The 115,343-nt window shown below is 31.8% G+C and carries 103 protein-coding genes (2 of these 103 running past the window's edge); 65 read left to right on the top strand and 38 right to left on the bottom strand.

The window, feature by feature from the left end:
• From ppk1 to JM80_RS14075, 4 genes are all read right to left on the bottom strand, one after another.
• Window positions 1-848: the beginning of a polyphosphate kinase 1 gene (ppk1, locus tag JM80_RS14060; RefSeq protein WP_013622127.1), read on the bottom strand. 1,228 nt of this gene lie to the left of the window's left edge; only the first 848 of its 2,076 coding nucleotides appear in the window; its start codon is at window positions 846-848; its stop codon lies off the left edge, out of view.
• A complete protein-coding gene (locus JM80_RS14065) occupies window positions 841-1,326 on the bottom strand; it encodes a histidine phosphatase family protein (RefSeq protein ID WP_013622126.1) in 486 nt (161 codons plus the stop codon). The genes ppk1 and JM80_RS14065 overlap by 8 nt, the downstream gene beginning before the upstream one ends.
• Window positions 1,327-1,421: 95 nt before the next feature.
• Window positions 1,422-2,597 carry a GlmU family protein gene (locus tag JM80_RS14070; RefSeq protein ID WP_144710668.1) on the bottom strand — a complete coding sequence of 392 codons (1,176 nt, stop codon included), beginning with the start codon at window positions 2,595-2,597 and terminating at the stop codon, window positions 1,422-1,424.
• Window positions 2,598-2,685: 88 nt separating this feature from the next.
• Window positions 2,686-2,937: a type B 50S ribosomal protein L31 gene (locus tag JM80_RS14075; RefSeq protein ID WP_013622124.1), complete on the bottom strand. Its 252-nt coding sequence runs from the start codon at window positions 2,935-2,937 to the stop codon at window positions 2,686-2,688.
• A gap of 171 nt (window positions 2,938-3,108) precedes the next feature.
• Here JM80_RS14075 and JM80_RS14080 point away from each other — a divergent pair, with 171 nt between their 5' ends.
• Genes JM80_RS14080 through JM80_RS14110 form a run of 7 tightly spaced genes read left to right on the top strand, consistent with a single transcriptional unit; the run spans window position 3,109 to window position 9,776 of the window.
• A complete protein-coding gene (locus JM80_RS14080; protein WP_013622123.1) occupies window positions 3,109-3,627 on the top strand; it encodes a DUF4199 domain-containing protein in 519 nt (172 codons plus the stop codon).
• A gap of 37 nt (window positions 3,628-3,664) precedes the next feature.
• Window positions 3,665-4,615, top strand: a complete 951-nt coding sequence (locus tag JM80_RS14085; protein ID WP_013622122.1) for a glycosyltransferase family 2 protein — start codon at window positions 3,665-3,667, stop codon at window positions 4,613-4,615.
• A 30-nt stretch (window positions 4,616-4,645) separates the two neighbouring features.
• Window positions 4,646-6,355, top strand: coding sequence for a phospho-sugar mutase (locus tag JM80_RS14090; protein WP_144710670.1), 1,710 nt, complete (start codon window positions 4,646-4,648; stop codon window positions 6,353-6,355).
• Window positions 6,355-8,184, top strand: a complete 1,830-nt coding sequence (locus JM80_RS14095; RefSeq protein WP_144710672.1) for an ABC transporter ATP-binding protein — start codon at window positions 6,355-6,357, stop codon at window positions 8,182-8,184. The genes JM80_RS14090 and JM80_RS14095 overlap by 1 nt, the downstream gene beginning before the upstream one ends.
• Window positions 8,185-8,236: 52 nt before the next feature.
• Window positions 8,237-8,776, top strand: coding sequence for an RNA polymerase sigma factor (locus JM80_RS14100; protein ID WP_144710674.1), 540 nt, complete (start codon window positions 8,237-8,239; stop codon window positions 8,774-8,776).
• 33 nt (window positions 8,777-8,809) lie between these two features.
• Window positions 8,810-9,337 (top strand): hypothetical protein, encoded by a 528-nt coding sequence (locus JM80_RS14105; protein ID WP_144710676.1) that lies wholly within the window; start codon window positions 8,810-8,812, stop codon window positions 9,335-9,337.
• Window positions 9,327-9,776, top strand: coding sequence for a hypothetical protein (locus tag JM80_RS14110; RefSeq protein WP_051456041.1), 450 nt, complete (start codon window positions 9,327-9,329; stop codon window positions 9,774-9,776). The genes JM80_RS14105 and JM80_RS14110 overlap by 11 nt, the downstream gene beginning before the upstream one ends.
• Before the next feature lie 13 nt (window positions 9,777-9,789).
• On the opposite strand, the gene JM80_RS14115 is transcribed toward JM80_RS14110, so the two are convergent.
• Window positions 9,790-10,818 (bottom strand): oxidoreductase, encoded by a 1,029-nt coding sequence (locus JM80_RS14115; protein ID WP_144710678.1) that lies wholly within the window; start codon window positions 10,816-10,818, stop codon window positions 9,790-9,792.
• A gap of 281 nt (window positions 10,819-11,099) precedes the next feature.
• Here JM80_RS14115 and JM80_RS14120 point away from each other — a divergent pair, with 281 nt between their 5' ends.
• The gene (locus tag JM80_RS14120; RefSeq protein ID WP_144710680.1) at window positions 11,100-12,311 is read left to right on the top strand and encodes an RsmB/NOP family class I SAM-dependent RNA methyltransferase; all 1,212 of its coding nucleotides are present in this window, start codon (window positions 11,100-11,102) and stop codon (window positions 12,309-12,311) included.
• Between the two features lie 75 nt (window positions 12,312-12,386).
• On the opposite strand, the gene JM80_RS14125 is transcribed toward JM80_RS14120, so the two are convergent.
• Window positions 12,387-12,821: a hypothetical protein gene (locus tag JM80_RS14125; protein ID WP_013622114.1), complete on the bottom strand. Its 435-nt coding sequence runs from the start codon at window positions 12,819-12,821 to the stop codon at window positions 12,387-12,389.
• 681 nt (window positions 12,822-13,502) lie between these two features.
• Here JM80_RS14125 and purL point away from each other — a divergent pair.
• Window positions 13,503-17,162: a phosphoribosylformylglycinamidine synthase gene (purL, locus tag JM80_RS14130; protein WP_038507526.1), complete on the top strand. Its 3,660-nt coding sequence runs from the start codon at window positions 13,503-13,505 to the stop codon at window positions 17,160-17,162.
• Window positions 17,163-17,268: 106 nt separating this feature from the next.
• Window positions 17,269-17,751 (top strand): CIA30 family protein, encoded by a 483-nt coding sequence (locus JM80_RS14135; protein ID WP_144710682.1) that lies wholly within the window; start codon window positions 17,269-17,271, stop codon window positions 17,749-17,751.
• Between the two features lie 5 nt (window positions 17,752-17,756).
• Here the strand turns inward: JM80_RS14135 and JM80_RS14140 are convergent, their stop codons facing one another.
• Together JM80_RS14140 and JM80_RS14145 are read right to left on the bottom strand one after the other, a co-directional pair.
• Window positions 17,757-18,209, bottom strand: a complete 453-nt coding sequence (locus tag JM80_RS14140; RefSeq protein ID WP_089118936.1) for a hypothetical protein — start codon at window positions 18,207-18,209, stop codon at window positions 17,757-17,759.
• Complete coding sequence (locus JM80_RS14145; RefSeq protein ID WP_075695443.1) at window positions 18,206-18,763, bottom strand: hypothetical protein; 558 nt, start codon at window positions 18,761-18,763, stop codon at window positions 18,206-18,208. The genes JM80_RS14140 and JM80_RS14145 overlap by 4 nt, the downstream gene beginning before the upstream one ends.
• A 130-nt stretch (window positions 18,764-18,893) precedes the next feature.
• Here JM80_RS14145 and JM80_RS14150 point away from each other — a divergent pair, with 130 nt between their 5' ends.
• Window positions 18,894-19,544, top strand: coding sequence for a DinB family protein (locus JM80_RS14150; protein WP_034644383.1), 651 nt, complete (start codon window positions 18,894-18,896; stop codon window positions 19,542-19,544).
• 66 nt (window positions 19,545-19,610) lie between these two features.
• On the opposite strand, the gene JM80_RS14155 is transcribed toward JM80_RS14150, so the two are convergent.
• Window positions 19,611-22,202 carry a T9SS type A sorting domain-containing protein gene (locus JM80_RS14155; protein ID WP_144710684.1) on the bottom strand — a complete coding sequence of 864 codons (2,592 nt, stop codon included), beginning with the start codon at window positions 22,200-22,202 and terminating at the stop codon, window positions 19,611-19,613.
• Between the two features lie 428 nt (window positions 22,203-22,630).
• Here JM80_RS14155 and JM80_RS14160 point away from each other — a divergent pair, with 428 nt between their 5' ends.
• The 6 genes from JM80_RS14160 (at window position 22,631) to JM80_RS14185 (ending at window position 32,234) form a co-directional block, all read left to right on the top strand.
• Window positions 22,631-24,400: a long-chain fatty acid--CoA ligase gene (locus JM80_RS14160; RefSeq protein WP_034644386.1), complete on the top strand. Its 1,770-nt coding sequence runs from the start codon at window positions 22,631-22,633 to the stop codon at window positions 24,398-24,400.
• A gap of 167 nt (window positions 24,401-24,567) precedes the next feature.
• The gene (locus tag JM80_RS14165; protein WP_144710686.1) at window positions 24,568-25,002 is read left to right on the top strand and encodes a MarR family winged helix-turn-helix transcriptional regulator; all 435 of its coding nucleotides are present in this window, start codon (window positions 24,568-24,570) and stop codon (window positions 25,000-25,002) included.
• 28 nt (window positions 25,003-25,030) lie between these two features.
• Window positions 25,031-27,436, top strand: coding sequence for a 3-hydroxyacyl-CoA dehydrogenase/enoyl-CoA hydratase family protein (locus tag JM80_RS14170; protein ID WP_089118939.1), 2,406 nt, complete (start codon window positions 25,031-25,033; stop codon window positions 27,434-27,436).
• A gap of 79 nt (window positions 27,437-27,515) precedes the next feature.
• A complete protein-coding gene (locus tag JM80_RS14175; RefSeq protein WP_013622104.1) occupies window positions 27,516-28,706 on the top strand; it encodes an acetyl-CoA C-acyltransferase in 1,191 nt (396 codons plus the stop codon).
• Between the two features lie 125 nt (window positions 28,707-28,831).
• Window positions 28,832-30,640 carry an acyl-CoA dehydrogenase family protein gene (locus tag JM80_RS14180; protein WP_013622103.1) on the top strand — a complete coding sequence of 603 codons (1,809 nt, stop codon included), beginning with the start codon at window positions 28,832-28,834 and terminating at the stop codon, window positions 30,638-30,640.
• A 178-nt stretch (window positions 30,641-30,818) separates the two neighbouring features.
• Entirely contained in the window at window positions 30,819-32,234 is a 1,416-nt protein-coding gene (locus tag JM80_RS14185; protein WP_144710688.1) for an aminotransferase class I/II-fold pyridoxal phosphate-dependent enzyme, read from the top strand.
• Window positions 32,235-32,292: 58 nt separating this feature from the next.
• Here JM80_RS14185 and JM80_RS14190 read toward each other — a convergent pair whose 3' ends face one another.
• Entirely contained in the window at window positions 32,293-34,095 is a 1,803-nt protein-coding gene (locus tag JM80_RS14190; RefSeq protein WP_075695439.1) for a glycoside hydrolase family 15 protein, read from the bottom strand.
• A 102-nt stretch (window positions 34,096-34,197) separates the two neighbouring features.
• Here JM80_RS14190 and JM80_RS14195 point away from each other — a divergent pair, with 102 nt between their 5' ends.
• The 5 genes from JM80_RS14195 to JM80_RS14215 all read left to right on the top strand — a co-directional run bounded on the left by JM80_RS14195 (window position 34,198) and on the right by JM80_RS14215 (window position 41,260).
• Window positions 34,198-36,405 (top strand): bifunctional alpha,alpha-trehalose-phosphate synthase (UDP-forming)/trehalose-phosphatase, encoded by a 2,208-nt coding sequence (locus JM80_RS14195; RefSeq protein ID WP_144710690.1) that lies wholly within the window; start codon window positions 34,198-34,200, stop codon window positions 36,403-36,405.
• 59 nt (window positions 36,406-36,464) lie between these two features.
• Window positions 36,465-37,649, top strand: coding sequence for a nitrate/nitrite transporter (locus JM80_RS14200; protein ID WP_144710692.1), 1,185 nt, complete (start codon window positions 36,465-36,467; stop codon window positions 37,647-37,649).
• Window positions 37,650-37,654: 5 nt separating this feature from the next.
• Window positions 37,655-38,992 (top strand): M28 family peptidase, encoded by a 1,338-nt coding sequence (locus JM80_RS14205; RefSeq protein ID WP_013622098.1) that lies wholly within the window; start codon window positions 37,655-37,657, stop codon window positions 38,990-38,992.
• Between the two features lie 70 nt (window positions 38,993-39,062).
• Window positions 39,063-39,527, top strand: coding sequence for an FKBP-type peptidyl-prolyl cis-trans isomerase (locus JM80_RS14210; RefSeq protein ID WP_034644394.1), 465 nt, complete (start codon window positions 39,063-39,065; stop codon window positions 39,525-39,527).
• A gap of 110 nt (window positions 39,528-39,637) precedes the next feature.
• A complete protein-coding gene (locus JM80_RS14215) occupies window positions 39,638-41,260 on the top strand; it encodes a M1 family metallopeptidase (protein WP_144710694.1) in 1,623 nt (540 codons plus the stop codon).
• 88 nt (window positions 41,261-41,348) lie between these two features.
• Here the strand turns inward: JM80_RS14215 and JM80_RS14220 are convergent, their stop codons facing one another.
• The gene (locus JM80_RS14220; protein WP_144710696.1) at window positions 41,349-44,201 is read right to left on the bottom strand and encodes a pitrilysin family protein; all 2,853 of its coding nucleotides are present in this window, start codon (window positions 44,199-44,201) and stop codon (window positions 41,349-41,351) included.
• 33 nt (window positions 44,202-44,234) lie between these two features.
• Complete coding sequence (locus JM80_RS14225; RefSeq protein WP_013622094.1) at window positions 44,235-44,813, bottom strand: hypothetical protein; 579 nt, start codon at window positions 44,811-44,813, stop codon at window positions 44,235-44,237.
• Window positions 44,814-44,879: 66 nt separating this feature from the next.
• Between JM80_RS14225 and JM80_RS14230 the strand changes: the two genes are divergently transcribed.
• On the top strand, window positions 44,880-45,455 hold the full coding sequence (locus JM80_RS14230) for a YdeI family protein (protein WP_075695432.1): 576 nt from the start codon (window positions 44,880-44,882) through the stop codon (window positions 45,453-45,455).
• A 1-nt stretch (window position 45,456) separates the two neighbouring features.
• Here JM80_RS14230 and JM80_RS14235 read toward each other — a convergent pair whose 3' ends face one another.
• Together JM80_RS14235 and JM80_RS14240 are read right to left on the bottom strand one after the other, a co-directional pair.
• Window positions 45,457-46,923 (bottom strand): hypothetical protein, encoded by a 1,467-nt coding sequence (locus JM80_RS14235; RefSeq protein ID WP_013622092.1) that lies wholly within the window; start codon window positions 46,921-46,923, stop codon window positions 45,457-45,459.
• Window positions 46,924-46,998: 75 nt separating this feature from the next.
• On the bottom strand, window positions 46,999-48,126 hold the full coding sequence (locus JM80_RS14240) for a VWA domain-containing protein (protein ID WP_144710698.1): 1,128 nt from the start codon (window positions 48,124-48,126) through the stop codon (window positions 46,999-47,001).
• A gap of 155 nt (window positions 48,127-48,281) precedes the next feature.
• Between JM80_RS14240 and JM80_RS14245 the strand changes: the two genes are divergently transcribed.
• The 6 genes from JM80_RS14245 to JM80_RS14270 all read left to right on the top strand — a co-directional run bounded on the left by JM80_RS14245 (window position 48,282) and on the right by JM80_RS14270 (window position 54,899).
• Window positions 48,282-48,842: a PepSY-associated TM helix domain-containing protein gene (locus JM80_RS14245; protein WP_255436823.1), complete on the top strand. Its 561-nt coding sequence runs from the start codon at window positions 48,282-48,284 to the stop codon at window positions 48,840-48,842.
• A gap of 48 nt (window positions 48,843-48,890) precedes the next feature.
• Entirely contained in the window at window positions 48,891-52,097 is a 3,207-nt protein-coding gene (locus tag JM80_RS14250; protein ID WP_144710702.1) for a hypothetical protein, read from the top strand.
• Between the two features lie 53 nt (window positions 52,098-52,150).
• Window positions 52,151-52,798 carry a hypothetical protein gene (locus JM80_RS14255; protein WP_075695428.1) on the top strand — a complete coding sequence of 216 codons (648 nt, stop codon included), beginning with the start codon at window positions 52,151-52,153 and terminating at the stop codon, window positions 52,796-52,798.
• Between the two features lie 106 nt (window positions 52,799-52,904).
• On the top strand, window positions 52,905-53,483 hold the full coding sequence (locus tag JM80_RS14260; protein WP_034644408.1) for a superoxide dismutase family protein: 579 nt from the start codon (window positions 52,905-52,907) through the stop codon (window positions 53,481-53,483).
• 80 nt (window positions 53,484-53,563) lie between these two features.
• Window positions 53,564-54,094, top strand: coding sequence for an RNA polymerase sigma factor (locus tag JM80_RS14265; protein WP_144710704.1), 531 nt, complete (start codon window positions 53,564-53,566; stop codon window positions 54,092-54,094).
• 4 nt (window positions 54,095-54,098) lie between these two features.
• On the top strand, window positions 54,099-54,899 hold the full coding sequence (locus JM80_RS14270; RefSeq protein WP_144710706.1) for an anti-sigma factor domain-containing protein: 801 nt from the start codon (window positions 54,099-54,101) through the stop codon (window positions 54,897-54,899).
• 157 nt (window positions 54,900-55,056) lie between these two features.
• Here the strand turns inward: JM80_RS14270 and JM80_RS16475 are convergent, their stop codons facing one another.
• From JM80_RS16475 to JM80_RS14285, 4 genes are all read right to left on the bottom strand, one after another.
• Window positions 55,057-55,200 (bottom strand): hypothetical protein, encoded by a 144-nt coding sequence (locus JM80_RS16475; protein ID WP_013622084.1) that lies wholly within the window; start codon window positions 55,198-55,200, stop codon window positions 55,057-55,059.
• Between the two features lie 230 nt (window positions 55,201-55,430).
• Window positions 55,431-56,708, bottom strand: a complete 1,278-nt coding sequence (locus JM80_RS14275; protein ID WP_144710708.1) for a lipopolysaccharide assembly protein LapB — start codon at window positions 56,706-56,708, stop codon at window positions 55,431-55,433.
• Between the two features lie 74 nt (window positions 56,709-56,782).
• Window positions 56,783-57,478, bottom strand: a complete 696-nt coding sequence (locus JM80_RS14280; protein ID WP_144710710.1) for a DUF4331 domain-containing protein — start codon at window positions 57,476-57,478, stop codon at window positions 56,783-56,785.
• Window positions 57,479-57,499: 21 nt separating this feature from the next.
• Window positions 57,500-58,177 (bottom strand): DUF4331 family protein, encoded by a 678-nt coding sequence (locus tag JM80_RS14285; RefSeq protein ID WP_144710712.1) that lies wholly within the window; start codon window positions 58,175-58,177, stop codon window positions 57,500-57,502.
• 143 nt (window positions 58,178-58,320) lie between these two features.
• Here JM80_RS14285 and JM80_RS14290 point away from each other — a divergent pair, with 143 nt between their 5' ends.
• On the top strand, window positions 58,321-59,505 hold the full coding sequence (locus tag JM80_RS14290) for an LETM1-related biofilm-associated protein (protein WP_144710714.1): 1,185 nt from the start codon (window positions 58,321-58,323) through the stop codon (window positions 59,503-59,505).
• A 92-nt stretch (window positions 59,506-59,597) separates the two neighbouring features.
• Here JM80_RS14290 and JM80_RS14295 read toward each other — a convergent pair whose 3' ends face one another.
• The 5 genes from JM80_RS14295 to JM80_RS14315 form a co-directional block, all read right to left on the bottom strand.
• The gene (locus JM80_RS14295) at window positions 59,598-60,353 is read right to left on the bottom strand and encodes a LytTR family DNA-binding domain-containing protein (RefSeq protein ID WP_144710716.1); all 756 of its coding nucleotides are present in this window, start codon (window positions 60,351-60,353) and stop codon (window positions 59,598-59,600) included.
• A gap of 91 nt (window positions 60,354-60,444) precedes the next feature.
• Entirely contained in the window at window positions 60,445-60,786 is a 342-nt protein-coding gene (locus JM80_RS14300) for a 2TM domain-containing protein (protein ID WP_144710718.1), read from the bottom strand.
• A 1-nt stretch (window position 60,787) separates the two neighbouring features.
• On the bottom strand, window positions 60,788-61,120 hold the full coding sequence (locus JM80_RS14305; protein WP_013622077.1) for a 2TM domain-containing protein: 333 nt from the start codon (window positions 61,118-61,120) through the stop codon (window positions 60,788-60,790).
• Window positions 61,120-61,425 (bottom strand): 2TM domain-containing protein, encoded by a 306-nt coding sequence (locus JM80_RS14310; protein WP_013622076.1) that lies wholly within the window; start codon window positions 61,423-61,425, stop codon window positions 61,120-61,122. Before JM80_RS14310 ends, JM80_RS14305 begins: the two co-directional genes overlap by 1 nt.
• 33 nt (window positions 61,426-61,458) lie before the next feature.
• A complete protein-coding gene (locus JM80_RS14315; protein ID WP_013622075.1) occupies window positions 61,459-62,781 on the bottom strand; it encodes a 2TM domain-containing protein in 1,323 nt (440 codons plus the stop codon).
• A gap of 227 nt (window positions 62,782-63,008) precedes the next feature.
• On the opposite strand from JM80_RS14315, the gene rluF reads away from it, so the two are divergent.
• The 5 genes from rluF (at window position 63,009) to JM80_RS14340 (ending at window position 66,841) form a co-directional block, all read left to right on the top strand.
• Window positions 63,009-63,746 (top strand): 23S rRNA pseudouridine(2604) synthase RluF, encoded by a 738-nt coding sequence (gene rluF / locus JM80_RS14320; protein WP_034644418.1) that lies wholly within the window; start codon window positions 63,009-63,011, stop codon window positions 63,744-63,746.
• Window positions 63,739-64,578: an endonuclease/exonuclease/phosphatase family protein gene (locus JM80_RS14325; protein ID WP_144710720.1), complete on the top strand. Its 840-nt coding sequence runs from the start codon at window positions 63,739-63,741 to the stop codon at window positions 64,576-64,578. The genes rluF and JM80_RS14325 overlap by 8 nt, the downstream gene beginning before the upstream one ends.
• Window positions 64,579-65,175, top strand: a complete 597-nt coding sequence (locus tag JM80_RS14330) for an FMN-binding negative transcriptional regulator (RefSeq protein ID WP_034644421.1) — start codon at window positions 64,579-64,581, stop codon at window positions 65,173-65,175. It begins immediately after the preceding gene.
• 123 nt (window positions 65,176-65,298) lie between these two features.
• Window positions 65,299-66,129: a metallophosphoesterase gene (locus tag JM80_RS14335; RefSeq protein WP_038506409.1), complete on the top strand. Its 831-nt coding sequence runs from the start codon at window positions 65,299-65,301 to the stop codon at window positions 66,127-66,129.
• 289 nt (window positions 66,130-66,418) lie between these two features.
• Window positions 66,419-66,841: a DUF2141 domain-containing protein gene (locus tag JM80_RS14340; protein ID WP_075695422.1), complete on the top strand. Its 423-nt coding sequence runs from the start codon at window positions 66,419-66,421 to the stop codon at window positions 66,839-66,841.
• Between the two features lie 77 nt (window positions 66,842-66,918).
• On the opposite strand, the gene JM80_RS14345 is transcribed toward JM80_RS14340, so the two are convergent.
• Window positions 66,919-67,392 carry a Dps family protein gene (locus JM80_RS14345; protein ID WP_013622069.1) on the bottom strand — a complete coding sequence of 158 codons (474 nt, stop codon included), beginning with the start codon at window positions 67,390-67,392 and terminating at the stop codon, window positions 66,919-66,921.
• Window positions 67,393-67,498: 106 nt separating this feature from the next.
• Here JM80_RS14345 and JM80_RS14350 point away from each other — a divergent pair, with 106 nt between their 5' ends.
• Window positions 67,499-68,440: a LysR substrate-binding domain-containing protein gene (locus tag JM80_RS14350; RefSeq protein ID WP_013622068.1), complete on the top strand. Its 942-nt coding sequence runs from the start codon at window positions 67,499-67,501 to the stop codon at window positions 68,438-68,440.
• 56 nt (window positions 68,441-68,496) lie between these two features.
• Here the strand turns inward: JM80_RS14350 and JM80_RS14355 are convergent, their stop codons facing one another.
• Window positions 68,497-68,694: a hypothetical protein gene (locus JM80_RS14355; RefSeq protein WP_013622067.1), complete on the bottom strand. Its 198-nt coding sequence runs from the start codon at window positions 68,692-68,694 to the stop codon at window positions 68,497-68,499.
• A gap of 165 nt (window positions 68,695-68,859) precedes the next feature.
• Between JM80_RS14355 and JM80_RS14360 the strand changes: the two genes are divergently transcribed.
• Both JM80_RS14360 and JM80_RS16480 read left to right on the top strand, forming a co-directional pair.
• A complete protein-coding gene (locus JM80_RS14360; protein ID WP_370511836.1) occupies window positions 68,860-70,095 on the top strand; it encodes a D-alanyl-D-alanine carboxypeptidase in 1,236 nt (411 codons plus the stop codon).
• A 251-nt stretch (window positions 70,096-70,346) separates the two neighbouring features.
• Entirely contained in the window at window positions 70,347-70,511 is a 165-nt protein-coding gene (locus JM80_RS16480; RefSeq protein WP_186439773.1) for a hypothetical protein, read from the top strand.
• Window positions 70,512-70,548: 37 nt separating this feature from the next.
• Here JM80_RS16480 and JM80_RS14365 read toward each other — a convergent pair whose 3' ends face one another.
• On the bottom strand, window positions 70,549-71,346 hold the full coding sequence (locus tag JM80_RS14365; RefSeq protein ID WP_075695420.1) for a TIGR00266 family protein: 798 nt from the start codon (window positions 71,344-71,346) through the stop codon (window positions 70,549-70,551).
• Window positions 71,347-71,418: 72 nt separating this feature from the next.
• Entirely contained in the window at window positions 71,419-71,874 is a 456-nt protein-coding gene (locus tag JM80_RS14370) for a DUF4442 domain-containing protein (protein ID WP_144710724.1), read from the bottom strand.
• A 241-nt stretch (window positions 71,875-72,115) separates the two neighbouring features.
• On the opposite strand from JM80_RS14370, the gene JM80_RS14375 reads away from it, so the two are divergent.
• From JM80_RS14375 to JM80_RS14395, 5 genes are all read left to right on the top strand, one after another.
• The gene (locus JM80_RS14375; protein ID WP_013622063.1) at window positions 72,116-72,460 is read left to right on the top strand and encodes a PadR family transcriptional regulator; all 345 of its coding nucleotides are present in this window, start codon (window positions 72,116-72,118) and stop codon (window positions 72,458-72,460) included.
• Window positions 72,453-74,198 (top strand): PspC domain-containing protein, encoded by a 1,746-nt coding sequence (locus tag JM80_RS14380; protein ID WP_144710726.1) that lies wholly within the window; start codon window positions 72,453-72,455, stop codon window positions 74,196-74,198. The genes JM80_RS14375 and JM80_RS14380 overlap by 8 nt, the downstream gene beginning before the upstream one ends.
• Window positions 74,199-74,301: 103 nt before the next feature.
• Window positions 74,302-75,018 (top strand): head GIN domain-containing protein, encoded by a 717-nt coding sequence (locus tag JM80_RS14385; RefSeq protein WP_013622061.1) that lies wholly within the window; start codon window positions 74,302-74,304, stop codon window positions 75,016-75,018.
• A 92-nt stretch (window positions 75,019-75,110) separates the two neighbouring features.
• Window positions 75,111-76,121 carry a dipeptide epimerase gene (locus JM80_RS14390; protein WP_144710728.1) on the top strand — a complete coding sequence of 337 codons (1,011 nt, stop codon included), beginning with the start codon at window positions 75,111-75,113 and terminating at the stop codon, window positions 76,119-76,121.
• Window positions 76,121-77,167: an aminotransferase class I/II-fold pyridoxal phosphate-dependent enzyme gene (locus tag JM80_RS14395; RefSeq protein WP_144710730.1), complete on the top strand. Its 1,047-nt coding sequence runs from the start codon at window positions 76,121-76,123 to the stop codon at window positions 77,165-77,167. The genes JM80_RS14390 and JM80_RS14395 overlap by 1 nt, the downstream gene beginning before the upstream one ends.
• Window positions 77,168-77,177: 10 nt before the next feature.
• Here JM80_RS14395 and JM80_RS14400 read toward each other — a convergent pair whose 3' ends face one another.
• The 4 genes from JM80_RS14400 to JM80_RS14415 all read right to left on the bottom strand — a co-directional run bounded on the left by JM80_RS14400 (window position 77,178) and on the right by JM80_RS14415 (window position 84,297).
• Window positions 77,178-78,662 carry a SusD/RagB family nutrient-binding outer membrane lipoprotein gene (locus JM80_RS14400; RefSeq protein ID WP_075695416.1) on the bottom strand — a complete coding sequence of 495 codons (1,485 nt, stop codon included), beginning with the start codon at window positions 78,660-78,662 and terminating at the stop codon, window positions 77,178-77,180.
• Between the two features lie 8 nt (window positions 78,663-78,670).
• Window positions 78,671-81,793, bottom strand: coding sequence for a SusC/RagA family TonB-linked outer membrane protein (locus tag JM80_RS14405; protein ID WP_075695415.1), 3,123 nt, complete (start codon window positions 81,791-81,793; stop codon window positions 78,671-78,673).
• Window positions 81,794-82,083: 290 nt separating this feature from the next.
• Window positions 82,084-83,043: a thioredoxin-disulfide reductase gene (gene trxB, locus JM80_RS14410; protein WP_144710732.1), complete on the bottom strand. Its 960-nt coding sequence runs from the start codon at window positions 83,041-83,043 to the stop codon at window positions 82,084-82,086.
• Window positions 83,044-83,154: 111 nt separating this feature from the next.
• Window positions 83,155-84,297 carry a formylglycine-generating enzyme family protein gene (locus JM80_RS14415; protein ID WP_075695414.1) on the bottom strand — a complete coding sequence of 381 codons (1,143 nt, stop codon included), beginning with the start codon at window positions 84,295-84,297 and terminating at the stop codon, window positions 83,155-83,157.
• A 353-nt stretch (window positions 84,298-84,650) separates the two neighbouring features.
• Between JM80_RS14415 and JM80_RS14420 the strand changes: the two genes are divergently transcribed.
• Window positions 84,651-86,006 carry a sugar MFS transporter gene (locus tag JM80_RS14420; RefSeq protein ID WP_034644433.1) on the top strand — a complete coding sequence of 452 codons (1,356 nt, stop codon included), beginning with the start codon at window positions 84,651-84,653 and terminating at the stop codon, window positions 86,004-86,006.
• A 68-nt stretch (window positions 86,007-86,074) separates the two neighbouring features.
• Here the strand turns inward: JM80_RS14420 and JM80_RS14425 are convergent, their stop codons facing one another.
• The gene (locus JM80_RS14425; protein ID WP_144710734.1) at window positions 86,075-86,665 is read right to left on the bottom strand and encodes a DUF6134 family protein; all 591 of its coding nucleotides are present in this window, start codon (window positions 86,663-86,665) and stop codon (window positions 86,075-86,077) included.
• Between the two features lie 415 nt (window positions 86,666-87,080).
• On the opposite strand from JM80_RS14425, the gene JM80_RS14430 reads away from it, so the two are divergent.
• The 5 genes from JM80_RS14430 to JM80_RS14450 all read left to right on the top strand — a co-directional run bounded on the left by JM80_RS14430 (window position 87,081) and on the right by JM80_RS14450 (window position 96,282).
• Window positions 87,081-88,712, top strand: coding sequence for a tetratricopeptide repeat protein (locus JM80_RS14430; RefSeq protein ID WP_144710736.1), 1,632 nt, complete (start codon window positions 87,081-87,083; stop codon window positions 88,710-88,712).
• A 243-nt stretch (window positions 88,713-88,955) separates the two neighbouring features.
• Window positions 88,956-92,039: a TonB-dependent receptor gene (locus JM80_RS14435; protein ID WP_144710739.1), complete on the top strand. Its 3,084-nt coding sequence runs from the start codon at window positions 88,956-88,958 to the stop codon at window positions 92,037-92,039.
• A gap of 20 nt (window positions 92,040-92,059) precedes the next feature.
• On the top strand, window positions 92,060-93,790 hold the full coding sequence (locus JM80_RS14440; RefSeq protein WP_034644434.1) for a RagB/SusD family nutrient uptake outer membrane protein: 1,731 nt from the start codon (window positions 92,060-92,062) through the stop codon (window positions 93,788-93,790).
• A 10-nt stretch (window positions 93,791-93,800) separates the two neighbouring features.
• Window positions 93,801-95,366 (top strand): hypothetical protein, encoded by a 1,566-nt coding sequence (locus tag JM80_RS14445; RefSeq protein WP_144710741.1) that lies wholly within the window; start codon window positions 93,801-93,803, stop codon window positions 95,364-95,366.
• Between the two features lie 91 nt (window positions 95,367-95,457).
• A complete protein-coding gene (locus JM80_RS14450; RefSeq protein WP_144710743.1) occupies window positions 95,458-96,282 on the top strand; it encodes a sugar phosphate isomerase/epimerase in 825 nt (274 codons plus the stop codon).
• A gap of 10 nt (window positions 96,283-96,292) precedes the next feature.
• On the opposite strand, the gene JM80_RS14455 is transcribed toward JM80_RS14450, so the two are convergent.
• The 3 genes from JM80_RS14455 to JM80_RS14465 are packed head-to-tail and all read right to left on the bottom strand — an operon-like array spanning window position 96,293 to window position 99,022.
• The gene (locus tag JM80_RS14455) at window positions 96,293-97,549 is read right to left on the bottom strand and encodes an NAD(P)/FAD-dependent oxidoreductase (RefSeq protein WP_144710745.1); all 1,257 of its coding nucleotides are present in this window, start codon (window positions 97,547-97,549) and stop codon (window positions 96,293-96,295) included.
• A gap of 5 nt (window positions 97,550-97,554) precedes the next feature.
• Window positions 97,555-97,863 carry a 2Fe-2S iron-sulfur cluster-binding protein gene (locus JM80_RS14460; protein ID WP_013622046.1) on the bottom strand — a complete coding sequence of 103 codons (309 nt, stop codon included), beginning with the start codon at window positions 97,861-97,863 and terminating at the stop codon, window positions 97,555-97,557.
• A 1-nt stretch (window position 97,864) separates the two neighbouring features.
• Window positions 97,865-99,022 carry a cytochrome P450 gene (locus tag JM80_RS14465; RefSeq protein WP_144710747.1) on the bottom strand — a complete coding sequence of 386 codons (1,158 nt, stop codon included), beginning with the start codon at window positions 99,020-99,022 and terminating at the stop codon, window positions 97,865-97,867.
• Window positions 99,023-99,205: 183 nt separating this feature from the next.
• Here JM80_RS14465 and JM80_RS14470 point away from each other — a divergent pair, with 183 nt between their 5' ends.
• The 11 genes from JM80_RS14470 (at window position 99,206) to JM80_RS14520 (ending at window position 109,901) form a co-directional block, all read left to right on the top strand.
• Window positions 99,206-100,042 carry an AraC family transcriptional regulator gene (locus JM80_RS14470; RefSeq protein ID WP_144710750.1) on the top strand — a complete coding sequence of 279 codons (837 nt, stop codon included), beginning with the start codon at window positions 99,206-99,208 and terminating at the stop codon, window positions 100,040-100,042.
• Window positions 100,043-100,178: 136 nt separating this feature from the next.
• On the top strand, window positions 100,179-101,084 hold the full coding sequence (locus JM80_RS14475) for a YihY/virulence factor BrkB family protein (RefSeq protein WP_013622043.1): 906 nt from the start codon (window positions 100,179-100,181) through the stop codon (window positions 101,082-101,084).
• Window positions 101,085-101,193: 109 nt separating this feature from the next.
• Window positions 101,194-102,213 (top strand): AI-2E family transporter, encoded by a 1,020-nt coding sequence (locus JM80_RS14480; protein ID WP_013622042.1) that lies wholly within the window; start codon window positions 101,194-101,196, stop codon window positions 102,211-102,213.
• A gap of 233 nt (window positions 102,214-102,446) precedes the next feature.
• Window positions 102,447-103,088, top strand: coding sequence for an NADPH-dependent F420 reductase (locus JM80_RS14485; RefSeq protein WP_013622041.1), 642 nt, complete (start codon window positions 102,447-102,449; stop codon window positions 103,086-103,088).
• Between the two features lie 49 nt (window positions 103,089-103,137).
• The gene (gene hpf, locus JM80_RS14490; RefSeq protein ID WP_013622040.1) at window positions 103,138-103,437 is read left to right on the top strand and encodes a ribosome hibernation-promoting factor, HPF/YfiA family; all 300 of its coding nucleotides are present in this window, start codon (window positions 103,138-103,140) and stop codon (window positions 103,435-103,437) included.
• Window positions 103,438-103,499: 62 nt separating this feature from the next.
• Window positions 103,500-103,817, top strand: a complete 318-nt coding sequence (locus tag JM80_RS14495) for a hypothetical protein (RefSeq protein ID WP_144710752.1) — start codon at window positions 103,500-103,502, stop codon at window positions 103,815-103,817.
• A gap of 28 nt (window positions 103,818-103,845) precedes the next feature.
• The gene (locus tag JM80_RS14500) at window positions 103,846-105,231 is read left to right on the top strand and encodes an NAD-dependent succinate-semialdehyde dehydrogenase (protein WP_144710754.1); all 1,386 of its coding nucleotides are present in this window, start codon (window positions 103,846-103,848) and stop codon (window positions 105,229-105,231) included.
• A gap of 213 nt (window positions 105,232-105,444) precedes the next feature.
• Window positions 105,445-105,894 (top strand): PA2169 family four-helix-bundle protein, encoded by a 450-nt coding sequence (locus JM80_RS14505; protein ID WP_013622037.1) that lies wholly within the window; start codon window positions 105,445-105,447, stop codon window positions 105,892-105,894.
• A 255-nt stretch (window positions 105,895-106,149) separates the two neighbouring features.
• Entirely contained in the window at window positions 106,150-106,701 is a 552-nt protein-coding gene (locus tag JM80_RS14510) for an AraC family transcriptional regulator (protein WP_013622036.1), read from the top strand.
• 15 nt (window positions 106,702-106,716) lie between these two features.
• Window positions 106,717-107,163, top strand: a complete 447-nt coding sequence (locus tag JM80_RS14515) for a response regulator (RefSeq protein ID WP_013622035.1) — start codon at window positions 106,717-106,719, stop codon at window positions 107,161-107,163.
• A 158-nt stretch (window positions 107,164-107,321) separates the two neighbouring features.
• On the top strand, window positions 107,322-109,901 hold the full coding sequence (locus JM80_RS14520) for an ATP-binding protein (RefSeq protein WP_144710756.1): 2,580 nt from the start codon (window positions 107,322-107,324) through the stop codon (window positions 109,899-109,901).
• A 2-nt stretch (window positions 109,902-109,903) separates the two neighbouring features.
• Here JM80_RS14520 and JM80_RS14525 read toward each other — a convergent pair whose 3' ends face one another.
• Complete coding sequence (locus tag JM80_RS14525; protein ID WP_144710758.1) at window positions 109,904-110,701, bottom strand: TerC family protein; 798 nt, start codon at window positions 110,699-110,701, stop codon at window positions 109,904-109,906.
• Between the two features lie 223 nt (window positions 110,702-110,924).
• Between JM80_RS14525 and JM80_RS16485 the strand changes: the two genes are divergently transcribed.
• The 3 genes from JM80_RS16485 to JM80_RS14535 are packed head-to-tail and all read left to right on the top strand — an operon-like array spanning window position 110,925 to window position 112,328.
• On the top strand, window positions 110,925-111,071 hold the full coding sequence (locus JM80_RS16485) for a hypothetical protein (RefSeq protein ID WP_013622032.1): 147 nt from the start codon (window positions 110,925-110,927) through the stop codon (window positions 111,069-111,071).
• A gap of 50 nt (window positions 111,072-111,121) precedes the next feature.
• Window positions 111,122-111,268 (top strand): lmo0937 family membrane protein, encoded by a 147-nt coding sequence (locus tag JM80_RS14530; protein ID WP_013622031.1) that lies wholly within the window; start codon window positions 111,122-111,124, stop codon window positions 111,266-111,268.
• Between the two features lie 28 nt (window positions 111,269-111,296).
• Window positions 111,297-112,328 carry an AraC family transcriptional regulator gene (locus JM80_RS14535; RefSeq protein WP_013622030.1) on the top strand — a complete coding sequence of 344 codons (1,032 nt, stop codon included), beginning with the start codon at window positions 111,297-111,299 and terminating at the stop codon, window positions 112,326-112,328.
• A gap of 208 nt (window positions 112,329-112,536) precedes the next feature.
• On the opposite strand, the gene JM80_RS14540 is transcribed toward JM80_RS14535, so the two are convergent.
• Complete coding sequence (locus tag JM80_RS14540) at window positions 112,537-113,028, bottom strand: Dps family protein (RefSeq protein ID WP_013622029.1); 492 nt, start codon at window positions 113,026-113,028, stop codon at window positions 112,537-112,539.
• A 244-nt stretch (window positions 113,029-113,272) separates the two neighbouring features.
• On the opposite strand from JM80_RS14540, the gene cls reads away from it, so the two are divergent.
• Window positions 113,273-114,694: a cardiolipin synthase gene (cls, locus tag JM80_RS14545; protein ID WP_144710760.1), complete on the top strand. Its 1,422-nt coding sequence runs from the start codon at window positions 113,273-113,275 to the stop codon at window positions 114,692-114,694.
• Between the two features lie 22 nt (window positions 114,695-114,716).
• The gene (locus JM80_RS14550; RefSeq protein ID WP_144710763.1) at window positions 114,717-115,319 is read left to right on the top strand and encodes a hypothetical protein; all 603 of its coding nucleotides are present in this window, start codon (window positions 114,717-114,719) and stop codon (window positions 115,317-115,319) included.
• 21 nt (window positions 115,320-115,340) lie between these two features.
• Here the strand turns inward: JM80_RS14550 and JM80_RS14555 are convergent, their stop codons facing one another.
• A protein-coding gene (locus JM80_RS14555) for a GH3 auxin-responsive promoter family protein (protein ID WP_144710765.1) crosses the window boundary here: on the bottom strand, window positions 115,341-115,343 show its end. The gene runs 1,521 nt beyond the window's last position; 3 of the gene's 1,524 nt are visible here — the last part of the coding sequence; its start codon lies off the right edge, out of view; it ends in the stop codon at window positions 115,341-115,343.

Consider the following 115,343-nt stretch of genomic DNA (forward strand, 5'->3'; position numbering starts at 1 on the left):
AAAAAAGACAACGTATCTTTTGCTATCCTTTTATCGTAAACAAAACGCACAGGATCACTAATTTTACGATGCTCTACACTTGAAGATATTTTTTCAATAAAACTTTTACTTAAATCGTTATCTATATCTAGCTCTGCATCTCTAGTTATTTTAATCATATGTGCAGATATAGACTCATAAGTAAACATATTAAAAATATGACGTAAAGAATATCTAATTAAATCATCTAAAATAATGATGTAGTTTTTATCACCTTCTTTAGGTAGCACCACAAAGCGGTCTATATCTTTTGGTATTTCTATTAAAGCGTATTTATTTTCTGGCACCTCTTCTGCACCATCCAAACTGGTTAATACCATTTTAACGGCCAAATAAGCCGCAGTATCTTTTAATAAAGGAAATTCTCTTAAATCATTTAAAACAATAGTCATTAAACGCGGACTAACTTTTTCCATAAAGTAAGTCTTAATAAAAGCGGCCTGACTTTTACTAACTTCTTTTTCGTTAATGATAAATATGTTTTCTGATTCTAATTCTTTTTCAATATCACCAAGAATTTTTAAACTTTTAGTTTGCTGCTTAATTACAATTTTGGTAATTTCTTCTAATAAATCTTTTGCTTTTTCTCCTCCCAAAACACTTTTACCTGTTTTACCAGCATCTACAATACGCTTTACAGTTGCATAACGTACTTTAAAAAATTCATCTAAATTATTAGAGAATATACCTAAAAAACGTAATCTTTCTATTAAAGGCACTTTAGTATCTGCGCTTTCTTGCAGTACACGTGCATTAAAGCTTAACCAACTAATTTCTCTATTTATGTATTGATTTTTTGACTTAATCATTCTTTAACTGTTTAGGAAATATTACATTCTGCGTACTACCTTTGGCAATAGCATTCCAATCTAAAATATTAAAACTTAACTCTACCAATCCAGACGTAGGCACATTATCTATTACTTTATCACCATACATATTTACAATGTGTGTTAAAGCGTGGTTGTGACCAAAAATTACAACGTTTTGCAATTTATTATCTAATGATTTTATAAACTTGATAACGTGCTCTCCAGAAAAATCATAAAGCTCGTCATAAATGCGTAGCTCGTTAGAAGGTATATTTAAAACTCTTAAAAAGATATTACATGTATGCAAAGCTCTATTAGCCGGACTAGAAAAGACAGCATCTATAACCGGCTCTTTTAGTGCGCTAGCAACCAAATAAGCATCATTAATACCACGTTCTAACAGAGGCCTATCTCTGTCCGAAACATCGTAATTCCAAGAGGATTTTCCGTGACGAATTAGGGTAAGTTTTTTCATTTAATTTTAATGCTACTATAGATTAAAAAATTAAATGGAAAAATACAAAAACTTATTAGATTTAACTTAAAGTATTAATGGTTCTTAATTATTTTTTAATCTTTTCTCCATTTTTTTGTTTCTTCAAAAACGTGAGTCAAGATAGCTTCATCTTCTGCAGTAAACTCAACATTACGCCTTGCCATCATAATTTTAGCAGTTTCAAAAGCTTTTTTAGTACCGTATGTTGTAAAACCAGATGCACCACCCCAACTAAAACTAGGAACAAAATTTCTAGGGAAACCAGGCACATAAATATTTACATTTACACCAACTACTGTACCTGTATTAAACATTGTATTTATAGCACTTTTACTGTGGTCACCCATCATTAAACCACAAAACTGCAAGCCAGTTTGCTCAAAGCTTTCGCTATCATAATTCCAAAGTCTAACCTTAGCATAATTATTTTTTAAGTTAGAGTTGTTAGAATCTGCACCAATATTACACCATTCTCCCAAAACAGAGTTTCCTAAATACCCCTCATGACCTTTACTAGAGTAGCCAAAAATAACAGAGTTACTAACCTCACCACAAACTTTACCGTAAGGCCCAATAGTTGTTGCTCCGTATATTTTAGCACCCATTTTTATTACAGCATTGTTGCACAATGCCAACGGACCACGTACCATAGCGCCTTCCCAAATTTCAGCATCTTTACCTACATAAATAGGTCCTTTTGTTGCATTTAACATACAATACTCCACTTTTGCACCTTCTTCAATAAAAATATTATCGGGGTTTATAAGTGTATTAGTTTTAGATATTGCAGCACTTTTTCTGCCAGCAGTTACCAAATCAAAATCTGCTTGTAAAGCAGCTTCATTTTTAGAAAAGATATCCCAAGTTTTTTCAACAGTTAGTACGTCTTCTTCAAAAAAGATTTCTTCATAAGAATTAAAATCTACTTCTTCCTGCGCTTCTTTTGCAAAAAAAGCAACAATATTATCTTTATGATATATGACTTGGTTTTCTTTTAAGTTTTCTATTAAAGCAACCAAATTAGGGTTAGGCAAGTATGAAGAATTAATCATTACATTTTCCTCTAACTCTACCATTGGAAACTTATCACTTAAATAGTCTTCTGTTATTGTACTTGTAGTGCTCCCTAAAAACTTTTCCCATTTTTCTCTAATAGTAAGTATTCCTATTCTAATTTCTGCAACAGGTCTAGTATAAGTAAAAGGCAACAAAGCTGTTCTTGCAGCACCATCAAATAAAATATAATTCATAAGACTAAAGTATTTTGTATTAAACTAAAAAAGTCACGTTTCAAAACTAATTGAAAAGTGACTTTTAAATATTATTGTAAAGAAATTATTACTTTGAAAATTTCTTGTATTTGTTCTTAAATTTATCAATACGCCCTGCAGTATCCACTAACTTAGCTTTACCTGTGTAAAATGGGTGTGATGTTCTAGAGATTTCTAATTTTACTAATGGGTATTCAACACCATCAACCTCTAATGTTTCTTTTGTATTTGCTGTAGATTTAGTTAAAAATACTTCATCGTTAGACATATCTTTAAACGCTACTAATCTATAATTCTCTGGGTGTATACCTTTTCTCATTTTTTAAAACTTTAATTCTTCTAAATAAATTTAGCGGTGCAAAAATACGCTTTTTTATGAAAACCACAATATTAAAGTAAAAAAAATAATAAAAAAATAACTCGTTATTTTCTGTAACAAAATTAATAAAATGAATACTTATAATATAACAACCAAAAAACAAAAATTAAAATGGAAGAGAATACACCAAAAACAGGGAAATATGCTTTAAAATATGGTTTAATGCTAGGCGGTATTAGTATTGCCTTTGTACTAATGTTATTTTCACTAGATATGCATTACCAAGGAGGCGCAATGGTATTTTTAATTAGTGTTCTATTGTCTTTAGCTTTTATCATAATAGGTATGGTACAATTTAAAAAAGATAACGGAGGATTCATATCTGTAGGTCAAGCTTTAAAAGTAGGTGTAGGTATTAGCTTAATAGGTGGCATAATAGGCGTAATATTTAACCAAATACTTGCAGGTGTAATAGACCCTGATTTTATGGCTAAAGCAACTGAATATCAAAAAGGAATGCTTTTAGAATCTGGTTTATCTATGGAACAAATAGAAGCTAATATAGAAATGTCTAAACCTTTTCAAACCCCTGTAATGCAGATCTTATTTGGTCTTCTTTATAGTATAGTTGCAGGGTTTCTACTTTCATTAATTCCTGCATTCTTAATAAAAAAGCAAGAAACAATTTAGGAATTTGTACTTTTGAATATATTTTCAAGAGTACCTTATGAATTTATCTATTGTTATTCCTCTTTTAAACGAGGAAGAATCTTTAAAAGAACTACATGATTGGATTGTATCCGTAATGCAATCCAATCATTTTTTATATGAAATACTTTTTATAGACGATGGAAGTACAGACAATTCTTGGAAGATTATTTCAGAACTTTCTGCTGCAAATACTAATGTAAAAGGCATACGTTTTTTAAAAAACTTTGGTAAATCACAAGCATTACATGCAGGTTTTAAAGCTGTAAAAGGTGATGTTATAATTACTATGGATGCTGATTTACAAGACAATCCAGAAGAAATTCCTGAACTTTACAACCTTATTGTTAAAGATGGTTTTGATCTTATCTCTGGTTGGAAAAAAAAGCGTTACGACTCTGTAATTGCTAAAAACTTACCCTCTAAATTATTTAACTGGGCAGCACAAAAAACATCTGGTGTTAAACTGCACGATTTTAATTGTGGATTAAAAGCCTATAAAAAAGAGGTAGTTAAAAACATAGAAGTTTCTGGAGAAATGCATCGTTATATTCCTGTACTTGCTAAAAATGCAGGTTTTACTAAAATTGATGAAAAAGTTGTGCAACACCAAGCACGTAAATACGGAAGTACTAAATTTGGTATGGAACGTTTTATAAATGGTTTTTTAGATTTAATTACTATTTGGTTTTTATCTAAATTTGGAAAAAGACCAATGCACTTGTTTGGTGCTTTAGGCGCTCTAATGTTTATTATTGGGTTTGGATTTGCGCTTTATTTAGGTATAGATAAACTTTTTCTTAATAGATTTGGCAGATTAATTACAGAACGACCACAATTTTACATTGCCTTAACCGCTATGGTTATGGGTAGTCAGTTATTTTTAGCCGGCTTTATAGGAGAAATAATTGTACGATCTAAAAAAAATGAAACAAGATATTCTATTTCTGAAAAATTAAATATCAACTAAAATATATTTTACCACTTAAAACCATTAAAAATGAGTTCTATTTTAGACACAGCAAAAACTTGGCTAACGGCTACTTTTGATTCAGATACTAAAACAAAAGTAGAGCATTTAATAAATAACAACACAGAAGAATTAAACGATAGTTTTTATAAAAACCTAGAGTTTGGTACTGGCGGTATGCGAGGCGTAATGGGAGTTGGTACTAACCGTATTAACAAATACACATTAGGGAAAAACACACAAGGTATAAGCAACTATTTAAAAAAAGTATACCCTAATGAAGATTTAAAAGTTGTTATAGCTTACGATTGTAGACACAATAGTGATACACTTGCCAAAACCGTTGCAGAGGTATTTTCTGCAAATGATATAAAAGTCTATTTATTTTCTGAATTAAGAACCACTCCTGCTTTATCTTTTGCTGTTAAGCATTTAAACTGCCACGTTGGTATTGTGCTAACAGCTTCTCATAATCCGCCAGAATATAACGGTTACAAAGTATACTGGACAGATGGCGGACAAATTGTACCTCCACAAGATAAAGAAATTATTGCAGAAATAAATAAGTTAGATTTTAGTGAAATTAACTTTAATGCTAATGAAACTAAAATTGAGTTAATTGACACAGAAGTAGATGAAGCTTTTTTAAGTGCATCTGTAAAAAATGGTAGTTTTAATGCAAAAGATAAGGACAACTTTAAAATTGTTTTCACTTCTTTACACGGTACGTCTATAACTGCTGTGCCAGAAGTTTTAAAGCGTGCTGGTTATACTAATGTTACAGTTATTGAAGAGCAAGCTAAACCAGATGGTGATTTTCCTACGGTTGTTTCTCCTAACCCAGAAGAACCAGAAGCATTGTCTATGGCCATAAAAAAAGCTGAGGAAATTGGTGCTGATATGGTTATTGGTACAGATCCAGATTGTGACAGACTAGGTATTGCTGTTCGTAATTTAGAAGGCAAACTAGAACTGCTAAACGGAAACCAAACTATGGTTTTAATGACTAAATTTCTTTTAGAACAACGCAAACAAAAAGGGTTTACTGGAGATGAGTTTATTGGTTCTACTATTGTTTCTACACCAATGATGAACAAGTTGGCAGGTTTATATAAAGTAGAATGCAAAACTGCTTTAACAGGCTTTAAATGGATAGCTAAAATGATAAAAGACGCACCAAACCAATATTTTGTTGGTGGTGGCGAAGAAAGTTTTGGTTTTATGGTTGGTGACTTTGTTAGAGATAAAGATGCGGTTACCTCTACCCTATTGGCTTGTGAAATTGGTGCAAACGCAAAAGCAAACGGTAGCTCTTTTTATCAAGATTTAATAGCTACTTATGTTGACTGTGGTTTCTACAAAGAAAAGTTAGTCTCTTTAACCAAAAAAGGCGCTTCTGGTGCTGAAGAGATTAAACAAATGATGGTAGATTTTAAAGACAATCCTGTTACTACTATAGATGGTTCTAAAGTAGAATGGATAGAAGACTACAACACATCTACAGCAAAAAATATAATTACAGGAGAAGAAAAAGAAATTAACATTCCTAAATCTAATGTACTAATATACATTGCAGAAGATGGAACAAAAATGGCTGCAAGACCAAGTGGTACAGAGCCTAAAATAAAATTCTATTTTAGTGTAAATACCAATTTAGAAAAAGCGGAAGACTTTTCTGTTGCAAACAAACAGTTAGAAGAAAAAATAAACAGAATTCTAAAAGAACTGAATTTAAATTAATGAAATATTTTCAAAAAATACTAGTATATGCAAAGCCTTATAAAACGTACGCAATACTAAACATAATTTCTAATATCTTTTACGCTTTATTTAGCACGCTAGCAATGGTATCTTTATTTCCTATGCTATCTGTATTATTTGGGCAAACAGAATCTATTACTGTTGCTCCAGAGTGGACAAGTATCACAGAAATTAAAGATTACACAATAAATTATTTAAACTATTACATTACGCAAAATGTTGGCAGCGGTAACCAAGGAGACGCTTTAATGTTAATGGTTGGTTTGGTTATAGGTATGTTTTTCTTAAAAAACTTATTTGGCTATTTAGCTATGTATTTTATCGCTTTTTTAAGAAACGGTGTTTTAAAAGATTTAAGAAATGCTTTATATAACAAAACTGTAGAACTACCAATATCTTATTATTCTGAAAAAAGAAAAGGAGATACTATTGCACGTATAACTTCTGATGTTTTAGAAATTCAACACTCTTTTTTATCTGTTTTAGAATTAGCAGTTAGAGAGCCACTTACCATTATTTTTACCATTGCAATGATGGTTGCTTTTAGTGCTCAACTAACAATTTTTGTATTTATTTTTCTTCCTATTTCTGGTTTTATTATTTCATTAATTGGTAAATCGTTAAAAAAGAAATCTGATAAAGTACAGAAAGAACAAGGTACATTTTTATCAATTTTAGAAGAAACCTTAGGGGGCTTACGCGTAATAAAAGCATTTAATGCAGAACAAACTTTTGCAGGTACGTTTCAAAAATCAACCAACAGATTTTTTAAATTCTCTAATAGCCTATTAAACAGACAAAACTTAGCTTCACCCGCTAGTGAGTTTTTAGGCATTGGTGTAATTGGCATTTTACTTTGGTATGGCGGACAAATGGTTTTGGTTGAAAAAAGTATAGAACCAGAACTTTTTATTACCTATATGGGACTTGCGTACCAAATACTTACTCCTGCAAAAGCTATAAGTAAAGCATCATACGGTGTTAAAAAAGGTAATGCTGCGGCAGAGCGTGTATTAGAGATTTTAGAGACTAAAAATCCTATTGCTGAAAAAGAAAACGCAATTGCTAAGGAAGCGTTTAATAAAAACATAACCCTAAAAAATATATCTTTTAAGTACGAGGATGATTACGTGCTTAAAAACTTTAACTTAACAGTTAACAAAGGAAAAACCATAGCACTTGTTGGTCAGTCTGGTAGTGGTAAAAGTACCATTGCAAACCTAGTTACACGTTTTTATGATGTTAACGAAGGCGAAATTGCTATAGATGATGACAACATAAAAGACCTTACTAAAAAGTCACTTAGAGATTTAATGGGCTTAGTTACACAAGATTCTATTTTGTTTAATGACACCATTAAAAATAATATTGCATTAGGTAAAACAAATGCAACTGAAGAAGAAATTATTGAAGCTGCAAAAATTGCAAACGCACACGACTTTATAATGGAACAGCCAAATGGTTATGACACTAACATTGGTGATAGCGGAAATAAACTAAGTGGCGGACAAAAACAACGTTTATCTATTGCACGTGCAGTACTTAAAAACCCTCCAATAATGATTTTAGATGAGGCTACCTCTGCTTTAGACACAGAGAGCGAGCGTTTGGTACAAGACGCATTAGAAAAAATGATGCAAAACAGAACCTCTATTGTAATTGCTCACAGGTTGTCTACCATACAAAGTGCAGACACAATTGTAGTGTTACAAAAAGGAGAAATTGTAGAGCAAGGCACACATACACAGCTAATAAACAACAACAACGTCTATAAAAAATTAGTAGATATGCAATCATTTGACGTTTAGTATTAAACCTTATTGTATAAATTAAGTCAAATACACAAATAGTACACTATTGATGACCGAAGAAACTTTAGTACATCAACTAAAAGAAAAAAACTCTCAAGCAAAAGCTTTTGAGGTTCTTGTTGATACCTATAAAGAAAGGTTATATTGGCACATACGTAAAATTGTACTTAACCATGATGATGCAGATGATGTGCTACAAAATACATTTATAAAAGTGTATAGAAATATTGATAAGTTCAAAGGCGAAAGCAAACTGTTTTCTTGGATATACCGTATTGCTACTAATGAATCCTTATCTTTTTTAAAAACAAAATCTAAAATGCTTGGTGTTACAAGCCACGAATTACAAGATTTACTATTAGAGAACTTGCAATCTGATATTTATTTTGAAGGTGACGAAATACAATTAAAACTACAAAAAGCAATTAGCACATTACCAGAAAAGCAAAAATTAGTATTTAATATGAAATATTTTGACGAATTAAAATACGAAGAAATATCAGAGATACTAGGTACTTCTGTTGGTGGTTTAAAGGCATCTTACCATCAAGCAGCAAAAAAAATTGAAAATTATTTAAAAAGTAATTAAACCATTTAGAATATTGACAGTCAAAGAATAAGTATGAAAAGCCTACCAAAAAATAGCGGATTTAAAATGCCAGAGTCTTATTTAGATAATTTCTCTGAAAAACTGAACAATACTATTGCTCAGGAACAAATCGCTATTCCTAAAAAAGAAGGCTTTACAGTACCAGATAATTATTTTGACAGTATACACCAAAATATACAAACCAAACTAAACCAAAAAACAGAACCTAAGGTTATAAAACTAAGTTCTTTTAAAAAGAGATTATACGCAACATCTAGCATTGCTGCGGTAGTAGCTATTTTAATTGCTGCAGTAGTTTTTAACAACAGTTCTACCCCTATATCTTTTCAAGACATAGCTGCCTCAGATATTGAAAGCTATTTTGATGAAAATGATATTGATTTCCCTACGTACGACCTAGCACAAATAATATCAATAGATGATATTAATGTGTCTGACGTTACAGAAAGTGAAATTAACGAAGATGAAATTATGAACTATTTAGAGTCTAACAATGGTATAGACATACAAGGTATTTATTTAGATGAAGATGAAAAATAAAATCCAAACATTAATAACTATTCTAGTTTTCTTTATAGGAACTACGTTTTTCTATGGACAAAGAAACGACTGGGAAAAAATTAAATCTTTAAAGGTTGCTTTTTTTACAGAGCAATTAGAACTATCTAGCAATGAAGCTAAAAGTTTTTGGCCTATTTATGATGAGTTTGAAAAAGAACTTCATAAACTATATGATGACAGGCGAGACTTAAAAAGAAAATATGACTACAACAATTTATCTGAAGAAGACTCTAAACATTTACTAGAAACTTACATAGAGTTTGAAAAAGAAAAAGTAGACATTACCAAAACATATTATGCTAAAATAAGCAAAGTATTAAACTACAGAAAAACATACAAACTTGCTCGTTTAGAAGAAGACTTTAAACGCAGACTAATACGTGAATACAGGGACAAACATAAAAAAGGAAAGCAATAAGCTTTCCTTTTTTTTATTTAAAAATTAATTTAGATATGCGGTCTTTACCTGCTGCATAAGCAAGGGTATCATTTACAAACCTAATGGTGTAAAAACCTTCTTTAGACAACTCTTTCCACGTCTGTCCTTTATCACTAGAATATGCAATACCTGTAAAACCTACAGCTACTAGTTCATTACCATTGCGCTCTGGTACAAATTGCACACAACTTTTATAATCTGGTTCTTTGCCATCTGCAACTAAACTCCAGGTTACACCACCATCTGTGGTTACTGCTTTATTTTTAATGTTTTGTTCTGGCTTTGTAAAATCTCCTCCAATAGCAAAACCTAAATTTTCGTTATAAAAATCTAAAGAAAAAATTCCGTGTGTTTCTCCCAAACCTGTCATTGGTACACTAAATACATCCCAAGTAGTTCCTTTATCTGCAGAGTAAAAAACACGACCTTTAGTGGTAGCTATCCAAGTTTTATCTCCTACAATTTTAATGTTGGTATTACTTGCTGCAAAAGCACCTTCACCAGCAATACCTTCAGGTAAATTATTACACGCAATCTTATTCCAACTATTACCACCATCTCTAGTAACAATAACAGATAAGCAACCATCTACACTATCGCCAACCGCAATACCTTCTTTAGAGTTCCAAAAGTTAATTGCATCATAAAAAACGCCATCACCTTTTTCGGTATAAACCAATTCCATTTTTCCGTTTTCACCTGTTTTATATAATAAAGCTGGGTTAGTTACTGATAACATAAAAAAATCTGCTCCAGTTGTACCAACAGCTCTAAACTCAGGTAAAATAGTATCGTATTTTTGCACATTGGTTATTACCTTATTTGTTTTTAAATCTACAGAGCCAAAAACACCATTGTTACCCGCAAAACCTACACTACCATCTAAAACCTCAATAGCTCTAATACTTACATTTTTAGTATAAACGTCTTTTACTACAACAGAGGTAAAAGGTTTAACCTCATTTTTTTGTTCACAAGCAAAAAGGGCTAAAGCACAAATTGCTACTACTAATTTCTTCATTTTCTTCTAATTTTGTGTATTCTACAAATACTTTACATTATAAGTATTTACTATTTAAATACGTAGATACAGCCTAAAATAGCTATTTACACATATATATTTCATCAAAAATAAGTGTATTCCTTTCTAAAACAATACCTTTGCAGCCATATTTTTTTTAAACTAATTGTTAGTGTTTTATCTTTTTAAAAATTACACAACATAAATTTAAAACTTATATAAATTCTAGTTTAAAGTTTTACATAAAAACTCCTAGAAAATAAAAACAATAAAAAGTAAAAATGAAGTTACACAGAAACTTAGTATTTGCGGTAATAGACGCACTTAACCTTATTTTTAATGAAGATGAATATGCAGATAAGGTTGTAGAAAAAGTTTTAAAATTTGATAAACGTTGGGGATCTAGAGATCGTGGTTTTATTGCAGAAACTACGTATGAAATTGTACGCTGGAAAAGATTATATACAGAAATTGCCGAAGTAAAAGCTCCATATAGCAGACCTAACCTGTTTAGAATTTGGGCTGTTTGGGCTGTTTTAAAAGGCATAGAATTGCCAGACTGGAAACAAATTGAACCAACACCTACAAGAAGAATTAAAGGAAGATTTGATGAATTGTCTAAAATTAGAAAATTTAAAGAATCTATACCAGATTGGATTGATGAAGTTGGAGAAAAAGCTCTAGGTGATAAAAAATGGACAAAAGAAATTAACGCTTTAAATAAACAAGCCGAAGTAGTTTTAAGAGTAAATACTTTAAAAACAACAAAGGCCAACTTACAAAAAGCTTTATTAGAAGAAAATATAGTTGCCAATCCTATAAAAGGATATCCAGATGCTTTAACACTTACAGAAAGAGCTAATGTTTTTAGAACAGAAGCGTTTAAAAAAGGAATGTTTGAGATGCAAGATGCGTCTTCACAATTAGTTGGTCACTTTTTAGATGTTAAACCTGGGCAGCGTGTAGTAGATACTTGTGCTGGTGCAGGAGGAAAAGCATTGCACATTGCTGCTTTAATGGAAAACAAAGGGCAATTAATTGCTTTAGATATTTATGGCAATAAATTAAAAGAATTAAAAAGACGTGCAAAAAGAGATGGTGCACACAATATTGAAACTAGAGAAATAGACTCTACCAAAGTAATAAAAAAACTGTACAACAGTGCAGACCGAGTTTTAATTGATGCTCCTTGTACTGGTCTTGGTGTACTAAAACGTAATCCGGATGCTAAATGGAAATTACAACCAGAGTTTTTAGATAAGATTACAAAAACACAACAAGAAATTTTACAAAGCTATAGTAGAATAGTAAAATCTGGAGGAAAACTGGTATATGCCACTTGTTCTATTTTACCACAAGAAAACAACGACCAAGTTATAGCATTTTTAGCCTCAGAAGCTGGTAAAGATTTTACCCTTGTTAAAGAAAACAAAGTTTATGCATCTGACTCTGGTTATGATGGTTTTTATATGGCTTTATTAGAAAAAAAATAATACGCCTAACAATACAACATAAAAAAAGTCGGCTCTAACCAGCCGACTTTTTCGTTCCCAAATACAAATTATCAATTATAATCCAATCCTAACGCTAGGTACTCTAACGCCAACATTAGTCCTTACTACAGTTGAGCGTCTTGGAGCTCTTCTGTAATTATTATAGCTATAGTAAAACGTAGCATGACTGTGGTAATGGTCACTATGATGACAGTGAGAATCACAATGTGCAGCGTGTTCTGCATACGCATCTCTCTTACCCTTCATATACGCTCTATAAGCCTTTCTATCTCTTTTCTTTAAGTTTTTCTCATATGCCTTTTGGTCTTCCCAAAATTCTTCCTCATCTTCTACAGCTATTTCTGTAGACTGTTCATAAGCGGCATCTTCTTTAGCTCTTTGTTCATAGTAAGATAGTTTTTCTTTTTCTGTAACTTCTTTCTCTTGCCCTACCACAGTAAATGTTACTGTCATTAAAATTGCTGTAAATAAAAAATGTACTTTTTTCATAAAATTTGGTTTTTAAAATGTTATTACAACCATTAATAATGCTGCAATACACTCTTAAAACAATCAACACTAAAAAAACCCTACTTTATTTTTCAAAAAAATTATCTACCACATAAGTTGCTTAACAAACAACAACTATACAATGGTTTACAACATATAATTTATAAAACTAGATATTGGTAATACATTAGCAGTATAATTAGTCAGAATAAATTTTTCATTTTCATATAGTGTTCTCGTAAAAAGAGTCTTGTTTTTGCCAACAAGACTCTTTTTTACTTATAAACAATTAAAAAACAGCGTTTTACCAAGATCCAAATACCAATAAAAAAACATCACAACATAAATTGCTTAACAAACAACAACTATACAATAGTTTACAACATATAATTTATAAAACTAGATTTTGGTAATACATTAGCAGTATAATTAGTCAGAATAAATTTTTCATTTTCATATAGTGTTCTCGTAAAAGGAGTCTTGTTTTTGCCGACAAGACTCTTTTTCATTTTAGATTCTTTTAAACACAAACTAGTCATTTCTTTATTAAAGAATAAAACGTAAACTAGAGATAGAAGAAATTAACAATCACCACTAAAAACTGTTAACTATTCTTGTGAAAATTTACACTTAAAAAGTGTAAATTTGTGGCTTGTTAAACAAAACAACACAAGAGCTACAATGATTCACTTTTTCGGAGACCAAACCAGCAAAGTTTTTGCTGTAGAAACCAAAAATAATCTTACACAAGAAGATATTTCTAAATTAATATGGCTTTTTGGCAACAATCCTAAAATAAATGCGGCGTCTCTTGACGCCTTTTTTGTTGGCCCAAGAGCAGCAATGATTACTCCTTGGAGTACCAACGCTACTGAAATTACCCAGAATATGGGTATAAAGGGCATTATAAGAATTGAAGAATTTTTTGCTTCTACAGCAGAGGCAAAAGATTTTGATCCAATGATATCTCAAAAATATACTGCTTTAACTCAAGATATTTTTACAATAGCTATTACCCCAGAAGAAGTTTTACCTATTGATGATATTGCAGCTTATAACCAACAAGAAGGCTTAGCATTAAGCAACGAAGAAATTGAATATTTAGAAAGCGTAGCTACTAAAATTGGAAGAAAATTAACAGATTCTGAAGTTTTTGGTTTTAGTCAAGTAAACTCTGAACACTGTAGACATAAAATTTTTAACGGCACATTTGTAATAGACGGACAAGAAAAACCTTCTTCTCTATTTAAGTTAATAAAGAAAACATCTCAAGAAAACCCAGGTACAATTGTATCTGCTTATAAAGATAATGTTGCTTTTATTAAAGGCCCAACGGTAACACAATTTGCTCCTAAAACAGCAGATAAACCAGATTTTTATACTGAAGAAGAATTTAATTCTGTTATATCATTAAAAGCAGAAACTCACAATTTCCCTACTACCGTAGAGCCTTTTAATGGTGCTGCTACTGGTTCTGGAGGTGAAATTAGAGACAGGTTAGCTGGCGGAAAAGGTTCTTTACCTTTAGCTGGGACTGCGGTTTATATGACATCTTACTCTAGGCTAGAAGAAAACAGGCCTTGGGAAAAAGCAATGGAAGAACGTCCTTGGTTGTACCAAACACCAATGGATATTTTAATAAAAGCATCTAACGGAGCATCAGATTTTGGAAACAAATTTGGGCAACCATTAATTACTGGTTCTGTTTTAACTTTTGAGCATCAAGAAGATGCTCGTAAACTTGGGTTTGATAAAGTTATTATGCAAGCTGGTGGTATTGGTTATGGTAAACATACCCAAGCTTTAAAAGATGAACCTAAAGATGGCAACAAAATAGTAATTCTTGGTGGAGACAATTACCGTATTGGTATGGGTGGCGCTGCTGTATCTAGTGCAGACACAGGAGAATTTGCTTCTGGCATTGAACTAAATGCAGTGCAACGTTCTAACCCAGAAATGCAAAAAAGAGCAGCAAATGCCATACGTGGTTTGGTAGAAAGTAATGAAAACCCAATAGTTTCTATACATGACCATGGTGCAGGCGGACACTTAAACTGCTTGTCTGAACTTGTTGAAGATACAGGCGGACATATAGATTTAGATAAATTACCTGTTGGCGATCCAACACTTTCTGCTAAAGAAATTATAGGTAATGAGTCACAAGAACGTATGGGACTTGTTATTGGTAAAGATGATATGGGTTTGCTAGAACGTATTGCAGAACGTGAACGTTCTCCTATGTACGAGGTTGGTGAGGTTACAAACAACCATAGATTTACTTTTGAGTCTAAAACCACAGGAGAAAAACCTATGGACTTGGCTTTGGAAGATATGTTTGGTAGTTCTCCTAAAACTATAATGACAGATACCACTGTAACTCGCAACTACCAAGATCCTAATTACTCATTAGAGTTTTTTCATGATTATTTAGAACAAGTTTTACAGTTAGAGGCTGTTGGTTCTAAAGATTGGTTAACAAATAAAGTAGACCGTTGTGTTGGTGGCCGTGTTGCTAAACAACAATGTGCAGGCCCACTACAATTGCCACTAAACAACTGTGGTGTAATGGCATTAGATTTTAAAGGTAAAGAAGGTATAGCAACCTCTATAGGGCACTCTCCTATTTCTGGTTTAATAAACCCTGCTGCAGGTAGTAAAAATAGTATTACAGAAGCATTAACTAATATTGTTTGGGCTCCTTTAAAAGATGGTTTAAAATCCGTTTCTTTATCTGCCAACTGGATGTGGCCTTGTAAAAACGAAGGTGAAGATGCCCGTTTGTATGAAGCTGTAGAAGCTGTATCTAATTTTAGTATTGCCCTAGGTATTAACGTACCAACAGGTAAAGATTCACTTTCTATGAAACAAAAATATAAAGATGAAGAAGTTATATCTCCTGGTACAGTAATTATTTCTGCTGCTGCAAATTGTAATAATATAAACCAAGTAGTAGAACCTGTTTTACAGAAAAATAGTAATGCTATTTACTATATAAATTTATCTAAAGACAGCTTTAAATTAGGTGGTTCTTCTTTTGCGCAAACACAAAATAAAATAGGAAATAGCACTCCAAATATTACCGATGCTGCTTATGTAAAAACAGTATTTAACACACTACAAGACGCTATTAAAGCTGATAAAATTAACGCAGGACATGATGTTGCCTCTGGCGGTTTAATTACAACTCTACTAGAAATGTGTTTTGCTGATGTTAATTTGGGTGCCAATTTAGACTTATCTGCTTTAGGTGAACAAGACACTATTAAATTATTATTTGCTGAAAATGCTGGTGTTGTTTTTCAGGCAGATGCAAGTGTAGAAACGTTATTTGCTAATGCTGGTGTAACTGCTATTAAAATTGGTACTGTGGTTGAAGAAGCTACGTTAACCATAAAAAATAATGGTATGGAAATGGGCTTAAACGTAACATCGTTAAGAGATACGTGGAGCAAAACGTCATACTTATTAGACAATAAACAAACGGCTAATAATTTAGCAAAAGACAGGTTTGATAATTATAAAAACCAGCCTTTACAATATACTTTCCCTGCTAATTTTACAGGTAAATTACCTGTAATAAACGGAGAAAGACCAAAAGCAGCTATTTTACGCGAAAAAGGAAGCAACTCTGAGCGTGAAATGGCAAATGCAATGTATTTAGCCGGTTTTGATGTAAAAGATGTGCATATGACCGATTTAATATCGGGACGTGAAACCTTAGAAGATATTCAGTTTTTAGGAGCCGTTGGTGGTTTCTCTAACTCAGATGTACTTGGTAGTGCAAAAGGTTGGGCTGGCGCAATCAAATACAATGAAAAAGCCAATAAAGTAATAAACGACTTCTTTAAAAGAGAAGACACTTTATCTGTTGGTATTTGTAACGGTTGCCAGTTATTTATGGAGTTAGAACTTATTAACCCTGAGCACGAGCAACACGGAAAAATGACATATAACGATTCTCATAAACACGAGAGCAACTTTACCTCTGTTAAAATTGAAGAAAACAATTCTGTAATGCTTTCTACTTTAGCGGGTACTACATTGGGCGTTTGGATTAGTCATGGCGAAGGTAAATTTAGCTTACCACAAAATAAAGAAGACTACAATATTGTTTCTACCTATGGTTATGAAGGTTACCCTGCAAATCCAAACGGTAGTGATTTTAATACTGCTATGTTGTGTGACAAAACAGGAAGACACCTAGTAACAATGCCACACATAGAGCGTTCTACGTTCCAATGGAACTGGGCAAATTACCCAACAGACCGTAAGGATGATGTTACGCCCTGGTTAGAAGCATTTACAAATGCCAGAGAGTGGATCTTAAAACAAAAAGGATAATATTTCTTTTTAAATCATAAAGTAAAATCCCGTTTCTTAGTTGAAACGGGATTTTTTATGCTAGATAAAACAACTTATCTTCACACTGCAAAACTCATTAATCCATATGAAAACTATTACCGACTTCACTTCTTCAACAGACTCAAAGGAATGGCATACCATTACAGATGCTGTCATGGGTGGTGTATCTAAAAGTAATTTTGAAATTACAACAGATAACATCGGTCTTTTTAGTGGTTACGTATCGCTAAAAAATAATGGTGGTTTTGCAATGGTTAAACATCACACTACTGCATATTGTAAAGATTTTACTACTATTTGTATTACACTAAAGGGTGATTGTAAAGCATATCAAATTAGGATAAAAGAAAACACAGCAACTAAACATTGGTTTATTGCTCCTTTTACAACAAATGGAGATTGGCAAACCATAGAAATTAAACTAAGTAATATGTATGCAATGTTTAGAGGAAATAAGATTGATATTCCTAATTTTAATGGTGATAACATTAATGAGATTGCCTTTTTAATTGGCAATAATACAGCAGAAGATTTTAAATTAGAACTCAAAAGCATTACGCTAAAATAAGTACCTTACTTTTTAATTTTTTGTTTATTTATAAGCCTTTTCAATTGTAAAAAACCATTGGTAATATTCCCTTTATTTACTACAATTGGTATTGCCAAAGTAACTAAAAGAGCAATACAGGCAGCAGAGCCTAAACCACCTCCAAAACCTGCAAAAAAACTACTCGTATTTAAATAAAGTATTGTAAATATTGCTCCAGATACACCTATTATCCAATAGCTTTTTACAAGCTTAGAGGATACCATACCTATAAAAGAAGCTCCAAAACATACCAGTGGGATATTCTGTGATAAATAACTTGTTAATACATTTGGAAACAACAAAACAAATAAAGCAGAAAAAACACCTACCAATGCAGATGCTCTAACAGCACTTTGCTTGTATTTAAATTGAAGTAAATAAGTTAGTATAGCAGATAAACTACCTACAAATATTAGTATAAAGTGTGCTATTTTCATTTTGACAATAAAAAAGTTATAAAAAAAGCCAATACTACACCACCAAAAGCCAATGTACCAAGCTTACCTCCTACTCCGTGAAAACTATCTTTAGAGCCTACTAAAAGCAAACCTGTAAATACACTTGCTAATGCTATAAAAACATAATCTGGCGCTACACTAACATTTGTCATACCCACAAACGCTCCGCAATAAACAGCGGTTGGTATGGTATTTACTACCGTATTATTTTTAATTAAATTAGGAACAAAACTAACAAGCAAACCTACTGTTGAAGCTGCCAAAACGGTAGAGAAATTAAAGGTTGTGTGCAATACATAAGTTATTATTGCTCCAAAAAAAACAAAGGCAACAGTTAAAAAATGCTCAAAAGTGTGACTTTTTGCACTTACTGGTGTCTTTTTATAAGTTACTAGCAACAAAACCAATGCTAAAATTAAAAAGCCAAAAACTAAATAATTGTTTTGCTTTTCAAAAAGAATTGCAGCCAAGAAACCTAAATGACAAAGGATAATTAAACTAAAAGTAAGCTGTTTTACACGCTTCTTAATCATACTATTAATTTTCAAGTTGCAAAAATAAATAATATAACAAGTATATAACCATTTAATACGGATAAAGAAGGATGATATTTATGTTGAAATGAATTTTGTAACTTACCTAAATAATCATCAATCTATAAATATGAAAAACGAAGAGCAAAACAGTAGCAGAAGAGCTTTTATTAAAAATGCTTCTTTATTAACAATGGGCACAAGTAGTTTATTAGCATTTCCTTTGGGTAAACCAACAACTATGGTAACGCAAGAGTCAGATATTAATATAATTGGTCCTAAAGAAGGATATAGTCCACAAATTGGGACTTTAGTTTCTATGATGACTTGGATGCGTATGGTAATATTAGCACCTGTACGCAATATGAGTGTTTCAGATTTAGACTACTTAGTAGATGAAAATGCAAATTCTATTGGCGCAATGCTTATGCACTTAGCAGCAACAGAACGTTTTTATCAAATACATACCTTTAATGATAAAACCTGGGGAGACTGGCCTAAAGAAGATAAAAAAAGATGGAGTATTGCTTCTGGTTTAGGAGATAATGCACGAAAAAAAATTAAAGGAAACGAGCTGAGTTATTATTTAGACGCATTAGATGAAGTAAGACAAAATACATTAAAAGAGTTTGCTAACAGAGATGATAAGTGGTTGTTAAAAGTTGATGAAAATTTTCCTTGGGGCCCAACAAACAACTACTGCAAATGGTTTCACGTTTGTGAACACGAGTCTAACCATAACGGACAGTTTAAGTTTATAAAAAGCAGAATACAAGCCTAAAAAACAAAAAAGCAGGATTGTAAAAATCCTGCTTTTTTTTTGCAATGGTTTGTGTAAATGGTAGTGTTATTTTTTTATCAATTTTCCGCTCCAAATAGCATTATTAGAACTAATTAACTTATATAAGTATACACCAGATGCCAAACTTGACACATTAACATCTATACTATTTTGTCCTTGTTTTGCATCACCTACAATAGTATAAGCAGGCATTAAAGTTCCGGTAATAGTATAAAATTCTAATGTATAAGTGCTTGCCATTTCTTCATAAAAATATAAAGTAGTAGCTTCCTCTACAGGGTTAGGCAGTAAAATAGATTTAGTTCTGTTTTTTTCTAAGTAAGCGTTTCTTTCTTCTGTATTGTTAAAGTCAATATCAGACAATTGCAATTCTTTTTCTTGCAAGCTACCGTCAGCAGACTTTAAGTTAAACAACAGCACTTTAAGTGAATTAAAATCTGTATTGCCTCCAAATTCATTTTTAAAATCGGCATCTTCTAACACATAGCGCTGAGCTTCACTTGTTAACTCTACTGTTGTTATATATGGCTCTCCAGAACCTTTTAATAGTTTTACCTCTAATGTTCCTGTACCAGAAGCTGTAAACGATAGCTGTTTATATTCTGACAAGTCTACGGCCAAAAACCTAGGATTAAATGCTCTGTATGTACCTATATATTCTTGTGTTGTTCCTTTTAAATGCACATTACGCTCTATTCTAAATCCGTCTCCTAAATAAGGTGCGCTATTCTGTGCTATTTCATATTTTGTAACCTCTGTAGAAGCAGTAGAACTATCTACACCCCAAGGAGCATCTGCTACAAATAAATCATCTGGTGTATCTCCTTTTTCATTTTTTAATCTAAAACCTAAATCAAATAAAGAACCAGTTTCTACAGTAACAGTATCTATATACCTATCTAATGAAGCTTGTAGTGTTACAAAGTCTGTTTCACTAGTTTCTGTACGTTTTAAACCACCTTCTAAAGTCATTTGTTTAGATACGTTTGTGTTTACAACCGTCATCTCTACAGTACCTTTGGTATATTTTGCAGATCTAACAAAAACTGGTGGTGGCGCAGATCCTTTATACCCTTCTATTGCGGCATTAGCTTCTAATAAAGATAAAATTTCTTCTGCCATAACAACCAAATCATCTACAGAATTAGACCATATTTGAAAATTGTAAAACATACTTTCTTTTTCATAGGCATCAATATTCCAATGAGACTCTATTGTAAAACTATTATTTAAGTTAACTTTTGCAGAGAAAGACAAAGCAAATTCCTTGCTGCCATCTGCCTGCTTAATTATAGATTTTATAAAGTTATTATCTCTAATATTTAAGTTTGATACAGAAAGTAACTCTGCTCCTAAAAAACGATCACAAATAAACTTACTATGCTCATAAACAGTATTGTCTGTTTTAATAACCATTAAAGCTCCAATAGTTTGGTCTCCTTTTAAATAATCTACAGAAAAAATATCACTAGCATTAGTTAGCTCTAATAAATCTGCCGGAGAAGATTCTATTGTACTAGTTTCTCCTAAAACATTTAATGGTACAAGAGCAGACAATGGTATATTATCACTAGTATATTTTCCGCTTAATTTATAACCTTTGTCTTTGGTAATTTGTTTTGCTATTGTTTTATCAAAAATATAATTGTTTTTAGCTCTATTGTAATTTCTGTTGGTAATAAGGTTTGCTAGTCTATCATTACTCTCTAAACCTCCATCATTACCACCAGATGTAGTTGTAATTACCGGACATAAGCTAATACCAGAACAAGAAGGGTCATCACAATCTACAAGTCCGTCTCCATCATCATCAATTCCATTAATACAATCTTCTTGTGGCACAGGAGCTGTAGGGCAACGCGCCCCATCATTAGAAGAACTTGCTGGACCAAAAGCAAAAATATTAGACACCATTACATTGGCTACAATTGTATGAACTGCGTTAATTTTATAAACAGAACCTGTTTGGTTTGCAGAAATATATAGGTTACCATCTACATCAAAATAAACAGCACCATATGTATAATTAAAACCTGCTAATACAGGCACTTCACCTAAATCTTCTACAACACCTGTTTCTGCTGTAATTCTATACAATCTATTTGTACCTTTACTAACTGCATATAATTTACCATCTACAGCATTAAAAGCCCAATCATGAATACTAATGCTTTTATCTAATGTATAAGACCCTATGTACTCTAAATAATTGTTAGATTCAGGATTTAAGTCTATTGCATAATAAGTAGAAGAGCCGGCTCTTAAGTAATAAATACCATCTAAATTAATATCTCCTACATACTTATTACCATTATTTGGTAATTCTGCAATGGTATGTACTGTAGGCGTAAAATCTTTACCTATTTGTACTATAGATATTTGCGGTGTAGACAAATATCCCCAAATATAACCATCTGCAGAGTTGTATGCTGCTGCATTTATATTTCCTGGCACAACATCTGCCGCTACTAAATAAGAGCTTCCTGATGCTAAATCTAGCGCATAAATATCATTTGTTTGAAATAAGTATGCATTATAATCGCACTCAAAAGGTTCAGACTGTGCAGTTGTATTTAAAGCACAACAAACAACTATAAGTAGTAAAAAGTAGGTTCTTAATGGTAAAAATTTAGTCATAATTAATGATTTGGGGCGTTAATTAATTACAACAAAAATGCTGCTTTGGTTCTTATTTTATTAGTAAGATAAGATTAAAGGCTTTTATAGTGCGATAAAATGCAGTTAACTGTAGACAAACGGTAATCTGCATTAAAAACCTTAAAAAATAGGCACTTAACTAAAAATTATAACATTTAATTAAAGATTTTAGATAAATGATTTTTGTATTTTAGATAAATGATTTGGCAAAATTTGTTGTAAAGTGGCTGTTAAAGAAAACAATTGTTCATTTAATTGCAATTTTAACAAAATGTTAACTTGTTATATTTTAGCATTTTACTAATTCAGACTAAGAAAATAATAGAATTTATAGTGTTTTTTTACGAATCTAATTTTAAAATAAGCATTCCTTTTCTTAATTTGCAACTCTGATACAATCAATTCTTATGCAAGAAGTAACTAGATTATTTGATTTTCCTTACTATCAATTAAAAAAATACAACCTACAACAATCATTAGCTACAAAATATGATGACAAGTGGGAATATATGTCTACCCAAGAGTATGTAGACAAAGCAAATACAATGAGTAGAGCACTGTTAAGGTTAGGTGTTTCTAAAAATGATAAAATTGCTGTAATATCCTCTACCAACAGAATGGAATGGAATGTTATGGACATTGGAATTCTTCAACTTGGTGCACAAAACGTACCTGTTTACCCAACAATTTCTGAAGAAGATTATGCATATGTACTGAATCATTCTGAAGCTAAATATTGCTTTATTTCATGTACAGATGTTTTTGAGAAAATAAAAAAAATAAAAGATCAAGTACCTTCACTTATAGAAATTTATTCTTTTGACAGTTTAGAAGGATGTAAAAATTGGTCTGAAGTATTAGATCTTGGTATAGACGAGTCTAACCAAGCAGAAGTAGAAAAATTAAAAGATGACGTTAAGCCAACAGACTTAGCTACATTGATATATACTTCTGGTACAACAGGAAGACCAAAAGGTGTTATGCTATCGCACAACAACCTTGTTAGTAATGCTCTAGAAAGCTTTAAGAGAATACCTATAGAACTGGGTAAATCTAGAGCTCTTAGTTTTTTACCATTATGCCACGTATATGAGCGTATGTTAATTTACCTATACCAATATTGTGGTGCAGCCATACATTATGCTCCTATAGATCAAATTAGTGAGTATGCACAAGAAGTACAACCACAAGTAATGACGGCTGTACCCAGATTATTAGAAAAAGTATACGATAAAATTATTGCCAAAGGAACAGCTTTAACTGGCATAAAAAAGAAACTATTCTTTTGGGCTGTAGAGGTAGGTTTAGAGTATAAACCTTACCAACAAAATGGCTGGTGGTATGAGAAAAAATTAGGTTTAGCACGTAAATTAATTTTTAGCAAATGGAAAGCTGCCTTAGGTGGCCAAGTTGCTGTTATGGCTTCTGGTAGTGCTGCACTACAACCAAGACTTGCACGTGTATTTAACGCAGCTGGGTTTGGCGTTATGGAAGGTTATGGACTAACAGAAACATCTCCTGTAATATCTGTAAACGATATGCGTAATGGCGGATTTAGAATTGGTACCGTAGGTAAGCCATTAGAACGTACAGAAGTTAAAATAGCAGAAGACGGAGAAATTTGTATTAAAGGCCCACAAGTTATGATGGGGTATTACAAAGATGAAGCTAAAACTTCTGAAGTACTTATAGACGGCTATTTTCATACTGGCGATATAGGAGAAATAGATGCAGATGGATTCTTAAAAATTACAGATCGTAAAAAAGAAATGTTTAAAACATCTGGTGGTAAATATGTAGCCCCACAATTATTAGAAAACAGATGTAAACAATCAAGATTTATAGATCAAGTAATGGTAATTGGCGAAGGTGAAAAAATGCCTGCTGCTTTTATTCAGCCAGATTTTGATTTTGTAAAAGAATGGGCTAAACGTTACAACATTACAATAACTAGTAATGAAGACTTGGTTACAAATGAAAAAGTAATAGCACGTTTTCAAGAAGAAGTTGATGCTGCCAACGAAAACTTTGCCAAATGGGAAAAAATTAAACAATTTAGACTTACTCCAGATATTTGGAGTATTGAAGGCGGCCACGTTACTCCTACCCTAAAATTGCGTAGAAAAATAATTAAAGAGAAATACAAAGCTCTTTACAACGATATTTACGGATACTAACTTTTATTTAGCTGCTAAGCCATAAAACCTTAGCAGCTAAACATCTACAAAACACATTACCATACATATACTTAATGTTAAGTATATATTAAGCTCGTATTTTTTTATAAATTTATTATGCATGCATAATAAATTTTACTATATTTGGTAACCTATTCAAATTACAAATGAAAGAGATTACCATAGATTATGCTTTAAGAGAAACTTGGCTATCAGTAGCTAAGATGTATAATGAAGAAGCTAAAAACCATAATAATACAATGGCTATGGCTTTTACACTATTAAGCATAGACCCAAAAACAGGTACCGCATCTACTGCACTTGGTCCTAAAATGGGTATGGAAGCCACTAGTTTGTCTAGAATACTAAAAAGCTTAGAAGCAAAAGAATTTATAGTACGTAAGCCTAACCCTAATGATGGTAGAGGTGTTATTATACATTTAACAGAACTTGGTTTAGAAAAAAGAACTTTATCTAAAGAAACCGTTTTTCAATTTAACAGCGCAGTTAAAGCTAATATACCTGAAGAAAAATTAAAACATTTTTTTGAGGTAACAGAAACAATTAATTCGCTTATAGCTAAAAAAGAAATTTTTAAATAATATAACTAATTAATAGGTCTAAATAAAAATGAACAAACACATTAAAAAAATAGCCATTATTGGCTCTGGTATTATGGGTAGTGGCATTGCCTGTCACTTTGCAAATATTGGTGTAGAAGTGCTATTGTTAGACATTGTTCCTAGAGAACTAAACGACAAAGAAAAAGCAAAAGGCTTAACACTAGAAGATAAAGTGGTAAGGAACAGATTGGTAAACGATGCTTTAACTGCATCTTTAAAATCTAAACCTTCTCCTATCTACAGTCAAAAATTTGCAAGCAGAATAACAACTGGTAATTTAGAAGATGATATTGCCAAGGTTGCAGACGTAGACTGGATTATGGAAGTTGTTGTTGAAAGATTAGACATTAAACAACAAGTTTTTGAAAAACTTGAAAAATACAGAACACCAGGAACGCTAATTACATCTAACACATCTGGTATTCCTATTAAATTTATGAGTGAAGGACGCTCTGAAGATTTTCAGAAAAACTTCTGCGGTACTCACTTTTTTAACCCTGCACGTTACTTAAACTTATTTGAAATTATTCCTGGACCAAAAACTGATGCTGCGGTATTAGAATTTTTAAATGGTTATGGAGAAAAGTTTTTAGGTAAAACATCTGTAGTTGCTAAAGACACACCTGCTTTTATTGGTAACCGTATTGGAATTTTTAGCATACAAAGTTTATTTCATGCAGTTAAAGATTTAGATTTAACTATTGAAGAAGTAGATAAATTATCTGGACCAGTTATTGGTCGTCCTAAATCTGCAACTTTTAGGACCGTAGATGTTGTTGGGTTAGATACCTTAGTACACGTTGCAAATGGTATTAGAGAAAATTGTCCTAATGATGAGCGTTTAGAGCTTTTTAAATTGCCAGACTTCATTAATACAATGATGGAGAATAAATGGTTAGGAAGTAAAACCGGACAAGGATTTTATAAAAAAACTGTTTCTGCAGAGGGTAAAAAAGAAATTTTATCTCTGGATTTAAATACATTAGAATACAGATCTGCTAAAAAAGCAAAATTTGCAACTTTAGAACTTACTAAAACAGTAGATAAAGTTGTAGACAGATTTAAAATACTAGTAAAAGGAAAAGATAAAGCTGGTGAATTTTACAGAAAAAGCTTCACTGCTTTATTTGCATATGTATCTAACCGTATTCCAGAAATTACAGATGAATTGTATAAGATTGATGATGCAATGAAAGCTGGTTTTGGATGGGAACATGGTCCTTTTCAAATTTGGGATGCAATTGGTGTAGAAAAAGGAATTGAATTAATGAAAGCAGAAGGTTTAGAGCCAGCTGCTTGGGTTAATGAAATGATTACTTCTGGTAGCACATCATTCTACTCTGTAAAAGATGGTGCTTCATATTTTTATGACATTCCATCTAAAACACAAACTAAAATTCCTGGTCAGGATGCGTTTATCATTCTAGACAACATCAGAAAAACATCTGAAGTATTTAAAAACTCTGGTGTAGTTGTTGAAGATTTAGGAGACGGTATACTTAATGTTGAGTTCCAATCTAAAATGAACACTATTGGTGGTGATGTTTTAGCAGGTTTAAATAAAGCTATTGATTTAGCCGAAAAAGATTTTGCTGGATTAGTAGTAGGTAACCAAGCTGCAAACTTCTCTGTAGGTGCTAACATAGGTATGATATTTATGATGGCTGCAGAACAGGAGTATGATGAGCTTAATATGGCTATTAAATATTTCCAAGATACTATGATGCGTATGCGCTATTCTGCAATACCAACTATTTCTGCTCCTCACGGTATGGCTTTAGGTGGTGGTTGTGAGTTATCATTACACGCAGATAAAGTAGTTGCTGCTGCAGAAACTTACATGGGACTTGTAGAGTTTGGTGTTGGTGTTATACCTGGTGGTGGTGGCTCTAAAGAAATGGCTTTAAGGGCATCTGACCTTTTTAGTAAAGGAGATGTACAGTTAAATGTATTGCAAGAGCATTTCTTAACTATTGGTATGGCAAAAGTATCTACTTCTGCTTATGAAGCTTTTGATACTAACCTATTGCAAAAAGGAAAAGATATAGTTGTAGTAAACAAAGCACGCCAAATAGCAGTTGCTAAACAACACGCTAAACTAATGGCAGATATGGGTTACACACAACCTGTAAAACGTAAAGATGTAAAAGTACTTGGTAAACAAGCATTAGGTATGTTCCTTGTTGGTACAGATTCTATGGAAGATAGTAATTACATTAGTGAACATGACCATAAAATTGCAAATAAACTAGCTTATGTAATGGCCGGTGGAGATTTATCTGAGCCTACCTTAGTAAGTGAGCAGTATTTATTGGATTTAGAACGTGAAGCATTCTTAAGTTTATGTACAGAACGTAAAACGTTAGAAAGAATTCAGCATATGTTAACTAAAGGTAAACCACTTAGAAATTAGAACCAAGAACGTAGATGCAAATTTTCAGGTAAATTAACCTAATTTTTGACTCTTATTTCTATTAATTTTAAAGAAAAAAATGAAAACAGCATATATAGTAAAAGCATACAGAACCGCAGTTGGTAAAGCTCCAAAAGGCGTGTTCCGTTTTAAAAGAACAGATGAATTAGCTGCAGAAACCATTAAACATATGATGAGTGAACTGCCTAGTTTAGATCCAAAGCGTATTGATGATGTAATTGTTGGTAACGCAATGCCAGAAGGTTCTCAAGGATTAAATATGGCACGTTTAATCTCTTTAATGGGGTTAGATATTGTAGATGTTCCTGGAGTTACAGTAAACCGTTTTTGCTCTTCTGGTATAGAAACAATTGGTATGGCTACTGCAAAAATACAAGCCGGTATGGCAGATTGTATTATTGCGGGTGGTGCAGAAAGTATGAGTAGTGTTCCAATGACAGGTTTTAAACCAGAATTAAATTATGACATAGTTAAGGCTGGCCATGAAGATTATTACTGGGGAATGGGAAATACTGCAGAGGCTGTTGCAAAGCAGTTTAAAGTTTCTCGTGAAGACCAAGATGAATTTGCTTACAACTCTCATATGAAAGCGTTAAAAGCACAAGCAGAAGATCGTTTTCAAGACCAAATAGTGCCAATAGACGTAGAACAAACTTATGTTGATGCTAATGGTAAAAAAGCAACAAAAAAGTATACCGTAACTAAAGATGAAGGTCCACGTAAAGGAACCAGTAAAGAGGCCCTAGCTAAATTACGTGCAGTATTTGCTGCTGGTGGTAGCGTTACTGCGGGTAACTCGTCTCAAATGAGTGATGGTGCTGCTTTTGTAATGGTAATGAGTGAGGATATGGTTAAGGAATTAAACTTAGAGCCAATTGCTCGTTTAGTAAACTATGCAGCTGCAGGTGTAGAGCCTCGTATTATGGGTATTGGTCCAGTTAAAGCCATTCCAAAAGCGTTAAAGCAAGCTGGTTTAAAACAAGAAGATTTAGGTTTAATAGAGTTAAATGAGGCTTTTGCTTCTCAATCATTAGCTGTAATTAGAGAATTAGATCTTAATCCTGATATTATAAACGTAAATGGTGGAGCAATTGCATTGGGTCACCCATTAGGTTGTACAGGAGCAAAACTTTCTGTTCAACTTTTTGATGAAATGCGTAAACGTGATATGAAAGGTAAATATGGAGCTGTTACAATGTGCGTAGGTACAGGACAAGGAGCTTGCGGAATATTTGAGTTTCTTAATTAAGAAATTCAAATAAATTAAATATCAGAAGAAAATAAACAAATACAAAAATGATTTCAAGTTTCAAATCCAGACTTAAGCTGTCTTGATTCTTGGTTCTAGAAATCTTAAAATCTAATAAAAAACAAATGGCAGATACAGAAAAAGATATCCTACGTGGAGGTCAATTCTTAGTAAAAGAAACAAATTGCGAAGACGTTTTTACTCCTGAAGATTTTTCAGAAGAACAAACAATGATGAAAGAAGCGGTAGCTGAATTCAACGAACGTGAAATTATAGCACACAAAGCTAGATTTGAAGCTAAAGATTATGCATTAACAGAAGAAGTTATGCGTAAAGCTGGTGAATTAGGATTTTTAGGTGTTGCTGTACCAGAAGCTTATAATGGATTAGGAATGGGCTTTGTTTCTACAGTATTAACGTGTGATTATATCTCTAGTGGTACAGGGTCTTTTAGTACTGCTTTTGGTGCACATACTGGTATTGGTACAATGCCAATTACTTTATATGGTACCGAAGAACAAAAACAAAAATACGTTCCTAAATTAGCTACTGGTGAGTGGTTTGGTGCTTATTGTTTAACAGAGCCAGGTGCTGGTTCTGATGCTAATTCTGGTAAAACAACTGCTGTTTTATCTGAAGACGGAAAATCATACAAAATTAACGGTCAAAAAATGTGGATTTCAAATGCAGGTTTCTGTAGTTTGATGATTGTTTTTGCACGTATAGAAGATGATAAAAATATTACTGGTTTTATTGTTGAATATGATCCAGAAAACGCTAACGGTATTACATTAGGTGAAGAAGAACACAAACTAGGTATTAGAGCTTCTTCTACAAGACAAGTTTTCTTTAATGATACTGTTGTTCCTGCAGAAAATATGCTTGCAGGACGTGGCGAAGGTTTTAAAATTGCTATGAATGCATTAAACGTTGGACGTATTAAATTAGCTGCTGCTTGTTTAGATTCTCAACGTAGAATTGTAACAACTGGCGTACAATATGCTAACGAGCGTAAACAATTTAAAACTCCTATTTCAGATTTTGGGGCTATTAAGGTTAAAATTGCTGAGATGGCTACAAATGCATATGCTGGTGAGTCTGCAACATACAGAGCTTCTAAAAACATAGAAGACCGTATTGCAATGCGTGAAGCTGCCGGTAACACACACCAAGAAGCAGAACTTAAAGGTGTAGAAGAATACGCTATAGAATGCTCTATCTTAAAAGTAGCAGTATCTGAAGACGTACAAAATTGTGCAGATGAAGGTATTCAAATATTTGGTGGTATGGGATTCTCTGAAGAAACACCTATGGAAGCTGCCTGGAGAGATGCACGTATAGCACGTATTTACGAAGGTACTAACGAAATTAACCGTATGCTTTCTGTAGGTATGTTGGTTAAAAAAGCTATGAAAGGTCATGTAGATTTATTAGGACCTGCTAGTGAAGTTCAAAAAGAACTAATGGGTATTCCTTCTTTTGAAACTCCAGATTACTCTGAGTTGTTCTCAGAAGAAAAGGAAATGATTAAGAAATTAAAGAAAACGTTCTTGATGGTTGCTGGTGGTGCAGTACAAAAATACGGGCCACAATTAGAAGATCACCAACAGTTGTTAATTGCAGCTGCAGATATTTTAATTGAAATTTATATGGCAGAATCTACTATTTTAAGAACTGAGAAAAATGCTAAACGTTTTGGAGAAGAATCTCAGAAAACACAAATAGCAATGTCTAAGTTATACTTATACAATGCTGTAGATATTATAGAGAAAAAGGGTAAAGAAAGTATTATTTCTTTTGCTGAAGGTGATGAACAACGTATGATGTTAATGGGACTTAAACGTTTTACGAAATATCAAAACTACCCAGACATAGTTGATTTACGTAATGAAATTGCTGAAAAAGTAAAGGCAGAAAACAAATATTGTTTTTAACATATAAAAACGTATATTTACAATAGTTATAACCTACAAAAATGGAAGTTATAACAAAAGATTGACTAATTCAAATTGAAGCTTACAAGGCAGAGATTTAACAAAACCATCAGTTTTACTGATGGTTTTTTATTTTTAAAAGAACTAATTTTACATCACATATTTTAACTGCAGAATATTGAAAAAATTAGTTGAAGCATATAGTCCAGAAGACTTTAGAAAAAGAGGTCATGATCTAATTAATGAATTAGCAGACCATTTTGAAAACACCCTACAAAATAAGAACAACAAAACCATACATTGGAACCAGCCAAAGGATGAACACCTTTTCTGGAAAGACTATTTAGAAAACGGTAATGAGGAAAACTTATTTAGCACCATTATTAGTCACTCTATACATGTACATAACCCTAAATATATTGGGCATCAAGTAACACCAACTTTACCAATTACGGCTTTAAGTGCCTTAGTAAGTGCCTCATTAAACAACGGTATGGCTGTTTATGAAATGGGTGTTGCTGCTTCTGCTATAGAACGTATAGTAACAGATTATATTTGCAAGAAAGCAGGTTATACACAAGCCGCAAATGGCATATTAACTTCTGGTGGTACGTTAGCTAATTTAACTGCACTCCTTACAGCACGCAAAGCAAAAGCAACAACAAATATTTGGGCAGATGGCAGTACAAACTCACTTGGTATAATGGTGAGTGAAGAAGCCCATTATTGCGTAGACAGAGCCGCTAGAATAATGGGATTAGGTGATGCAGGAATTATAAAAATACCTTCTACCAAAAATTTTAATATGAATATTACTTTGCTTGAAGAATATTATCAAAAAGCAAAAGACAAAGGCATAGAAGTTTTTGCTATTATAGGTAGTGCGCCATCTACATCTACAGGAATTTATGATGATTTAGAGGCTATTGCAACATTTAGCAAACAAAAAAATATATGGTTTCATGTTGATGGTGCACACGGTGGTGCTGCAATATTTTCTAAAACCCACAAACATACTGTAAAAGGCATAGAAAAAGCAGATTCTATTGTTATAGATGGACACAAAATGATGATGATGCCAGCTTTAACTACTGCCCTACTCTTTAAAGATGGCAACACATCACACGCTACTTTTAGTCAAAAAGCAGATTATTTATTAGAAGAATCTAAAGAAGAAGATTGGTACAATATTGCCAAACGCACGTTTGAGTGTACCAAAACAATGGCTAGCATACATTGGTATACTATTTTAAAAACTTATGGAGAAGAAATTTTTGATGAATATGTAACTACGCTTTACAACTTAGGGCTTCAATTTGCAGAAATGGTTATTGCTAATCCAAATTTTGAAATTGCAGTGCAACCAGCATCAAACATTGTTTGTTTTAGGTATGTTAACTCTAATTTATCAGAAAAAGAAACAAACTCTTTAAATGAAAAAATTCGTCAATCTATATTAGAAAAAGGAGAATTTTATATTGTACAAACAAAACTAAGAGGCATACACTACTTACGTGTTACTATTATGAATCCTTTTACAACAAAAACGCATTTGCAACAATTACTAGAACGTGTATTAGAAGAAATTAACTAAAACAAAACCCTTATCTTTTTTGTAGATAAGGGTTTTGTTTTTAATGTAAATATAAGAGTTATTCTCGCATAGATTCCAGCACTTTTTCATCGCTCTCTTTAGCAGAAAAATTAAGTGCACATTCTATTAATGCTAAATGAGAATATGCCTGAGGGAAATTACCTAATAGTCGTTTTGTTTTAAAATCTACATCTTCACTAAACAACCCTAAATGATTGCTATAGCCTAGCAACCTATCAAAATACATACGTGCTTTTTCTTCTTCACCTATTTTAAATAAACTATTAATAAACCAAAAAGTACAAATAGTAAATGATGATGATGGCAACCCAAAATCATCTTCATTTTTATACCTATACAACAAGCCATCATTACATAAGTTGTTTTCTATAGCTTTAACCGTTGCAACAAACTTAGGATGCTTGGCGTGTATAAAACCGTAAGATTCCATTAATAAAACAGATGCATCTAAATACGTAGACCCATAAGATTGTGTAAAGGCATTAACTTCATCATTCCAAGCGTTTTCTAAAATATCTTTTTTAATTGCTTGCTCTAACCTTGTCCATTTTTCAATCTTGTGAGATTTGTTAAAAATACGAGCTACTTTAATGGCTCTATCAATTGCAACCCAACATAAAACTTTTGAAAAAGTAAAATGACGATCTTCTGCTCTAAACTCCCAAATACCCTTATCTGCCTCTTTCCAGTGTTTATCTACTATCCAAACAATACCCTTTGTTATTCCCCACAAATCTTCTCCGTTTTCCAAATCGGTAGAAAATTTTACAAGCTGCTCATAAATAACATCCATAAGAATGCCATAAATATCATTCTGCTTTTGCTTATATGCAGCATTACCAACACGTACTGGTTTAGATCCTTTATAACCATCTAGGTGCTCTAATGTTTCTTCAGTAAGTTCTTTTTCGCCATTAATACCATACATAATTTGCAATTTTTCATCCTTATCTGGTATAAGGTTTATTATAAATTGCAAGTACCTTTTGGCTACGTTTTTATGTCCTAGTTCAGACATTACTTTTATAACCATAGAAGCATCTCTAATCCAACAAAAACGATAATCCCAATTTCTTACCTCGCCAATAGTTTCTGGTAAAGAGGTAGTTGCTGCTGCTAAAACAGCTCCAGTTTTATCGTAAGTTAATAGTTTTAAAGTAATTGAACTTCTATTTATTTCTGTATTATACAAATGATACTTTGGTATTTTTCCGCTCCAATTTAACCAGTATACTTTAGTACGCTGTTGTTCTAAATATACTTTTTTAACACTTGGTGAAAATATTTTTTCGTTGTAGCCAAATAAAAAATAACCGTCTTCTGTAAGTTCAATTTCATTACCACTTACTACACGTTCTTTATTAAAAGATGTATATAAAAACACAGTATCAAATTTTTCTCCGTGTGTTAAACTGGTAATAAAATCTTTTTTTATGTATGTTTTTGTATCACTAGATGCATACTCTAACTTTGGGTTATACAACACTTTAAAAGTTGGCTTACCAGACACATACCTTAGGTAACGTATAATTTCTGGCGGAGAGTAATATGAGCTATCTTCTAGCTTATACCTTGGCATAAAATCTCTTACTTCAAAAATATCATTTCCGTTAGTATATGTAGTAACTAATATTGCTGTTTGTGATATATAATTTTGCGTAATTTTATAGTCGCTATTCGTTAGGATTTCAAAACTACCGCCTTTATTTTCATCTAAAATTTTAGCAAAAACTGAAGAAGAATCAAACGCAGGCAAACAGCTCCACTCTATTGCACCATTCTTAGATATTAAGGCTGCACTTCTACAATTTCCTATAATTCCGTAGTCTAAATTATCCATATAATAAATTAGGGTTAAACATTTCTAATTAGTAGGTTTTATTACCAATTTTATCGAAATTTATACAAAAAACAATTAAATTCTACCAAAAAAGAGCGATTTATGAGTAAAACTATCATTATCTCAAATAGACTACCAGTACAATTAGAAATTCATAATAATGAAATAAAAACAACACCTAGTGTTGGCGGATTGGCAACAGGTATGAAATCTGTACACTCTGGAAGCAATGATTTATGGATAGGATGGAGCGGTTTAACTGATGAAAACATACCTAAAAACTTAGAAGAAAAAATTGATACAACTTTAAAAGATCATGGCTGTGCTAAAGTAAAACTAAACGCTGAAGAAGTAGACGGCTTTTATTTTGGATTTAGTAACAGAACCATTTGGCCTTTATTTCATTATTTTTTAGAGTACTCTGAGTTTGAGCTTAACAATTGGGAAATATACAAAGCAGTAAACCAAAAGTTTGCTGACGCAATTATAGCTAAAGCTGATGACGATGATATTATTTGGGTACATGATTACCAATTAATGCTTGTACCACAAATGGTTAAGGATAAAAAGCCAGACATATCTATTGGTTTCTTTTTACACATTCCTTTTCCGTCTTATGAAATTTTTAGAACACTACCTTGGCGTGAAGAAATTTTACGCGGATTAATGGGATCAGATCTAATTGGTTTTCATACGTATGACTATGAGAGACATTTTTTAAGTTCTGTTAGACGTTTGCTTGGCTTAGACGTAAGTTTTAATGAAGTACATATAGAAAACCGTATTGTTAAGGTAGATTCTTTTCCTATGGGAATAGACTATAAAAAGTTTAGTGAAGCTGGTAAAGCAAACTCACTAAACATTACTGAAAATCAGTCCGATTTTCAACAACGATTAAACGCCCACAAAGAATCTACTAAAGATGCCAAGCTAATATTATCTATAGATAGGTTAGATTATACCAAAGGTATTGCAAAAAGACTAAACGCTTTTGAGTATTTTTTAAACAAACATCCTGAGTATAAAGAAAAGGTAAGACTTATAATTTTAGCTGTTCCATCTAGATCTAACGTACCACAATACCAACTTTTAAAAAAGGAGGTTGATGAATTGGTTGGTAGAATTAATGGAGAATTTTCTACAGTAAACTGGACACCAATTTGGTATTTCTACAGGTCTATGCCTTTTGAAAACTTAATAGACTTATATACTTCATGTGATATTGCTTGGTTAACTCCAATACGTGATGGAATGAACCTTGTTGCTAAAGAATATATTGCCACTAGAACAGATAAAACAGGAGTGCTAATTTTAAGCGAAATGGCTGGTTCTGCTAATGAAATGAATGAATCTTTACTAATTAACCCTAATAATTTTGAACAAACAGTTGCTGCATTACAACAAGCAATTAATATGCCTGTAGAAGAACAGCAAGAGCGTAATGATATTTTACAAAAAAGATTAGAACGTTATAATGTTGAAAAATGGGCAAATGATTTTATAAATTCATTAAAGGAACAAAAGGAAAATAGCATCTCATACGTGTCTAAAAAATTAGGCACGGAACTTTCTGTAGTTGTTGAAGAAAAATATAAAAAAGCGCAAAAAAGACTTCTTTTTATAGATTATGATGGCACCTTGGCCGCTTTTAAAAACGACCCCCAAAAGGCTAGTCCGGATGAAGAGTTATATACATTATTAGACAATATAGCATCACAACCAAATACAGATATGTATTTAATTAGTGGTAGAGACAAAGAAACTTTTACCAAATGGTTTTTACATAAAAAATATAATATGATTGTAGAGCATGGTGTTTGGATTTCTCAAGAAGGAGAAGAATTTAGGATGCTAGAGAATGTAAAAAAAGAATGGATGCAGAAAATTCATCCTGTTTTAGAATCTTTTGTAGACCGTACACCTGGTAGTTTTATTGAAGAAAAAAACTATTCTTTAGCTTGGCACTACAGAAAAACAGATCCAGACTTTGGAAACAAAAGAGCAACAGAATTAAATACAGTGCTAACCAGTTTAATTGCAAATGATGATTTAAGTGTTTTAAACGGTAATAAAGTAATGGAAATTAAAAGTAGTAACGTAAACAAAGGTCGTGCTGCGATGCGTGTGTATAATGATGATACTTACGACTTTGTTTTTGCTATTGGTGATGATTGGACAGATGAGTTTATGTTTCAAGAACTACCAGAAAGTGCCATTACTATAAAAGTAGGACACCAAAAAACACAAGCAAAATACTATTTAGATGGTACTACAGATGTACGCAAACTATTAAAACGTTTTATAGATTAATATTTAGGGTTTAGGTTTAGTATTTTTGTACGACCAACCTAAAACTTAAAATTAATAGCTTGACAAGGAAAAAATTAATCCTGCCTTTACTAATAGCATCTCAATTTGCCTGTACATCATTATGGTTTGCTGGTAATGCTATTGTAGATGATTTAGCTTTAAAAACTGGTTTAGGAGCTAGTATAATTGGTTATGTACTGTCTTCTGTACAACTAGGGTTTATTTTAGGCACTTTAGTTTTTGCCTTGTTAATGATTGCAGACCGGTTTTCACCATCAAAAGTCTTTGCTATATGTGCACTTTTTGCTGCCCTTTGTAACTTTAGCTTGTTAGCAGAGGTTATAACAAAGTGGCATATATTAGCTGCACGTTTTGGTACTGGCTTTTTTTTAGCTGGCATTTACCCTGTTGGTATGAAAATAGCTGCAGACTATTATAAAAACGGACTAGGTAAAGCTTTAGGCTTCTTAGTTGGTGCCTTAGTACTTGGTACTGCTTTTCCTTTTTTAATTAGCGGATTAAATTGGGGAGGCAATTACCAAACCATACTTACAGCAACATCTATTTTAGCGCTATTAGGAGGGACAATAGTTGTTTTGTTGGTACCTAATGGCCCTTATAGAAAACGTAGTGCCAAACTACAAATTAAAGCAGGCTTAGGTTTATTTAAAAACACTGCTTTTTATAAATCTGCAGCTGGCTACTTTGGTCATATGTGGGAATTGTATGCCTTTTGGGCTTTTACGCCTTTAGCATTAAAAACAATTAATAATATACAAAACACCACCTATTCCGTTCCTATATTTACTTTTGTGGTTATAGCTTTAGGAGCTGTATCCTGTGCTATTGGCGGTACATTATCTAAAAAATATGGCAGTTCTAAAATTGCAATTACAGCATTATTAATCTCTGGTTTGTTTTGCTTTTTATCCCCTTTGTTATTCAACCTACCTATACTATTCTTTTTTGTTGGTTGGTGTGTTTGGGGAATGGCAGTTACAGCAGATTCTCCTCAGTTTTCTAGCCTGGTAGCACAATCTGCGCCAGCAGAACTAAAAGGTACAGCATTAACAGTTGTAAACTCTATAGGTTTTGCAATTAGTATTTTAAGTATTCAGCTTTTATCATACCTAAGCACTAAAATTAATGTATCACTAATTTTCTTATTTTTAGGAATTGGACCTGCAATTGGTTTGTATACTCTTTTATCAAAAAAAATAAAAACTAACACTCATAATAACTAACTAAAATGGCTTTAAAAAAATTACTACTACTCCTTTGTATATTTAGCGCAATGGCAATTAGCGCACAAACAAATTCTAAAATTTATGATATTATTAATGCAGTATCTAAAGAACGCATTAAAAATGATATTACTACACTAGCAAACTTTGGCACACGTAACACCTTTAGTGATACGGTTTCTAACACCAGAGGTATTGGAGCAGCAAGAAGGTGGATAAAATCTGAATTTGACAAAATGTCTACCGAATGCAACAATTGTTTAAATGTATTTTATCAGAAAGATTTTGTGACAAAAAAAGGAAACAGTAGAGTACCACATGATGCGTGGGTTGTTAATGTTGTTGCCATACAAAAAGGCACAAAATACCCCAACAGGTATATAATTATGAGTGGTGATATAGACTCACGTGCTAGTGATACTATGGATTTTACTACAGATGCTCCCGGTGCAAATGACAATGCTAGCGGTATGGCTGGCACAATGGAAGCTGCACGTGTTTTATCAAAATATAAATTTGAAAACAGTATTATTTACGTAGGTCTTTCCGGTGAAGAACAAGGCTTGTTTGGTGGTGCAGGATTAGCTAAATATGCTAAAGATAAAAATTGGGAAATTATTGGTATTCTTAACAATGATATGATTGGGAATATTAAAGGTGTAGACGGTGTAATTAGTAATAGAGATTTTAGAATTTTTTCTGAACCAGTACCTGCTAACGAAACAGAAAGACAACGCAAGGCAAGACGTTTTTATGGTGGTGAAGTAGATGGTATATCACGTCAATTGGCACGTTACATTCATAAAAATGTAAAAACATATATGCCAGAAATGAACCCAATGATGATTTACAGGTTAGATAGGTTTGGTAGAGGTGGTCATCACAGGCCTTTTAACGACCTTGGTTTTCCTGGTATACGTATAATGGAAGCTCATGAAAACTATACGCAACAACACCAAGACATTAGAACAGAAAATGGTATTGCTTATGGTGATGTTGTAGAACACGTTAACTTTGGTTACGCTAAAAAACTAACAGCTGTAAATGCCATAACTATGGCAAATTTAGCATGGGCGCCACCTTCTCCAAAAACAGTTAAAATTGGTGGTATTGTAGAGGCTTCTGCTAAATTAAAATGGTCTCCTGTAGACGGTGCTGTTGGGTATAAAATATATTGGAGAGACACCACCTCTCCTACTTGGGATAATAGCAAATATGTTGGTAATGTTACAGAGCAAACTTTAGACGGTATTGTAATAGACAATTCATTTTTTGGCGTTGCAGCTGTTGGTAAAGATGGCTTTGAGAGTGTTGTTGTTTTTCCTAATGAAATAATGAGATAACATTAACTTATTTTTAAAATTATAGGTAAAGTTAAACCCCTATATTTGCTCAGCTTAAAAAAAATTATAAATGAAATACGGAATTCTAATAGTTGTTTTTACCTTATTTATTTCTTGTAAAAACGATGACACCACTTTTAAAGAGCCTGTAGATTATACAGCTCAAAATGAAGAAGAGATTAAAGACTACATAGAAAAAAATAACCTAACAGCCTTAAAAAGTGAAAGTGGTTTGTATTACGTAATTAATGATGAAGGTAATGGTATTAGACCAACCGCAACATCTGATGTTACTGTAGCTTATAAAGGATATTTTACAGACGGAAGTACTTTTGATGAGAGTGATGCTAACGGAATTTCTTTTAACCTACAGCAAGTAATTGCTGGTTGGACAGAAGGTATTACCTATTTTAAAGAAGGTGGTAGTGGTATTTTATTAGTACCTTCTAGATTGGGGTACGGCAGTAATGATTATGGTCCTATACCAGGAGGTTCGGTTTTAATTTTTGATATTAATCTTTTAAGTGTAAACTAAACTTATAATAATAGCACAGAAGCCATTAATTAGGAAACTATTTAATGGCTTTTTCTTTTTTATTACATTTATAGATAAATATATATTTGTACTACTAACAAACTACTTTTATGAAAAAAGCTTTATTAATTTGTGTTATTCTACTCCTATCTAATGGTGTGTATGCTCAAAAAACATTTACAAAAACTGATACTTTACGTGGTAGTATAACTCCAGAACGTGCTTGGTGGGATTTAAATTACTACCATTTAGATGTAACAGTAGACCCTGCTAAAAAATACATTTCTGGTAAAAACACCATTAAATATACTGTTTTAGATAAAAACCAAGTACTGCAGGTAGACTTACAACCTCCGTTAAAAATTACCAAAGTGACACAAAAAGGTAAAAAGTTAAAATTTACCTCAGCAACTAATGCGCATTTTATAAAATTAAAGCAAAAACAAGAAATTGGTGCTGTTAACCAAATTGTGGTGTATTATGAGGGTAACCCTAAAGAAGCTGTAAATGCTCCTTGGGATGGTGGTTTTTCTTGGTCAAAAGATAAAAACGGCAAGCCATTTGTAGCTACATCTTGCCAAGGTTTAGGTGCCAGTGTTTGGTGGCCAAACAAAGATCATATGTATGACGAGGTAGACAGTATGCGCATTAGTGTTACTAACCCAAAAGGACTATCTAACATATCTAACGGAAGGCTAGAGAAAATTGAAGAAAACTCTAATACTGTAACATCTCATTGGGTAGTAAAAAACCCTATTAACAATTATGGTGTAAATGTAAACATAGGAGATTATGTACATTTTTCTGAAGTTTACAATGGTGAAAAAGGTCCGTTAACAATGGATTATTATGTTTTACGTGATAACTTAGAAAAAGCTAAAGTACATTTTAAAGATGCTCCTAAAATGATGAAAGCTTTTGAGCATTGGTTTGGTCCATATCCATTTTATGAAGATGGCTATAAATTGGTTGAAGCTCCTTATTTAGGAATGGAACACCAAAGTTCTGTTACCTATGGTAATAATTATATGAAAGGATATAAAGGAAACGACTTTTCTGGTTCTGGTTGGGGAATAAAGTTTGATTATTTAATTATTCACGAATCTGGTCACGAGTGGTTTGCTAATAACATTACCAATAAAGATATAGCAGATATGTGGATACACGAGAGTTTCACTACCTATTCTGAAAGCATCTTTTTAGACTATTATTATGGTACCCAAGCAGCTAATGAATACATTATTGGTTTACGAAGAAATATTGCTAATGATTCTCCTATTATTGGTAATTATGATGTAAACGATGAAGGATCTGGCGATATGTATTTTAAAGGTGCTAATATGATACACACACTAAGACAATTGGTAGATAATGATGAAAAATGGAGACGTATTTTAAGAGGATTAAATAAAGATTTTTACCATTCTGTTGTAACTACAGAACAAATTGAAGATTACTTAAGTCACCAATCCGGTAAAGATTTATCAACTTTTTTTAATCAGTATTTAAGAGATGTACGCATACCAACTTTAGAATATAAAATTAAAGGTAATAGCTTACAGTATAGATATACAAATATTGTAGCTGATTTTGATATGCCTTTAAAAGTAAAAATAGATGATAAAGAGCAATGGGTTTTTCCTTCTGCAGACTGGAAAACAACTAAAGTTTCTTCTATAAATGCTAGTGTTATTTTTGATCCTAATTTTTACATCAATCTAAAAAAAATATAAACATATAACTCTTGAAAATTGAGTATAAAAAAATCCGCTTTACAATGTGTAAAGCGGATTTTTTTTTAAATAGTATATAAACCAATAGTTAGTCTTTTAAAACCTCATCAGGATTTAGCAATTCTGGTTCTCCATATCCTAATTTATTAAGTTTATTAAGCTGTGTTTTAGCATCACCTACAATTAAGTAAATCATTTTATCTGGGTTAACATATTTGTCTGCCAATTTTTTTACATCTTCTACAGACATATTTTTTACACTATTTTCTCTTTGCTTAGCATAGTCTACTGGGTAGTTATACATACTAATGTTTTCTAACATATTTAATTTAGACCCCATAGTTTCAAAAGCTCTTGCATTACTTTTTACCATATAGCCTTTAGACACCTCCAAGTCATTTTGGTTGTACCCCTCACTATAATTACTCATAATATCTTTAACTAGCTGAGAAGCCTCATAAGTTACGTTAGTACGCACACCACTAGAAACAGTAAATAAACCAGATGTTTTACCACCACTAAAGCTAGATCGTACTCCGTATGTATACCCTTTACCTTCTCTAAGCTCCTGTGTTAATTGAGATGCAAAACTACCGCCTCCAAGTCTATAATTCATTACCTGTGCCGAATAAAAGTCTTTATCTGTTGCTGCAATTGCAGGTGCTCCAAATAAAAGAACAGATTGTTTAGCGTTTGGCACATTGTAAAAATATACTTTAGCATTTTCTGGTGTTTTAGCAGCAATTACCGTTGGTACATTTACATCTTTTTGTTCCCATTTTGTATTTAAGGTTTTTAAAGACGCTATTGCATTTGGTGTTGTAATATCTCCTACAATATGAAAACTAGTAACTTTAGGGGAAATATTTGCACTGTAATACTCTTTTAAGTCTTGCAACGTAATTGCTTTTACAGTTGTTGTTGTACCTGCATTGTTATTAGATAAAATATTATTATTACCATACAATACTTTGTAAAACTGATCTCTAGCTATACTATTAGGGTTAGCTTGTGCTCTTTGCAGTTGACTAATAGTACTCTGTTTAAGCAAATCAAACTCTTTAGAGTCCCAACGTGGTTCTAAAATAATTTCATTTACCAGCTCTATTACTTTTGTGTAGTTTTTAGCCAAACAATTACCAGAAATAGTAATATACTGGTCGCTAGCAGATGCGCTAATACTTGCTCCTAATGTTTGTATAGCATTTTCTAACTCTTCAGGAGTTTTGTTTTTTGTTCCTTTGGTTAACATAGATGCTAATAAATTAGAAACACCTATTTTATTTTTGTCTTCTAACAGCATACCACCGTTAATTCTAAAATTAAACGTTACCAGTGGCACTTCATTATTTTCTATTCCAAATATTTTAATACCAGATGAAAGCTCCTTTTTATATACTTCTGGTACAATTACATCTGGACTCTCACCATAAGGAGGTTCCACACTACGGTCAAAGCTAGAAGGTGTTTTCTCGTAAGTAGCAACAATACTGGGGTCAAAAGTACTTTCTTTACCTTCAACAATTTTTTCTTCTACAACCTCTGCTTTAGTAGAACCATCTAAAACTAAAGAAGCTTGCCCTTTAGGTATAGCACTAACTGCCACCAAATTTTTATTTTTAATATACTTATTATACACACGCATAACATCTTCTTTAGTTACAGCCAAAATATTTTTTACATCTTCAGTAACATAGCCAGGGTCTCCAGCAAAAATCTCATATTGAGCCAATTGAAAACCTTTACCTAAAACACTAGAAAGCGAATTGTAAAAACTTGTTTCTTGTTTTGCTTTTATTCTACTAATATCTGCATCAGAAATTCCTTCTTTTTCAAATAAAGCAAAAGCATCTTGTATAGCACTATTTACACTTGTAAGCTCTGTAGTATCAAAAGCAGTAACAGATAATGTTAACTCTCCTGCAAGTTCAGATGAGTAATTGTACATACGTACACCGTCTGTTAACTTTTTATCTTCTACTAAAATCTTATACAAAGGTGCTTTTTTGCCATATGCTAAATAAGATGATAGCACGTCTAAAGCATACGCATCTTTATGAAACTCTGGTACAGAAGGCCACGTTAAAGACAATTGTGGTAAGCGCGCAAAGTTATCTTCATAATACAACTTTTTAGTTTCTGCCAAAGTAACAGGCTGTTTTTCTAAAGCTGGTATATCATCCCCTTTTTTAATTTCATCAAAATACTTTTTAACCCATTCTTTTGCTTGGCTCTTATCAAAATCACCAGCAATAGTTAATGTAACATTGTTAGGAACATACCATTTGTTGTAAAAATCTTTTACATCTTGCAAAGTAGCATTTTGTAAGTCTTCTAAAGATCCAATAACCGTCCAACTATACGGGTGACCTTCTGGGTACAATGCTTTTGTTTGCACATAATTAACGTGCCCATAAGGATTGTTATCTACACGTTGTCTTTTTTCATTTTTTACAACCTCTTTCTCTTTAGCCAAAACAGGCTCAGTAACAGTATTTATAAAAAATCCTAGCTTATCTGCTTCTGCCCAAATCATTTTTTCTAAAGCATCTTTAGGAACCGTTTGGTAATAATTGGTGCGGTCTCTACTTGTAGATCCATTTGCTCCAGAGCCACCAATACGTGCACTCATTTTATCTAAACCGCCTTTTCCAAGGTTTTCTGACTCTAAAAAAAGTAAATGTTCAAATAAATGTGCAAATCCTGTTCTACCAACTTTTTCACGTGCAGAACCTACGTGGCTAGTTAATGCTACTGCAACTACAGGGTCAGATCTATCAATATGAAAAATAACTTGTAAACCATTATCCAGTGTAAACTTTTCAAAATCTACCTTAAATTCTGTTTTTGCTATTTCTTCTGATGTTTTTTCTGTTTTCTCCTTGCAAGAGAATACAAGCAACACGGTTACTGCTGCCAAAAAAGATTGTAATTTTCTCATTTTTTATTGATGAATTAGTTTTAAGTTATGTAATTATTTTTTTGTTCCCAGTAATACATTTACGCCTTTTGGCATTGGGTTTCCAGATGATCTTCTCATAACAACTATTTGTCCGCTATGCCATATTGCATCTGTTATAGGCCCATTAATAGCATTCCAAAACGGAAGCTTAAAATTTTTATTAAACACCAACTCATGTTCTTCTAAGTTGGTTGCATTTTTTAATATGTCACTAACTTTTTTAAAGTTCTCTAGAGTACGTTTTCTTTTTTCTTTAAAAGTTAGTTCTTGGTTTTTATCTTCATTAACCTTTAAACTAGTTGTTTTTAAAATCATTTTAGATAAACCATAAATATGATCTACAGTTTCACCAGTACTTCTCCCCTCTTTATTGGGTTTGTAAGCTAAATCTTGAGAACGTAACCCTTCTGTTGCCCAATAATATCTAAAACCCAAAGCATCTATAGTCCTTGCTGCTACTGTGCCTGCTGTAAACTCTTTAGGTGACTCTGGTATTTGGTAATAGGGTAAGTCCTTTTTAGACTGCTCCTGTGCATTCATAAAGGTTATAAATACAAAGGTTAAAATAATAGAGATGTAATTACGTTGCATATTTTTTGGCTATTTTTGGATATAAATATACATCAATCTTTATACTAAAGTATCACCAAACTAAAAATGGCTAATACAGAGGAGTTCTATTTTAAAACTACAACCGAATGGAGAGCTTGGCTACTAGAAAACCACAATACAAATACTGGTATACATTTAATACTTTATAAAGTAGGTCATAAAAAGCAAAGTATGCGTTGGGAAGATGCTGTAAAAGTTGCACTTTGTTTTGGCTGGATAGACAGTACTGTTAAAAGCTTAGGTGAGGGTAAAAGAAGACAATATTTTTGTCCTAGAAAACCTAAAAGCGTGTGGAGTAAGGTTAATAAAACACATATAAACACACTAATTGCAAGTAATTTAATGCATAAAAGTGGTTTAGAAAGTATAGAAATAGCTAAAGAAAATGGTTCATGGAATAGTTTAGACGATGTAGAAAACGGAGTTATACCTACTAATTTACAAGAAGCTTTTAATAAAAACCCTAATGCTTTTAATAATTACAATAGTTTTGCACCATCATACAAAAAAGGCTACTTGTATTATTTAAACCAAGCAAAAAGAGAAGAAACAAAGCAAAAAAGAATCGCAGAGATAATTAAACTCTGCGATGCTAATATAAAATCTAGAAATACATGGTAAATTACAAACCGCTTATATAACTACTATAAGGATCTTTAAACTGTATACCTTCTGTAAATCTGTATTTGCTTAATTGCTTAAACTGTACCAAGCCCCAAAGTATAAACTCTTTTACAAAATAACTTTCTTCTTTTTTTAACTTAGGCTGGTGCTCCCCTAACAAATCATCTAAAGGAGAAACGGCATCTAACATATTTTTATACTCTTTATCTCTTAAATCATCTAAAAGCTCAAAACCAGCTTCGTTATTAAAAAACCAAGACACTACACTGTCATACGGACTAACATCTTCTTGTTTTTTAAGTTTTTCAATTTTAGGAAAATACTCTGGAAACAATGTTTGTACCGCATCACCAATTAGGTTATAAGCCACACTTGCTGCACCTTCTTGCTCACCTTCATAAACCAACTCTACCTTACCAGTTATTGCTGGTATAATGCCTATAAAATCACTAAGTCTAACTGTTGTTTTATCATCACCAGTTTTTAAAGCTCTAAGCTCTGCTGTACTTAATAAGTTTTCAAAAGCAGTAATGCTTAACCTTGCACTTACACCACTTTTAGCATCTATATATTCGCTTTTACGAGCTTCAAAAACAATTTGTTCTAACAGTTCTTTTGCTAGTTCTGGAACCATAACAGCCTCAGACTGTCTACTATCTAACTTAGCTTCTTGTGCTGTAATAATTTTAGCAGTTTCTATGTCTTCTGGGTAATGAGTTAAAATCTGTGAGCCTATTCTGTCTTTTAACGGCGTAACAATACTACCACGATTTGTATAATCTTCTGGATTTGCTGTAAAAACAAATTGCATATCTAAAGGCAAACGTAATTTAAAACCTCTAATTTGTATATCTCCTTCTTGTAAAATATTAAATAGTGCAACTTGTATTCTTGCTTGTAAGTCCGGTAGTTCATTAATAACAAAAATACAACGGTTAGCACGTGGTATCATTCCGTAATGTATTACTCTATCATCTGCATAACTAAGTTTTAAATTGGCTGCTTTTATAGGGTCTACATCTCCAATAATATCTGCAACAGTAACATCTGGTGTTGCTAATTTTTCTGCAAAACGTTCACTTCTGTGTAGCCAAGTAATGGGTGTATTGTCTCCTTCTTCTTTAATAAGTTCTACAGCATATCTAGAAATTGGTTGTAAGGGATCGTCATTAATTTCAGATCCTTTTACCACTGGTATATATTCATCTAGTAAATTAAGCATTAACCTAGCCAAACGAGTTTTTGCTTGCCCACGTAAACCCAATAAGTTTATGTTATGCCTAGAAAGTATAGCACGCTCTAATTCTGGTATAACAGTATTTTGGTACCCATGAATACCTGTAAATGTTGCTTCTTTATTTTTAACTTTTTCTATTAAGTTATCTCGTAACTCATCTTTTATAGATTTACTTTGGTATCCAGCTTTTTTTAAATCGCCTAGTGTTTTAATTGTATCTATTTTCATATTCTATTTTTAGAAAAGAGATTATAGAAATTTGACTTAATTGTAATTATCTTATTTCTATTCTCTTTATTCTTTTTATCCTTTAATTCGTTTTTTTCTATTGGTTTCGTAATCTTCAAAAATCATTTCTCCAAGTCCTTTTAAACCTGTATAAAATGCTTTTCCTTGGTTTGCTTGTGTAAACTCCCTTACAAATTGCATTAAATAAGGATCTTGGGCTATCATAAACGTTGTTATAGGTATATGTAACTTTCTTGCTTGTTGCGCCATACCGTAGCATTTATTTATAATGTTCTCATCTAAACCAACACTATTTTTATAATATGTACCATCTGGCATTTGCAAACAACTAGGCTTACCATCTGTTATCATAAAAATTTGTTTGTTGGTGTTACGTTTTCTTCGGAGTAAATCCATTGCCAATTGCAAACCAGCAACAGTATTTGTATGGTAAGGACCAACTTGTAAATATGGTAAATCTGCAATTTTTATAGGCCAAGCATCATTACCAAAAACAAGAATATCTAATGTATCTTTTGGGTAACGCGTGGTAATTAATTCTGCCAAGGCCATTGCAACTTTTTTAGCAGGGGTAATACGGTCTTCGCCATAGAGAATCATACTATGGCTAATATCTATCATAAGTACAGTACTCATTTGCGATTTATGCATAGTTTCTTCAACCACTAAATCATCTTCCGTTAACCTAAAGTCACCAATACCGTTATTTACTTGTGCGTTACGTAGACTTTCTGTCATAGACACTTTATCTAAGGCATCTCCAAATTGGTAATTTCTAAAGTCTCCAGTATGCTCATCACCAGCTCCAACACCTTTGCTTTTATGGTTACCAGAACCGCTACGTTTTATTTTTCCAAAGATTTGATCTAATGCATCCTGCCTTATTGCTCTTTCAGTTTTAGCTGTAATTGCTGTACCATTACTACCATCTGGCTTTATTTCTTCTCTAATGTAGCCTTTAGCTTTTAGATCTTCTATAAAATCATCAATAGTATAATCTTCTGTGGTAAGCTTATATTCTTTATCTAACTCCCGCAACCAATCTATAGCTTCATCAAAATCTCCAGATGTATGTGTAATTAGCTCTTTAAAAATCTCAAAAAGCTTTTCAAACGGAGTTTGTGAAGGGGCTTTGTATTGCTTAAATACAAAACCTTTTCTGTTTATTTTATCATTCTTCATACAAGTATAAAAATACGGCTTTTTCAATAAACTTCTGTTTTCAAAAAACCTATTTGTATTAAATGTTTGCTAAATGTAAGCTTGCTTTGTTAACATATTATTATGAAATTTTAGTGCGGTTTTCGTTATTTTCGGAAACTTTAAATAAGTTCCTATTGAAAATTAAGATTAACAAACTCGCAAAAAGCACTCGTTTATACAGAAATCTACATAAAACTGTAGCTATAATTTTGGTTGCTTTTATATTAATTATAAGTGCTACAGGAGCTTTGCTTGCCTGGAAAAGCGAACTTTACTTAAAACCTGCTACCCATAAAATAACTACAAAAAACCATACCCTTGTTTCTTTAGAAACCATTGAAAAAAATGCCATAGCGTATGTAGATTCTTTACAATTATCTACACTAATAGACCGTATAGATTACAGACCAAAAAAAGGTATAGCTAAAATTAGGTTTGATGAGCATTTTACAGAGTTACAAATTAACTGCTATACAGGCAAAGTTGTATCTGTAAAGCAACGTACAGATACCATTATTGAAAAAATACATGATGGATCTATTGTAGATTATTTTATAAAAAATGATGCATCAATATTTAAGCTTTTATATTCTACCATACTTGCTTTAGGGCTCATATTTATTAGTATAAGTGGCATTATATTATGGATAAACCCTAAGAAGATAAAAAAAATAAAGACCACTAATAATCAATAACTTAAATCAATATTACTTATTTTTAAAATCAACTAACAACTCTAAAAAATGAAAAAACTACACTCACTTTTATTCTTTTTTGCTGTTTTGTGCTTGCCTGCACAAGACTTTAAAATGGACTATGTACAGGATTTAAAACCACGAAACATTGGCCCTGGAGGTATGAGCGGCCGTGTAACTGCTATAGATGCTGTGCACAGTAATCCTGATATTATTTATGCAGGTACAGCCTCTGGTGGATTATGGAAATCTACCTCTGGAGGTATAAAATGGGATCCTATTTTTGACAAAGAAGTTACCGCTTCTGTTGGTGCTGTTGCCATACAACAAAGCAACCCATCTGTAATTTGGGTAGGTACAGGAGAGGGTAACCCTAGAAACAGTTTAAATGGTGGTTATGGCATTTACAAGTCTTTAGATGGCGGTAAAAGCTGGTTGCCAATGGGCTTAGAAAAAACCAGACATATACATAGAATTGTAATAGACCCAACAAACCCAAACATTGTTTACGCTGGTGCAATTGGTTCTCCTTGGGGAGAGCACCCAGAACGTGGTGTTTTTAAAACAACAGATGGTGGTATTACTTGGAAAAAAATACTATTTACCAATAACAAATCTGGTGTGGCAGATTTGGTTATGGATCCTACAAACCCAAACAAGCTTATTGCTGCAATGTGGGAACACAAAAGAGATCCTTGGTTTTTTAAATCTGGTGGTGTTGGTAGTGGTTTATATATGACACATGATGGTGGTAAAAATTGGAAAAAAATTACTGAAGAAGACGGACTACCAAAAGATGAACTTGGTCGAATAGGTATTGCTATTGCACGCAACAAACCTAATGTAGTTTATGCATTGGTAGAAGCTAAAAAAAATGCATTATACAAATCTACTGACGGTGGTTTTAAATGGAAAAAAATTAATGATAAGTCTGATATAGGAAATAGACCTTTTTATTACTCAGAAATTTATGTAGATCCACAGAATGAAAACAGAGTATATTCTGTTTTTACTTATATAAATGTATCTGAAGATGGCGGAAAAAACTTTAGCCAATTAATGCCAGCTTATGGTGCAGATAATGGCGTACATCCAGATCATCACGCGTGGTGGATACACCCAGAAAACGGACAGTTTATGATGGATGGTAATGATGGCGGACTAAATATTACCAAAGACGGCGGTAAATCTTGGCGATTTATTGGTAATTTACCTGTTGCACAGTTTTACCATATTAATGTAGATAATGAGTTCCCATATAATGTTTATGGTGGTATGCAAGATAACGGTTCTTGGCGCGGACCTGCTTTTGTATGGAAAGCACAAGGTATACGTAACAGCTACTGGCAAGAAATTTCTTTTGGTGATGGTTTTGATGTTGTTCCAGACTTAGATGATTCTCAATTTGGCTATACAATGAGTCAGCAAGGAAGTGTATCTAGATATGATTGGAAAACAGGGAACAATTACTCTGTAAAGCCTACTCCACCAGATGCTGAAACTAAATTAAGGTTTAACTGGAATTCTGCAATTGGGCAAGATCCTTTTAATAATTCTACTGCATACTTTGGCAGCCAATTTGTACATAAAACAACAGACAAAGGCTTAACATGGACGGTTATTTCTCCGGATTTAACCACTAATGATCCAGAAAAACAAAAACAAAGCGAAAGTGGAGGTTTAACTATGGATGCTACCGGTGCAGAAAACCACTGTACTATTTTAGTAATAGAACCTTCTTCTGTAGAAAAAGATATGTTATGGGTTGGTACAGATGATGGCCGCGTACATGTAACACAGAATGGCGGTGCCAACTGGACAGATGTAACCAAAAACATAAAAGGATTACCAGAAGGTAGTTGGATACCACAAATTAAAGCATCAAACAAAAATAAAGGAGAAGCTTTATTGGTTGCTAATGATTACCGTAGGTTTAACTACACACCTTACGTATACAAAACCGTTAATTATGGTAAAACTTGGACAAGAATTGTAGATGAAAATGATGTAAAAAGTTATGCGTTATCTATTATTGAAGATCCAGAAACACCAAACCTATTATTCTTAGGTACAGATGATGGTTTGTACATTTCTTTTGATGCTGGTAACAAATGGCAAAAATGGACAGAAGGTTACCCAACCGTATCTACCAAAGATTTAGTAATACATCCAAGAGAGCATGACCTTGTTATTGGTACTTTTGGTAGAGCCGCGTGGGTTTTAGATGACATTAGACCTCTAAGAGCTATTGCTAAAAACAAAACTGTACTTACTAAAGATGTAGCTTTATTTACTCCTCCTGTTGCCTACCAAGCAGCTTACCAACAACCTACAGGTAGCAGATTTGGTGCAGACGCGTTATTTAACGGAGAAAATAAAAAAGGTGGTGCAATGCTAACCTATTTTTATAAGAAAAAAGAAAAAGCAGAAAAACCAGAGACTGATGACAAAAAGGAAGAAAAAGAAAATACTCCTGCTAAAAAAGATGGTGTAGTTTCTAAAGATTCATTACAGTTTCAATTTTTTAATGGTAATGAGTTAATACGTACTATAAAAGTAAAAGCTCCTAAAAAAACAGGTTTACATCGTTTTTATTGGAATATGTCTGAAAAAGGGCCAGAAAGACCATCGCGTAGCATACGCAAATCTAAAAGAGAACCAAGCGGGCAACGTGTATTGCCTGGCACATACAAAGTACAATTAACTTACGGAACTACTACAGAGGAAACAATGCTAACTGTAAAGTCAGATCCAAGGTTAAACGTTTCTAATACAGCAATTAAAGAAGTGTACGCTGCCAATAAAATACTTGCAAAATATACCCAAACTGCAGCAGATGCAGTAAAACAATTGGTAGAAAGTAAAAATACGGCCAATAAATATAAAGCAGACCTAAGTACTTTAAACAAAGAAAAATATAAAGAAGAAATAAAAGCTTCTAAGACTATAGTTAAAGAAATTGATGCTGTTATAGCTCTTTATATTGGTAAAGTAGACAAAAGACAAGGTATAACCAGAAATCCAGAAATTACAGTTATGCAAAGAATTGGGAGTGCTGGTGGTTATGTACGTAGTAGAAAAACCGGAATTACAGTTACAGAAAAAAACCTAATGCAATTTGCACAAAAAGAGTTAGAAACTGCTTTAGAAAAAACAAATACATTTTTTACAGAAAAATGGAATCCTTATAAAGCAAAAATTAGCAATTTAGAAACCAATTCTTTTAAAGAAATTAAAACCTTTACAATTAATTAAAAGGATAAGAGTAATAGATTTTTTACCTTTATACTTTATTAAATTATAGTATTATGAAAAAGATAAAATTAATATGTTTAGGCTTAATAGCTGTTACCACTTTTAGCTGTAAAGATGCTAAAAAAGACCATTCTCATGAGGGTGAAAATGCAGATCATTCTCACGCAGAAACTGAGTCTCAATACTCATTAATTGCAGACTCTACAAAGGCAAGTTTTACGGCATATAAAACTACAGATAAAATTGGTGTAGGTGGTACATTTAAAACTGTTAACATTACTAAATCTAATACTGGCGCTACTGCTTTAGAAGCATTAAACGGTACAGAATTTAGTATACCTGTGAGCAGTTTATTTACCAATGATGGTACAGGAACAAGAGATCCAAAAATTTTAGAATTCTTTTTTGGAGTAATGAAAAACACCGAGTTAATTTCTGGAACTTTAAAAACAGATGGTGATAAAAGTAGTTTAGAAGTTACCTTAAACGGAGAAACTGCCACTGTACCATTAACAACAGAAAAATTAGCAGATAATAAATATACTTTTACTGGTATAATGAACTTAGAAGATTGGAATGCTTTAGACGCAGTTGCATCTATAAACAAAGCTTGTGAAGCTTTACATACTGGTGCAGATGGTGTAAGCAAAACTTGGAGCGAGGTTGAAATTAAAGGTCAAGTATTTTTAGCTAAAAAGTAATTTTTTTATTGATAGCGTTACCATTTACTTTTTATGAGTTAACGGTTTAAGGGTATTACTCTTAGTTTAGTGCAAAAATTTTGTATTAATTGAAAACCATAACAAGATGAAAAAAATAATAGTAACGCTATCAATTCTTTTTATAAGTTTTACATACAGTTGTAAAAATCAAAATAAAAAAGCAGAGGAAACTTCTACAACAAAAGCCACTGTAATTCCTGATAATGAGGAATCAAAAACACTAACAATTACATTGGAGCCTAAAAGTAACAGTAATGTTACTGGTAAAATTACCTTTACCCAAAATAACAACAAAGTGGCAATGGTTGCCAACCTTACTGGTTTAAAAGAAGGTGAACACGCCATACATATTCACGAAAAAGCAGATTGCTCTTCTGATGATGGTAAATCTGCAGGCGGACACTGGAACCCAACTTTTGAAAAACACGGAAAATGGGGAGATAAAGACGGATACCATAAAGGAGATATTGGTAATTTTATTGCTGACAATAACGGTAATTCTGAAATTAAATTTAGCACCAATGAATGGTGTTTAGGTTGTGAAGATCCTAAAAAAAATATTCTAGGAAAAGGAATAATAGTTCATGAAGGTGTAGACGATTTTACATCTCAACCTAGTGGTAATGCTGGTGCAAGAGTAAGTTGCGCAGGAATTATTGAATAAATAAAACAAACATATTACTTTATAAAAAAGCTACTAAAATGTAGCTTTTTTATATTATCTTACAACTGTAAATACAATATATGCAATTAGAGACCCTAGTTATACAATTTCAGAATAAAGACCAAAAAGCTTTTGAAAAATTATATGATATGTATTCTGAAAACATCTGTGGTGTAATAAATACAATTGTAAAAAACTCAGATATATCTCAAGAAATATGTCAGGATGTTTTTGTAAAAATCTGGAATAATGCAGACAAATACAATGCATCTAAAGGAAGGTTTTTTACTTGGATTTTAAACATTGCTCGCAATGCTGCTATAGATGAAGTGCGTTCTAAATCCCACAAAAACAGCAAACAAAACCTATCTGCAGATTACTTCGTAAGTATCTTAGAAGATAAAAATAACCTAGATGATAAAATGGATGCCATTGGAGTTAAAAAGTTTTTAGTTAACTTAAAAGACAAGTGTGTACAAATAATAGAAATGTTATACTTTAAAGGCTATACCCAAAAAGAAGCATCAGAGGAGTTAAATATTCCTTTAGGTACTATTAAAACAAGAAACAGAAGTTGCATATCGCAATTAAGAAAAAATGTATTAGGATAGGGATATGAACATTGAAGAATACATAGCGTCCGGAAAACTAGAACTTTATGTTGCAGGTGTGCTTTCTAAAGAAGAAAACTTGCAAATACATAATGATGCTGAACAGCATCCGGAACTTAAAAAAGAAATAGAAGCCATAGAAGCCTCTATATTAGCACTTAGCAAATCTGCTTCTCCTAAATTAGATAGTAATATGTTTACTGCTATTAAACGTAGGCTAAATTTGGAAGATAATACTAAAGTTGTACAGTTACCAAAACAAAAATCTGGTTGGACCACGTATACAGGCTGGGCTGCTGCAGTGGTTTTATCTGCCGGTATGCTTTGGATGTACAACCAAAATAAAGATTTGGAATCTAAAATAGAAGTAGTTTCACAAGAAAAAATTGACTTAGAATCTAAAATAGATAATGCAAATAATTCTTTAATTGAAACACAAGATTTACTAAATACAATTAGAGACAAAAATATAGATGTTGTTGCTTTAGGCGGACAAGCAGTTTCGCCAGAGTCTTATGCAAAAGCATACTGGAACAAAAAAGAACAAAAAGTATTTATAGATGCCAAAGGATTACCAGAGCCACCAGATGGTTTTGTGTATCAAGTATGGTCTTTAAAACTTAATCCTTTAACTCCAACTAGCTTAGGACTACTTAAAGACTTTAAAGGAGATGAAAATAAAATATTTGCTTTAGCAAATGCTAACAACTCAGAAGCCTTTGGTATTACCTTAGAGCCTGCAGGTGGTAGCGATTCTCCTACTCTAGAGCAATTATACACATTGGGTGTAGCCGCTAGCTCATAAAAATTATTTATCATACATTAAAAAATCCTCTATTTCTAGAGGATTTTTTAATTACATAATATTGGGTACAAAAAAAGCTCTGTAAACACAGAGCTTTAATATTTAACAAAACCAATAAATGTTAAACAAACATATTTTAATCAGTTTAAAGAATACACTATTTATGTATTTTAATCTGTTTTTCTTTTAATTTATGAGCATTATTATACTCTACTTTTTTTAAAGATTTGTGTGCTGCAAACAACTTGTAGCAATAAAACGCCATTACGGCAATCCAAAGTGTAAAAAAATAATATTCCATAACAAATATGTTATTAATAGTTGTTGCATTTATAATGCTGCACCTATTTTCACTACATACGGAGTTTTAGGTTAAGTGGTTTTATTAAAACTGTAATTTTGTTGTTTTAGTATATTAACATAAAAAAATCTTAAAATTTTATAAATAAAAAAGCACCAAAACACAAGTGCTTTGGTACTCTTTAGCAACAACCTACAACTAAACTCTACAAAAGTTGTACTTGTAATAAATTATAATTGAGCAATTTTTTTCTCCATATTAGGACCTAATTCATAAATTGCATCTATTAATTCTTCTTTTAATTCTTTTACTTTTTTTGTTTTTCCTGCTGCCTTATAAATTTCTGCAGAACTGTATAAAATATGAGGCTCAAAAGTTTTGCCTTCTATATGCTTTTCTATAATAACAACAGCATTAGCTACATCTCCTTTTTTATATAAGCTATGAGCTAGCAACATATAAGACTCTGGAGTTTTTCTACTATTCACTTCTTTTTTAGCGATATCTAAAGCTTTACTATACAAATCTGTATAATCTAAATAAAAGTTAACATTGTACGCATTGTACATAGCACCATATGAAGGGTTAGCCACAGCCTTTACATACCTATCCATATTTTTAAGTTTCTCTACTTTATTTTCTTGAAATTCTGCAATTTCTGCCTTTAGTAAATAATAATCTGGAGCATTATAACTTTTTGTAATTGCGTTTAAAATGCGTAGTGCTTCTGTTGGGTTTCGTTCGTATGAAAAAACAATCCATGCAATTCCCTTTTTAGCATATGCATTATGAGGTTCTAATTCTAAAGATTTTAAATAGTAATTGTAAGAGTCTTTAATTCTTCCGGCGTGACCGTAATAATCTGCAATATTAGTATAAGACCATATTTTTAAATTGGTATTGTTAGACATTTCTGCTAGCTGTTTAGCTTTTTCCATATAAGCTATAGTAGCATCTAAATCTCCTTTATAGTCTTTCCATTTTGCTATTCTAATTAAATAACCAAAGCTATTTTTATCTTTTAAGAGAGATAAAGTTTCCTCTGCTTTATCATAATCGCCTAACTCCATATATACATCAAACAAAAGACTTTGCGTTTGCGTTACTCCACTGCCCATTTTTTGGGCTTCCAGTGCCATTTGCAATGCTTCTTTAAACCTATGCTGAGAAATATAATTACGCCCTAATGATCTATAAAAATCTGCTTTATTAACTGCTGCAACATCTACAGCTCTTGATAAACATTGTTCTGCCTTTTTAAGATATTCTATTTTACCAGTGTTTTTAAAATACCTATTATATTCTTGTGCAACCATACCAAAACTGGCAATTTGCATACTATCTGGTTTTATTTTTGAGTTCCACAACTCATATTGTCTTGATGTTGTTTTTTCTGCATCAACCTTTAAAAATGCATTATAATCTTCTGCGTTTGTAACTGTTGTATTACCATCTAAATTACAAGAAGCAAAAGTAATTAAGAGTATAAATAAGGCTAAATTTTTCATTTTTTAAAATTTTGTAGAGTTAAAAATAAGTTGAGTAAAAGGGAGGTTAAACCTCCCTTGCAATTAGTACGTGTTTAGTTTTCTGGAGTTCCTAAAAAAGGAAAATCAGTAGAAACTGTTGCTGTTAAGCTAACACCATCTGATGTTAAACGAGGTAAATCTGCTGTACCATCACCATCTGTGTCTTGACCACTAAAACGGTCTCCTTCTTCTCCTCCAAAAAGTAGTATTAAAGAAACATCAATAACGTCATCTGTTATTAATCTTCCGGTTAAAGCAACTTCATCCCCATCTGGCACAAGAACTCTACCATCACCATCATTATCTGTACCTGGATTAAAATATGTAGTTGGTAAATTAGGAGCAACTTCTAATACATCTGCTGCTAAATAACCCGTTAATGTTGCAGCGTCTAAACCTAAAATATTGTTCTCGTAGTTTACATCTGCAGGATCTGCTCCTAATAAATTTGCATAAACATCATGGTATTGCTCTAGCCTAGCTTCAAAACCAGCCTGAAACATTGCACCCATTTCTGAAGGTACTGTAACATTTTGAGCATCTTTAACACTTGCTTGCCCTTCTACATCATAAGACAAAACTGTATTAATACCAGGTCTACCCATATGGTCTACCTGTGTGTATGTTCCAGAAAAATCGTTCATTTCTGGTTCCATTTGCATATCTCCATTATCATCATCAGAACAAGATGCTATAGTTAATGCAGCTCCAAAGGCTAAGGCCAGGTGTTTTATATTATATAATTTCATAATTGTAAGTTTTTAGTATTATTATTTTTTGTTTGTAGTTACCCAAGTTTTGTACACTTCTAAACCTAAAGCATTAGTAGCTGTGGTTGTACCCAACATAGTGTTAGGAATTTCTATTGCAATAGACATTGTATTTGCACCATTAAAAGTATCTGTAGCTTCACCTGCAGCCTTAAAACCTTCTGGAGCCATACCGCCTATAACTGCATTAAATTGTGTAAAGTCAAAAAAGAAAGCATCTTGCCTTGGGCCTGCAAATAGTTTTACACCATTAGATAGTTCTTCTACCGTAGCAGTAGCACCAGATATAGCAACTGAACCTAATGGAGCGTCTACCATAACCTCACCACTTAAACCAGTAGCAGATGGTGCTATAGGTCCAAAAAAGTACATAACACCGTCTCTTGGTATAGCTTGTATTACTAAATCTTCAACTAAATCACCATCTTTATCTATATTAATTTCTGTTAGTACGCCTTCATCAAAAGTACCGTAAGCTAAATCTGGTAAAACATTGGTTTGTAAGTCTACTACAAATACGGTATTGTCAGATCCCTCTGTAGGCTCAAAAGCATAAAAATCTGCAATATCTGCAGTTTGTCCTGTAGTAGACGGTGCATCTATATGATCTGCCGCTACCAATACTACACCTACTATTGCTAGTAAGCATATAACTAATAAATTTCTGTTTTTTCTCATTGTAGTATGTTTTAATTATAATTCACCCCTACTTACGGAGCTTTAAAAAGTAGGGTTTGGTTTTTAATTGTTAAAATTTTGTTAAACAGAAATAAACCCTAAATTGCAACTAAACAATATATAGTTTAGCAAAAAAATAAGTTATGAACCCGTCTGCTTCTGGTTGGATAGATAAGTTTGGACAAATAGTAACCAATAGTACTGTTGTCTACTCTAATTACAATGACTTATACCGTAGTCTTTGTACTACAGGTTTTATATACGGAATTCACGTAAAATGGCTACATTTTATACCAATTACCCATACACCAACAGAAGATGAAAATGCAAAAGCCAACCTAATTTCCGCATTATATTTCACATATTTATTAGAAAAAAAGGATTATAATTATGCCAATTTTATAGATTTAACTATTCGTTTTTATGAAGCTTTAGACATAAATTCTAGCTTTTTTGATAAAGTTTTTACAGGTTCAAAAGCAAGTAATAAATTAGAGGCTATACTAAAATCTAGAGTTTTTTTAGAGGATAATTTAATAAACAAAACCTTTGGAAGTTCTGTTACAAACACCTTGCTTTTTGTTGATGTATTACTTTTTAAACGTTTTTTAAAAGAAGAAAAGGATCTAAAAAAGTATGCAGAAGAGCTAGAGTATATTCTAATAAATTTAGTTCACCACACTTTAAACTCTAAGCAACAGCAAAAATATGATGAGCGTTTAAGCTATTTATTTATTGCTTCATTATCATTTTTACCAGACGATTATCATCATTTTGATGCGCATTACAGAGAACGTTTGGTTAATAAATTTTCGCCTGAAGTATACCAATATTTGATGGATATAATTTGCGTGACAGCTTGGGAAGATTTAACATTAGACTACAAAGAATCTGAGTTTGTTTTTGGTATTGCAAAAGATCTAAATTTAGAAGAAAATAAGGTTAAAAAATCTATTGAAAAAGTTGCTGTTTTTTTTAAGGAAAATGCAAAGAAAATTCCGCATTTAAAAGACCATAATTTAGCTGAAAAATTTTATGAAAACACATCAAAATTTGCTAACAAATTAATATTAAGAAACAGCAAAAGGTTACAAAAAGAATTAGCAGAAAGTAAAGAGTTGGTTGCATTAATATCTAAATCTACTACTACAAATTTAAGTGTAGAAGAAAAGAGAAAAGTACAAAACCAACTATTAGATATTTTTAAAAGTATACCTTCTTTAGCAATATTTATGTTACCAGGAGGTGCTATATTACTACCTATTTTTATTAAATTAATTCCTAAATTGCTACCTTCTTCTTTTGATGAAAACCGAATTGAAGAATAAGCTATAATTATACAAAAAGGCTAATATAGATAAAACTTATACTTAATTATTTAAATACAACAAGTAATTTAACTCCAGTATTTTATACCACCTTATTCTAACCACAACTTAAAGTCCTTTACCTTTTCTCTACTTACTATAATTTCTGAGTCGTTATACTTATTTAATACAATTTTTAGCCTAGAATTTGTGTAAGATACAATATCTTTTATATAGTTTACATTAACGTAAAATTTACGACTTACTCTAAAGAAATTTTTAGGTTCTAGCTCAGACTCTAAATTTTCTAAGGTAACATCTAACAAGTAATTTCTACCGTCTGCTGTAGCAGCATAGGTTCCTTTGTTTTCACTAAAAAAACATTCTATTTCGTCTGCATTAATAATTTTTATGTGCTGCCCAACTTTAACTGTAAATCGTTTTTTATACTCACGTTCAATTGGGTTTACAAGTAGCTTTTTTATGTCTTCAAAATCTACAGCTATTTTAGTTTTAGAAGCAGTCATATTTTTATACTTATTTACGGCAACTTCTAGCTCTTCATCATCTATAGGTTTTAGTAAATAATCTACACTATTTAACTTAAAAGCTTGTAGTGCATATTCATCATAAGCAGTAGTAAAAATGATAGCACTTTTTACATTTACCTGATCAAAAATTTCAAAAGACAAACCATCAGATAATTGTATGTCTAAAAAAATTAAATCTGGATGATCATTCTCATTAAACCAAATTATAGATTCTTCAACCGAGTGTAACATTGTAGAGACTGTTACATTTAATTCTGCAAGCAACCTACTTAGTCTTCTTGCTGCTGGTTTTTCATCTTCAATAATTATTACGTTCATTGGTTTGGTTATTTTATGGTGATGGCAAAATAGAAAAAAATTATATTAATGATGCCAATTCTACTTTTTAAAAATTAATTTTATTTACTTACTACAAGTATTTTGTTTGCTCATCTTCTTCCATATACTTTTCAATTTGTCGTTGTTCCCAATTTTTAAAAAAACGGAACTTATCTTTAAAAACATATAGTCCGTGGCAGATTAATCCAAATAACCAAAGTAATGGCATTACCGTCATATTAACATCTATCCAAGTAGAGATGTTTTTTCCTATAGAAATAGATTCAATTGGAAAAATATCAAACAGTCTAAACCTAACAATTAGCACAACAATATTTACTACTAAAAACCATCCCAAATGGTTGTAAAAATCTTTAATTTCTTTTACTTTTTTCTCTGCTCTTTCTAACTTACTTAATGGTGCTTTTTTCATCTTATTTCTTTTTTAAAAAGTCTTCTGACTCTCTTTTTTCTTTTTCCATATACTTTTCAATCTGACGGTTTTCCCAATCTTTACTAAAAAATGGTAATGAGCCGCTTACTTTAGAATAGTGTCCTACTATACCTAATCCCCAAAAGAACGGAGTAAAATATGTTCCTATATTAAAAAAGGCATCCCATCCAGAGTTAACAACAATAGATCCTAAAATAAATAGGTTTACAATAACATAAACCGTAAAATGTATGTAAAAGCCTTTTAATTCTTTTATTTTTTCTTTAGCCCTCTCTAGCTTTTCGTTTCTGTATTGCTCATTATAGTTTTCCATTACCTCCATTTTTTACTTGTTTCTTCTTCCTCTTTCATTAACTGGTTAATTTTCTTTTGTTCCCAGTCTCTACCCATAAACGGAAAAAAGCTAAATACTTTTATTGCTTTAAAAATAAGACTAATGCTTAAGCCTAATACTACCCACAAAAACCAAGGGTTGCTAAACTCGTTTAGGTAATAATTAATTGATGCTACTATAGCTATTGTAAATACAGACGAAATTACTTTGTTATAAAACTCTTTTTCATCTTTTACACGCTCTTTAGCTCTTGTGTACTTATCTTGGTTAGTATTAATCTCCATAGTTGTATTTTTAGTTGGTTAATTATTTCTTTTTTAAAATTTATCGTCCTCCATATATTCTTTAATCTTACGGTTTTCCCAATTTTTACCAAATAATGGGTTGTAGCCAAAGGCTTCCATACCGTGTGCTGTAAGCCCTAATCCCCAGCCAAAGGCAGGAAAAACCGACCAAGGAAAATCTGTTGTTTGGTAGTTTAACCATATTAAAAAAGGGATAACAAAACAATATGCTACTAGGTTATATGTAAATCCTTTAATTTTTTCTACTCTTTCTTTTGCTCTTTGATAGCGTTTTTCGTCTAAATGTACTTTTTGCGTTTCCATAGTTGATACTTGTTTGGTTAAAATTGGCAAATGAACACTAAATTCTGTTTCGCCTTTATTAATAATTACTGTTCTGTCTGTTAACATTTGGTAGCGTTGGTGTATGTTTTTAAGCCCTACTCCACTACTTTTTTTAACTACTTTTTTCTCTTGTAAATTGTTACTTACAATTAGCATATTGTCTATCTCTTCTACCTTTAAATGTAAAGGCTTGTTAGATGATACTATATTGTGTTTTACTGCATTTTCTAACAATAATTGCAGTGATAGCGGTATTATTTTGGCATCTGGATTGCTACTTTTTTCAGGTACTTCAAAAACAATACTATCTTCAAATCTCATTTTTAATAAGCGTATGTACGTTTTAGCAAATTGCAACTCTTCATCTACAGTTACCAAATCTTTATTTTTTTGTTCTAATACATACCTGTATACTTTAGATAATGATGTGGTAAACTTTTGAGCCTGAAAAGGATCTTCCTCTATTAAACTAGTTAACACATTTAAACTATTAAATAAAAAATGTGGATCTAACTGATTTTTTAAAGCATCAAACTTTGCAGATGCTGTACCTGCTATTATTTTTTGTTCTTTTATTTTAGAGTCTTGTATGTACTTGTAAAAGTAATAAGCATGCAATGCTAATGAAACCACTATAGATATTAGTATAGCTATCATATAAGGAGACAACGTTTGGTTGTTTACATAGTACTCTACGCTAGTACCAAAAAGCACAATAGCAATTATAAATTTTACAATTGCAAAAGCAATAACTGTTAGTACTACAGACCCTAATGCACCAAGCCACAATCTCTTTTTAGGTTGCTCTTCCCAGCTATAAATGTTAGATATATATTGAAAGTAGTATGAATTTACCACGCTTAAAACAAAAGAATAAAGAAAGGTAATTGCTATACCACGCAATGTTTTTATTAATGAAAAGCCATCACCTATACTACCAAGTACATTTATAACAGATATTACAACTGTTATGTAAATACTTATTTTTAATATCTTTTTTATATTGAACATTTTAAAATCTGATTTGGCTCTAATTTAGTAAATATTTACTGTTCTTATCTGCTACAAAGTTGGGGTATTAGTTCCTTAACACAAATAATTTAAAACCCAATTGTAAATATTTGCAGATGAGTTGTAAAAAACTAACGCAGTACCCCTTTATAAGCAACAAAACCCATAACTTTTAGAGGTAATAAGTAAAACAATCTACTATCTTTGCTACCATAGAAGTTATTATAATGAAAGAAATACAGGCTACCAGAATTAACAAATACCTAAGTGAAGTTGGTTATTGCTCTCGCCGGGCGGCAGACAAGCTTATAGACCAAGGGCGTGTAACCATTAACGGAAAAATACCAGAAATGGGCACCAAAATTGTTCCTACAGATGAAGTACGTGTAGATGGAGAGCTAATATCTGAGTCTAAAGAAGATTTTGTGTACCTAGCATTTAACAAACCCGTTGGCATTGTTTGTACTACAGATACACGTGTAGAAAAAGATAATATTATAGACTATATAAATTACCCTAAGCGTATTTTTCCTATTGGTAGATTAGATAAACCTAGTGAAGGTTTAATTTTTTTAACTAATGATGGTGACATAGTAAACAAAATTCTACGCGCTAGAAATCATCACGAGAAAGAATACATTGTTAAGGTAGACAATATTATTACAGATGATTTTGTACACCAAATGAGTAACGGTATTCCTATTTTAGATACTATTACCAGAAAATGTAAAGTAGAAAAATTAAGTAAATACGAGTTTAGAATTATACTTACTCAAGGTTTAAACAGACAAATTAGGAGAATGACAGAGTATTTAGGATACAATGTTGTAAAACTAAAACGTGTGCGTATAATGAACATTTCTTTAGATATGCCTGTTGGCACATACCGTGAGTTTACTAAAGAAGAATTAAAAGAAATTAATAGATTAGTATCAACTTCTGCTAAAACCTACAAAGATGAATAAAAGAATTATTATTGTACTAGTACTTATATTTTCTTTTACTACTACAAAAGCTCTGTGCCAGTCTGTAAAAGCAATGACATACAATATTAAGTATGACAATACTAGTGATACCATAAACAACTGGAATTTTCGTAAAGCTAAAATGGCAGCTCTAATACAACATTATAGTCCGTCTTTTTTAGGCATACAAGAAGGTTTACATAACCAGGTTAGTTATTTAGACTCTAATTTACCTAACTATAATTACATAGGCGTTGGTAGAGATGACGGTAAACAAAAAGGAGAATACAGTGCCATTTACTACAATAAAAATAATTTTAAGGTTATAAAATCTAATACATTTTGGCTATCTACAACACCTAACAAAATTTCTGTTGGTTGGGATGCTGCAATGGAACGTATTTGTACTTACGGGCTATTTCAACATAAAAAAACAAAACAGTATTACTGGGTTTTTAATGCTCACTTTGACCATATTGGTGTAGAAGCTCGTAAAAATTCTGCCAAATTAATTGTAGAAAAAATAAAGAACCTAAACACCAAAAACTACCCAGTTATTTTAATGGGCGATTTTAATGTAACACCTACCACAGAGGCTATTACTACAATTACAAACTACATACCAGACAGTTATACAAATAGCTTAACTACTCCTTACGGACCAAAAGGTACTTTTAATGGGTTTACAAACCGTATTTTAGACCGCAGAATAGACTATGTTTTTGCTAAAAACCTAAATGTTTTATCTGTAAAAGTTATAGATGACAGGCTAGATAACAACAAACACATATCAGACCATTTACCCGTATTAGCAACAGTAATAAAAGAATAAATGTACATACCACCAAGCTACCAAAACAATAATACAGAAGAAGTAAAAAACTTTATTAAAAATAATAGTTTTGGCATTTTAGTAAACCAAACTAATGGTAAGCCTTGGGCTACACATATACCTTTAGAGTTACATACAAAAAACGGTAAGGATATACTTGTAGGGCATATTGCTAAAGCTAATCCGCAATGGCATAATTTTAAAGAAACACCAGAAGTACTATGTATTTTTAATGGACCACATAGTTATGTATCATCATCATGGTACAAAGACGAGGAAGTACCTACCTGGAACTACATTGCTGTACACATTTATGGCAAAATTACCATTGTAGACAAAGATACAGCTATGGAAGGATTGCATAATTTGGTTGATAAGTACGAGCAAGCATCAGAATGCCCGTTACATTTAAACAACCTATCTAAAGGTACATTAGCACAAGTAAATGGTATTGTTGCTTTTGAGATTGAAATTACAGACATACAAGCAACGTACAAACTATCACAAACACGAGAAGAAGACAAACCAAAAATAATTGAAGAGTTAGAAAAAAGAGATCCAAGTGCCAAGGAAATTGCTAAACATATGAAAAAATAATACGGGTTCTTACTGTAAGTCAAGCAACTACCATTTTATTTTGTATTTTTAAGTATGATAATCATTAACCGCCAACCTTTATTATTTAAACTCGTAGTATTTGTATTTTTAGCAACACAAACTATGTCTTGCGCTAGTGACTCTAACAATGATAGTAGTGAACCAAATGAAGACCCAAAAACTATAGAACCAGTTATTTTTACTGCTATTGGTGATGTACCTTATAATGATTTTCAAAGAGATTCTTTACCCAAAGTAATTGCAGCACATAATGCAAAAGCTAAATCTAGTTTTGTAATTCACGTTGGAGATATAAAGCCAGGCGCAGAGGCTTGTACAGAAGATGTGTATGTAGATGTAAGCAACCTTTTAAAGCAATTTACTGCCCCTACTTTTATTGTTTTAGGTGATAATGAATATAACGACTGTACAAACCCAGAACAAGGTTTAGCCTATTGGAACAAACACTTTTTAAAATTTAATACAAACTGGAGCTTTAGCCCTACTATTACCTACCAACAAAAACGCCCAGAAAATTTTAGTTGGATACAGAATAAAGTTCTTTTTTTAGGTATTAATATAGTAGGTAGTAATGTGCACAACCAAACCGAATGGGAAACAAGGTTAACAGATGATGCAAATTGGGTGCAACAACACCTGCAAGCAGAAAAAGACAATGTAAATGCTGTTGTTGTTTTTGGACACGCAAATATTACTGAAGGAGACGCAACAAAGTTTAATACTTTTACTAATGTATTTAGAAGCAGTGCAGCTGAGTTTAACAAACCTATACTTTATTTGCAAGGAGACGGACACGTTTGGTTTACCAACAAACCTTGGCCAGAAAAAAATATTACACGCGTACAAATAGATGGCGGACACAGAGCTGTAGAAGTAACCGTAGATCCAAACAAAAGCAATCCGTTTAGCTACAACCGTTCTTTTTTAGATTAAAAATAGGTTTTCATTTTCCTCCCCACAACACCTGTTTTTTTTATTTCATAGCATTACACAAAACTTTTTAGACTTTCTACTTTTAAGTTATTCTCTATATTCTATCCTCTAAATTCTATTCTCTATATTCTATTCTCTATATTCTACATTCTATTCTTCATATTTGGTCAATTAAAACAAACAATCTACAATTCAGTATAAAAAAATTACAATTGGGTTTATTACATTTTAAAAAACTGAAGTAGTGCTTCATCTTTGTATCATAATCAACAATAAAAACACAAACATTATGAGAACTTTAGGATTAGTTTTAGCATTATTTTTTACAAGCATTATAGCAACAGCTCAAGCCAAAACAGAAACATTTACAATTACCGTTACAATAGACAACGTTTTAAATGATGACGGCACAGTTATGGCTGGCTTACACTCTTCAGAAACTTTTATGAGAGGACGAGGACTGCAAGACAAAATTACCACTATAAAAGATGGCAAGGTAACAATAGTTTTTAAAGATGTTAAACCTGGTGAGTATGCTATTTTAGCAATGCATGATGAAAACAATAACAAAAAAATGGACAGAGAGGCCAATGGTATGCCTAAAGAAAGCTATTGCATTTCTGGATCACCAACTCCATACGGTCCACCAACATTTTCTGAAGCCAAATTTAATGTAGTAGATACAGATTTAGAGTTTGCACTTAGGTTTTAGTATTTATAAAAAAAGAATAAAAAAAAGGAGATAAAATTATTTATCTCCTTTTTTACGTACAATTTGGTTACAACCATCTATTCTTCTAACCAAGCATTCATCATCCAAATTGTTTTTTCTTGTTCAGCAATAAAATCGCTCATTAAAGAGTTTGTTCCTTCATCATTAGCATCATCAGAAAGCTCTAATAAATCGCGCTCAATAACTAATAACTCTTTCAAAGAGTTTACAATTAATTTTATAGCTTCTACATCTACAGATATATTTTTACCAACAGGCAATTTAGATATAGACATATAATCTTCAAATGTATGCAAGGGCTTACCTCCTAGGGTTAAAATACGCTCTGCAATCATATCTACTTTTTCATTTGCATCTGTATATAACTCCTCAAATTTCATATGTAAATCAAAAAAACGTCTACCTCTAATATTCCAGTGAACACCTCTTAAATTTTGGTAATAAACCTGAAAACTAGATAATAAAACATTTAATTTACTGTTTAGCTCTTTAGCTTTTTCTACTTCTAATCCTATACTGTTTAATTCCATAATATTTATCCTTTTTGTGATACAACAAAGTTAGTAAGTATTTAGTATTTTTGGTGATGATTAAAATCATTTGTTTTTATAATTTTATAGCTTTAACCTATTAAGAATGACAATAACTCAACTACAGTATGTATTGGCAGTTGCCAAATACCAAAACTTTACGCTTGCCGCAGAAAAAAGCTTTGTTACACAACCTACTTTAAGTATGCAGGTACAAAAGTTAGAAGATGAGCTAGACATTCAGATTTTTGACAGAAGTAAAAAACCAATTTCTATAACAGAAGTTGGAAAAAAAATAGTAGAACAAGCAAAAAATATTGTAAACGAAGCAGACCGTATTAAAGATATTGTAGACCAAGAAAAAGGATTTATAGGTGGTGAATATGTTTTAGGTATTATACCTACCATTATGCCTACACTACTACCAATGTTTTTAAAGGCATTTATTTCTAAGTTTCCTAAGGTAAACTTAGTAATTAAAGAACAAAATACAGACACTCTTATTAGAAATTTACAAGACGGGCAAATAGATGCTGCAATAGCTGCTACTCCTTTAGAAATAGAGTTTATAAAAGAAAAGCCGCTGTACTATGAGCCATTTGTTGGGTACATACCTAAACAACACAGGCTAGCTAATATAGAAAAGCTAACACCACAAGATTTAGATATTGATGATGTTTTATTATTGCAAGATGGGCATTGCTTTAGAGACGGTGTTATAAACCTTTGTAAGTCGCCTAAAAATAATGTTGTAGATCATTTTAGACTACAAAGTGGAAGTTTTGAAACCTTAATAAACTTATCTAATGAAGGTTTAGGAATGACTTTATTACCTTTTTTAAACACTCTTGAATTAGATAGCAAAAAGAAAGAAAATTTAAAGCATTTTGAAGCTCCGTCTCCTGCAAGAGAAGTAAGTTTAATTTACCATAAAAAAGAACTTAAAATACAAATTACCAATGCACTTCATGATGTTATTACAAGTGTGGTACGTGGTGCAATTGCTTTTCAGGATGTAAAAATTATTAGTCCAGTTAATAACAAATAAAACCATAGGTTAACAAATAAAAAAAGCCACCTTAATGGTGGCTTTTTAAGTATTTACTATTTTTTGATGTAAATCATACACTGCCTTAGTTCTGGTTTATCAGTAGTAAAAGAATTTAACCAGACTTTAAGCTCATCTACCTCATAAGGCAGTAATCTTGAAATTGCTTTTTCTAGCTCTTTGCAAAACAACTTAGAATCAAAACTTACTTTTTGCAAAACAGTTTTAGTGTAATCAAACATTGCTCTTGCCATATTTATAATTATTAAATTATTATTCCATAAATTTAACGATAAAACTTGAAAAAAGTATCCAAATAAAGTGTTAAATATCATAGTTATCCAAAAAAATAATACGTAATGACCTACAATACCATATTTTACAAGAACTACAGAAGTTTTCTTTATTGTATAATTTTGATGTTTTTGGTTGGTTGTGCTAGTAGTAAACAAAAAATTTCAAAAAACACTAATACTATAATTAGTAACAGTCTTTTAAAAAATCACTTTATAGGTATAAAAGTTTATGACCCGGTGAGCAACAAAACTATTTTTGAAAAAAATAGCACCAAATATTTTACACCTGCCAGTAATACAAAAATATTTACGCTTTATACTGCCTTAAAATTACTGCCAGAGTATAGCCCTTTATTAAAATATAGTATAAAAGACAATATCACATACATACAAGGTACCGGAAACCCTATAACATTACATCCTTATTTTAAGGATAGCACAGCTATACGTTTTTTAAAAAAACAGAAAAACATTGCTTTACACCTAAACAATTTTACATCAGACAAGTTTGGTGGCGGATGGGCTTGGGAAGATTTTGATACCTATTTTTCTCCAGAACGTAGTGCTTTTCCTTTATACGGTAATGTACTAAGTATATATAAAAAAGGATATTTAACTACATACCCTAAGTATTTTAATGATAGTATACAGCTTACACCTTTTAATTTTAAAAGAGATTTAGTAAAAAATACATTTTATGTAAACCCCAATTTAAATGATACTTTAGAAATTCCGTTTAAAACTGGTAATACACTTACAAAAGCGTTATTAGAAAAAGTAACTACTAAAAAAATAAACATTAGCAATATCCCAATAACTGCAGATAAAACTACACTTTACGGTATAGCTACAGATAGTATTGCACAGCGTATGATGTATGTAAGCGATAATTTTTTAGCTGAACAATTATTAGTTATGGCATCTAGTACTTTGTCTGACACCTTAAATGTAAACAAGGCAATAAAACATATTTTAATAACAGATTTAGCAGATTTGCAACAGCAACCACGTTGGGTAGATGGCTCTGGACTCTCTAGATACAATTTATTTACACCAACATCTTTTGTGCACGTATTAAATAAAATGTATCATGAGGTTCCTAGAAATAGATTGTTATCTTTATTTCCTGTTGGTGGCGAATCTGGAACCCTAAAAAACTGGTATAAAGGCAACCCAACACCATACATTTATGCAAAATCTGGTAGTTTAGGTAACAACTATAGTTTAAGTGGCTACCTAATTACCAAATCTGGTAAAACATTAATTTTTAGCTTTATGAACAACCATTTTAAGACAAAAACTTCTGATGTAAAAAAAGAAATGCAAACTGTTTTAGAATTAATAAGAGATACGTATTAATTACGTATTCACAAGCAAAAAACTAAATAAATGATTATTATAGTAACAATAAGTATTGCCTACCTACTTACAATATTTTACTTGATAAAAACAAACAACACAAGCAAACTAAAAGCAGACAACAGTATTTTTTTATTTATCTGTAAATCTACACTTAAAGGGTTTATCCTTTATACTATTGCAGGTTGCTTATTAGCTTCTGTGATACTGTTTTTTAAATTTATAAAAACGGACCATCTCACCCTCATAGTATGCCCGAGCTATTATACATATGGCTAGGTGCAGCAGGTGTTATTACGGGTTGTATTTTAGGTTTCTTTTTATCTCCAATTAACACACCTAGCGTAAACAAAAAACTAATAATTGGTTCTTTTCTTTTTACAATTGTGTCCGTTATTTGGTTAGAACTCTTATAATTTATAAATCCGTAATTATTTTAGATTATTACCAGTTCTAAAACCTATTATCACCATCTAAAAGATCTCCTAAACCTCCTAACAAACTACCTTCTCCCCTGTCTTTTCCTCCTTTAGGAACCGAAGCTAATACACGGCCAGCTAGTCTGCTAAATGGTAAAGATTGTATATAAACAGTACCTGGTCCACGTAGTGTTGCAAAAAATAACCCTTCGCCGCCAAAAACAGTATTCTTAATTCCGCCTACAAACTCAACATCATAATTAATGGTTTGTGAAAAGCCTACAATACAACCTGTATCTACCTTTAAAACTTCACCTGCAGCCAATACTTTTTTAGCCATAGTGCCGCCTGCGTGTACAAATGCCATTCCGTCTCCTTCTAACTTTTGCATTATAAAACCTTCGCCGCCAAAAAGACCACGACCAAGTTTTCTAGAAAATTCTATACCAACAGACACTCCCTTAGCTGCGCACAAGAAAGCATCTTTTTGACAAATAAATTTTCCATTTTTTTCAGATAAATCTATTGGTAATATTTTTCCGGGATAAGGAGAAGCAAAACTTACTTTTCTTTTATTTGCTCCAATATTTAAAAAGGCTGTCATAAATAAACTTTCACCAGTTAACATTCGCTTTCCTGCTGAAAAAATTTTACCCAAAACACTAGTATCTTGGTTAGAGCCATCTCCAAAAATGGTATCCATTTTTATATCAGTATCCATCATCATAAAACTACCAGCTTCTGCTACAACAGCTTCTTGCGGGTCTAATTCTATTTCTACATACTGCATTTCTTCTCCATAAATATGGTAATCTATTTCGTGTGCATTCATTTTTATATTTTGATTTTGATTGACACTAATAGGTAGCAACAAAAAAGAGAATGTTACATATTTTAAAAAAAATTATTTCTTTAAACGCACTGTCCAGTCAAAATTAAAAGTAGAAACCACCACTCCATCTGTATTAACACCAACAGATTTCATTGTAAATATTTGCCCTTCTCCTGTTGCAATAGTTTTTTTAATTGCATCTTCAATTAAGTGGCCATCTTTACAAGTAAAAGTAATTCTACCTGTAGCTTTTTTTGTAAAAGTTGCATTATTGCTTGCTACAAGCATAGATATTTTTCTACCACTTTTTTCAATTTGGTCTATAACCATTATTCCTGTTGCATACTCTGCCGCCATACCTTGTACTGCCCAAAACATAGAGTTAAATGGGTTTTGGTTAAACCATCTATGCTTTACAGTAACTACTGCTTTTTTTTCATCAATATGCTTTAAACGTACTCCGCACCACCAAGCAGATGGTAACTTAAAAAAATTAAATACGTTGTATTTTAATGTGCTTTTTGCCATTCTATTTTTATAATTTTTATAAAAGTATTGAAAATAGTTGAATTTGTAAATGTTAAATTAAAGTTAATTTTTAGTACTATGTTTTGCATAATACCTTTTTAAAGATATATATTTGCATAAGAAACTAACAAGTTAGAGTTATAGAATCTAATCAATTCTGTAAAAAATAATTCAACGGAGTTTGTTCATCAAATCAAAAACAACCCGCTTCTTATACGGGTTTTAAAAGAATATCTAAACTATGAAGATAGAAAACACAAAGGCACAAATGCGCAAAGGTGTTTTAGAGTATTGCATTCTTTCTATATTAAAGGGAGAAGACAAATATACCTCTGAAATTCTTTCTACGTTAAAAGATGCCAAAATGCTAGTTGTAGAAGGCACTATTTACCCATTATTAACAAGACTAAAAAACGCTGGTTTACTTACGTATCGTTGGGAAGAGTCTACCTCTGGACCTCCAAGAAAATACTACGCCCTTACAAAAACAGGAGAAGAATTTTTAACCGAATTAAACACCACCTGGGACGAGCTCAGAAATGCCGTAAACCTAGTTACCAACTCAAAAAAAACGAACAATGAATAAGACTATAAATATAAACTTGGCTAACTTATTCTTTCATATAGACGAAGATGCTTATCGTAAACTAGACACCTATTTAAAAGCTATAAAACAATCTTTAAACAATGGCCCAGGTAGTGATGAAATTATTTCTGACATAGAAGCAAGAATAGCAGAACTTTTTCAGGAAAAAATTAAAAACGAACAGCAAGTAATTACTAAAACAGATGTAGAAGATGTTATTGCTGTTATGGGGCAACCTGAAGATTACCGTGTAGATGAAGAAATTTTTGAAGACGAAGAGCCTACATCAAAATCTAGAACCAAAAAGCTTTACAGAGATACAGACAATAAGTATATTGGTGGTATATCTGCTGGTATGGCACATTATTTAGGTATTAACCCTTGGTGGGTTCGTCTACTTTGGGTAGTGCTTACTTTAGCTACTTTTAGTGGTTTTATTGTAATATATATATTACTATTATTTTTAATTCCAGAAGCTAAAACAACCTCGCAAAAATTAGATATGCGTGGCGAGTCTATAAATATTAGTAATATAGAACGTACCGTTAAAGAAAGTTTTGATACCGTAACTAATAAAGTAAAAAATGCAGATTACAACAAGGCCAATCACAAAATTAAGTCTGGCATACAAACTTTTTTTGATGCCATTGGCACGTTTTTTAGCTTTATTTTTAAAAGCATAGGTAAAGTCATAGGGTTGTTTTTAATTTTAGTTGGCGGATCTGTAGTTATAGGTACATTTATTGGGCTTTTTATAGCAGGTTTTTCAGATGCTTTTGTAGTTAACAACACACCTCTTTATAACCTAATAAACACCTCTAATTCGCCAATTTGGTTAATTTCTATGCTTGTATTTTTTGCTATAGCAATTCCATTTTTCTTTTTACTTTATTTAGGATTAAAAATTGTAGTATCTAACCTTAAATCTATTGGTACAATTGCCAAATTAACGTTACTTGGTGTTTGGCTTGCCGTTATTATTGGCTTAACAATTATTACCATAAAACAAGCTACCGCAAATATGTATAAAGGTAGTATTAATAAAACAGAGCAATTAAATTTTACAAAGCCTCTAGACACTATTTACATTGGCACCAGAAGTAGTAAAAATTATGACAGACCAGAGAATTTTAGAATTAACGGAATGACATTTACTACAGATGAAAATGGTAAAAAGCTTTTATTAGATAATGATTTTAGGTTTGACATTGTAAGGTCTGATACTGACATTGCAAAAATTAAAATACAAAAAGTATCTCAGGGTAGTTCTTTTGATGAAGCAAGAGAAAGAGCAAAAACTATAGAGTATAATTATCAAGTTTTAGAAAATAGAGTAATTCTAGATAACTTTTTATCACTAGATCCTAATGGTAAATTTAGAGATCAGGAGGTAAACATTACCCTTTACATTCCTAAAAATGTTATTGTTAAGTTTGATTTTAATACAGATACAAACAGAATAGGATGGCATACATCATACAAAGAAGAAATATACAGGTCTGATGTTAAAAATTATACTTGGCGTATGAACAAGCAAGGTGTTTTAGAGTGCCTAGACTGTATTAATGACGAAATTGATGAAGATAATAATGAAGATGATGATGACGAAAACAGCAATAAAAATTCAGAGTTAATATTAGATGAAGAAGGTGTAAACATTAAAATTAATGCAAACGAAAACTCTTTAAATATTAAAATAGATGAAAACGGTGCACGTATAGAATCTTCAAACAATTAAAACTTACAATTCAGTTCTAAAAAACAACAATTCAGTCTTTAAATTTAGTTTCACCACAAACATTTATAGACTTTTACATCACAATTAACAAAAAACAACAATTATGGCAACACTATCTAAAATTACAATTGCAGTAGTATTAAGTTTACTATTTACTTCTTGTTCGTTTAACATAGGAAGCGGCAAAAAAGGAAACGGAGTATTAACAGAGCAAAGCAGAGATGTAGCAACAAGTTTTGAGCGTATTTCTGCATCAGAAGGTATTAATGTATATGTTACACAAGCTAAAGAATTTAGTATACGTGTAGAGGCAGATGAAAATGTTATAGACCTTATTGGTACAGATATTAAAGACGGTAAACTTAAAATACACGCTATAGAAAATATTGGCAGAGCTACAAAAAACGTACACGTTACATTACCTGTAGTTACTGCACTATACAGCTCTAGTGGAGCAGAATTAATTTCAGAATCTCAGATAGAGACTAATGAAATAGATTTAAATGCCAGTAGCGGTGCAGATATACAAATTGCTTTAGTTGCTAACTCTGTAAATGCTGATTGTAGCAGTGGAGCAGATATTAAGTTAAGTGGTAAAACAAACAACCTAACTGTAAATGCTAGTAGCGGGTCTGATATTGATGCTTATGAACTAAAAACAAAAACCTGTGATGCGGATGCTAGTAGCGGCGCAGATATTAGTGTAGATGTGTCTGACTCTTTAATAGCAGATGCAAGTAGTGGTGCAGATATTAAGTACAGTGGTACTGCTACAGTTAAAAAGAATAAATCTTCATCTGGCAGCGTAAAAAAGAGATAAAAAAATTAAATGTTAAAAGCGTTTTATTAAGGTCAATCTTGTTTTGTTTACAAGGTTGACCTTGTTATATTAGTATAAATTTAAATATTGATATGAATTTAACCTTAACAAAGTATGTTCTTCCCCTAAAGCATACATTTAGTATTTCTAGAGAGTCTCATAATTTTCAAGACAGTATGGTGGTAAGTCTTGGTTTAAATGATAAAGTTGGTTATGGTGAAGCTACAGCAAACCCGTACTACAAAATTACTTTTGAGAGTATGCAACAAGAAATTGAAAGCATACGAACAGAAATAGAGAACTATACTTTTACCACGCCTGAAGATTTTAATCAATTTTTAAATAAAAAACACTTAAGCAACTTTGCTATTTGTGCACTAGATTTAGCTGCACACGATTTGTATGGTAAAATTTTAAACAAGCCTTTGTATAAAATATGGAATACAGATAATAGCTCCTACCCTATTACAAATTTTACTATTGGTATAGATAGTATAGATAATATGGTTGTAAAAATGAAAGAACAGCCTTGGCCTATTTACAAAATAAAACTAGGCACAGACCAAGATGTTGCCATTGTAAAAGAGCTAAGAAAATACTCTGATGCCATTTTTAGGATAGATGCTAATTGCGCATGGACTGCAGAAGAAACCATAAGTTACGCACCAGAACTTAAAAAATTAGGTGTAGAGTTTTTGGAGCAACCCTTAAAAGCTGATGATTGGACGGGTATGGAACAAGTAATGCACGCTAGTGTATTGCCCGTTATTGCTGATGAAAGCTGTATTGTAGAATCTGACGTAGAGCAATGTGGTTACCATTTTAATGGTATAAACATAAAACTAACCAAATGTGGCGGATTAACCCCTGCACTTAGAATGATAAAAAAAGGAAAAGAACTTGGGTTAAAAGTTATGGTTGGTTGTATGACAGAGTCATCTGTTGGTATTTCTGCAATAGCACAACTAACACCACAATTAGATTATGTAGATATGGATGGTGCTATGCTTTTGAGTAAAGACATTGCAAAAGGGATAAAAATAGAACCAAACGGAAACTTAATTTTTCCTAATACAGGAGGTTCTGGTATTACATTATTATAATGACATACGTTACTACATTTCCTGGTAGAAAAATTAATGTAGATGGTTCTAAAAAATTATATTTTGGCGGAACTGCTTATTTAGGGCTTCAAAAGCATAAAAAATTTTTAAAAACATACTTAAAAAACATTAAAAAGTATGGTACCAATTATGGAGCGTCTAGAAAATCTAATATTAAAATTGATATCTATAAAAAAACAGAAAATTACCTTGCTAAACTTGTACAAAGTGAAGCTTGTGTAACTGTTTCTTCTGGCTATTTAGCAGGGCAGTTAGTTTGCAATTACTTTAAAGCAAAAGGACATAGTTTATTTTATGCACCAAATTCTCACACCGCCCTACATCAAAACAACTCTAGCAATTATGCAAGTTATAGTGATTTAGTTACTGCAGTAGAAAATCATATTAAAAAATCTAATACTACTCCCGTAGTTTTTTTAGATAGTTTGGATTTTTATGGCTTAAACTACCCATATTTTAAAGGGTTGCAGCAATTACCATTGCAAAATATAATTGTTGTTGCAGATGACTCACACACACTTGGTCTACCTTTAAATAATGGCAAAGGTTGTTATGCACAACTAAATAATTTAGGTGTAAAAGAACTTATAGTATGTAGTTCACTTGGTAAAGGTTTTGCTGTGCAAGCAGGAGCTATTTTTAGCACAGCAAAAAGAATAAAAGAACTAAAAACCACTGCTTTTTTTGGAGGTGCTAGTCCTGCTACACCTGCAAATATTGCCACGCTATTATCCGCACAAACTATTTATAAAAAAAGACAACAAAAATTACAGAATAATATACAGCTTTTTTTAAACGGTTTAAATAACAAAAACTTGTTTAGTTATATGCCAAACCATGCAGCTTTTACGTATACTGATCAAAAAATAACAGCCTATTTAAAAAAACATAATATTATAGTTACAAGCTTTAATTACCCAGAAAAAGACTCGCCAACAATGAGCCGAATTGTACTAAGTGCACATCATAAAAAAAAGGATATTAATAAGATTGTTACACTTATTAATACCCTTTTTAATAATTAAGTTTAGTTATTTAGTTATCCCACCAAACAGGAGTAACCGGTGTTTGTTGGTTTAACAATACGTTTTCTTCATTTCTATTAACTTCAGAAGATGGGTATTCTGCCCTTCTAAACCATTGGCCAAAATATTCGTTATCATCACTAGCTTCTTCTTCTCTAATAGTTAACCCTTTAAAAACCTCATCAGAAAAATTATAGCGTCTAAAATCTACAAAAGTTTCTGGGTTTAAAAAATTATGTATATACTTCTCTTTCATTATATGTTGTAACATTAAATTGCTTTCGCCAACATTAATAGCCGTATCTGCCAAATAATCTGTACCATCTACACCATACATTTGCATACTAGCAGTTATACCATCTAAATATGCGTTATAGGCATCTGTTGTTGTACCAATACTTGTAGCATTACCTCCATTAGCTAAAAAAGCAGCTTCAGCTTTTATAAACATAGCCTCTGCGTAGCTTATAAGCATTAAAGGAGCATCTATACTAGTGTAAAAGCCATCTACAGCAAAACCTGTATTTGCATCTGTACCATCTGGAGCTAAGCCAACACTACCACTAACATAACCTTTCCATTCTGCTTCTCCTCCATTATCTGCAAAAATTGGCAATCTTGGGTCAATACTAACTGTACCACTCTCAAAAGGAAAGTAATCTCCATTCATAGAACTAACCAACTGACTGGCAATATCATTATGAGCATTTCCTGTATTTTTAGCTAAAACCTCTGCAGAATACCATGGGTTTATATTTTTATCATCATAATACATTAAAAAATCATCTTCTGAAGAAGTAAAGCCATTAGCAATGGTTGTTAAAACATCTGCAGCTGTTGTTTCTCCTTTTTGTACCAAATGTAATTGATAACGAGCCTTAATTGTATATGCCGCTCTTAACCACTTATCGGTATCACCTCCATATATTAAATCTTCACTACCTAATGTAAAACCAGAATCATCTGGACCTTCTAAAGCATTAATTGCGTTATCTAATAATGAAAATATACTTGCATAAATTTGCTCTTGTGTATCAAAAGCAGGAAAATTATTATCAGGACCATCTGTAGCATCAGAATACGGAATATTATCCCAAGTATCTGTAGCAATACCTAAATTTATAGCAGTTAATATATCTGCAACAGCTTTATAATGTACTGCACCATTTTCTACTGCTTTTTCATTAATAGCGTCTATGTTTGGCAAAATATACAAGTATACTTGTGTCCATAAACCACTAGCTGTTGTTTGTCCTGCTGCACCTCCACCCTGAAAAACAAAGTTTTGCACATAATTTCCAAAAGATAATTCGGCAGAGCGTTGCCCTTCCATTGTACTATGTATAACTGGAGCTAACAAGTCTTGCATACGCAACTGATCTAATTTAGCTGTATTAGAAGGCGTATTCACATCAAAATAATCATCACTACAAGCTGTAAATACAGTTATAAATAGCGATAATATTATTATTTTATATATATATTTTCTCATCATATCTATTTTTAAAATCCTACATTAATACCAAAACTATAACTTTGAGACAAAGGAATATTTAGACCTGTGAAACCATATACATTACTACCTGCACTGTATTGGTTTCCTTCTGGGTCATACCCATCATAAGGTGTCCATACTAAAATATTTTGGGCACTAGCAGTCACAGAAAATCTATCTAAATGTATTTTTTCTATAAATTTTAATGGCAAATCATATGTTACCCCAATATTTCTGAACTTTACCCAAGATGCATCTTGTACTAAAATTTCTGAAGCTCTGTTGTAATCTGTAGAACTACGATAGTAGTTTTGATCTATTAAAACCTCTGTTGTGTTTGGTATAAAGCCACCATTTCCATCATCCATAACTCCACTTAGAACAGTGGTTTCGTCTCTAAATTCTGTAACTTCAAGTATACCATTTCTAATAGAGTTTCTTCTTCCTGCGTCATAAATATCTCCTCCTTTTTTATATTCTAACAAAAAGTTAAACCCTAAATTTTTCCATTTAAAACTATTAGCTAAAGATGTAATATAGTCTGGAAAAGCATTACCTACTTTTTGGCGTTCTGTGAAGTCTATTTCTGGTTTACCATTAGCATCAATATAACGCTCACCGTTTTCATAACGCCATTTCCATCCGTATAAAGAACCCATTTTATCACCTTCTCTAATTTCTGATGTTACACCTGCAAAACCAGAATCTGCAAAAATTATGCTTTCTATATCATCTGGTATATCTAATACTTTTCCTTCACTAGTAGACCAATTTAAAACTACTTCCCAGTTAAAATCTTTAGATTTTATAATATCTGCACTTAATAAAAATTCGTGTCCAAACACTTCAAAATCACCTGCGTTTCTAACAATTCTAGATATACCTGAAGAATACGCTGTTCCTACGCCAAAAATTTGATCCTTAACTCTGGTTTTATAATATGCATAGTCTAAGCGTATACGGTTTTTCAAAAACCTTAAATCTGCTCCTATTTCTGTAGATTGATTTCTTTCTGGGACAATATCTAAATCTCCTAAAGCTGTACTAGATCTGTAACCACCCGCTCCTCCAAAAGGGAAGTCTCCGTCTACCACAAAATAATGACCCACTTGACCAAATAATGGCCCTTTACCTACTTCAGCCCATGATGCTCTAAGTTTACCAAAAGTAAACACATCATTATCTCCAAAAACATCAGAAATATCATAAGCTAAACTTACTGAAGGATAAAAGAAAGATCTATTATCTTTTGGCAAGGTAGAAACCCAATCATTACGACCTGTAACTGTTAAAAATAACTTATCTAAATAACTCAGTTTAAGTTCTCCAAATACACCAACATTACGTAACTGAGTAACACTCTCATTAGCAAAAGTATTTATAGTATTACCAAGTTCATTTATGCCTGGTACATTTAATGTTTCTCCTCTTACATCTGCATAATCTCTTTTAGTATCTGATACTTGATGACCTAAAGTAAGATCTGTTCTAAAATCATCAGACCAATCTTTGTTCATTGCAACTAAAAAGTTAGATTCTAGTGCTGTAAAATTTATATTCTGATTTACAATAAAACCACCTACTTGTGTACCAACATCTAAATCTGCTGGAACAAAACGGTTTCTCTGATCTGAATAATTATCTACCTGCGCAGAATACGTAATATTTAACCAATCTTTAGGTGAATACTTAAATATTGCATTACCAACCCAACGATTTACATCATCATATAAGCTACTTTTTTCTATAAAATACCTTGGATTATCTATGATTCCAAATGTATAGTTACGTTGCGTACCATCTGGATTTTGGTAATCATTTATAGGAAATGTACCAGAGTAATAGGATAAAGAACTCATAACAGACTTATCTCCTGAGTTTCCTCTGTTACCGCCAGATTTAGAGTAAGATATAGATGTATTTATACTAAAATTGTCTGTAACTTGATACCCACTTTTAAGTCTAAAATTTGTTTTATCATAATAGGTTCCTGGTAATATACCTTCTTCACTGTTGTTACCTACAGAAAAGAAATAATCCATTTTATCTGTTGCTCCACTAATGTTTAAATTAACCTGAGTATTTACCCCTGTTTTAAATAAATCATACGGACTGTAAAACTGATCGTTAGATAAATCTACTATTTCACCTGACTCTAGTGTATATGAGTCTTCCGTATACTTAGGTCCCCAAGAATAAAACGAAGTTGCGTTTTGAACTCTATTAAAACCAGTATCTGAATCTGGATCATATAAAGTTCTAGGCGCTCCGCTAAATCCTTCTCTATAGGTTTCTTGCAAATTTGGAGTTTTTTCTAAATTTCTAAAGGTTGTAGAAGCTGTAAAGTTAATTTTTGCTTTTCCTTTTTTTCCTTTTTTTGTAGTAATTACAATTGCTCCGTTTGCAGCCCTTACACCATAAAGTGCTGTTGCGGCAGCTCCTTTTAATACATTGTAACTTTCTATATCTTCTGGGTTAATATCCCCTGCTCTATTAGAAAAACTAAATTGCTCTGAGCTGCTAGGTGAATTAGACCCTGCACTAGGTGACACGTTTCCAGAGAAAGTATCATTATTTAACGCGATACCATCTACAATAATTAAAGGCTGGTTACTACGATCTGGATTTACAGATGTAACCCCTCTAATAAGGATATCTACACCACCACCAGATGAACCAGATGTTCTATTAATTTGTACACCTGCCACCCTACCTTGCAGTGCTTCTAAGGCATTTGCTTGTCCGGATAAGTTTAAATCTTCAGATTTAACTTGCGTTACAGAGTATCCTAAAGATTTTTCTTTTTTCTCTACACCAAAAGCTGTTACAACAACTTCATCTAGTAGACTTGCATCTTCTTCTAAAGTAACATTAATTACAGATGTTGCCCCTACCGTTATTTCTTTCGGTAACATTCCTATATAGGAAAACTTCAATACATCTGACTGTTTGGCATCAATTATATATTTGCCATCAAAATCTGTTGTGGTTCCATTTTGTGTACCTTTTACAACTATTGTAACCCCTAATAACGGAATTCCCTCACTGTCTGTAACAGTACCTGAAATTTGTTGAGAATAAGCAATGGTTGTAAAAAGCACACTAAAGAGTAATACTAATGTGTTTTTCATAAAAATTGAGTTTTTGATTAATAAATTAGTTAGGATAAACTAAAGTCAATAAAAAAATCAATAAATCAAATTAATAAACTCCTTAATATTAAACAATTCTTAATTAAACAGGTTTTTTCGTACAAAAACACTATAAAAAAACCCAATAATCAAAATAATTATCATAAAATATGCTAAATTATTGTGTTTATGACAATATAAACATTTAGCAATACAGGTGTAAACATGTGTTAATTTTACAAAAAAAAAGAGCTGCATTACTGCAGCTCTTTTTTTTTGTAAAATTATGACTATTGGGCTATCTCCTCTAAGCTAGCTAAATAGCGTTCTGCATCTAATGCCGCCATACAACCTGTACCCGCAGCAGTAACCGCTTGTCTATATTCTTTATCTTGTACATCTCCACTTGCAAATACACCGGGTATATTTGTTTTTGTAGACTTACCTTCTGTAATTAAATAGCCTGTTTCATCCATATCTAATTGTCCTTTAAATATGTCTGTATTTGGTTTGTGACCAATGGCAATAAAAAGACCTGTAATAGCTATATCTTCTTTTTCTTGAGTTTGGTTATTTACCATACGTAAACCTTCTACCACTTGTTCTCCCAATACTTCATCTACCTCTGTGTTATATTTTACAGTAATATTAGAAATACTATTAACTCTATGTTGCATAGCTTTAGAAGCACGCATCTCATCTCTACGAACAAGCATAGTAACATTGTTACAAATGTTAGCTAAGTATGATGCCTCCTCTGCAGCCGTATCTCCTGCCCCAACAATAGCTACATCTTGCCCTTTGTAAAAGAAGCCATCACAAACAGCACATGCAGATACACCACCTCCACGTAAACGTTTCTCACTCTCTAATCCTAAATATTTTGCTGTTGCACCTGTAGAAATAATAACTGTTTCTGCCTCTATAGTTTTAGAGTTATCTACAGTTACTTTATGTATACCACCAACAGTTTCATTAAACTCTACCGCTGTAACCATACCTATTCTTACTTCTGTACCAAAACGTTCTGCTTGCGCTTGCAATTGCGTCATCATTGTTGGCCCATCTATACCTTCTGGATACCCTGGAAAATTATCTACTTCTGTAGTAGTTGTTAATTGTCCGCCCGGCTCCATACCTGTGTACATTACTGGCTTTAGATCTGCTCTAGAAGCATAAATTGCTGCTGTATATCCTGCTGGTCCAGAGCCTATAATAAGACATTTAATTCTTTCTATTGTATCTGACATAATATTAGTTCAAAGTTTAGTTTAGAACACAAATGTAATTTTTTTATACAAACTGAAAAGCTTATTATCATAAATTGTTACAATAGAGTCATAGTCATATATAATTTGACTTTATTTTAACATTTTTACCGTAGCAACTGTTCTAAAACCAGTGTGTTCTGCAGAAGAGTCTACGCTAGATCCCATACGAGCTGAAATTCTATAACTAGCACAATAACTATCACTACACAAAAATGAACCTCCTTTTATAACTTTTTCTTTAATATAAAGGTTTTGAGGATTGTATGCATCAGTTGCACCAAGCGGATTTTTTTTGGTAGTAGTTGCAGCTAACTCTTTATAGTAATTAACATTGTACCAATCACTGGTCCACTCCCAAACATTACCTGCCATATCATACAATCCATATCCGTTAGGTTGGTAACTTTTAACCGGAGCCCTTTTTTCAAACCCATCTTTTTTGCTATTTTCTACAGGAAACTCACCCTCCCAGCTATTTGCATTTTTAGACAAAACAGATCTATCATCTCCCCAAAAAAATATAGTGCCAGATTTGCCTCCATTAGCGGCATACTCCCATTCTGCTTCTGTTGGCAACCTTCTGTTAGCCCAATTACAGTAGGCCATTGCATCTTCATAACAAATTTGTACTACAGGGTGGTTATCTAATCCTTTTATAGAACTACCAGGCCCATTTGGATGTTTCCAGTTTGCCCCTATTGTCCAATGCCACCATTGAGAAAAATCAAATAAATTAGGTACAGATGTTTTTGTTTTTTTAAATGTTAAAGAACCTGGCTGTAATATAGAGTCGTGCGGTTTTGGAGTACCTTCAGGAACTTGCTTTTTCATCTCTTCCCAGTCTATTGCTCTTTCTGCTACAGTAGTGTAACCCGTTTGGTTAACAAATTTAGCAAATTGAGCATTTGTAACTTCTGTGATATCCATAAAAAAACCATCTACAGCAACCTTGTGTGCAGGTTTCTCATGTTGCATAGCCATTTTATCTTGTGGCACTGCACCCTGTATAAACTCTCCTCCAGGAATCCACACCATACCATCAGGTACTTTTACATCTTTAGGTTTTTTAACTAACAAGGTATATGTTGTATCTTTTTTAGTCTTGGTATCTACAGTAACTTTTGGGCTTTCTTGTGTAGTTTTATTTTCCTTTGCCGCATCTTTACACTGTATACACAGTAGTACTATTACGCACAAAATAAGGTAATTTGGAATTCGTTTTTTGAGTTTCATAATTTAATTTGATAAGCAGTAAATATGCTAACAAATATATAGATCTTAAAAAAATTGCGTGTACTTCTGCGTAATATTAACGTCTTTGTTTGCTAAAAAAAATTAATACCCCTTAAATACTTAGATAAAGCAGGAGTTAAAAATGATTGAAAAATTATCAAATTAATAAAAAACACCCCGTTAAAAAACATATAACAAAAATTTAGCCCATACATTACTGATAAATTTGTATTTGGTGGTAAAACTTTATTACATTTAAAGTTAACTTTAGCACTAATAATAAAGTGTATTTTAAAGTATACGTACAACAAATTAACTAGAACTCAATTTTACCAAACAAAACAAACTAACTTATGGAAAACACAAATTCGGGAACAGGAACTAATGCTAAAAGACTATTTTACGGTAGCTGCTTTGCTTTAATTACAACGGCATTCTCGTTTGCTATAGCGGCAGGTATTTTAGATCAACTAAAAACAGAGCTAGCATTAAGTGCAAGTCAAGCTGGCTTAATTACCTCTATGTGGTTTTTAGGTTTCCCTATTTCTATGGTTATTGGTGGTTTAATTTACCACAAAATAGGCGGAAAAATTATAATGCAATTTGCTTTTTTTGCCCATGCAATTGGTATTTTGCTTTTAATATTTTCTGGCAATTACATAGGTCTTTTAATAGCCAACTTGCTTATAGGCCTTGGTAATGGTTGTACCGAAGCAGCTTGCAACCCTATGATTGCAGATGCATACAAAGGAAATAGAATGAGCACAATGCTTAACCGCTTTCATATGTGGTTCCCTGGAGGTATAGCTATTGGTAGTTTGCTTTCTGGTTTTATGACAGATTTTGATATTACAGGACAAAGCCAAGTATGGTTATTATTAATACCGGCTATAATTTATGCCTATTTATTTTATGGTCAAACTTGGCCAAAAGCTAAAATTGAAGAAGCGGCAACTATTAGCGGCAACTTAAAAGGTATGTTTACTCCCTTATTTTTATTTATAGGGATATGTATGGCATTGACCGCCATATCTGAATTTGGTCCAAACCAGTGGGTTGGTTTAATACTTTCTAAAAGTGGTGCAGAGCCAACACTTATTTTAGCATTGACTGCCGGTTTGATGGCAGTTGCAAGATACTTTGGAGGTAGTATGGTAGCCAAGTTTAACCAAACAGGTGTGCTTTTAGGTTCTGCTGTACTTGCAACTTTAGGTATTTATTTATTTAGCACACAAACAGGAACAATGGCTTACGTAGCCGCTATATTCTTTGCTCTTGGTGTTGCTTATTTTTGGCCTAATATGATTGGATTAACCGCTACCAAAACCCCAAAAACCGGTGCTTTAGGAATGTCTATTATTGGAGCAATAGGTATGTTTTCATCTTCTATTTTTCAACCAATTATTGGTGGTTGGATTGATTCTGATGTTGATAAAATAGCCAATTCTTCACTTAATGTATCTGGAAAAACATTTAGTGAGGCTAAAAATATTTTTGAAAGTAAAGAAAACCTAAGTGAAGCAGCTTCATTAATTAATGTTAGCGAAAGCAATTTAGAATCATCAATAAACAACGTAATTTTAGAGTCTGGGCAAGAAACTTTAGGTACTATGGTACTTTTTCCTGCCATATTAATTGTATTATTCACCATATTATATTTTTGGATGAAAAGCACAAAAGATTCTAACAAAGAAATAACTAATGCATAATGTTGCTTTAGCTTAAAAGATAAAAAAAAGCTTCTCTTTTCAGAGAAGCTTTTTTTTATGCTTAAATATTAATCTTTAATTTTCATTGTAAAATTAATTAGCCCACCATCTATACTAGCCTCATATAAAACACCATTTTTATAGGTATAAATATTCTCATTGTCTTTGGCGTTTACTTTTTTGTATTTATGATTTCCTAAATAAATTAAAGTATTCATAGCTGCATCTTGCTCAGAGTAACACGTTGTTATATGCAAAGGTTCTGTAAAATATAATTGCACAGTAGTAAATGTTATAGGCTCCTTAAATGTACTAACCTTTTTGTTTTTGGTTATTTTATACTCTTTATTACTTCGTTCTGTACTGGTTTCTGCATAAACTTTATTGTTTAGCATAATACTTACATCTGCTTTGTTAAGTTCCTTATTGTTAAAAACCACATTATAGGTATATTTTACATTTATTGTGGTTAAAATTTTAGCTTGTATATGGGTAAAACTATGGTATGTGGTTAAACCATCTTCAATAGTTTTTGTTGCCTGTAAATTACCTACCACTTTATTTTTATGAAGTATATCAAAATGTAAAACCGTATTTACAGTATTATTTTTTGCAATTAATCCTCCTAAAAACACTAATAGTAATATGTTTTTAATCATACAATTTAAATTTATACTTACCAATATAAACATATTAAATTAAAAGCTAATAAATGATTTGTAGTACTTAATTTTTATTAAAGTAAGTTAAGTACAAAATAACTAATCTGTTTATTAGTGTATTTTTTATAGAATTACTAAACTCAAAAAATACAAACCTAAAAAAACATTGTTTTAAACTAGACAAAAACTAGACAAATACAGTTTACAGCCTAAATGCAACTAGACTTAGTGTTTTTTTTAACTACATTTATTTGCTGTTATGTTTAAAACATAACCAAACCAACCAGACTTTTATTAGCAAACTAAAACTAAAAAAATACGCTATACGCTTTTATAATTATACATTTTATTACACCAATAAATAGTAAAAATTTAAAATTAGCTGCATAAAATAGCAAATTCATATTTTACAATGTTTACCATACTTAAATTAAAAACCGGGATTAAACTAGCAATTACAGTGTTAATTGCACTAAACACCATAACTGCTTTTTGCCAAGACAATAGACAAAATAAAGATTTTTTAAAATTAGCAAGAGAACTAGCTCATAAAAAACCTGACAGTTCTGCTTATTATTTTAATCAAGAAATAGAGTTAGATCTAAAAAATAAAGACACTGTTTCTGCCATAAAAACGTTAAAAGAATTATCTATATTATATTCTCATAATTTAAATTATAGTAAATCTTATGATGGTTACTGGAAAGCACTTTTACTTGCTGATAAAATTAAACACAATGAACTAACTGCAGATATCTACCAAGAAATAGGTTGGTTATATAGTTTTTATAAGCGTGATGAGAAAGCTTTAGAATATTTTAATAAAAGTATTAAACTCAGAAAAAAACAATTTGCAAAAAATGAATCTAATGCACATTTTATTGCCAGTGACTATTTTTCTATTGTAAACCTATACAGAGGAAATAAAAACTATAAAAAAGCTGCACAATACTTAGACTCCTGTGTTTATTACCAAGCAAAACTAAGTCCAAAAATAACTAGCTACTATATTATTGCAGAACAAGCCTACTTAGATGCTGTTAATGGCAATTATAACCTTGCCATTAATAAGTTAAACAAATGTAAAGAGCATTTTAAACATACAGATAAAACATACTTAAGCGTTATACACAGCCTAACTGCAGATGTTTATAAAATGATGAAAGAGTATGACAAAAGTATATTAAACTACAAAGCCTCTATAAATCTTTCCGAAAACAATAAAAGTCATTTAAACTATAAAATAAAAGATTACGAAGGGCTTAAAGATATTTATGTTGATTTAAAAAATTACAAAGAAGCTTACTACTATCTAGATAAAGAAACTGCTTTAAATAATAAAATATTTGGCACAACTAGTGAAAATAGCAAGCATCTTTTAGAAATTAAAGATAATTACAGGTTAGAAAAAGAAAAACAAAAAGATGCAATGCAAAAGCAGTTAATCGCTAATTATGAGCAAGAAGACAAAATTTGGCTTTTAAAATCTATCATCTTAATAATACTTATAATATCATTAATTTTTTACGGTATAGTCTTAGTAAAACAAATAAAAAACAAGCATAAAAACGAAAAACAAATTATTGCTGAAAAACAAAAGTTAAAAACCCAAAAGACCAATGAGGTTTTAGAGCTAAAAAACAAAGAGCTTACACAAGCTGCCTTACGTTTAATTGAAAAAGATGAATTTATTGCCGGACTACAAAAGAAAATAGAAACTGCCGGAGAAAATGTAAACAAAAAAGTTGTGCTAAGAGCACTAAAAACTTTTCAGGGTACACCCAGTAAAAACTGGACAGAGTTTGAAGCACGATTTACAACTATAAATCAGAGTTTTTACGAAAATCTCAGAATTAAATACCCTAAACTAAGCCAAACAGATCAGAAAATATGCGCTTTAGTTAAGCTAAATTTCCCTAGTAAAGATATGTCTAAACTATTAGGCATTTCTGTAGAAAGTGTACACACATCTAGGTACAGACTACGCAAAAAACTAGGTTTAAAAAGAGAAGACAATCTAGAAGATTTTATAAGCAGGTTTTAAAAACAGCACCCATATTAACGCTTAGCGTAAGTTCAGAAAATTAGGGAATACACAACAAACTAATAAAACTTAAATCACTGATGTTAAGCACTTAATAATTACAAATAAAAATAAATTGTTCATAAGAAGTCTAGTTAAAACTGCTTATTAACACCTTTTGTTTAGTTCTAGTCTAGTTAAAATACTACATACATAGGTTAATATAAACAACATTTGTAATTAATTAACTTAAACAAACTATTTATGAAAATTAAACTTAATTTAACAAGAAGGCAAAAACCCAAGTTACTCGTTTGGGCATTGTTCTTCAGTTTTACCTTTGGGTATGCACAAACTACTGAAATAAAAGGTACCGTTATTGCAGAAGGTTTCCCTATTGGAGGCGTAAATGTAATAATTAAAGGCACAATTAATGGTACTTATACAGATTTTGATGGTAATTATACAATTAAAGTAGAAAAAGGAAATACACTGGTTTACAGCTATGTTGGTTACAAAACCAAAGAAATTTTAATAGCAGACCAAAATAACATTAATGTAACTTTAGAGCCAGATGCTGCTGCTTTACAAGAAGTTATAGTTATTGGTTACGGTACTCAAAAGAAAAAAGAAGTTACTGGTGCTGTAGTAAATATTAGTAATGATGTAATAGATAAAACAGCAACATCTGATCTTGGTACTGCTTTGCAAGGGCAAGTAGCAGGTGTTAATATACAAGCCAGCAGCGGTAGACCTGGTGAGGCAGCAAACGTACAAATTAGGGGTTTAGGCTCTGTAAGCCCAAATGCACTAGGTCCTTTATATGTTGTAGATGGTATTCCTTATGAAGATAACCCAAATATATCTCCAGAACTTATTTCCTCTGTAGATATTTTAAAAGATGGTGCAGCAGCATCAATATATGGTACTAGAGCATCTAATGGGGTTATTTTAATTACTACAAAAAAAGGAAAATCTGGCAGTATAAAAGTAGATTTTAATACCTATACAAGTATACAAGATATTACATCTGGTACACCTTTAATGAATACCCAACAACAAATTTATGCAGAAAATGTTATGCTAAAAGCATTGGGTCGTGATCCGTTAATATTCTTTTTTAATCCAGATGCTTTAGATTATGACTCAGACTTTGTTGGTGATGTTCAAAATGATGGTGCACCAATAAGAAACTACAGCTTAGGTGTTTCTGGTGGTAGTGAAAATTTAACGTTAAGTTTTAACACAAATTACTTTAACCAAGAAGGTATTTTAGTTAATTCTGGTTTTGATAGATTAACAACTCGTTTTACCGGAGAATTTAGAAAAAATAAATTTAAAGCATTTGCTACCATTGGTTACACTAATGAAAACAGAGAACAAGAGCCTTGGGGATTATATGAATATTCTATTGCTCAAAAACCCTGGCAACCGCCTTTAACTGGTTTAAACAGCGTTGGCGGTAATGGTGTAGAAATACCTGTGCGTAACGCCATATTATACAGTTACTTGTCTCAGCAACTTAATAATGAAGACGACCGTAAAACTACAAGTGTAAATATTGCTACCAATTTACAGTATGAGTTTTTTGATGGGTTTACCTATAAAATAAACCTAGGTAGAAATACGTATGATTATAGTCGATCTTTTTTTCAACCACAATATTTAGTGTATGATAAAGATGGTTTAAACCCTACCGCATCTAGAGAAAATGCAAAATTAGAAGAAAACTATATTTCTAGAGAAAGAAACGTTATTGAAAATATGTTTACCTATAAAAAATCTTTTGGAAAACATAACTTAAACTTTTTAGCAGTTTTGTCTTATGAAGATTTTAAATCTAAAACATTAGGTTTAGGTGTTAACTTTAGTGAGGAATCTGGTAATAGCTCTAAAACTTTAGGTGCTGGTAGTGATCCAATTGCTCCTACATCATACATAGACGAAAGAAAATTAGCTGGTAAATTAGGAAGAGTACAATATAATTTTGATGAAAAATACTTGTTTTCTGCTAGTTACAGAAGAGATGGGTCTTCTCGTTTTTCTGAAAAAAATAGGTATGGAGACTTTTTTGGTTTTTCTACCGGCTGGAACATTCATGAAGAAAACTTTTTTCAAAATGTATCTTTTGTAAACCAGTTTAAACTTAGGCTTAGTTATGCTGAGTTAGGAAATCAAAACATACCTTCATACTCATACATACCATCTATAGAAAGCGGTGTTAATTACCCTTTTGGTAGTAATGAGTCTTTAAGTTTTGGACTAACACAAAGAAGGTTTGTAGATCCTAATATTAAATGGGAAACTACTATATCTAAAAACATTGGTGTAGACCTTACTTTATTAGATAATAAGCTTAATATTACTGCAGACGTCTATCAAAACGACAAAAAGGATATGCTTTTAGAAGAGCGTTTACCAGCATCTGCAGGTACTTACCATCCTAACACTAATTTGTACGATACTAAAGTTATAAATGCTGGTAATATGGTTAATAAAGGTATAGAGTTAGCTGCTAGTTTTAAAAACAGATCTAAAAAAGGAGATTTTGGCTATACTATTAGTGCTACGTTTACTAAAAACGATAATGAGGTAACTAGCCTTAATGGCACAACAAGAGGCTATGGTAACGGAGCTCCTTCTACTGTTTTAGCTAATGATATAGATTATACTACTTTTTTAGCAGAAGGTTATGAGGCCGGTGCCTTTTTCTTAGTACAACATGATGGTGTTATTAAAACACAAGAGCAGTTAGATGCTTACAAAGTAATTGATAAAAGTGCACAGTTAGGAGATATGATGTACAAAGATATAGATGGCAATAATGTTATAGATGACAATGACCGTGTGTATTCTGGATCTGGACAAGCAGATTTTGAAGCTGGTTTAAGCTTAAATTTAGATTATAAAAACTTTGACTTCTATATTCAATCTTATTTCTCTAAAGGAGCAGAAATTTATAACGGAGCTAAATACTACGCGTATACTCAGGGCAGACATTTAGAGCAATTTTATATGTGGAGTCCGCAAAACCCAGATTCTGATATTCCAACAGACAGGCAAAACGCTATACACAACAATGTTAGATCTAGGTCTGACTATTTTTTAGAAGATGGTACTTATTTTAGAATTAGAAACATTAGCCTTGGCTACACACTTAAAGACCTACCTGCATTTGGCCTAAATTCTGCAAGAATTTACGTTTCTGCAACTAACCCATTTACGTTTACAGAGTACACAGGATATGATCCTGAGGTTGGTGGTGATGGTATATTTACTAGAGGAATTGATAAAGGTAACTACCCAGTTGCAAGACAATTTTTACTTGGGGTGCAATTGCACTTTTAATAACTGATTAATTTACAATTATGAAAATATCAAAAATACATTTAACTATAGCAACACTAGTTTCTATATTTATATTTACAAGCTGTAATGAAGACAGGTTTTTTGATCAAGAAAACCCAAACGCTATTACATCAGAAACTTTTTGGGAAACACAACAGCAATTTAATAGTGGTTTAACTGCTGCTTACGGTACGCTTCAGTTTCAGAGTATTAGTGGCGGAGAATTACAATATGAAATGGCATTGGGAGACATTGCGGGTTCAGAATCTTGGTACAGACCAACTGCGTTTAGAAATTTAACGTATACAGACGCTACATACTACGTAACAGATAAGTGGAACGAACTTTACATTGGTATATTTAGAACCAACCAAATAATAGAATTTTTAGCACAAGCTGATGATGCAAACTTTATAGGAAACGGCAAAGCAGAAATTGAAGCACAAGCACGATTTTTAAGAGCATTTTTCTATTTTCAGGTTGCTAATACATATGGTGGTGCAATTTTACATACTGGTATTCCTAAAACAGATGAAGAATTAAACAAACCTTTATCTTCTATTACTGACGTAAACACTACAGTAATAATTCCAGATTTAATATACGCACAAAATAATTTACCTACCACTTGGGGTCCAGATGATACAGGTAGAGCAACTTGGGGCGCAGCAACAGCATTACTAGGTAAAGTTTATTTATTTGCAGAAGATTGGCCAAATGCAGTTACACAATTTAAAAACGTAATTGATTCTGATTTGTACCAATTAACTCCTAACATAATGGATAATTATACAGATGAAAATGAATTTAATAGTGAATCTATTTTTGAAGTTGCTTACTCTGCCGATCTTAACCCAGGTGTTCCAGGAGGTAATGTAGATGATACACCGGCAACTACAGGTGCAGAAGCATCTACAATGGCTACAGCATTAGGGCAATTAAGCTTTGGAGCATACAATACTTTATTACCTACTTATTATTTGCATGAACTTTTTACAAATGATGAAGTAGACCCTACAAACCCTATAAATGATGGTAATACTTGGTCTAAAAGAATGAATTCTAGCATTGTTCCTATTAATGGAGAAGGCTTGTATTACGGATTAGAAATAGGAGAAAAAGGTGGTTGGGCCTTTGGCCAAAGTGCATACATAAAAAAGTTTACCAATTGGTATAGTCTAAAAGCTGAAGATAGCAGAAGTAGATCTGGTATTAACTTTAGACACATTAGACTTGCAGATGTATATTTAATGTATGCAGAGGCTGTAATTAACAATAGTAACGATTTTAGCACTGCTATTACCTACATAGACCTTGTTAGAAGTAGAGCTGGTGTAAAAACACTACAACAATATATGGATGAAAACGGAGGTATGTTTCCGCAATTACACATTAGCAAACAAGTACATGGCTCACAGCCAATGGTTGCCGCCTCTGCTAACACAGTAATGACACACATACAAAGAGTAGAAAGACCATTGGAGCTGTGTTATGAAGGTCACCGTTGGAAAGATTTAGTTAGGTGGGGTATTGTTAAAGAAGTATTTACTGAGCTTAGAGCAGATGAAATATGGAGAACAGAGCACTTAGCAGAATTAGAAATAGAAGATGACGGTATTGCTCCTTTATTTATAAAAGAACGTATAAGACCAGATTTCTTTTTAGCAACAGATAACTATGATTCTGCTACACATGATTACTTGCCTATTCCTGCGCAAGAATTACAAACTAACGATAATTTTAACGACTAAATAACACAACATGAAACATATATTAAGACCTAAATTAATAGGGTTGGCTTTTATGTCTTTTATCTTTATTGCTTCTTGTAGTGAAGACGATACTGAAAACTTAACAGAGCCAAATCATAGGATAGTATTAACTTCCGAAATGGACTTTGAAAATAAAGTAGAAATTAATGGCAGTATTACATTTGGTGATGCATCACCAGGAGTAGTATCTAGAGAATGGAATTTTCCTGAAGGCGTTGCTAATGTTTCTACATCTAAAGATCAAAACGTAAAAGCTATTTTTAAAAAAGCAGGTATACACAACGTTACCCTTAATCAAATATTTAAAGATAATGCTTACGTTGGTACAACATTAAAAGGTAAAGAATTAGATACTACTATTGTTGTAACTGTTTTAAACCCCGTAAAGGCCTCTATAAAAGCAAATCATATAAACCCTGATGGTACTTTAGGTGCAGCATTAGACATTAGTGAAAACGCAGAAAATGAGGTTATTGCTAGTAGATCTGTGCAATTTTCTTATGTAGTAGATGGTGAACCAGAAAACTTTATGTGGAATATAGATGGTGGTGACCCAGAAACTTTTGATGGTACAGATGCAGAAGTCAATGTTAAATATAAAAGACAAGGTATATACAATTTAAGCTTTGCTGCTACAAGACAAAGACCTTTTGGTGGTGATACAATTTCTTTTAAAAACTTAATAAAAGTAATACCTTCTACAGACCCTGTAGACTTAGAAAAAGTTGCAGATAAAAATGGTGCTATTGCTCTTGAATTTAGCAGAGAAATGGATGCACCATCTATAAATGCTACAGATTTTAGCGTAACAATAACTAACAATGAAGTAGCTATACCAACTACTATTGGCTCTGTTTCTATAGATAGTGATGAAGGTAATATTTTACTAATTTCATTAGAGGGCACTACTATTTATAATGATGATATTGTTACTGTTAGTTATACCAAAGGAAGTTTAAAAACATTAGATGGTGTAGAGGCTGAAAGCTTTGCAGATAGTCAGCTTATTTTTAACAAGGTAAATATTTTAAAAGAAGCATCAGATTATGATTATAGTTTTGAAAACTCTACCGCATCTAACTGGCCATATATGAATTGGGGTGCCCCTTGGGATGCTTACAACTTAGAAATTTCTAGTGACCAAGCACAAGACGGTACTAAAAGTGCTTACATAGAAATGGATGCTGCTGGCGGAATGATTATTGGTCATAAAACAACTTCTGGAGACGAAATAACTTTTCCTGTAGAAGCTGGTAAAACATATGAAATTGGTGTTTGGGTATACGTAACTAGTTTAGGTAATAATAATGCTGCTGGTTTTGATCCAGATTTACGTTTCTTTTGGTTTCCTGATACTGATTGGGCTGTTGCTGGTAACCCAACCTTTGGTAGCGACTTTTCTGTTGGTAAATGGGTCTATAGTTCTACTTTTGTTGAGTTTAGTACTACAGGAGACAAAACTTTTCAAATAAGAGGTTATAACCAAGACAATGCAGAAATTATAAGTTTTTATATGGATAATTTAAGCGTTTCTGAAGCTTCTCTTAGACCATAAAAAATACTGTCAGTTTTTTTAAAAACTTGCTCTTGTTTATTACGTTAAACAAGAGCAAGTTTTGTATTTTTATAACTCATACTTTTTTAAAATGAAACTAAAATATGTGTGCCCATTTTGGGGCCAAGAGGGTATAACAGCTAAGGATTTTATACATAAAGTTACAAACGCTGGTTACAATGCTGTAGAAGTTAATATTCCTGTAGAAAATAATTTTGAAACCGAATTAAAATCTGTTTTAAACAACTCTAAACTAGACCTTATTGGTCAGCAATGGTTACAACCTTTAAAAGAATCTGTAACTGAATACAGTAAACGATTGGAAGAGCGTTTGTATAAGTTAGCAGAGTTTAACCCAATTTTTATTAACTCGCATACAGGTAGGGATTTTTTTAAGTTTGAAGAAAATTGTCGTGTATTAGAAACTGTTTTTAAGTTTGAAGAAAAAACAGGTATTAATGTTTACCATGAAACACACAGAGGTAGGTTTAATTACAGTGCACAAACAACTGAAAATTTTATAGATAAGTTTCCTAATTTAAAGCTTACTGCAGATTTTTCTCATTGGACTGTAGTATCTGAAAGCTTGCTAGAAGACCAAATGCAATCTTTAAAAAAAGCAATAAATAACACCCAGTATTTGCACGCTAGAGTTGCTGATACACAAAGGTCTCAAGTAAATTATCCGTTTTCTAAAGAAAATCATATATTTTTAAAAACCTTTACCAACTGGTGGCAACAAGTTATTACCAATGCACAAACGCTTGGCAAAGATACTTTTTACATTTGTCCAGAGTTTGGCCCTTATCCATATATGCCTTATCAGCCTAACACTACAAAACATTTGGTAAATCAGTGGGATTTAAATGTAAAAATGATGCAATACTTAAAACAGCAAAACCTTGTGGTTAAATAACCTTTTTAACTTAGTTAACTACAGCAATATCTTTTGATAAAGGAATACTAGTATCTGCTAATTTTTCTTTGGCTATTTTTTTGCTTTCTTTTATAAATTTTGTTCCAAAAACATATGCCTTTGTATGGTTTATAGCATTTACAGCTAGCAACTCATCATTATTAAAATACCATACAGAAATTACATTTTCTTTATCTTGCTCTTCTCTAACAATATAATCTGTGTAGTTTTCTGCTAAGCCAACTATTTGGAGTTTTACATTGTATTGGTCAGACCAAAACCAAGGAATAGTATTGTATATTAAAGGATTACCACAAATATTAGCTGCTATAATTTTAGACTGGTCTACAGCATTTTGTACAGACTCTAATCTTACATATGTTTTATAATGCAAATTATAATGATAAGCACAATCGCCAACAGCATATATATTTAGATTGCTAGTTTCTCCTGTATTGGCTACAGATATACCATTTTTTAATTTTAAACCAGCTTGCTTGGCAAGTTCTGTATTTGGTACTACACCTACTCCTAAAATAAGAACTTCTGCTGTAAAGCATGATGCATCTGTACAGTGAACTTTAGTTACCTTAACACCATTTTCTAGAGTATTTTCAACTTTACTTACCTCTTTATTTTCTAATATCTGAACTCCATTTTGAGTGTGTAAATCTCTAAAAAAATCTGATATTACTGCTGTAGCTACACGCTTTAAAATTCTAGACTCAAGTTCTAAAACCACTACCTCTGCTCCTATCTTTTTTAAAGATGCAGCAGTTTCTAACCCAATATAACCGCCACCAATAATTACTACTTTTTTTGTCTTGCTTGCGTTGTAGCTCTCTTTTATAGCAACAATATCTGCTGCTGTTCGCAAGCAAAAATAAGAGGCAGTTTCTTTTAAGCCCTCAATAGTAGGTATAATAGGTTTTGCTCCTGTAGCAAGTACTAATTTTGTATAATATATTTTGGTTTCATTATCTAAAAACAAGCATCTGTTTACAGCATCTAAACGGGTAACTTTTTTACCCAACAACAAGGTTATATTATCTTTTTTATAACTTTCTATAGGTTTTAATAAGTTTGTGGTAGACGTGTTTGCTGTTAAGTATGTTTTAGACAAAGGTGGCCTGTGATATGGCAATTCTGGGTCTGCATCAATTAAAATAATTTTTCCTAACCATTTTTCTTTTCGCAAATTAAATGCTGTGTTTACCCCAGCGTGACTTGCACCTATAATTACACAAATATCTTTAGAAGTACACATCCTATTTATTTAGCTACAGTAAAAACAACATTATCTATAGCATCTGTTACAGGAATTTGACAACAAAGTCTACTGTATTCATTTGCATCATCTGCTAACTCTAACATATCTGTTTCAATTTCACTAGCTACACCCACCTTATCTACATCTTCTGGTGCAACAAATACGTGACATGTAGCACAAGAACAAACACCACCACAATCGCCATCTATACCTTGTACATTGTTATTTACAGCTAACTCCATTACAGAGCCCTCTGTTGCCGCTACAGTTATTTTTTCATTACTACTTGTTATAAATGTAATTTTTGCCATCTTATCTTTTCTTAAATGTTGCTTTTAAAGAGTTGTAACCAACTTTACGGGTAAACTCTCCTAAATTTTCTATATTTTCTTCTGCTTCTAAAACAGTAATATCACTTACTTTTTCTGCTAGTAATTTTAATGTAATTCTCATAATTTGTCTGGCATGCGTTGCTCCTAAACAATTGTGATGACTAAAACCAAAGCCCACATGCGGATTTACTTTACGCTCCAAAATAACCTCATCTGGATTTTCAAAAACCTTTTCATCTCTATTGGCAGATGCCCAACATAAAGATATTCTACTATCTGCTTTAACAGCATGTTCACAAACAGTAGTGTCTTCTGTTACTACACGACCCATATGTGTTAGTGGAGAAAAATATCTTATAAACTCCTCTACAGCAGTTTTAATAATCTCTGGCTTAGAACGTATGTAATCTAAAGCCTTTTTATTTGCAGAAAAGTAGCTCATCATATTAGTTAAAGCGTTAATTACAGTATCTCTACCGCCTGCAAAAGTTAATATTAGTACTCCTTTAACTTCCTCTTTTGTTAGCTTTTTACCATTAACTTCAGCAGCTAGCAATGTACTGTACAAATTGTCTGTTGGGTTAGCAATGGCATTATCTATTTCTTCATCTATATAATTGTAAAGAATAGCTGCTTTATCACCGTCTAAGGCTTCACCTTCACTCCTAAATACGTGAGTTCCCCATGAAATCCATTTTACAGATTTATCAAACGGAACATTTAATAAAAGAGTTAACGCTCTAGACTGTATTACTAGTGCTAAATCTGACACCACATCTACTTTATCTTTAGACAAAACATCATCTAAAACAGTACCAATTATAGTAGTTAATTTCTCTTTATAAGTATTTTGCAAAGGCCTTTTAAACCAAGCTTCTAATAAAGATCTGTATTCTTTATGCATTGGCGGGTCTACCTCAAAAGGTATTTGGCGCGTGGTACGTATATTTACCTCAGACGGCACAACAATACGCCCAGGAACTGCTTCAGATGAAAATACTTTGTAATTATGAGCAGCCTTACGTACATCTTTATGATTTAATAACATTACTACCGGATCTCCTTGGTCATCCATTTTACCAATTCCAGACTTTTCTCTTTCTTCTTTAAAAGCATCTGCAAATTTACATTTAGCCATACGTAATGTTTTAGTTATTAAGCTAAACAAATATCTGTTTTTAGTTAGATGAATTTATTCTCTATTTCATCAAAAAAATAAACTATTTTATCATTATAAATTTTAAATAAATAAAAAATCAATTAAATAAGCTATATTTATATATGTATTGATATGTATTCTATAACCAACATTTAGCCTAAAATGAAGCCTATTTTAGAAACAATTCCGTTAGGAATAGAAAAAAGCATAGTAGCTTTTAATTATGTTAGCAGAGATTTTGAAACTCCGTGGCATTTTCATCCACAACTAGAGCTTACGTATATTAAAGAAAGTTACGGCACCAAATTTATTGGCGACTATGTTGGTGCTTATGAGCCCGGAGAGCTAGTTTTAATACAGTCTAATGTACCACATTGCTGGACAAATAATAAGAATGACACGGTAAAATCTAACTCATTTGTAGTGCAATGGAACAAAGGTATTTATACTAACATACCTGAGTTAAAATCATTACACAATTTATTTATAGCTGCTTCTAAAGGAATAATTTTTAATAAAGAACAAAGTAAAATCCTTATTCCTGAACTTAAAAAAATGACGCATAAAGAGGGCAGCAAGCTATACATAAGTCTACTAAGTTTGTTACTAAAACTTACTAAAACAGATTACAAAACACTATCTAACAGTAGTTTTACAAAAAATATATCTGATGATTATACAAGTAAAATATCTAAAATACACTTGTATATAGCCAAAAATTACAATCGTAAAATTTACTTAAAAGAAGTAAGCAAAGAGGTTAATATGTCAGAACAATCATTTTCCAGATTTTTTTTAAAAATTATGGGAAGAACATTTTTTGTTTTTTTAAATGAATATCGTGTTAATATAGCTATTAGAATGTTACTACACACCAACAAATCTGTATCAGAAATTGGTTATGCCTGTGGTTATGAGTCGCTCCCTTTCTTCTTTAAAAAGTTTAAAGAATTTCACCACTCCTCTCCTGCTCAATACAGAAAAAATTACAGTAAATAGTAAAGCCAAACGGAATTGCATTAACAATAAATGCATTTGGATTAATTGCTTTAATAAAATAAAACCAATTTTGAGTACAAAAGTGGTTTTATAGCAAGCCAAGCTATATATGCTTGACTTTTAAAGCAAATTACCAATGAAACAGAATAAAAACTCAGATACATTTACAAGCAAAGACTTACCGTCTTTATTAAAAGAAACGTACACCTCTTGGATGGCAGACGATCCCTTTAGGTTAAGTGCTATTGTAGCATATTACACCGTTTTAGCCTTACCAGCCTTGTTAGTCATAATTATTAACGTTGTAGGCTCTATTTGGGGAATAGACATTGTACAAGGAAATTTAACAAACGAAATTTCATCTGCCTTGGGTAGTGATGCAGCCAAAGCTATTGAAAATATTATTGGAGAAACACAAAACTCTAATAAAAACCTAACCTCTACAATTATTGGTATTGGCACATTACTTTTTGGTGCTACAGGTGTGTTTTACCAGTTAAAAATATCTTTAAATGAAATTTGGAAAATTAAACCTAATCCTAAAGCTAAAATTTGGAAAATAGTTACAGACCGTGCCATAAGCTTTGCTTTTATTTTGGTTATAGGCTTTTTATTGTTGGTTAGTTTTATTGTTACTACCGCTATTAGTGCTCTAAATAATTACATCCGTGAGGTGCTACCAGAAGTTTTACTATATCTAGCTTATATTTTAGACTTTTCATTATCTGTTGGTATTATTTCTATACTTTTTGCTTTAATGTTTAAGTACTTACCAGATGCTAAAATTAAGTGGAAAACAGTATGGATTGGTGCAATTTTAACAGCGTTACTTTTTGTTATAGGTAAACTTTTATTAGGCATTTATTTTGGTCAGGCAGATCCTGGCTCTACCTATGGCGCTGCTGGCAGCATTGTTCTAATTCTTCTTTGGGTTAGTTACTCATCTCTAATTTTATTTTTTGGAGCAGAGTTTACATATGTTTACGCAAAAAGATACGGTAAAGGCATAGAGCCAACATCAATAAGTATAAAAAAGGAATAAACCACACCAATTATAAGAGTTAATTATTTATCTAATATCATTAATACAACAAAGCGTAATTGTGCAATTTTGACATACAAATTACGTACTTAACTTAACACATTATATTATGAAATATATTAGTCCGCATATTATAAGGCAAATTTTTGTTTTACTACTAATAGTGCTAATGGGCGGGCTTATTTTTAAAGAAATATTACCTTATTTAAGTGGTGTTTTAGGTGCAATAACTATGTATGTAATCTTAAAAAAGCCAATGCAAAAGCTGGCAAATAAAGGTTGGTATGCTAATATTGCTGCTATTTTTTTAATGATACTTTCTTTTTTATGCATTATGATACCTTTAACTGGCTTAGGTTTTATGATGGGATCAAAAATTAAATATGCTGTAGATAACTCCCAAAAAGTAATTAATGCAGGTAAAAACCAACTGCAAAAAGTAGAATCTTTTTTACATATAGACCTTGGTACAGAAATAGACACTAGTTCTATAACAAATTGGTTGTCTGATAAGTTACAAAATTTTGCAGGTGGCACTTTTAATATGGTAATATCTATAACCATAATGTACTTTATGCTGTACTTTATGCTTACAAACAGAAAAAAACTAAGAGAGTCTTTATTTGAGTACATACCTATAAAAGACACTAATTTAAAAACCATTGGTAAAGAAATAACAGCTAACGTAAAGGCCAATGCTTTAGGTATACCATTGGTAGCTTTAGGTCAAGGTTTAGTAGCGTTATTAGGATTTTATATTTTTGGTATAGAAGACCCTTTTTTTTGGGCTGCAGTAGTAACTATAGGTTCTATGATACCATTTGTAGGTAGCGCATTAGGTACAGTTCCTGTATTTATATTGGCATTATCTAACGGAAACACTTTTCAGGCTTGGGGAATACTAATTTACGGTTTAGTTGCCATAGGTGCTACAGATAATATATTTAGATTATACATTTTAAAACGTTTAGATGATGTACACCCATTAATTACACTTGTTGGTGTTTTAGTTGGTGTGCCTTTATTTGGTTTTATAGGCCTAATTTTTGGTCCTTTATTAGTGAGTCTTTTTCTTGTTGTTGTTCGCATTTATAAAAATCAATATGGAGAATCTGGCAACAGTATTTAATTAAAAAAGCACTTAACACTACACTCTTTATTTTTACTGATTTTTGCAATTTTCAAGCAAAAACACGTAAAAAACAATCCTTTTTAAACAAAAAACACTCAAAATCGCTTCATTTTATTGATAGCATCAAAAAAGAACGGATACCAGTTAACCCAGGCTTTAAATGGGTTGTAATTTTGATGTAGAAATTAAAGTATAACATTCTGATGCGTCAGAACATAAATCAATATAAAATGAAAATAGGAATTATAGGAAGCGGAAATATTGGAGGAAATTTAGGAAAACATTGGGCAAATGCAGGGCATAATGTGCTTTTTAGCTCTAGACACCCAGAGGAATTAGGCAGCCTAGTTAAAGAGGCTGGACCTAATGCAAAAGCAATGAGTGTTACAGATACTTTTGAAGAAAATGCAGATGTATATGTGTTGGCTATGCCTTTTAAAGCTGTAGATAAAATATCTGAGTTATATGCTGGTGAATATGCCAACAGCGTTATACTAGATGCTACAAACCCATATCCAGAAAGAGATGGTGAAATGGCTAAAAATGTTAGAGATGCAAATTACAACGCGTCTGAGTATACTGCAATGAAATTTAGCTCTGCAAAAACCGCTAAAGCTTTTAATACCATTAAGGCTCAAGATTTAAAAAATGAAGCTTTTAAAGACACAAACAAGCTGTCAGTCCCTTATGCCGCACAAGACCAAGAAAGCAAAGCTGTAGTAAAACAGTTAATTGAAGATATTGGGTTTGATGCTGTGTATGTTGGTAATTTAAGTGATACCAAAATTATGGATCCAGATCAAAAAATTTATGGTTTAAGCACCTCTAAATCAGATTTACTAGAAACTATAAATTCACAAAAATCATTTTAAGTAATAACTAGTACTACTTAAAATAATTTACAAATTTAAAACACTTTATATGCAAATTATATTTGAATACCATGACGTTACAGCAAGTGACAGATTAGAAAACATAGCAAAAGAAAAATTAGACCATTTACATAAAAAGTTCAACTTTATACATAGAGCAGATGTGTTCTTTAAAGTACAAAATAGATCTGATGATATGGAGCAAATTTGTGATATACGTATAAGTATGCCAGGACCTAGATTATTTGCTTCTACACATGCCGAAAATTTTGAGTCTGCCATAGCAGAAACAGTAAGAGATTTAGACAATCAATTGCAAAAAACCAAAGAAAAAATGAGTGTTAGGTAACTATGCTTATTTACAAGCATTTATGGTTACATAAATTATACACATCACTTAAAAAAAATACAATGAGCACAGATAAAAAAAAGATACAAAAAAACGATACCAAAACAACTTACAACCCTAATATTACAGATGAAGACCTGCAGGCCATAGGTAAAAAAGGACTAAGCGTAGACACTGGTGATGATGAGTTGTTACAAAACAGAAAAGAGCGTATAGATTTTCAGGGTAAAGATTTAGATATTCCGGGCAGAAATGAAACTAAAAAAAGCACTAATAATAGTTTAACAGATGAAGAAAATAGTTTATACGGCCAAGGCGGTGAACTAAAAGAAAATTTAGAAGCTCCAGAAAGGGCTAACACCAATAAAGATAATTTATAAGCCTAAGTGTAAACTAAAAAAACTAAAGATGAGTACAGACAAAAATACTTTTAAAACTATAAATCCTGCTACAGAAGAAACTATAGCAACATACAATTATGCAAGCAGTGATGATGCCAAAAAAAAGGTTGAGGATTGCCACAATGCTTTTTTAGATTGGAAATTAAAACCTTTAGAAGAACGTGCAGAACTATTAAAATCTATTGGAAAAACGCTAGAGAAACATAAAGAAAGTTATGCCCAGTTAATGACACAAGAAATGGGTAAACTACTTAGTCATAGTTACCAAGAAATAGACCTTTGCATAAGTATATGTGAATACACAGCTACAGAGGGTTTAAAACAGTTACAAGACCAAGAACGTTCTCTTTTTGATGGTGGCAAAGGTACAATTCATTACTCACCAATTGGTGTAGTATACGGTATACAACCGTGGAATTTTCCGTTATACCAACCTATACGTTATTCTATTGCTAGCTTAATGGCTGGTAATGGTGTATTATTAAAACACGCAAAAAATGTAACTGGTTGTGCCTTAAAATTAAAAGAAATTTATGAAGAGGCAGGTTTACCAAAAAATCTTTTTCAAGTATTGGTTATAAACCATAGCGTGTCTGATGATATAATTGAAAACCAATATGTAAAAGGCGTTACACTTACAGGTAGTACACCTGCTGGTAAGCACGTTGCTGTTAAAGCTGCAGAAGTAATAAAAAAAACAGTTTTAGAACTTGGTAGTAATGATGCGTATATTGTTTTAGATGATGCAGATATTAGTAAAGCGGCAAAAATTTGTGCTAATGCTAGAATTTATAATAACGGACAAACTTGTATTGCTGCAAAACGTTTTATAGTTGTAGATAGTGTTTATGATGAGTTTAAAAAAGAGTTTGTAAACATTATGCAAAATATGAGCTACGGAGACCCAACCAATAATGATAACGATTTGGGACCTATTGCCAGAAAAGACTTAAGAGAGCAATTGCACAACAAAGTTGAAGAAAGTGTAGAAAATGGAGCCGAGATTTTATGTGGAGGAAAAATTCCAGATACAAACGGCTACTACTACCCATCTACTGTATTGGGTAATGTTACACCTGGGCAACCTGCTTATAGCCAAGAATTGTTTGGGCCAGTTGCATCTTTAATAAAAGCTAAAGACAATACAGACGCTATGCGTATTGCAAACGATAGTAAGTTTGGTTTAGGTGGAGGTATTTTTAGTGAAAATGAAGATAAAGCTATGGACTTAGCTAAAAATTATTTTGACACAGGTATGATACATATAAACTCTTACGGTTTAGCATACCCAAATATGCCTTTTGGCGGTGTTAAAAACTCTGGTTACGGAAGAGAACACGGTGGTTTTGGTATAAAAGAATTTGTAAATGCTAAAGCAATTACACAAGCATAACCCCAATAAACAATAAATAAAATAAACGCTAAGACTTGTAAAAGACTTAGCGTTTTATTTTTACAACACTTATGCTAAAACAACACTTTATTAATTGAGCAAAAAAGTTAATTAATAACGTTAAACTTAGCTATACTTTACTTGTAAATTTGAGTATGATAATAAAAGGACTATATCATTAAAAATAAGTCCTGTAACATAAATTACATAAATATGACAACATACACTGAACAAGTAGGAACAAAACTAAACAATTTACTAGAAAAAACATACGATGCTGAAAAAGGATATAAAAAAGCAGCAGAAAACACAGATCATAATGCACTAAAAACATACTTTAACAAACGTAGTAAAGAGCGTTATGACTTTGGCCATGAATTAAAAACAGAGATTGCCAAATTTGGAGAAGAGCCAGAAAAAGGCGGTAGTTTAACTGGTAGTATGCACAGAGCTTGGATGGATACTAAAGCTTTTTTCTCTGCAGATGATGCAGAATCTATGTTAGAAGAATCTATTAGAGGTGAAAAGGCTGCTGTAGAAGAGTATGAAAATGTTTTACAAGACACTACCCTACCATCTAGCACAGCTACAGTTTTATTAAAGCAAATGAACAATATTAAGTCTGACTTAAATACTATTAAGTTTTTAGAAGACATTAGTTAATATATGCACTAACCACATAAAAAAGGATGCTTTTAGCATCCTTTTTTGCGTTTAAACGCAAACAAAAATTACATAAAATTAATAAACTAACTTATTAATACTTAACAGGCTAACTAACATTGCTCTAATAAAAAGTGAGGTGCACTAAAAAAAAACCTCCATATTGATAAAAAGCCTATATTTAACAAATTAATAAATGACGTAATAACGCGCTCATTTCTCTATATAAACGGAGCATCATAATTGTATCATTTTATGAAAATGAACCTTAAATTTGATTATAACTTTATTTGTAAAACCATTTTACAAGAACAGTTAGGCGCGCTAAATTTAGAGTACAAAATACATAGTTTAAGTGAGGTTGAGTTTAAAAAAAAACCTACAGAAACAGAGTTGCAATATGTAACACAAGCCTTAGAAAAATATGGCATAACAATTATTGTAGACCAGCAAAGTGCTTTAGTACAACGCATTAAAGAATTAATAACAGAGCTTATTAACGATACAGAAAAGTCTAGAAAATACAATGCATCAGACTATTTATCAGAAAAGCTAAATTACTCTTATGCGCACTTGTCTTCTGTGTTTTCAGAAACCACCTACTCATCTATTGAAAATTTTATAATTCTTAAGAAAATAGACTTAGCTAAAGAACTTATTATTCATAAAAATTATACGCTTACAGAAATTGCTCACGAACTTAATTATAGTAGTGTAGCACATTTGTCTGCCCAGTTTAAAAAAACTACGGGCTTAACTCCATCTGCTTTTCAGAGGATTATTAATAAAAGAAAGAAAAATGAATAGTAAAACCTTAAACTAATGGCGGTAGATATTATGAATATAGTTTTAGCCGATGATGACTCTGACGATCGCTTATTGTTTGAGGAGGCTATTGAAGAAATTGATGTAAAAACAAACCTATCTTTATTTAAAGACGGTAAGGAACTTATAGATTATTTAGTGCTACCTGAGGCTGTTTTGCCCGAAATTGTTTTTTTAGATTTAAATATGCCCGTTAAAAACGGAATGCAATGTTTAAAAGAAATACGTAACAATGACACGCTTAAAGATTTGTGCGTTGCTATTTACTCTACATCATCATCAGAACAAGATATTGAAGAAACTTTTGTAAATGGAGCAAACATTTACATTAATAAACCTAACAGTTTTTCTGCCTTAAAAAAGGTTATAGAAAAAATAGTGAAAATAAATTGGCAATATCATACCTCTGCCCTTAACAGAGATAACTTTTTATTGCGTTTATAACTGTTTAAAATAGAGCACAAAATTTTTTACTCTTTTTTGTGCTCTATCCATTTTATTTTTAACTCAATACGTTTACCAACTCCAAGAACTGGTATTATAAAAAATTGTTTTATTACTTTAGCTTGTCTATTAAACCAAACAAAAAAACAAAATAGCAAGTGGTTAAATCTTCTAAAATATTTATTGTATTACTAATTTTATCTATTGCCTTATTAACCTTTTTAGGAAGCAATAGTTACAAACAAATTAGAGAACAAGAAAAAACCGCAGAGTTAGTTGTTTTTACGCTACGGGTAGAGACAGAGATAAATACTCTTTTTTCTAGATATGCTATGATGCAGTCTCAGGTTTTAAAAAATAAACTGCAAGACAAGGTTAACCACACTATTATTTTAAACAGGCAAAAAGACAGTGCTTTAACCACTTTTAATAACCTTAAGTTTTTAACACAAGACAAGCCTAACCAACAAAAAAAACTACAAGAATTACGTACCATACAAGAATCTTTTTATGCGGCATTAGATGAACTTAACGCTTACAAAACTGATACTACTTTAGAAGAGCAGAATGACGCTGCCTTGCTGCACAATGTTTCTGTTTTAATGGATGAAATTGAAGCTATTAAAACTACTATGCTCGGTAATGCAGAAGATTATTTAGCAGAGCAACAAAAACAGTTTTCTACCTCTAGACTTATAAACCCAATTACCACGTTATTTTTAGGTATGACTGCTTTGGTTATTTTTCTAGTCTCGTTTTGGCAAATAAACAAACAACGTAAAAAAAATAACCGCACCACTGCTTTTTTAGAAAGCGTTTTAAAAAATACTGAAAACATTGTTAGTTATTACACTCCTGTAACCAATGACAATAACAAAATAATAGATTTTAAAATTGATTTTATAAACCATAATATAGAAAATGTTTTAGGTACTAAGGTTAAAGAAATGAAAGGTAAATTACTATCTACCATACTACCAATACAATTTAAAAATGGTGTTTTTGAGCATTTAGTAGATTGCTATGAAACCGGCAAAACTCAAAAATTTAAAAGAAACCATACTTTTAACGGTACAGATTACAGATTTAAAACTAGTGTTGTTAAACTAAATAATGGTGTTTTGGCTACTGCTAGTGATATTACAGAAGAGCATATTATAAAGAAAAATTTAACAGCAACTAAAGACCAATTAGAGGCACAAAATTTATTACTGTTAGACAATAGAGCTTTTTTAAGCAATGTTTTTAAAAGCACATCTAACATAGTAACACACTTTAAGTCTATTAGAGATGCATCAGAAAAAATAACAGATTTTGAAATTTTGTTTATAAATGATGCCTTAAATGAAGGTATTAAAAACAATATTCCATCTGAATTAAAATACAAAAGAGCTTCAGAAATTTATCCTAATATTTTTAAAAATGGTGTTTTTGAAAAAATGGTAAGTTGTATTGAAGAGTCTCGGCAAATAGAGTATGAAACACAAATTAATAAAAACGGAAAAACAATTTGGCTGCATGATACCGCTATAAAACTAAACGACGGTGTAACGGTTACTTCTAGAGACATAACCTTAGAAAAAACAAGAGCCGAAAAACTAAATGCATTATATGCAGAGATTGAAATACAAAACTCTATTTTTAAAGACGCAGAAGAAGTTGCAGATATTGGTAGTTATGTTTGGTACTTAGATACAGGAGCCGCGGTAATATCTGATAACTTTTACCGTATTTTAGGATATGAGCCAAATGCTTTTGAAGTTACTTTTGATAATTACCGTAGGTTTGTTCACCCAGATGATTTAAAAAGGTATGACAAGTTTGGCAAAGAGATGGTAGAAAAAGGAAGCTCTAACATACACACATACCGTATAATTACCAAATCTGGTACAATTAAACATATTTACGTAAACGGCCAAAACATTATTAAAGATGGCAGAAACACTTCTGTAGGTGTTGTACAAGATATTACAGATAGCGTAAAAACCGAAGAAAAACTTAAAGCAAAAAATCAAGAACTAAAACGCTCTAATGCAGAGTTAGAATCTTTTAACCGCGTAGCTAGCCATGACTTGCAAGAACCTATGCGTAAAATACAAATGTTTATCTCTAGGTTGTCTGAGGGAGAATTAGAAAAACTATCTGACAGAGGAAAAATGTATTTTAATAAAATTGATAGTTCTGCCAATAGAATGCAGACATTAATTAAATATCTATTAGCTTACTCTAGAATTAATAGAACTAAAAAAGATTTTGTAAAAATTGAATTAGACACTACGCTACATAAAGTTTTAGACGATTTAGAAGAACTGATTGCAGAAACTGGTATTGCCATTACTGTAAATAATTTACCTACAATTAAAGCTATTCCTTTTCAAATGGAACAGCTGTTTAACAACTTAGTAAATAATGCTATAAAATACAGGTCTACCACGCATAGCCCAGCAATTACAATTGATTGCGAAAAGCTACCACGCACAAAAATTAAAGAAGTCTTTGATAAAAAAAGAAAAAACTATTACCGCATAACTATAAAAGACAACGGTATTGGTTTTGAGCAAGAAAATGCTAAAAAAATATTTGGTCTTTTTGAACGTCTACATCAAAAAGAACAATATTCTGGTACAGGAATAGGCCTAGCTATATGTAAAAAAATAGTAGTAAACCACAGAGGTCATATTACAGCTACAAGTAAACTTGGTATTGGGTCTACATTTAGTATTTACTTACCTGCTTAATACTACTTATTTTTAGTAGAGTTTTTCTTTAACTTCATATTTAAAAACTCTACTAGTAATGAAAAAGCAATAGCAAAATACAAATACCCTTTTGGTATAGCTCCAATACTTTTGCCAAACAATATGGTACCAGATAAATGTGCAGCTTCGGTTATTAGCATAAAACCTATTAATATTAAAAAGGACAGTGCCAACAATTGCATAGATGGGTGTTTGCTAATAAACTCTCTTATGCTATTGGCAAACAGCATCATTACACATATAGATATTACAACAGCTATTATCATTAATATTAAAGAGTGGTTTTCATGAGTACCAATACCATTAGTCATACCTACAGCAGTTAATATAGAATCTATAGAAAAAATAAAGTCTATAAGTACTATTTGCATTATAGCTTTTGGTAGAGATGTAATTTTTTTAGCTTTTAACTCTTCTTCCTCTTCCCCTGGTTCATCTATTTTTTCGTGTATTTCTGAGGTACTTTTATACAATAAAAAAAGTCCTCCAAAAAACAATATTATTCCTTGCCAGCTAATACCAACTTCTAACCATGATGTATTAATGGTATAAAAAGGTTCTTTTAATCCTACTAAAAAGGAAACACCTAATAGTAAAATAATACGTTGTACCATTGCCATTAACAAACCTAAATTGGTTGCTTTTTTTTGTTGGTCTTTAGGTAATTTACCTGCTGCAATAGATATAAATACAATATTATCTATACCTAATATAATTTCTAAAAAAGTTAAAGTTAATAATGCTATCCAAGCATCTGCACTAGAAAAAATCTCTAACATAGGTAATGGTTTTGTAGTGTAAAGTTACGGTTTTGGATTCTACAATAAAATTATAAAAAATACCATCAAAAAGCATAAATGTTATTCAAAAGCATCAAAAAATAATGGTTTAACGTCCAAAAACAGGGCTTTTCTAATAATTATATAACATAAAGCAAAAATTATATAACAAAAAAAGACGCAATCTTCATCAACTTTGTATCAAACAAAAAACAACAACAATATGATACATATAAAACAAGCTTGCATTACAAACTCTAGAGTTGGTCGCAGTTGGGTTAAAGAATCATTGCGTCCAAAGAACGACAAACAGAACGCTACAAACAAAAATGGCAATACAGATAGTTTTAAAAATTTAAATAAAGAATAGGGTTCTGTCCTTATATCAATTTAAAAACACAAACAATCACAAAAAATAATATGAAAAAGCTATTACTACCACTAGCAATAATTTTAATACTAATTTGGGCATTAGCCTTCTTTATTTATGCATTAGGTTATATAGCACATATTTTTTTAGTAGCAGCAACTATACTTTTTATTTTAAAAGTATTGCAAGAAAAATAAATAAGAATCTCCTAAACAAAGAAACGTTATGAAAGTTATAAATCTTAAGACAAACAATATAGAACAAGACTTTAATCAATTTAAAGAAGATCTAGGCGGAAGTTTAGAGTACACGCACAAAGAGTACTCTTTAGAATTAGATAATAATTTTGCAACGGGAGATATTAAAGGAGTATCTGTAAACAAAAATATATCTTTTATAGAGTATAATTTAAAATTTGCACAAGACACAATTATAGTAAGAAACACGCCAGTTACAAACCCTATTTATTTTTTATACTGTGCAGAAGGGCAAATGAGTCATAGTTTTGGTTTAAACGGTAAGCAAAGGTCTTTAAATCAATTTCAGACAGGTATATTTGCCAGTGACCCAAGCAAAGACGCTTGTTTTTACTTTAGAAAAGGACAATCTGTAACTTTTTCTAACATTAGTATTAATACCTACACAGAAAAAAATGATGACCAAGCTGATGATTTGCTACAAACTCAGCTTTTAAAAACATTTATGCCTTCTAAGGAAAAAGAAATATTTGCATACGTAGGCTCATACAACCTAAAAATTGCAGAAAAAATGCAACAATTAGAAGCTATTAAGCAAAAAGGCATTGTTAGACAATTATTAATAAAAGGAATTGTACATACCGTTTTAGCCTTAGAAATAGAACAACACAACCAAGACAAAAAACACGGTTCTACTAATTTTGGTTCTTTAACAAGAAGTGAAATGGACACTGTTAAAGAATTGTCTAACTTTATTAAAAATTATCCAGAAATTAAATATACATTAGTTTATTTAAGTAAAAAAGCGGGTATGTCTCCTGCAAAATTACAAGAAGGGTTTAAGTTATTACATAACCGTACAGTGTCTGACTTTATTAGAAACACAAGAGTAGAAAAAGCAGAGAATTTATTAAAAACTACAGATCTTAATATTTCAGAAATTGTGTATACTGTTGGTTTAACTAGTAGAAGTTATTTTTCTAAAATATTTAAAGAAAAATATAACTGTAGTCCAAAATATTATCAAGAAAATCAATTTTCGACTCCGCTTACTGCTTAATAATATAAAATATAACACTATAAAAAAATTCGCTTTACTAGCGAATTTTTTTTGTTTATAAACACCTACAAACATTAAAAAGTATCTCTATTGTATCTATAAAACTGGTTCATATATACCAGCTACTAATTAATAATTAACAAACAACAACGCATAAAAAAAGGCGGTAAGATTAAAACCTTACCGCCTTTTTATTTAAATAATTATTTTATTTAAATGTTTTTAAAGATGAACGTAACATCCAAGCCATTTGCTCATGCATTTGCAATATTGCCGTAATAAAATCTGCTGTACCCTCATCATTATGTGCCTCAGCATTTTCTCCAATGCTCTCTCTAATAAATTTAATTATTGTTTGGTGATCTTCTAATAAAACCTCCATAAAACTAGCACTATCATTTTGGTCTGGTCCGTTTTCTTTTAACCCAGACAACTCTATAAATTGTTGCATACTTCCTGGTGAGTAAAAACCTAACATACGTATACGTTCTGCTACTTCATCAATAGTATTTTCTAACTTACCGTACTCTTCTTCAAAAAATACGTGTTTGCTATGAAAATCTAAACCCTCTACATTCCAGTGAGCATTTCTGTATTTGGTGTACATTACATACTCATCTGCAAGTAATTGCTTTAACATTTTTACTACAGCTTTCCTATTATCTTTTTTTATTCCAATAGCTGTCTCTGTTGCTTCCATTTTTATATTTTTTTATGATTATAGTATAAATATACAAGCAAAGTTTTGCTACTATTAACCCTATTAATTTTTTAATTACCTCTAAAAAAACGACATCACAAAAACACCTTAAACAACTTAAAACCAACCATTTTAAAGCGTAAAAACATAATAATTAACGTTATTAAACTCTTTTGTAGCTCTAAACAAAAAACTTAACAGTAAACAAAAAAGTGTTAGCTATATTGTAAATAAAAAAATAACTATGAATACTTTTTTATGGATTTTGTACGCATTAGTAACACTAAGGAGTATTAGTAGTATTATTTTTCATGGCAGCAGACCTACAAAATCACTCAGTTGGTTTTTAGCAGTAATTTTACTACCGTTTGCAGGTGCCTTACTTTATTATATGTTTGGTGTAAACCGAAGAAAATTTAATTTTTTTAGAGACAAACAAGAAGAAAAAAAGAAACAATTTGATAAAAAATATAAACAACTACATAAGTTAGATAATACAGTTACTTTTAACACACCTAAGCAGCAAAAACTATCTAAACTTATAGAAAGTAGTACTCTTTTAAAAGCGTATAACAACAATAATATAACTGTACTTAATAACGGTAAACAAACTTTTGATAGCATTTTTGATGCATTACAAAAAGCAGAAAAATATATTCATTTACAATACTATATTTTTTCTAAAGGAGAATTAACAGAACGTTTTTACACTATTTTAAAAGATAAAATAAACTCTGGTGTAGAAGTACGTTTAATTTATGATGCCTTTGGAAGTTATTCATTTAACAACAAAACAATTAAACGATTTAAACATATTGGAGTTAAAGCTTACCCAATGATGCCTATTAAATTTGGCAACCTACTGTATACATTAAATTATAGAAACCATAGAAAAATAATTGTGATTGATGGTACAGTTGGTTTTACAGGAGGTGTTAATGTAACAGATAAATACATAAAACCAATTTCTAATGTTGGTGTTTGGAAAGATATACACTTAAAACTAGAAGGGCCAATTGTAAATAGCTTACACAGAGTATTTATTAAAGACTTTTATTTTGCTAGTAATGATGAAGTTTTACTGCATAAAAACTACACATCTAATACACATAGCAAGGGTAAACATACTGCACAAATTGTTGCTGCCGGACCAGACTCTAAGCAGCCAGCTATAATGCAGCAATACATACAAATGATAAATATTGCAGAAAAAAACATTTGTATAGCCAACCCCTATTTTATACCAAGCACATCTGTATTACAAGCTTTAAAAATTGCTGCACTTAGCGGTGTTGCAATTACCATTTTAATTCCTAAAGTGTCCGATTCTTTAATGGCCAAATACAGTATGTTCTCTAGACTAGAAGAGCTATTAGAAGTTGGAATTAAGATTTACCTACGTCCAGATTTTTCGCATAGTAAAATGATATTAATTGATGGTGAAATATTATCTGTAGGTTCTGGCAATTTTGATTACAGAAGTTTTGAGCACAATTTTGAAACCAATGCGGTAATTTATGATGAAGAAATAACAAAAAACATACAAGAAAAATTTAATGCCATATGCAATAAAGACACTATTTTAAAGTATGAAACCTTTAAAAACAGGCCTTTATGGAAGAAATTATTAGAAGGTATAGCCAAATTTTTTAGTCCATTACTGTAACAATACAAGCAATTTAAAACTAATGAAAAATATAATTTATATACTATTATTTATGAGTGTAAAATACTTAAATGCACAACACATTATACCTAAAATTATTGAAAAAGAAGCTTTAGTAGCCCTATCATACTATCCGCAATTAAAAAATACAGAAATTGAATTTAGATTTAAAGATAATATTAAAAAATCTACAATGCTTGCGCAGCCTGTTTTTGGAAGCCTTTTAAAATCTAAGAAAAAAAGACACTACCTTATTTTAATGAGTAAAAAATTTAAAATCTCTGGGAAAGAATTTAAAACCACAGATGTAGATAGTGATATATTAGTAGGTTGGTTAGGCCATGAACTTGGTCATATTTTAGATTACCAAAACAGAAGTAGCTTAAATTTACTTTGGTTTGGCATAAAATATTCGTTGTCTGACAATTATATAAAAGAAGCAGAACGTGCCGCAGACTCTTATGCTGTAGCATCTGGTATGGGAGACTATATTTTAAAAACCAAAAATTTTATATTAAACAACGCAGAAATAGATGCAACTTATAAAGCTAGAATTATAAAATACTACTTATCTCCTGCAGAGATTATGCTACTAGTTAAAGAGCAAGAAAAAAAGGAGCAATAATTATTGCTCCTTTTTTTCTTGCTA

It is taken from the genome of Cellulophaga sp. RHA_52 (assembly GCF_007827205.1).
Lineage (GTDB): Bacteria > Bacteroidota > Bacteroidia > Flavobacteriales > Flavobacteriaceae > Cellulophaga > Cellulophaga lytica.

Excerpts from the sequence above, each read along its gene's own strand:
- JM80_RS14065 (WP_013622126.1), bottom strand. The coding sequence starts at position 1,326 with ATGAAAAAACTTACCCTAATTCGTCACGGAAAATCCTCTTGGAATTAC.
- JM80_RS14070 (WP_144710668.1), bottom strand. The coding sequence starts at position 2,597 with ATGAATTATATTTTATTTGATGGTGCTGCAAGAACAGCTTTGTTGCCT.
- JM80_RS14075 (WP_013622124.1), bottom strand. The coding sequence starts at position 2,937 with ATGAGAAAAGGTATACACCCAGAGAATTATAGATTAGTAGCGTTTAAA.
- JM80_RS14080 (WP_013622123.1), top strand. The coding sequence starts at position 3,109 with ATGGAAGAGAATACACCAAAAACAGGGAAATATGCTTTAAAATATGGT.
- JM80_RS14085 (WP_013622122.1), top strand. The coding sequence starts at position 3,665 with ATGAATTTATCTATTGTTATTCCTCTTTTAAACGAGGAAGAATCTTTA.
- JM80_RS14090 (WP_144710670.1), top strand. The coding sequence starts at position 4,646 with ATGAGTTCTATTTTAGACACAGCAAAAACTTGGCTAACGGCTACTTTT.
- JM80_RS14095 (WP_144710672.1), top strand. The coding sequence starts at position 6,355 with ATGAAATATTTTCAAAAAATACTAGTATATGCAAAGCCTTATAAAACG.
- JM80_RS14100 (WP_144710674.1), top strand. The coding sequence starts at position 8,237 with ATGACCGAAGAAACTTTAGTACATCAACTAAAAGAAAAAAACTCTCAA.
- JM80_RS14105 (WP_144710676.1), top strand. The coding sequence starts at position 8,810 with ATGAAAAGCCTACCAAAAAATAGCGGATTTAAAATGCCAGAGTCTTAT.
- JM80_RS14110 (WP_051456041.1), top strand. The coding sequence starts at position 9,327 with ATGAAAAATAAAATCCAAACATTAATAACTATTCTAGTTTTCTTTATA.
- JM80_RS14115 (WP_144710678.1), bottom strand. The coding sequence starts at position 10,818 with ATGAAGAAATTAGTAGTAGCAATTTGTGCTTTAGCCCTTTTTGCTTGT.
- JM80_RS14120 (WP_144710680.1), top strand. The coding sequence starts at position 11,100 with ATGAAGTTACACAGAAACTTAGTATTTGCGGTAATAGACGCACTTAAC.
- JM80_RS14125 (WP_013622114.1), bottom strand. The coding sequence starts at position 12,821 with ATGAAAAAAGTACATTTTTTATTTACAGCAATTTTAATGACAGTAACA.
- purL (WP_038507526.1), top strand. The coding sequence starts at position 13,503 with ATGATTCACTTTTTCGGAGACCAAACCAGCAAAGTTTTTGCTGTAGAA.
- JM80_RS14135 (WP_144710682.1), top strand. The coding sequence starts at position 17,269 with ATGAAAACTATTACCGACTTCACTTCTTCAACAGACTCAAAGGAATGG.
- JM80_RS14140 (WP_089118936.1), bottom strand. The coding sequence starts at position 18,209 with ATGAAAATAGCACACTTTATACTAATATTTGTAGGTAGTTTATCTGCT.
- JM80_RS14145 (WP_075695443.1), bottom strand. The coding sequence starts at position 18,763 with ATGATTAAGAAGCGTGTAAAACAGCTTACTTTTAGTTTAATTATCCTT.
- JM80_RS14150 (WP_034644383.1), top strand. The coding sequence starts at position 18,894 with ATGAAAAACGAAGAGCAAAACAGTAGCAGAAGAGCTTTTATTAAAAAT.
- JM80_RS14155 (WP_144710684.1), bottom strand. The coding sequence starts at position 22,202 with ATGACTAAATTTTTACCATTAAGAACCTACTTTTTACTACTTATAGTT.
- JM80_RS14160 (WP_034644386.1), top strand. The coding sequence starts at position 22,631 with ATGCAAGAAGTAACTAGATTATTTGATTTTCCTTACTATCAATTAAAA.
- JM80_RS14165 (WP_144710686.1), top strand. The coding sequence starts at position 24,568 with ATGAAAGAGATTACCATAGATTATGCTTTAAGAGAAACTTGGCTATCA.
- JM80_RS14170 (WP_089118939.1), top strand. The coding sequence starts at position 25,031 with ATGAACAAACACATTAAAAAAATAGCCATTATTGGCTCTGGTATTATG.
- JM80_RS14175 (WP_013622104.1), top strand. The coding sequence starts at position 27,516 with ATGAAAACAGCATATATAGTAAAAGCATACAGAACCGCAGTTGGTAAA.
- JM80_RS14180 (WP_013622103.1), top strand. The coding sequence starts at position 28,832 with ATGGCAGATACAGAAAAAGATATCCTACGTGGAGGTCAATTCTTAGTA.
- JM80_RS14190 (WP_075695439.1), bottom strand. The coding sequence starts at position 34,095 with ATGGATAATTTAGACTACGGAATTATAGGAAATTGTAGAAGTGCAGCC.
- JM80_RS14195 (WP_144710690.1), top strand. The coding sequence starts at position 34,198 with ATGAGTAAAACTATCATTATCTCAAATAGACTACCAGTACAATTAGAA.
- JM80_RS14205 (WP_013622098.1), top strand. The coding sequence starts at position 37,655 with ATGGCTTTAAAAAAATTACTACTACTCCTTTGTATATTTAGCGCAATG.
- JM80_RS14210 (WP_034644394.1), top strand. The coding sequence starts at position 39,063 with ATGAAATACGGAATTCTAATAGTTGTTTTTACCTTATTTATTTCTTGT.
- JM80_RS14215 (WP_144710694.1), top strand. The coding sequence starts at position 39,638 with ATGAAAAAAGCTTTATTAATTTGTGTTATTCTACTCCTATCTAATGGT.
- JM80_RS14220 (WP_144710696.1), bottom strand. The coding sequence starts at position 44,201 with ATGAGAAAATTACAATCTTTTTTGGCAGCAGTAACCGTGTTGCTTGTA.
- JM80_RS14225 (WP_013622094.1), bottom strand. The coding sequence starts at position 44,813 with ATGCAACGTAATTACATCTCTATTATTTTAACCTTTGTATTTATAACC.
- JM80_RS14230 (WP_075695432.1), top strand. The coding sequence starts at position 44,880 with ATGGCTAATACAGAGGAGTTCTATTTTAAAACTACAACCGAATGGAGA.
- JM80_RS14235 (WP_013622092.1), bottom strand. The coding sequence starts at position 46,923 with ATGAAAATAGATACAATTAAAACACTAGGCGATTTAAAAAAAGCTGGA.
- JM80_RS14240 (WP_144710698.1), bottom strand. The coding sequence starts at position 48,126 with ATGAAGAATGATAAAATAAACAGAAAAGGTTTTGTATTTAAGCAATAC.
- JM80_RS14250 (WP_144710702.1), top strand. The coding sequence starts at position 48,891 with ATGAAAAAACTACACTCACTTTTATTCTTTTTTGCTGTTTTGTGCTTG.
- JM80_RS14255 (WP_075695428.1), top strand. The coding sequence starts at position 52,151 with ATGAAAAAGATAAAATTAATATGTTTAGGCTTAATAGCTGTTACCACT.
- JM80_RS14260 (WP_034644408.1), top strand. The coding sequence starts at position 52,905 with ATGAAAAAAATAATAGTAACGCTATCAATTCTTTTTATAAGTTTTACA.
- JM80_RS14265 (WP_144710704.1), top strand. The coding sequence starts at position 53,564 with ATGCAATTAGAGACCCTAGTTATACAATTTCAGAATAAAGACCAAAAA.
- JM80_RS14270 (WP_144710706.1), top strand. The coding sequence starts at position 54,099 with ATGAACATTGAAGAATACATAGCGTCCGGAAAACTAGAACTTTATGTT.
- JM80_RS16475 (WP_013622084.1), bottom strand. The coding sequence starts at position 55,200 with ATGGAATATTATTTTTTTACACTTTGGATTGCCGTAATGGCGTTTTAT.
- JM80_RS14275 (WP_144710708.1), bottom strand. The coding sequence starts at position 56,708 with ATGAAAAATTTAGCCTTATTTATACTCTTAATTACTTTTGCTTCTTGT.
- JM80_RS14280 (WP_144710710.1), bottom strand. The coding sequence starts at position 57,478 with ATGAAATTATATAATATAAAACACCTGGCCTTAGCCTTTGGAGCTGCA.
- JM80_RS14285 (WP_144710712.1), bottom strand. The coding sequence starts at position 58,177 with ATGAGAAAAAACAGAAATTTATTAGTTATATGCTTACTAGCAATAGTA.
- JM80_RS14290 (WP_144710714.1), top strand. The coding sequence starts at position 58,321 with ATGAACCCGTCTGCTTCTGGTTGGATAGATAAGTTTGGACAAATAGTA.
- JM80_RS14295 (WP_144710716.1), bottom strand. The coding sequence starts at position 60,353 with ATGAACGTAATAATTATTGAAGATGAAAAACCAGCAGCAAGAAGACTA.
- JM80_RS14300 (WP_144710718.1), bottom strand. The coding sequence starts at position 60,786 with ATGAAAAAAGCACCATTAAGTAAGTTAGAAAGAGCAGAGAAAAAAGTA.
- JM80_RS14305 (WP_013622077.1), bottom strand. The coding sequence starts at position 61,120 with ATGGAAAACTATAATGAGCAATACAGAAACGAAAAGCTAGAGAGGGCT.
- JM80_RS14310 (WP_013622076.1), bottom strand. The coding sequence starts at position 61,425 with ATGGAGATTAATACTAACCAAGATAAGTACACAAGAGCTAAAGAGCGT.
- JM80_RS14315 (WP_013622075.1), bottom strand. The coding sequence starts at position 62,781 with ATGTTCAATATAAAAAAGATATTAAAAATAAGTATTTACATAACAGTT.
- rluF (WP_034644418.1), top strand. The coding sequence starts at position 63,009 with ATGAAAGAAATACAGGCTACCAGAATTAACAAATACCTAAGTGAAGTT.
- JM80_RS14325 (WP_144710720.1), top strand. The coding sequence starts at position 63,739 with ATGAATAAAAGAATTATTATTGTACTAGTACTTATATTTTCTTTTACT.
- JM80_RS14330 (WP_034644421.1), top strand. The coding sequence starts at position 64,579 with ATGTACATACCACCAAGCTACCAAAACAATAATACAGAAGAAGTAAAA.
- JM80_RS14335 (WP_038506409.1), top strand. The coding sequence starts at position 65,299 with ATGTCTTGCGCTAGTGACTCTAACAATGATAGTAGTGAACCAAATGAA.
- JM80_RS14340 (WP_075695422.1), top strand. The coding sequence starts at position 66,419 with ATGAGAACTTTAGGATTAGTTTTAGCATTATTTTTTACAAGCATTATA.
- JM80_RS14345 (WP_013622069.1), bottom strand. The coding sequence starts at position 67,392 with ATGGAATTAAACAGTATAGGATTAGAAGTAGAAAAAGCTAAAGAGCTA.
- JM80_RS14350 (WP_013622068.1), top strand. The coding sequence starts at position 67,499 with ATGACAATAACTCAACTACAGTATGTATTGGCAGTTGCCAAATACCAA.
- JM80_RS14355 (WP_013622067.1), bottom strand. The coding sequence starts at position 68,694 with ATGGCAAGAGCAATGTTTGATTACACTAAAACTGTTTTGCAAAAAGTA.
- JM80_RS14360 (WP_370511836.1), top strand. The coding sequence starts at position 68,860 with ATGTTTTTGGTTGGTTGTGCTAGTAGTAAACAAAAAATTTCAAAAAAC.
- JM80_RS16480 (WP_186439773.1), top strand. The coding sequence starts at position 70,347 with ATGCCCGAGCTATTATACATATGGCTAGGTGCAGCAGGTGTTATTACG.
- JM80_RS14365 (WP_075695420.1), bottom strand. The coding sequence starts at position 71,346 with ATGAATGCACACGAAATAGATTACCATATTTATGGAGAAGAAATGCAG.
- JM80_RS14370 (WP_144710724.1), bottom strand. The coding sequence starts at position 71,874 with ATGGCAAAAAGCACATTAAAATACAACGTATTTAATTTTTTTAAGTTA.
- JM80_RS14375 (WP_013622063.1), top strand. The coding sequence starts at position 72,116 with ATGAAGATAGAAAACACAAAGGCACAAATGCGCAAAGGTGTTTTAGAG.
- JM80_RS14380 (WP_144710726.1), top strand. The coding sequence starts at position 72,453 with ATGAATAAGACTATAAATATAAACTTGGCTAACTTATTCTTTCATATA.
- JM80_RS14385 (WP_013622061.1), top strand. The coding sequence starts at position 74,302 with ATGGCAACACTATCTAAAATTACAATTGCAGTAGTATTAAGTTTACTA.
- JM80_RS14390 (WP_144710728.1), top strand. The coding sequence starts at position 75,111 with ATGAATTTAACCTTAACAAAGTATGTTCTTCCCCTAAAGCATACATTT.
- JM80_RS14395 (WP_144710730.1), top strand. The coding sequence starts at position 76,121 with ATGACATACGTTACTACATTTCCTGGTAGAAAAATTAATGTAGATGGT.
- JM80_RS14400 (WP_075695416.1), bottom strand. The coding sequence starts at position 78,662 with ATGATGAGAAAATATATATATAAAATAATAATATTATCGCTATTTATA.
- JM80_RS14405 (WP_075695415.1), bottom strand. The coding sequence starts at position 81,793 with ATGAAAAACACATTAGTATTACTCTTTAGTGTGCTTTTTACAACCATT.
- trxB (WP_144710732.1), bottom strand. The coding sequence starts at position 83,043 with ATGTCAGATACAATAGAAAGAATTAAATGTCTTATTATAGGCTCTGGA.
- JM80_RS14415 (WP_075695414.1), bottom strand. The coding sequence starts at position 84,297 with ATGAAACTCAAAAAACGAATTCCAAATTACCTTATTTTGTGCGTAATA.
- JM80_RS14420 (WP_034644433.1), top strand. The coding sequence starts at position 84,651 with ATGGAAAACACAAATTCGGGAACAGGAACTAATGCTAAAAGACTATTT.
- JM80_RS14425 (WP_144710734.1), bottom strand. The coding sequence starts at position 86,665 with ATGATTAAAAACATATTACTATTAGTGTTTTTAGGAGGATTAATTGCA.
- JM80_RS14430 (WP_144710736.1), top strand. The coding sequence starts at position 87,081 with ATGTTTACCATACTTAAATTAAAAACCGGGATTAAACTAGCAATTACA.
- JM80_RS14435 (WP_144710739.1), top strand. The coding sequence starts at position 88,956 with ATGAAAATTAAACTTAATTTAACAAGAAGGCAAAAACCCAAGTTACTC.
- JM80_RS14440 (WP_034644434.1), top strand. The coding sequence starts at position 92,060 with ATGAAAATATCAAAAATACATTTAACTATAGCAACACTAGTTTCTATA.
- JM80_RS14445 (WP_144710741.1), top strand. The coding sequence starts at position 93,801 with ATGAAACATATATTAAGACCTAAATTAATAGGGTTGGCTTTTATGTCT.
- JM80_RS14450 (WP_144710743.1), top strand. The coding sequence starts at position 95,458 with ATGAAACTAAAATATGTGTGCCCATTTTGGGGCCAAGAGGGTATAACA.
- JM80_RS14455 (WP_144710745.1), bottom strand. The coding sequence starts at position 97,549 with ATGTGTACTTCTAAAGATATTTGTGTAATTATAGGTGCAAGTCACGCT.
- JM80_RS14460 (WP_013622046.1), bottom strand. The coding sequence starts at position 97,863 with ATGGCAAAAATTACATTTATAACAAGTAGTAATGAAAAAATAACTGTA.
- JM80_RS14465 (WP_144710747.1), bottom strand. The coding sequence starts at position 99,022 with ATGGCTAAATGTAAATTTGCAGATGCTTTTAAAGAAGAAAGAGAAAAG.
- JM80_RS14470 (WP_144710750.1), top strand. The coding sequence starts at position 99,206 with ATGAAGCCTATTTTAGAAACAATTCCGTTAGGAATAGAAAAAAGCATA.
- JM80_RS14475 (WP_013622043.1), top strand. The coding sequence starts at position 100,179 with ATGAAACAGAATAAAAACTCAGATACATTTACAAGCAAAGACTTACCG.
- JM80_RS14480 (WP_013622042.1), top strand. The coding sequence starts at position 101,194 with ATGAAATATATTAGTCCGCATATTATAAGGCAAATTTTTGTTTTACTA.
- JM80_RS14485 (WP_013622041.1), top strand. The coding sequence starts at position 102,447 with ATGAAAATAGGAATTATAGGAAGCGGAAATATTGGAGGAAATTTAGGA.
- hpf (WP_013622040.1), top strand. The coding sequence starts at position 103,138 with ATGCAAATTATATTTGAATACCATGACGTTACAGCAAGTGACAGATTA.
- JM80_RS14495 (WP_144710752.1), top strand. The coding sequence starts at position 103,500 with ATGAGCACAGATAAAAAAAAGATACAAAAAAACGATACCAAAACAACT.
- JM80_RS14500 (WP_144710754.1), top strand. The coding sequence starts at position 103,846 with ATGAGTACAGACAAAAATACTTTTAAAACTATAAATCCTGCTACAGAA.
- JM80_RS14505 (WP_013622037.1), top strand. The coding sequence starts at position 105,445 with ATGACAACATACACTGAACAAGTAGGAACAAAACTAAACAATTTACTA.
- JM80_RS14510 (WP_013622036.1), top strand. The coding sequence starts at position 106,150 with ATGAAAATGAACCTTAAATTTGATTATAACTTTATTTGTAAAACCATT.
- JM80_RS14515 (WP_013622035.1), top strand. The coding sequence starts at position 106,717 with ATGGCGGTAGATATTATGAATATAGTTTTAGCCGATGATGACTCTGAC.
- JM80_RS14525 (WP_144710758.1), bottom strand. The coding sequence starts at position 110,701 with ATGTTAGAGATTTTTTCTAGTGCAGATGCTTGGATAGCATTATTAACT.
- JM80_RS16485 (WP_013622032.1), top strand. The coding sequence starts at position 110,925 with ATGATACATATAAAACAAGCTTGCATTACAAACTCTAGAGTTGGTCGC.
- JM80_RS14530 (WP_013622031.1), top strand. The coding sequence starts at position 111,122 with ATGAAAAAGCTATTACTACCACTAGCAATAATTTTAATACTAATTTGG.
- JM80_RS14535 (WP_013622030.1), top strand. The coding sequence starts at position 111,297 with ATGAAAGTTATAAATCTTAAGACAAACAATATAGAACAAGACTTTAAT.
- JM80_RS14540 (WP_013622029.1), bottom strand. The coding sequence starts at position 113,028 with ATGGAAGCAACAGAGACAGCTATTGGAATAAAAAAAGATAATAGGAAA.
- cls (WP_144710760.1), top strand. The coding sequence starts at position 113,273 with ATGAATACTTTTTTATGGATTTTGTACGCATTAGTAACACTAAGGAGT.
- JM80_RS14550 (WP_144710763.1), top strand. The coding sequence starts at position 114,717 with ATGAAAAATATAATTTATATACTATTATTTATGAGTGTAAAATACTTA.